Annotated in this window: 100 protein-coding genes, 1 pseudogene and 2 riboswitches (1 of these 103 cut by a window edge); of the genes and pseudogenes, 38 read left to right on the top strand and 63 right to left on the bottom strand. The window is 63.9% G+C overall.

Features of this window, described 5'->3' with window-relative positions; translation table 11 throughout:
* Positions 1-335: 335 nt before the first annotated feature.
* Both ACNFG0_RS05580 and gspG read right to left on the bottom strand, forming a co-directional pair.
* Positions 336-1526: a type II secretion system F family protein gene (locus tag ACNFG0_RS05580; RefSeq protein WP_196166754.1), complete on the bottom strand. Its 1191-nt coding sequence runs from the start codon at positions 1524-1526 to the stop codon at positions 336-338.
* 11 nt (positions 1527-1537) lie between these two features.
* Positions 1538-1963, bottom strand: a complete 426-nt coding sequence (gene gspG, locus ACNFG0_RS05585) for a type II secretion system major pseudopilin GspG (RefSeq protein ID WP_043212360.1) — start codon at positions 1961-1963, stop codon at positions 1538-1540.
* 183 nt (positions 1964-2146) lie between these two features.
* Between gspG and ACNFG0_RS05590 the strand changes: the two genes are divergently transcribed.
* From ACNFG0_RS05590 to ACNFG0_RS05605, 4 genes are all read left to right on the top strand, one after another.
* Positions 2147-2755, top strand: a complete 609-nt coding sequence (locus ACNFG0_RS05590) for a lytic transglycosylase domain-containing protein (protein WP_196155723.1) — start codon at positions 2147-2149, stop codon at positions 2753-2755.
* Between the two features lie 104 nt (positions 2756-2859).
* The gene (locus ACNFG0_RS05595) at positions 2860-4314 is read left to right on the top strand and encodes a sensor histidine kinase (RefSeq protein WP_416764209.1); all 1455 of its coding nucleotides are present in this window, start codon (positions 2860-2862) and stop codon (positions 4312-4314) included.
* A gap of 291 nt (positions 4315-4605) precedes the next feature.
* Entirely contained in the window at positions 4606-6099 is a 1494-nt protein-coding gene (locus ACNFG0_RS05600) for a sensor histidine kinase (protein ID WP_416764210.1), read from the top strand.
* A complete protein-coding gene (locus tag ACNFG0_RS05605) occupies positions 6068-7492 on the top strand; it encodes a sigma-54-dependent transcriptional regulator (RefSeq protein WP_416764211.1) in 1425 nt (474 codons plus the stop codon). The genes ACNFG0_RS05600 and ACNFG0_RS05605 overlap by 32 nt, the downstream gene beginning before the upstream one ends.
* Before the next feature lie 233 nt (positions 7493-7725).
* On the opposite strand, the gene ACNFG0_RS05610 is transcribed toward ACNFG0_RS05605, so the two are convergent.
* The 3 genes from ACNFG0_RS05610 to ACNFG0_RS05620 form a co-directional block, all read right to left on the bottom strand.
* A complete protein-coding gene (locus ACNFG0_RS05610; RefSeq protein ID WP_416764212.1) occupies positions 7726-8043 on the bottom strand; it encodes a hypothetical protein in 318 nt (105 codons plus the stop codon).
* Between the two features lie 76 nt (positions 8044-8119).
* Entirely contained in the window at positions 8120-9472 is a 1353-nt protein-coding gene (locus ACNFG0_RS05615) for a GntP family permease (protein ID WP_196145365.1), read from the bottom strand.
* A gap of 100 nt (positions 9473-9572) precedes the next feature.
* On the bottom strand, positions 9573-10112 hold the full coding sequence (locus tag ACNFG0_RS05620) for a gluconokinase (protein ID WP_196155727.1): 540 nt from the start codon (positions 10110-10112) through the stop codon (positions 9573-9575).
* Between the two features lie 208 nt (positions 10113-10320).
* On the opposite strand from ACNFG0_RS05620, the gene ACNFG0_RS05625 reads away from it, so the two are divergent.
* A complete protein-coding gene (locus ACNFG0_RS05625; protein WP_196145367.1) occupies positions 10321-11340 on the top strand; it encodes a LacI family DNA-binding transcriptional regulator in 1020 nt (339 codons plus the stop codon).
* Positions 11341-11359: 19 nt separating this feature from the next.
* Here ACNFG0_RS05625 and ACNFG0_RS05630 read toward each other — a convergent pair whose 3' ends face one another.
* The 7 genes from ACNFG0_RS05630 to ACNFG0_RS05660 form a co-directional block, all read right to left on the bottom strand.
* Complete coding sequence (locus ACNFG0_RS05630) at positions 11360-14677, bottom strand: transporter substrate-binding domain-containing protein (RefSeq protein ID WP_416764213.1); 3318 nt, start codon at positions 14675-14677, stop codon at positions 11360-11362.
* A gap of 11 nt (positions 14678-14688) precedes the next feature.
* A complete protein-coding gene (locus tag ACNFG0_RS05635) occupies positions 14689-15303 on the bottom strand; it encodes a response regulator transcription factor (protein ID WP_196145369.1) in 615 nt (204 codons plus the stop codon).
* A gap of 197 nt (positions 15304-15500) precedes the next feature.
* A complete protein-coding gene (locus tag ACNFG0_RS05640; RefSeq protein WP_416764214.1) occupies positions 15501-15767 on the bottom strand; it encodes a DUF1272 domain-containing protein in 267 nt (88 codons plus the stop codon).
* Positions 15768-15810: 43 nt separating this feature from the next.
* Positions 15811-16563 carry a precorrin-4 C(11)-methyltransferase gene (gene cobM, locus ACNFG0_RS05645; protein ID WP_416764215.1) on the bottom strand — a complete coding sequence of 251 codons (753 nt, stop codon included), beginning with the start codon at positions 16561-16563 and terminating at the stop codon, positions 15811-15813.
* A 36-nt stretch (positions 16564-16599) separates the two neighbouring features.
* Positions 16600-16992, bottom strand: coding sequence for a cobalamin biosynthesis protein (locus ACNFG0_RS05650; protein ID WP_416764323.1), 393 nt, complete (start codon positions 16990-16992; stop codon positions 16600-16602).
* A 17-nt stretch (positions 16993-17009) separates the two neighbouring features.
* Entirely contained in the window at positions 17010-17699 is a 690-nt protein-coding gene (locus tag ACNFG0_RS05655) for a CbtA family protein (protein WP_416764216.1), read from the bottom strand.
* A 10-nt stretch (positions 17700-17709) separates the two neighbouring features.
* Entirely contained in the window at positions 17710-17895 is a 186-nt protein-coding gene (locus ACNFG0_RS05660; protein WP_196145373.1) for a CbtB domain-containing protein, read from the bottom strand.
* Positions 17896-17989: 94 nt separating this feature from the next.
* A riboswitch (cobalamin riboswitch) is annotated at positions 17990-18210 on the bottom strand.
* 123 nt (positions 18211-18333) lie between these two features.
* Positions 18334-18533, top strand: a riboswitch (cobalamin riboswitch).
* A gap of 97 nt (positions 18534-18630) precedes the next feature.
* Between ACNFG0_RS05660 and cobW the strand changes: the two genes are divergently transcribed.
* From cobW to ACNFG0_RS05680, 4 genes are all read left to right on the top strand, one after another.
* Positions 18631-19698, top strand: a complete 1068-nt coding sequence (cobW, locus tag ACNFG0_RS05665) for a cobalamin biosynthesis protein CobW (protein ID WP_416764217.1) — start codon at positions 18631-18633, stop codon at positions 19696-19698.
* A 3-nt stretch (positions 19699-19701) separates the two neighbouring features.
* Complete coding sequence (gene cobN, locus ACNFG0_RS05670; RefSeq protein ID WP_416764218.1) at positions 19702-23463, top strand: cobaltochelatase subunit CobN; 3762 nt, start codon at positions 19702-19704, stop codon at positions 23461-23463.
* Position 23464: 1 nt separating this feature from the next.
* Positions 23465-24478, top strand: a complete 1014-nt coding sequence (locus ACNFG0_RS05675; RefSeq protein WP_196155735.1) for an ATP-binding protein — start codon at positions 23465-23467, stop codon at positions 24476-24478.
* 110 nt (positions 24479-24588) lie between these two features.
* Positions 24589-25146, top strand: a complete 558-nt coding sequence (locus ACNFG0_RS05680) for a vWA domain-containing protein (protein ID WP_416764324.1) — start codon at positions 24589-24591, stop codon at positions 25144-25146.
* Positions 25147-25263: 117 nt separating this feature from the next.
* Here the strand turns inward: ACNFG0_RS05680 and ACNFG0_RS05685 are convergent, their stop codons facing one another.
* Positions 25264-25530: a hypothetical protein gene (locus ACNFG0_RS05685; protein ID WP_084858069.1), complete on the bottom strand. Its 267-nt coding sequence runs from the start codon at positions 25528-25530 to the stop codon at positions 25264-25266.
* A gap of 325 nt (positions 25531-25855) precedes the next feature.
* Here ACNFG0_RS05685 and ACNFG0_RS05690 point away from each other — a divergent pair, with 325 nt between their 5' ends.
* Positions 25856-27181: a sigma-54 dependent transcriptional regulator gene (locus tag ACNFG0_RS05690; protein WP_196155736.1), complete on the top strand. Its 1326-nt coding sequence runs from the start codon at positions 25856-25858 to the stop codon at positions 27179-27181.
* A 177-nt stretch (positions 27182-27358) separates the two neighbouring features.
* On the opposite strand, the gene ACNFG0_RS05695 is transcribed toward ACNFG0_RS05690, so the two are convergent.
* From ACNFG0_RS05695 to ACNFG0_RS05715, 5 genes are read right to left on the bottom strand one after another with little or no spacing between them, the layout of a single operon-like run.
* Positions 27359-28309 carry an NAD-dependent epimerase/dehydratase family protein gene (locus tag ACNFG0_RS05695; protein ID WP_196145378.1) on the bottom strand — a complete coding sequence of 317 codons (951 nt, stop codon included), beginning with the start codon at positions 28307-28309 and terminating at the stop codon, positions 27359-27361.
* 36 nt (positions 28310-28345) lie between these two features.
* The gene (locus tag ACNFG0_RS05700) at positions 28346-29386 is read right to left on the bottom strand and encodes an HlyD family secretion protein (RefSeq protein ID WP_416764219.1); all 1041 of its coding nucleotides are present in this window, start codon (positions 29384-29386) and stop codon (positions 28346-28348) included.
* Between the two features lie 7 nt (positions 29387-29393).
* Positions 29394-31529 carry a TolC family protein gene (locus tag ACNFG0_RS05705; protein ID WP_416764220.1) on the bottom strand — a complete coding sequence of 712 codons (2136 nt, stop codon included), beginning with the start codon at positions 31527-31529 and terminating at the stop codon, positions 29394-29396.
* Positions 31530-32858, bottom strand: coding sequence for a glycosyltransferase family 2 protein (locus tag ACNFG0_RS05710; protein WP_416764221.1), 1329 nt, complete (start codon positions 32856-32858; stop codon positions 31530-31532).
* A gap of 10 nt (positions 32859-32868) precedes the next feature.
* Positions 32869-34263 carry a diguanylate cyclase domain-containing protein gene (locus ACNFG0_RS05715; protein ID WP_416764222.1) on the bottom strand — a complete coding sequence of 465 codons (1395 nt, stop codon included), beginning with the start codon at positions 34261-34263 and terminating at the stop codon, positions 32869-32871.
* Between the two features lie 445 nt (positions 34264-34708).
* Between ACNFG0_RS05715 and ACNFG0_RS05720 the strand changes: the two genes are divergently transcribed.
* Positions 34709-35296 (top strand): GNAT family N-acetyltransferase, encoded by a 588-nt coding sequence (locus ACNFG0_RS05720; RefSeq protein ID WP_416764223.1) that lies wholly within the window; start codon positions 34709-34711, stop codon positions 35294-35296.
* Positions 35297-35359: 63 nt separating this feature from the next.
* Here ACNFG0_RS05720 and ACNFG0_RS05725 read toward each other — a convergent pair whose 3' ends face one another.
* The 13 genes from ACNFG0_RS05725 to ACNFG0_RS05785 form a co-directional block, all read right to left on the bottom strand.
* Positions 35360-37810, bottom strand: a complete 2451-nt coding sequence (locus ACNFG0_RS05725) for a TonB-dependent siderophore receptor (protein ID WP_416764224.1) — start codon at positions 37808-37810, stop codon at positions 35360-35362.
* 77 nt (positions 37811-37887) lie between these two features.
* Positions 37888-38733, bottom strand: coding sequence for a FecR family protein (locus ACNFG0_RS05730; RefSeq protein ID WP_416764225.1), 846 nt, complete (start codon positions 38731-38733; stop codon positions 37888-37890).
* The gene (locus ACNFG0_RS05735) at positions 38730-39254 is read right to left on the bottom strand and encodes an RNA polymerase sigma factor (protein WP_416764226.1); all 525 of its coding nucleotides are present in this window, start codon (positions 39252-39254) and stop codon (positions 38730-38732) included. The genes ACNFG0_RS05730 and ACNFG0_RS05735 overlap by 4 nt, the downstream gene beginning before the upstream one ends.
* A gap of 222 nt (positions 39255-39476) precedes the next feature.
* Entirely contained in the window at positions 39477-40253 is a 777-nt protein-coding gene (locus tag ACNFG0_RS05740; protein ID WP_416764325.1) for an ABC transporter substrate-binding protein, read from the bottom strand.
* Positions 40254-40322: 69 nt separating this feature from the next.
* On the bottom strand, positions 40323-41270 hold the full coding sequence (locus ACNFG0_RS05745) for an ornithine cyclodeaminase family protein (RefSeq protein ID WP_416764227.1): 948 nt from the start codon (positions 41268-41270) through the stop codon (positions 40323-40325).
* A complete protein-coding gene (locus ACNFG0_RS05750; RefSeq protein WP_416764228.1) occupies positions 41267-42244 on the bottom strand; it encodes a threonine/serine dehydratase in 978 nt (325 codons plus the stop codon). The genes ACNFG0_RS05745 and ACNFG0_RS05750 overlap by 4 nt, the downstream gene beginning before the upstream one ends.
* Before the next feature lie 18 nt (positions 42245-42262).
* Positions 42263-43384: a succinylglutamate desuccinylase/aspartoacylase family protein gene (locus tag ACNFG0_RS05755; RefSeq protein WP_416764229.1), complete on the bottom strand. Its 1122-nt coding sequence runs from the start codon at positions 43382-43384 to the stop codon at positions 42263-42265.
* Between the two features lie 210 nt (positions 43385-43594).
* Complete coding sequence (locus ACNFG0_RS05760) at positions 43595-44200, bottom strand: helix-turn-helix transcriptional regulator (RefSeq protein ID WP_416764230.1); 606 nt, start codon at positions 44198-44200, stop codon at positions 43595-43597.
* Positions 44201-44492: 292 nt separating this feature from the next.
* Positions 44493-45101, bottom strand: a complete 609-nt coding sequence (gene hxsA, locus ACNFG0_RS05765) for a His-Xaa-Ser repeat protein HxsA (RefSeq protein WP_416764231.1) — start codon at positions 45099-45101, stop codon at positions 44493-44495.
* On the bottom strand, positions 45098-46327 hold the full coding sequence (gene hxsC / locus ACNFG0_RS05770) for a His-Xaa-Ser system radical SAM maturase HxsC (RefSeq protein WP_416764326.1): 1230 nt from the start codon (positions 46325-46327) through the stop codon (positions 45098-45100). Before hxsC ends, hxsA begins: the two co-directional genes overlap by 4 nt.
* A gap of 5 nt (positions 46328-46332) precedes the next feature.
* Positions 46333-47820, bottom strand: coding sequence for a His-Xaa-Ser system radical SAM maturase HxsB (hxsB, locus tag ACNFG0_RS05775; protein WP_416764232.1), 1488 nt, complete (start codon positions 47818-47820; stop codon positions 46333-46335).
* Positions 47817-48116 (bottom strand): His-Xaa-Ser system protein HxsD, encoded by a 300-nt coding sequence (hxsD, locus tag ACNFG0_RS05780; protein ID WP_196146493.1) that lies wholly within the window; start codon positions 48114-48116, stop codon positions 47817-47819. The genes hxsB and hxsD overlap by 4 nt, the downstream gene beginning before the upstream one ends.
* Before the next feature lie 176 nt (positions 48117-48292).
* Positions 48293-49207: a LysR family transcriptional regulator gene (locus ACNFG0_RS05785; protein WP_230386197.1), complete on the bottom strand. Its 915-nt coding sequence runs from the start codon at positions 49205-49207 to the stop codon at positions 48293-48295.
* A 206-nt stretch (positions 49208-49413) separates the two neighbouring features.
* Between ACNFG0_RS05785 and ACNFG0_RS05790 the strand changes: the two genes are divergently transcribed.
* From ACNFG0_RS05790 to pgm, 6 genes are all read left to right on the top strand, one after another.
* On the top strand, positions 49414-50430 hold the full coding sequence (locus ACNFG0_RS05790) for a zinc-dependent alcohol dehydrogenase family protein (RefSeq protein ID WP_196146494.1): 1017 nt from the start codon (positions 49414-49416) through the stop codon (positions 50428-50430).
* Positions 50431-51089: 659 nt separating this feature from the next.
* Positions 51090-52376 (top strand): hypothetical protein, encoded by a 1287-nt coding sequence (locus tag ACNFG0_RS05795; protein ID WP_416764233.1) that lies wholly within the window; start codon positions 51090-51092, stop codon positions 52374-52376.
* The gene (locus tag ACNFG0_RS05800) at positions 52376-53737 is read left to right on the top strand and encodes an aminotransferase class I/II-fold pyridoxal phosphate-dependent enzyme (protein ID WP_416764234.1); all 1362 of its coding nucleotides are present in this window, start codon (positions 52376-52378) and stop codon (positions 53735-53737) included. Before ACNFG0_RS05795 ends, ACNFG0_RS05800 begins: the two co-directional genes overlap by 1 nt.
* A 78-nt stretch (positions 53738-53815) precedes the next feature.
* Positions 53816-55465 (top strand): VRR-NUC domain-containing protein, encoded by a 1650-nt coding sequence (locus ACNFG0_RS05805; RefSeq protein ID WP_416764235.1) that lies wholly within the window; start codon positions 53816-53818, stop codon positions 55463-55465.
* A complete protein-coding gene (locus tag ACNFG0_RS05810) occupies positions 55462-57723 on the top strand; it encodes an ATP-dependent DNA helicase (RefSeq protein ID WP_416764236.1) in 2262 nt (753 codons plus the stop codon). The genes ACNFG0_RS05805 and ACNFG0_RS05810 overlap by 4 nt, the downstream gene beginning before the upstream one ends.
* Before the next feature lie 86 nt (positions 57724-57809).
* Complete coding sequence (gene pgm, locus ACNFG0_RS05815; protein ID WP_416764237.1) at positions 57810-59447, top strand: phosphoglucomutase (alpha-D-glucose-1,6-bisphosphate-dependent); 1638 nt, start codon at positions 57810-57812, stop codon at positions 59445-59447.
* Between the two features lie 138 nt (positions 59448-59585).
* Here pgm and ACNFG0_RS05820 read toward each other — a convergent pair whose 3' ends face one another.
* The 10 genes from ACNFG0_RS05820 to ACNFG0_RS05865 all read right to left on the bottom strand — a co-directional run bounded on the left by ACNFG0_RS05820 (position 59586) and on the right by ACNFG0_RS05865 (position 70100).
* Positions 59586-61742: an LTA synthase family protein gene (locus ACNFG0_RS05820; RefSeq protein ID WP_196146500.1), complete on the bottom strand. Its 2157-nt coding sequence runs from the start codon at positions 61740-61742 to the stop codon at positions 59586-59588.
* 229 nt (positions 61743-61971) lie between these two features.
* Positions 61972-63264 carry a hypothetical protein gene (locus ACNFG0_RS05825; protein ID WP_416764238.1) on the bottom strand — a complete coding sequence of 431 codons (1293 nt, stop codon included), beginning with the start codon at positions 63262-63264 and terminating at the stop codon, positions 61972-61974.
* A gap of 47 nt (positions 63265-63311) precedes the next feature.
* Positions 63312-64052: a hypothetical protein gene (locus tag ACNFG0_RS05830; protein WP_196146502.1), complete on the bottom strand. Its 741-nt coding sequence runs from the start codon at positions 64050-64052 to the stop codon at positions 63312-63314.
* A gap of 36 nt (positions 64053-64088) precedes the next feature.
* Positions 64089-64769: a C39 family peptidase gene (locus ACNFG0_RS05835; protein ID WP_196146503.1), complete on the bottom strand. Its 681-nt coding sequence runs from the start codon at positions 64767-64769 to the stop codon at positions 64089-64091.
* A 58-nt stretch (positions 64770-64827) separates the two neighbouring features.
* Positions 64828-65799 carry a heme utilization protein gene (locus tag ACNFG0_RS05840; protein ID WP_416764239.1) on the bottom strand — a complete coding sequence of 324 codons (972 nt, stop codon included), beginning with the start codon at positions 65797-65799 and terminating at the stop codon, positions 64828-64830.
* Between the two features lie 54 nt (positions 65800-65853).
* Positions 65854-66432 carry an adhesin gene (locus ACNFG0_RS05845; protein ID WP_416764240.1) on the bottom strand — a complete coding sequence of 193 codons (579 nt, stop codon included), beginning with the start codon at positions 66430-66432 and terminating at the stop codon, positions 65854-65856.
* Between the two features lies 1 nt (position 66433).
* Positions 66434-66883 (bottom strand): hypothetical protein, encoded by a 450-nt coding sequence (locus ACNFG0_RS05850; RefSeq protein ID WP_196146506.1) that lies wholly within the window; start codon positions 66881-66883, stop codon positions 66434-66436.
* Positions 66884-67177: 294 nt separating this feature from the next.
* Positions 67178-67729, bottom strand: a complete 552-nt coding sequence (locus tag ACNFG0_RS05855) for an AAA family ATPase (protein ID WP_416764241.1) — start codon at positions 67727-67729, stop codon at positions 67178-67180.
* On the bottom strand, positions 67726-68292 hold the full coding sequence (gene pnuC, locus ACNFG0_RS05860) for a nicotinamide riboside transporter PnuC (RefSeq protein WP_416764242.1): 567 nt from the start codon (positions 68290-68292) through the stop codon (positions 67726-67728). The genes ACNFG0_RS05855 and pnuC overlap by 4 nt, the downstream gene beginning before the upstream one ends.
* A gap of 173 nt (positions 68293-68465) precedes the next feature.
* The gene (locus ACNFG0_RS05865; protein WP_416764243.1) at positions 68466-70100 is read right to left on the bottom strand and encodes a methyl-accepting chemotaxis protein; all 1635 of its coding nucleotides are present in this window, start codon (positions 70098-70100) and stop codon (positions 68466-68468) included.
* A 296-nt stretch (positions 70101-70396) separates the two neighbouring features.
* On the opposite strand from ACNFG0_RS05865, the gene ACNFG0_RS05870 reads away from it, so the two are divergent.
* Together ACNFG0_RS05870 and ACNFG0_RS05875 are read left to right on the top strand one after the other, a co-directional pair.
* On the top strand, positions 70397-71227 hold the full coding sequence (locus ACNFG0_RS05870; protein ID WP_196146510.1) for an undecaprenyl-diphosphate phosphatase: 831 nt from the start codon (positions 70397-70399) through the stop codon (positions 71225-71227).
* Position 71228: 1 nt separating this feature from the next.
* Positions 71229-71672 (top strand): DUF1294 domain-containing protein, encoded by a 444-nt coding sequence (locus tag ACNFG0_RS05875; RefSeq protein ID WP_416764244.1) that lies wholly within the window; start codon positions 71229-71231, stop codon positions 71670-71672.
* A gap of 120 nt (positions 71673-71792) precedes the next feature.
* On the opposite strand, the gene ACNFG0_RS05880 is transcribed toward ACNFG0_RS05875, so the two are convergent.
* The 7 genes from ACNFG0_RS05880 to ACNFG0_RS05910 form a co-directional block, all read right to left on the bottom strand.
* Positions 71793-71984 (bottom strand): hypothetical protein, encoded by a 192-nt coding sequence (locus ACNFG0_RS05880; RefSeq protein WP_196146512.1) that lies wholly within the window; start codon positions 71982-71984, stop codon positions 71793-71795.
* Between the two features lie 1054 nt (positions 71985-73038).
* A complete protein-coding gene (locus tag ACNFG0_RS05885) occupies positions 73039-73416 on the bottom strand; it encodes a Rho termination factor N-terminal domain-containing protein (RefSeq protein ID WP_416764245.1) in 378 nt (125 codons plus the stop codon).
* Positions 73417-73505: 89 nt separating this feature from the next.
* Complete coding sequence (locus ACNFG0_RS05890) at positions 73506-73934, bottom strand: hypothetical protein (protein ID WP_416764246.1); 429 nt, start codon at positions 73932-73934, stop codon at positions 73506-73508.
* Between the two features lie 29 nt (positions 73935-73963).
* Entirely contained in the window at positions 73964-74923 is a 960-nt protein-coding gene (locus tag ACNFG0_RS05895; protein ID WP_416764247.1) for a lysylphosphatidylglycerol synthase domain-containing protein, read from the bottom strand.
* Entirely contained in the window at positions 74923-76125 is a 1203-nt protein-coding gene (gene clsB / locus ACNFG0_RS05900; RefSeq protein WP_196156458.1) for a cardiolipin synthase ClsB, read from the bottom strand. The genes ACNFG0_RS05895 and clsB overlap by 1 nt, the downstream gene beginning before the upstream one ends.
* Positions 76122-76907 (bottom strand): endonuclease/exonuclease/phosphatase family protein, encoded by a 786-nt coding sequence (locus ACNFG0_RS05905; protein WP_196146675.1) that lies wholly within the window; start codon positions 76905-76907, stop codon positions 76122-76124. The genes clsB and ACNFG0_RS05905 overlap by 4 nt, the downstream gene beginning before the upstream one ends.
* The gene (locus ACNFG0_RS05910; RefSeq protein WP_416764248.1) at positions 76904-77821 is read right to left on the bottom strand and encodes a DUF72 domain-containing protein; all 918 of its coding nucleotides are present in this window, start codon (positions 77819-77821) and stop codon (positions 76904-76906) included. The genes ACNFG0_RS05905 and ACNFG0_RS05910 overlap by 4 nt, the downstream gene beginning before the upstream one ends.
* 186 nt (positions 77822-78007) lie before the next feature.
* Between ACNFG0_RS05910 and ACNFG0_RS05915 the strand changes: the two genes are divergently transcribed.
* The 4 genes from ACNFG0_RS05915 to ACNFG0_RS05930 all read left to right on the top strand — a co-directional run bounded on the left by ACNFG0_RS05915 (position 78008) and on the right by ACNFG0_RS05930 (position 79670).
* Positions 78008-78142, top strand: coding sequence for a hypothetical protein (locus ACNFG0_RS05915; protein ID WP_416764249.1), 135 nt, complete (start codon positions 78008-78010; stop codon positions 78140-78142).
* Between the two features lie 28 nt (positions 78143-78170).
* Positions 78171-78566 carry a low affinity iron permease family protein gene (locus ACNFG0_RS05920; protein WP_416764250.1) on the top strand — a complete coding sequence of 132 codons (396 nt, stop codon included), beginning with the start codon at positions 78171-78173 and terminating at the stop codon, positions 78564-78566.
* Between the two features lie 40 nt (positions 78567-78606).
* On the top strand, positions 78607-79158 hold the full coding sequence (locus tag ACNFG0_RS05925) for an ATP-dependent Clp protease proteolytic subunit (RefSeq protein ID WP_196146678.1): 552 nt from the start codon (positions 78607-78609) through the stop codon (positions 79156-79158).
* A gap of 110 nt (positions 79159-79268) precedes the next feature.
* Positions 79269-79670, top strand: a complete 402-nt coding sequence (locus ACNFG0_RS05930) for a hypothetical protein (protein ID WP_416764251.1) — start codon at positions 79269-79271, stop codon at positions 79668-79670.
* A 150-nt stretch (positions 79671-79820) separates the two neighbouring features.
* Here ACNFG0_RS05930 and ACNFG0_RS05935 read toward each other — a convergent pair whose 3' ends face one another.
* Positions 79821-80219, bottom strand: a complete 399-nt coding sequence (locus tag ACNFG0_RS05935) for an NUDIX hydrolase (RefSeq protein ID WP_416764252.1) — start codon at positions 80217-80219, stop codon at positions 79821-79823.
* A gap of 93 nt (positions 80220-80312) precedes the next feature.
* Positions 80313-84455 carry a CheR family methyltransferase gene (locus ACNFG0_RS05940; protein ID WP_416764253.1) on the bottom strand — a complete coding sequence of 1381 codons (4143 nt, stop codon included), beginning with the start codon at positions 84453-84455 and terminating at the stop codon, positions 80313-80315.
* Between the two features lie 385 nt (positions 84456-84840).
* Here ACNFG0_RS05940 and ACNFG0_RS05945 point away from each other — a divergent pair.
* The 4 genes and pseudogenes from ACNFG0_RS05945 to ACNFG0_RS05960 all read left to right on the top strand — a co-directional run.
* Positions 84841-84996: pseudogene (locus ACNFG0_RS05945) on the top strand (general stress protein); the annotation flags it as partial.
* A 111-nt stretch (positions 84997-85107) separates the two neighbouring features.
* Positions 85108-86310 carry a zinc-dependent alcohol dehydrogenase gene (locus ACNFG0_RS05950; protein ID WP_416764254.1) on the top strand — a complete coding sequence of 401 codons (1203 nt, stop codon included), beginning with the start codon at positions 85108-85110 and terminating at the stop codon, positions 86308-86310.
* Positions 86311-86325: 15 nt separating this feature from the next.
* On the top strand, positions 86326-86865 hold the full coding sequence (locus ACNFG0_RS05955) for a hypothetical protein (RefSeq protein WP_196146683.1): 540 nt from the start codon (positions 86326-86328) through the stop codon (positions 86863-86865).
* A 116-nt stretch (positions 86866-86981) separates the two neighbouring features.
* Positions 86982-87299: a DUF6555 family protein gene (locus ACNFG0_RS05960; protein ID WP_230386074.1), complete on the top strand. Its 318-nt coding sequence runs from the start codon at positions 86982-86984 to the stop codon at positions 87297-87299.
* A 66-nt stretch (positions 87300-87365) separates the two neighbouring features.
* Here ACNFG0_RS05960 and ACNFG0_RS05965 read toward each other — a convergent pair whose 3' ends face one another.
* Entirely contained in the window at positions 87366-87545 is a 180-nt protein-coding gene (locus ACNFG0_RS05965) for a hypothetical protein (protein WP_196146701.1), read from the bottom strand.
* A 151-nt stretch (positions 87546-87696) separates the two neighbouring features.
* Positions 87697-87852 carry a hypothetical protein gene (locus ACNFG0_RS05970; RefSeq protein ID WP_196156450.1) on the bottom strand — a complete coding sequence of 52 codons (156 nt, stop codon included), beginning with the start codon at positions 87850-87852 and terminating at the stop codon, positions 87697-87699.
* Between the two features lie 173 nt (positions 87853-88025).
* Between ACNFG0_RS05970 and ACNFG0_RS05975 the strand changes: the two genes are divergently transcribed.
* The 3 genes from ACNFG0_RS05975 to ACNFG0_RS05985 all read left to right on the top strand — a co-directional run bounded on the left by ACNFG0_RS05975 (position 88026) and on the right by ACNFG0_RS05985 (position 91841).
* Complete coding sequence (locus ACNFG0_RS05975; protein WP_416764255.1) at positions 88026-88874, top strand: helix-turn-helix transcriptional regulator; 849 nt, start codon at positions 88026-88028, stop codon at positions 88872-88874.
* Positions 88875-88945: 71 nt separating this feature from the next.
* Complete coding sequence (locus ACNFG0_RS05980) at positions 88946-90436, top strand: aldehyde dehydrogenase (protein WP_416764256.1); 1491 nt, start codon at positions 88946-88948, stop codon at positions 90434-90436.
* 22 nt (positions 90437-90458) lie between these two features.
* Entirely contained in the window at positions 90459-91841 is a 1383-nt protein-coding gene (locus tag ACNFG0_RS05985; protein ID WP_416764257.1) for an aspartate aminotransferase family protein, read from the top strand.
* A 111-nt stretch (positions 91842-91952) separates the two neighbouring features.
* On the opposite strand, the gene ACNFG0_RS05990 is transcribed toward ACNFG0_RS05985, so the two are convergent.
* From ACNFG0_RS05990 to ACNFG0_RS06000, 3 genes are all read right to left on the bottom strand, one after another.
* On the bottom strand, positions 91953-94073 hold the full coding sequence (locus tag ACNFG0_RS05990) for a TonB-dependent siderophore receptor (protein WP_416764258.1): 2121 nt from the start codon (positions 94071-94073) through the stop codon (positions 91953-91955).
* Positions 94074-94240: 167 nt separating this feature from the next.
* A complete protein-coding gene (locus ACNFG0_RS05995) occupies positions 94241-96241 on the bottom strand; it encodes a peptidase U32 family protein (RefSeq protein WP_196146689.1) in 2001 nt (666 codons plus the stop codon).
* A 297-nt stretch (positions 96242-96538) separates the two neighbouring features.
* Positions 96539-96913 (bottom strand): RidA family protein, encoded by a 375-nt coding sequence (locus ACNFG0_RS06000; protein WP_196146690.1) that lies wholly within the window; start codon positions 96911-96913, stop codon positions 96539-96541.
* 169 nt (positions 96914-97082) lie between these two features.
* Here ACNFG0_RS06000 and ACNFG0_RS06005 point away from each other — a divergent pair, with 169 nt between their 5' ends.
* Positions 97083-97778 (top strand): tRNA (adenine(22)-N(1))-methyltransferase, encoded by a 696-nt coding sequence (locus ACNFG0_RS06005; RefSeq protein ID WP_230386073.1) that lies wholly within the window; start codon positions 97083-97085, stop codon positions 97776-97778.
* A gap of 7 nt (positions 97779-97785) precedes the next feature.
* Here ACNFG0_RS06005 and ACNFG0_RS06010 read toward each other — a convergent pair whose 3' ends face one another.
* A complete protein-coding gene (locus ACNFG0_RS06010; RefSeq protein WP_196166485.1) occupies positions 97786-98055 on the bottom strand; it encodes a DUF2790 domain-containing protein in 270 nt (89 codons plus the stop codon).
* Positions 98056-98176: 121 nt separating this feature from the next.
* On the opposite strand from ACNFG0_RS06010, the gene ACNFG0_RS06015 reads away from it, so the two are divergent.
* Complete coding sequence (locus tag ACNFG0_RS06015) at positions 98177-99106, top strand: LysR family transcriptional regulator (RefSeq protein WP_196146693.1); 930 nt, start codon at positions 98177-98179, stop codon at positions 99104-99106.
* Positions 99107-99176: 70 nt separating this feature from the next.
* Here ACNFG0_RS06015 and ACNFG0_RS06020 read toward each other — a convergent pair whose 3' ends face one another.
* Both ACNFG0_RS06020 and ACNFG0_RS06025 read right to left on the bottom strand, forming a co-directional pair.
* Complete coding sequence (locus ACNFG0_RS06020) at positions 99177-99497, bottom strand: hypothetical protein (protein ID WP_416764259.1); 321 nt, start codon at positions 99495-99497, stop codon at positions 99177-99179.
* Positions 99498-99633: 136 nt separating this feature from the next.
* Positions 99634-100935, bottom strand: coding sequence for an MFS transporter (locus tag ACNFG0_RS06025; RefSeq protein WP_416764260.1), 1302 nt, complete (start codon positions 100933-100935; stop codon positions 99634-99636).
* A 406-nt stretch (positions 100936-101341) separates the two neighbouring features.
* Between ACNFG0_RS06025 and ACNFG0_RS06030 the strand changes: the two genes are divergently transcribed.
* The gene (locus tag ACNFG0_RS06030) at positions 101342-102433 is read left to right on the top strand and encodes a metal-dependent hydrolase (RefSeq protein ID WP_196156442.1); all 1092 of its coding nucleotides are present in this window, start codon (positions 101342-101344) and stop codon (positions 102431-102433) included.
* Between the two features lie 84 nt (positions 102434-102517).
* On the opposite strand, the gene ACNFG0_RS06035 is transcribed toward ACNFG0_RS06030, so the two are convergent.
* From ACNFG0_RS06035 to ACNFG0_RS06045, 3 genes are all read right to left on the bottom strand, one after another.
* The gene (locus tag ACNFG0_RS06035; RefSeq protein ID WP_196146697.1) at positions 102518-103528 is read right to left on the bottom strand and encodes an aldo/keto reductase; all 1011 of its coding nucleotides are present in this window, start codon (positions 103526-103528) and stop codon (positions 102518-102520) included.
* 133 nt (positions 103529-103661) lie between these two features.
* Entirely contained in the window at positions 103662-105194 is a 1533-nt protein-coding gene (locus tag ACNFG0_RS06040; protein WP_416764261.1) for an FAD-dependent oxidoreductase, read from the bottom strand.
* 194 nt (positions 105195-105388) lie between these two features.
* On the bottom strand, positions 105389-106717 hold the full coding sequence (locus ACNFG0_RS06045) for an MFS transporter (RefSeq protein WP_196155570.1): 1329 nt from the start codon (positions 106715-106717) through the stop codon (positions 105389-105391).
* Between the two features lie 157 nt (positions 106718-106874).
* Here ACNFG0_RS06045 and ACNFG0_RS06050 point away from each other — a divergent pair, with 157 nt between their 5' ends.
* The 4 genes from ACNFG0_RS06050 (at position 106875) to ACNFG0_RS06065 (ending at position 111072) form a co-directional block, all read left to right on the top strand.
* Positions 106875-107972 (top strand): sugar diacid recognition domain-containing protein, encoded by a 1098-nt coding sequence (locus tag ACNFG0_RS06050; protein WP_416764262.1) that lies wholly within the window; start codon positions 106875-106877, stop codon positions 107970-107972.
* A gap of 203 nt (positions 107973-108175) precedes the next feature.
* A complete protein-coding gene (locus ACNFG0_RS06055) occupies positions 108176-109312 on the top strand; it encodes a glycerate kinase (protein WP_416764263.1) in 1137 nt (378 codons plus the stop codon).
* 159 nt (positions 109313-109471) lie between these two features.
* Positions 109472-110347, top strand: a complete 876-nt coding sequence (gene hchA, locus ACNFG0_RS06060; protein WP_196145297.1) for a glyoxalase III HchA — start codon at positions 109472-109474, stop codon at positions 110345-110347.
* Entirely contained in the window at positions 110344-111072 is a 729-nt protein-coding gene (locus ACNFG0_RS06065) for a PA1136 family autoinducer-binding transcriptional regulator (protein WP_196145296.1), read from the top strand. Before hchA ends, ACNFG0_RS06065 begins: the two co-directional genes overlap by 4 nt.
* A 13-nt stretch (positions 111073-111085) precedes the next feature.
* Here ACNFG0_RS06065 and ACNFG0_RS06070 read toward each other — a convergent pair whose 3' ends face one another.
* A complete protein-coding gene (locus ACNFG0_RS06070) occupies positions 111086-112072 on the bottom strand; it encodes an NAD(P)H-quinone oxidoreductase (RefSeq protein ID WP_416764327.1) in 987 nt (328 codons plus the stop codon).
* A gap of 135 nt (positions 112073-112207) precedes the next feature.
* Between ACNFG0_RS06070 and ACNFG0_RS06075 the strand changes: the two genes are divergently transcribed.
* Positions 112208-113074 (top strand): LysR family transcriptional regulator, encoded by an 867-nt coding sequence (locus ACNFG0_RS06075; protein WP_416764264.1) that lies wholly within the window; start codon positions 112208-112210, stop codon positions 113072-113074.
* Positions 113075-113077: 3 nt separating this feature from the next.
* Here the strand turns inward: ACNFG0_RS06075 and ACNFG0_RS06080 are convergent, their stop codons facing one another.
* A protein-coding gene (locus tag ACNFG0_RS06080) for an enoyl-CoA hydratase (RefSeq protein ID WP_416764265.1) crosses the window boundary here: on the bottom strand, positions 113078-113227 show its 3' portion. 597 nt of this gene lie beyond the right edge of the window; only the last 150 of its 747 coding nucleotides appear in the window; its start codon lies off the right edge, out of view; it ends in the stop codon at positions 113078-113080.

The raw sequence follows: 113227 nt of genomic DNA on the forward strand, positions 1-113227 counted from the left end.
TCCCACAGGGTGTGGTTGGCGAAGTACCGGTGGGAGCCGGCTTGCCGGCGATTGGCCAGAACGGGCAACAGCATCATGAATCCTGAGCGAGCAGGGCTGGTTGAGTGCATGATGATTACCCACACCGGGATGCGATCTGGCTTTGGGTAAAGGGTTGTCTTCATCGCCGGCAAGCCGGCTCCCATAGGGTGTGGTTGGCGCTGCACCAGTGGGAGCCGGCTTGCCCACAACCATAGAATCTCCCACAGGACCTCGCAAAATCAATTAGTTGCACCTGTTCTATGAGAGCGGGCGCGCAGCGGCCGCAAACCGGGCGAACCCGGCCCTTCCTTCAATCAATGGATGCTCGACGCCAGCTCGAAGATCGGCATGTACATGAGGATCACGATCAGGCCGATCAGCAGACCGATGAAGGTCATCAGCAACGGCTCGAACAGGCGCACGAACCATTCCACCCAGCGACCGATCTCCTGGTCATGGAAGTCGGCGCAGCGTTCGAGCATCTCGCCCAGGTTGCCTGAGCGCTCGCCCGCCCGCAGCAGGCGTAGCGACACCGGCGTCACCAGTTGCCCCATCTCCAGCGCATCGGACAGCGGCAGGCCTTCGCCCACGCGTCGGCAGGCGTGCTCCAGGCCTTGTGCGGCGGCGCTGCCGAGCAGGCCACGGGCCATACCCATGGCGGTGAGGATGGGGATGCCGCCTTGCAGCAGAATCCCCAGCGAACGATAGAAGCGGGCAAGCTCATACATCACCAGGCGCTGATGCAAGGCCGGCAGGCGGCGCAACTGGTGGTTGGCCCAGCGGCGCACGGCAGGGCGGCGACGCAGCAGCGCCAAGGCGCAAAGGCCACCCAGTACCGCCGATGCCAGGGGCAACTGCTGCGCATGCAGGAACAGGCCGACCTGCATCAGGATCCGCGACAACCAGGGCAGCTCGCTGCCCATGCCCTCGAATACCAGGCTGAAGCGAGGCACCACATAGCCGAGCAGAAACAGCACCACGCCGCCGCCCACCAACAACAGCAGCAACGGATAGACCGAGGCGCCGACCAGCTTCTGCCGGACCAGGTCCAGGCGTTGTCGGTAACCGATATAACGTGCCAGGGCGTCGCCCAGCGCACCGGTGCGCTCGCTGGACTGCACCAGGGCCACATACAGGGCGGGGAACACCTTCGCCTGCTGGCCCAGCGCCTGGGACAACGAATGGCCCTCGTAGAGCTGGCGTACCAGCGCCTCGAGTACCTGGCGCGCCGAAGGGGTAGGGGCCTTCTCGGCCAGGCTCTCCAGGGCTTCGATCAACGGCAGGCCGGCGCTGAGCAAGGTGCCCAGTTCCTGGCTGAACAACACCAGGTCGAAGCTTGGCGTACGCAGCCAGGGCAGTGCGCGCAAACCGCCGCCCTGGCTGCGCAGGCTGACCACCCGCAGGCCTTGGGCCTCGGCGTGGCGCCGCGCCTGGCCGGCATCCTCGGCCTCGACCTGCAACTGGACGATGCCCTGTGGGCCTAGCGCCTTGAGGCTGTAGCGCATGGCGGCTCTCCTCATTGCCAGCTGGTGATTTCGGCATTTTCTCCGTCTCCGCCGGGCTGGCCGTCCTTGCCCATCGAGAGCAAGTCGTACTCGCCGCCGTTTTCACCGGGTTGGCGGTAGATATAGGCGCGACCCCAGGGGTCTTGGGGCACGGCCTTCTGCAGGTAGGGCCCCGACCAGCGTTGTTCGCCACTCGGAGCGGCTACCAGTGCCTGCAGGCCCTGCTCGCTGCTGGGGTAGTGGCCGACCTCCAGGCGGTACAGGTCCAGTGCCTTGCCCAGGCCTTCGATCTGCGCTCGGGCGACCTTCGCCTCCGAGCGGCCGAGCTGGCTGAAATACTTGGGCGCGACGATGCCGGCCAGAAGGCCGAGCACCACCAGGACCACCAACAGTTCGAGCAGGGTGAAGCCGCGTTGGGTGATGGATCTGCGCTGCATGGTGAAACCCTCCAGTGCGTTCGGGCAGGTTTGCCTTCGCCATGCAACAGCCGTGCACGTCTGGCTCGGGGCCTTGCGCCATGCGCCATGGCAAGCGGCACAGTGCTTGCGTTCCAGCTGGAAACCTCGGGTTTTCCGGGGCATTTCCCCCACATCGGGGGCCACGACGGGGAGGCAGCCGACATGCGTGGAATCATCCTGGGATTGGTCTGGTTGGCGGCGGGCGCCGCCCAGGCCGATATGTACATCGCCATCGATGCCAAAGGCGGCTACGTGCTGTCCAACGTGCACCGGCCAGGGCGGCACTATGAGCGAATCATCAGCGAGCCGCAGGCCCATGCCGGGCCTGTCGATGCGCAACTGATCACCGGGCGCCCCTACGCTGACCTTGTGGCCGACGCGGCGCGTACTCATGGCGTGCCGCAAGCGCTGCTGCATGCGCTGATCAAGGCCGAGTCCGGTTACAACCCCAAGGCGCGCTCACCCCAGGGCGCGGCCGGGCTCATGCAGCTAATGCCTGGCACGGCGAAGGAGATGGGGGTCAAGGATGTGCTCGACCCCGCGGCCAACCTGCAGGGCGGTGCGCGTTATCTCAAGCGCATGCTCAAGCTGTTCGACAATGATATAACCCTGGCCGTGGCCGCCTACAATGCAGGCCCGGAAGCTGTGCTCAGCCGAGGGCGGGTGGTGCCGCCGTTCGCCGAGACGCAGAAGTACGTGCCCAACGTGCTGCGTGACTACCGCCGCTTGCAGGGGCTTGCCGAAGATGCACCGCTCTACAGCGGGTGGTGAACCGGGGCTTGCGGCGTTTTGCCGGGAATCTGTTCGGCGAGCGGCGGGCGAACCCCCAACTCTGGGCTATAACCTTCAAAGGTGCCCAGCCGTTGGAGTCCGCCATGGACCTCGCCCCACGTTCCGACACACTCGAAGTGCCCGCAGGTGGTGATGGCGGTAAGGTCCATAAGCCTTTCGACCTATTGCGCTGGTATGCCTGGGTCAGCCTGGCGATCATCGTCTCGGTGGCCGTGGGCCTGGGGTTGATTTCCAGCCGTTTCATCATCAACGAGAGCGTCGAGCGCGATGCGCTGCTCACCGCCCAGTTCATCCAGGCCATCGCCGACGCTGAAGTGCGCCACGTGTCCATCCCCAATGTGCGCACCATGGGCGAACTGCTCGACTCGCGCATGGACCTGGCCATGCCCGATGTCGACCCGGATGCACGGCGGCGCGCCCGCGGCGAATTCCTCGACCATATCGCCCACCTGCCGGACGTGCTGTTGGCTAATATCTACGCGCCGGACCGCACCGTGATCTGGTCGAGCAACCCGGCGTTGATCGGCAAGATGATCGAGTCCGACGACGACCTGGAGCGCGCCTTCGAATACCGGATGCAGGTTTCGGCCAGCTATCACGATTTCGACGACGCCCGCAGTGAACAGAAGTTCGTGACCCCGCCCAAGCAATTGTTCATCGAGAACTACATCCCGCTGTTCGACGCCGATGGCCAGCGGGTCGCGGCCATGGTCGAGATCTACAAGGAGCCCCATGACCTGATCGTGCGCATCGAGCACGGCCTGCTGCTGATCTGGCTGGCCATCGCCATCGGCGCGAGCCTGGTCTACCTGGGCCTGTATGGCATCATGCGGCGCGCCGCCCGGGTGATGGCGGTGCAGCAGAAGCGGCTGATCAGCAACGAGACCTTCGTGGCGCTGGGCGAGATGTCCTCGGCAGTTGCGCACAGCCTGCGCAACCCGCTGGCCAGTATCCGTTCAAGCGCCGAACTGGCCCAGGCGTTCGATGAAGGGCCGGCGCAGAAGAACATCAACGACATCATCAGCCAGGTCGATCGCATGTCCCAGTGGGTGCGTCAGCTGCTGCAATCGCTGCGCCCGCTCAACGACGACGCGATCCCCGTGGACCTGCCGCAAACGCTCCAAGACAGTCTGCAAGCTTTCGCCGTGCCGCTGGCGCGCTGTGGGGTGAGCCTGGACCTCAAGCCCTTGCCAGCATTCCAGGTGCTGGGCCATCCGGTGTTGCTGGGGCAAATCTTCAACAGCCTGATCGCCAATGCCTTGGAGTCGATGGAGCAGGGTGGCCAACTGCGTGTGGAGGTGGTGCGCCAGGACCGACGTAGCCTGACCTTGAGGGTCTCGGACACCGGCCGGGGCATGAGCGAACAACAACAGCGCATGGCCTTCCGGCCGTTCTTCACCACTAAGCAAGGCGGGCTCGGGGTGGGGCTGGTGCTGGTCAAACGGATCATGGAGCGCTTCGGTGGCTCGGTCCGGCTGAGCAGCCGGGAGGGGGAGGGTACGAGTGTTTCCTTGAGCTTCCGGTTGGTCAGAAATTAAAGCCAAATATCAAGTTATGCCTATAAATCATTGTTATTAGTAGTTTTTTGTTGAATGGGTGAGAAATACCCCCAATTGTGGGGTCTGAGTTTCGAAACTAGATTAGATTATTTAAATAACTAACTGATTTTACTCAGTATTTTTCTTTCAGATTAGATTGGCCGGTTTCTTGCTGCGCCCTTTGGCAATAGACAGTGGCGGCAGCGAAATAGGCAAAGTGCTATCACCTTGCTACTCACGGTAGCGATGCCTTGCTTCCCCCCGATGGCATCTCAGAGCGGGAACCCCACCATGCATACGCTGGATCATGATGCTCCCGACAAGACGTCACCCACTTCGAGCGGGCTGGCCGCGCCGCTGCGTGAGTTCAACCTGCTGCGCTGGTTCTCGGTGATCAGCCTGTTGGTGATCACGGCGGTAGCCGGTGGGCTGGGTTACTTCTCCACCCGCTTCGTGGTACGCGACAGCGTCGAGCGTGACGCCATGCTCACCGCCCAGTTCATCCAGGCCATGGCCCAGGCCGAGGTCCGTCATTCGCAATTGCCGCCAGGCACCACCATGGGCGAGCTGCTCGACCCGCGGCTGGACGAGCAGCACTTGCAGATCGCGCCGGCGCTGGTCAAGTCGACTCGAGTGGAATTCCTCGACCATGTCGAGCACCTGCCCGACACGTTGCTGGCCAATGTCTATGCCCACGATCGCACCATCGTCTGGTCGACCAACCCGCAGTTGCTAGGCAAGCGCATCGCCGAGGACGATGACCTGGACCACGCCTTCCATTCGCGCAAGGCGGTGTCGGCCAGTTACCACAAGGCCGATGAGGACCGCGAGGAGCAAAAATTCGAACGTGAGCCGCAGTACCTGTTCATCGAGAACTACATCCCATTGTTCGACAGCCAGGGCGAGCAGGTGTTGTCTATGGTGGAGATCTACAAGGAGCCCCAGGACCTGGTGCGGCGCATCCAGCGCGGCTACGTGCTGATCTGGGTGTCGACCTTGCTGGGTGGGGCGCTGGTCTATTTTGGCCTATTCTGGATCGTGCGCCGCGCCGCCGGCATGCTCCACCACCAGCAGGACCGCCTGGTGGCCAGCGAGACGTATGTCGCGCTCGGCGAGATGTCTTCGGCAGTGGCCCATAGCCTGCGCAACCCATTGGCCAATATCCGCTCCAGTGCCGAGCTGGCCCAGGAAATCGCCAGCGAGCCGGCGCGCAAGAACATCGCCGACATCATCAGCCAGGTCGACCGCATGTCGCGCTGGGTGCGTGATCTGTTGGTGTCGTTGCGCCCGACCAGTGACGAGGCCGAGGCGGTGGACCTGGTGGCGGCGATCGAGGACACCCGGCTGGCCTTCCTGCAACAGATCGAACGTAACGGCGTGCAGTTCAGCTTCGAAGGGCCAACCCAGCTTTGGGTGGCCAGCCAGTCGCTGCAGTTGACCCAGATCCTCAACAGCCTGTTCGCCAATGCCCTGGAGGCCATGCCCAAGGGCGGCCTGCTGTGCGCGGAGGTCAGCAACCTGGAGGGGCAGCAGGTGAAGCTGGTGCTCAGCGATACCGGCAAGGGCATGAGCCAGCAACAGGAGCGGATGGTGTTCAAACCGTTCTTCACCACCAAGCAGGGTGGCCTCGGTGTGGGCCTGGCCCTGGTCAAGCGCATCATGGAACGCTTTGGCGGCTCGGTCAGCCTTCGCAGCCGCGAAGAGGAAGGAACCCGCGTCAGCCTTGTCTTCAATATCGCAGCGGGAGGGGACCATGGGGCCCAGCATTCTGGTGGTCGAGGATGACGAAATCCTCGCTGACAACATACGCACGTACTTAGGCCTGAAGGGCTTCGAGGTCACGGTTTGCCATAGCGCCGAGCAGGCGCTCGAGCAGGTCAGGCAGGGCCAGCCCGATGCGGTGCTGACCGACAACTCGTTGCCGGGCATGAGCGGCCACGACCTGCTGCGCAACCTGGTGGCTCAGGCGCCGGACCTGAAGGTGATCATGATGACCGGCTACGGCAATGTGGAAGACGCTGTGCTGGCGATGAAGGAGGGCGCCTTTCACTACCTGACCAAGCCTGTGGTGCTGGCCGAACTCAAGCTGATGCTGGACAAGGCGCTGGCCGCAGAACGGATGGAGCGCACCCTGTCGTTCTACCAGGAGCGCGAGGCGCAGAAATCCGGGTTACAGGCGTTGATCGGCGAGTCGCCGGTGATGCAGAGCCTCAAGCACACCCTGCGCCAGTTGCTCGATGCCGAGCGGCGCATGACCAGCGACGACCTGCCGCCGGTACTGGTCGAGGGCGAGACGGGCACCGGCAAGGAACTGGTGGCCCGGGCGCTGCATTTCGATGGCGCGCGCAGCAAGGGCCCGTTCATTGAATTCAATTGTGCTTCGATCCCTGCCAACCTGCTGGAGGCCGAACTGTTCGGCCATGAAAAAGGCGCGTTCACCGACGCCAAGGAGCGTCGGGTGGGGCTGGTCGAGGCGGCCGACGGGGGCACCTTGTTCCTCGATGAGATCGGTGAAATGGACCTGGTGCTCCAGGCCAAGCTGCTCAAGCTCCTCGAAGACCGCAGCATTCGTCGCATCGGTGCGGTGAAGGAGCGCAAGGTCGACCTGCGGGTGATCAGTGCTACCAACTGCAACCTTGAGCAGATGGTGCAACAAGGCAAATTCCGTCGTGACCTGTTCTTCCGCTTGCGTATCATTGCCCTAAAAGTGCCGCGGCTGTATGCCCGTGGGCAGGATATCCTGCTGCTGGCCCGGCACTTCCTGGCCCATCACGGCCGCCGTTATGGCAAGCCCAACCTGCGCTTCAGTGCCGAGGCCGAGGCCTTGATGCTCGGCTACAGCTGGCCGGGCAACGTACGCGAGCTGCGCAACATGCTCGAGCAGACCGTGCTGCTGGCGCCCAGCGAAGTGATCGCGGCCCACCAGCTGAACTTGTGCATGACGTTGGTCGACGAACCCATGGCCCAGCCCATGCCTGTGGCATTCGAACCGCCACGCCAGGAGCCCGAGCCTGGCACCAGCCTGCCGGACATGGAGCGCGACCTGGTGTGCAAGACCCTGGATCGGACCGATTGGAATGTCACCAAGTCGGCGCGGTTGCTGGGGTTGTCGCGGGACATGCTGCGTTATCGGATCGAGAAGCTGGGCCTGACCCGGCCTGACAAGCGTCAGTGGTGAGGTTTGGCACACGCTCAAGGGGCCGCAAAAGATTACCCAGCGCTGAACCCCTGTGGGAGACCACCCAGCCCTTGCGCCCGGCCCAATCGCGGGATAAGCCCGCTCAAGAAACCCGCCATTGGCAAGGTTTTGCGTGATCCTGGAGCGGCCTTGTGCCGCGATGGGCTGCACAGCAGCCCCAAAGAAATGCCCCAAATAGCTTAACCGGTTCCCACAAGCGGGCACTGTTCGCCTCAAGGCTGGCCGCTGTCGCCGCCGCGCGTCCCGCTGCCATCGCCATGCCCGCGCATCCCTTCCGATCCGCCACCGTCCATCCCCGGCAGGTCGCGGTTGTCGTTCTGTTCGGCGGGCGGGCTGTCCGGGTCATTGCCCTGGATGCGCGGGTCGGTATCCCGTGGCATGGGTTTTTCGATCGGGTTGAGCGTGCTGTCGACGCCGGGCTGCGGCGCGGGCGAGTGCGGGTCGTCCGGGTGGGTCGGCCCGGTGCCCGCCGCCACGGCCAGGGGAGAGGCCAGCAGAACGGCGAGCAGGCAGGTGCGGTGCAGTTTCATGGGTGGCTCCTTGCAAATGACCTGTACCGGATTGGGCTACGGGCCCGCAGCAAGGTGCCACCACCACGATGAACGGTCAGACCACCATCGACAGCAGCATGATGAAGATGATGCCTACCACCGAAAGAATGGTTTCCATCATGCTCCAGGTCTTGAACGTCTCGGCCACGGTCATGTTGAAGTACTGCTTGACCAGCCAGAAACCAGCGTCGTTGACGTGGGACAGGATCAGCGACCCCGCGCCGGTGGCGAGCACCAGCAGCTCACGGTTCACACCGGGAACCAGGTCCACCACCGGAGCGACGATGCCCGCGCCGGTAATGGTTGCCACGGTGGCCGAACCCGTGGCGATACGGATTACCGCCGCCACCAGCCAGGCCAGCAGGATCGGCGAGATTTCGGCCTGTACCGCCATCTGCCCGATCACGTTGCCGACACCCGTGTCCACCAGCATCTGCTTGAAGCCCCCGCCAGCACCGACGATCAGCACGATGGCGGCGGTGGGCGCCAGGCTCTGGTCGAGCATCTTCATGATCTGCTGGCGCGAGAAGCCGCGAGCAGAGCCGAAGGTGTAGAACGCCAGCAGCAGGGCGGCGAGCAGGGCGGTGATCGGGTGGCCGATCAGGTCCATCCACTGGCGCACGATATGTTCGGCCGGCAGCACCACGTCGGCGAAGGTCTTGAGCAGCATCAGCGCCACTGGCAGCAACACAGTGAGCAGGGTGATGCCGAAGCTTGGCAGGTTTTGCTGGTTGGTCTCGCGGGCGATCTGGTCCATCAGTTCCTGAGACGGGTTGCCCGGGATGTAGCGGGAGATGAAGTTACCGAACAGCGGGCCGGCGATCACGGCGGTCGGCAGCGCCACCAGCAGACCGTAGAAGATGGTCTTGCCGATGTCGGCATGGAAGATGCCAATCGCCAACAGCGGGCCCGGGTGCGGCGGTACCAGCCCATGGACCACGGAAAGGCCGGCCAGCAGCGGGATGCCGATCTTCACCAGAGAGACCCCAGAGCGGCGGGCGACGATGAACACCAGCGGGATGAGCAGCACGAAGCCGATCTCGAAGAACAGCGGAATGCCCACCAGGAAGGCGGCGAACATCATGGCCCAGTGCACCTTCTGCTTGCCGAAGGCGCGGATCAGGGTCTGGGCGATCTGGTCGGCGCCGCCGGAGTCGGCCATCAGCTTGCCAAGCATGGTGCCCAGCGCCAGCACGATGCCGACGAAGCCGAGCACGCCGCCGAAGCCGTCCTGGAACGACTTCATGACCTTGGCCACCGGCATGCCGGAGGTCAGGCCGAGAAAGCCTGCGGCGAGGGTCAGGGCGACGAAGGGGTGGACCTTGAAATGAGTGATCAGCAGGATGAGCCCGACGATGGTCACCAGGGCGTCGAGTAGCAGGAAGGTATCAGTAGCCAATCCGAACATAATTGATATGCCTCGATCTTATCGTTGTTTTGGCGAAACGTTCGACACGCTCAGGTGTCGGGACAGCGCTGTCTTTGGTGAGCCGGAAAAACCGCTGGCGTCAGGCGGTTCGCGCCAGCCTCCGGTCACCGCAGGGCTTTAGCCAGGTATCTACGGCGTGAGCCAGGGTCTCGATGGGCTGGGTGGCGTCCAGCGTCAGGGTCAGCGGTTCGCCATGGGGCGGCTCGAGGGCGGCGAACTGGCTGTCGATCAGGCTGGCCGGCATGAAATGACCGGGGCGGGCGAGCACGCGCTTCTCGGCTTCGGCCGGGGTCAGTTCCAGGAACACGAAGCCAAGGCCTGGCACGGCTTGACGCAGGGTTTCGCGGTAGCGGCGCTTGAGCGCAGAGCAGGTGAGGATGGGGCGTTCGCCGGCCTGGAGCGTGGCTTGCAGTTCCTGGCCAAGGCGGACGAGCCAACCGGCACGGTCATCGTCATCCAGAGGAATGCCGGCGCTCATCTTGCGAATGTTCTCGGCAGGGTGAAAGGCATCGCCTTCTATCAGGCGACCGCCGCTGGTGCTGGCAATGGCCGACCCGATGCAGCTCTTGCCGCAGCCAGCCACACCCATCACCACTATTGCAGACAGGGGAAAGTTCATCAGTACCTCCTGCGGGGTGAGATAGCGCTGTCTCGCTGATGGCGAAACGCAGTTGCAAGCGCCACCCTCCCGGGTGTTATTGGTCTTGTCTTCACGCAGTATGGACGCTGGGCACATAGCCGCTAAAGTTTTACGTTGCCTGTGTCCTGAGACAGCGCTACCTTAGTGGCCGTTCCCTTTTCTGGCAAGTAGTAAAATTACAACCCCCATGTCCCGCACAGGCTCGCGTACCACCGGTCGCCCCACCCTGGCAGAAGTCGCCAGGCTCTCCGGCGTTTCCCCCATCACCGCTTCGCGCGCCTTGCGCGGCGTCAGCACCGTGGCCCCGGAGCTGGTCGAGAAGGTCATGGTCGCCGCTGCCAGCCTTGGCTACGTGGCCAACCCGGCCGCCCGGGCGCTGGCGTCGGCGCGCAGCCAATCGGTGGTGGTGCTGATCCCGTCCCTGTCCAACCAGTTGTTCATCGATACCCTCGAAGCGATCCACGAGGTGATGCGCCCGCGCGGGCTGGAAGTGCTGATCGGCAACTATCACTACGACATCGCCGAGGAAGAAAACCTCATCCGCAATTACCTGGCCTATCAGCCCTGCGGCATGTTGCTCACGGGCTTTGAGCGCAGCGACGCGGCGCGACAGATGCTGGCGGCCAGCGGCGTGCCATGCGTGCACATGATGGAGCTGGGCGGCGAGGCGGGTCAGCTGTCGGTGGGGTTCTCCCAGCAGCAGGCCGGGCGTGCAGCGGCACACCACCTGATCGAGCGAGGCCGGCGGCGTCTGGCGTTCATCGCAGCCCAGCTCGACCCGCGTGTGATGCAACGTGCCGAAGGTTTTCGCCAGGCCTTGGCTGAAGCCGGCCTGCACGCGCCGGAGCTGGAGCTGCTGGCACCGCAGCCTTCGTCCATCGGCCTTGGCAGCGAGCTGTTCAGCCGCCTGCTTGCGCAGTCACCCGATGTCGATGGCGTTTTCTTCTGTAACGACGACCTGGCTCAGGGGGCGGTACTGCAGGCGTTGCGCCAAGGGATTCAGGTACCGCACCAGGTGGCGATGGTCGGCTTCAACGACCTGCCGGCCTCGGCGCACATGGTGCCGCGCCTGACCTCCATCCGCACGCCGCGGGCAGCTGTCGGCCGCGGTGCGGCCCAGGCGTTGCTGGCCCTGCTCGACGGCAAGCGCGTGGCGACCGAACAGCAGGACCTAGGGTTCGAACTGATGGTTCGCGAAAGCTCCTGAGGCCCGGCAAGCCGAGGGGTCAAGCCGGCCCATCGAGCCTGGCGAGACTTTCTCGCAGTTCCCCCAGCAGGGTCTCCAGGCTGGCCTCGAGGCGGCGCAACGCGGCCCCGGTTGGCTGGCCGTGGGCGACGGCGTGCTCGACCGCTTCGCAATCGCCTACCACACCACGCACCTTGAGCATCTTGGCACCGCCTTTGATACGGTGGGCCAGGGCGTGGGTCGCTTTGTCCCCAGGCGGGTCGCCCAGGGCCCGCAGCGCGGCGAGGTCTTCGCTGGCGCTATGGGCAAGCTGGTCCAGCAGGCGGCGAATGAGCGTCTCGTCGTCCTGGGTCAGGTGACGCAGCTCATTGAGATTGAAGCCGGTGGCCGGGGCGTCGACCGGGCTGGGCGCGGCAGGTGCTGCTGGCTCGACGCTCGCCAGCGGCTGCGGCCTCGCCTGGGGCAGGTGGGCCTTGAGCGCCTGCAAGCCGATAGGCTTGAACAGGCAATCATCCATCCCGCTGGCCAGGCATCGAGCCTTCTCCTCGGCCTGGGCATTGGCCGTGATGCCAATAATCCGACAAGGCGGTAGGTTGCGCTCGCGTTCCAGGGCACGGATCCGTCGGGTCAGCTCGTGGCCATCCATCACCGGCATACTGCAGTCGGTCAACACCACGTCGAAACTACCGGCCTCCCACAGCGCCAAGGCTGCCGCACCCTGTTCGGCCTGGATGACCCGATGCCCCAGGGTGGCCAACTGTTTGTCCAGCAGCAGGAGGTTGGCCGGATAGTCATCGACCACCAGCACATTCAGCGGCTTGCTCGCCTGTGATAGGGCGGCTTCGGGGCGTTCGTGCCGAAGCAGTGGCGTGGCAGGCGGCAAGGCAAGTTCCACTTCGATCCGGGTGCCCATGCCCTCCACGCTGTGCAGCTGTAACTGGCCACCCATGAGCTCGGCCAGGGTGCGGCTGATCACCAGCCCCAGGCCTGCGCCCTGGCGGGCCTGAGGCCCGTTTACCTGGGCGAAGGTATTGAATAGCCTCGCCTGGTCCTCAGGGCTTATGCCGATTCCCGTGTCCTGCACGGCCAATGCAACGCGAACCGTTGCGCTGGACGCATCAGGAGTAAGCCTCAGGCTGACCTTCACGCTGCCGTGGTCGGTGAACTTGATGGCATTGCTGATCAGGTTGGAAAGAATCTGCTTCAGGCGCACCGGGTCGGCTTGCAGCCAGGCCGGCGCCTGTGGCAGTTCGGCGTCCAGGAGCAGGCCTTTGATGCGAGCATTGCCTTCGAACACCCGCAGGGTCGAGCGGACCAGCTCCACCAGGTCCGTGGGCGCCGGTTGCAGGGTCAGGTGGCCGGATTCGATGCGCGAAATGTCGAGGATATCGCCGATCAGCTCAAGCAGGCCCACCGCCGAGCCGTGTGCGGTTTGTAGCGCCTGTGTGTCGCTGCGGCCGTGTCGGCTGTCTTCCAGCGCCAGCTCGAGCAGGCCTATCACGGCGTTCATGGGGGTGCGGATTTCGTGACTCATGATCGCCAGGAAGGTGCTCTTGGCCTGGCTGGCCTGTTCGGCGTCGTCTTTGGCTTGGCGCAGTTGTTCCAGCAAGCTCCGGCTCAGGGCCAGCTGGGCCTGCAGGGCACGTTCGGCTTCGGTGCGCTGGTGTATGAGCTTGCGCAGGTAGGTGTTCCAGAACACCACGCCGGCCAGCAGCAGGACCGCCAGCGCGACGATTTGCAATACCAGGGTGCGGTAGTTGCGCCACGGGCTGTCGCTGACCACGGTGGTGGTGCGCCAGCGGTTGACCACCTGGTCCAGTTCCTCGGGCGGTATGCTCAAAAGCGTCTTGTTCAGGATCGATTGCAACAGTGACTGGTTGGGCGCCACCGCGAAGGCCGCCACCGCCGGTTCGTCACTCTGTAGGCCGGCGATGCGCAGGGTGTTCTTGAACACATGGGTAATGTAATAGCTGGCGTTGATGTGCGAGCTGAGCGCGACATCCGCATTGTCATTGGCTACTGCTTCCATCAGCTCGAGGTGGGTATTCACCTCCACCAGACGTGCGCCGGGATACTTCTGCCGCAGCGCCTCCCGCTGAGGGGAGCCGCGCAGCAGTGCGACCCGTCGCCCGTCCAGCGCGGTGGGGCCGCCGGCCCAGTATGCATCGCTGCGGGTAACCAGGACCCTCGGGCTCACCAGGTAAGGGCGGGTATAGCGCAGGCGCGCCGCCCGTTCGGGGCCATAGCCCAGGGCGCCGATCATCTCGGCGTTGCCCTCGGCCACCTCGTCGACCATTTCCTGGATCGAGTCGCGTTCGACGATTTCGAAGCGCAGGCCGGTCAACAGGCGGATCTGCTTGAGCAGGTCGATCGTGATACCGCTGGGGTGATGTGCAGCATCATTGAAGGTCAGGGGGGCGAGCGAACTGTTTACCAGTACGCGGATTTTCGGGGTTCGCTTGATCCACTCCTGCTCTTCGTCGGTCAGGGCGCCGGTGTGGTTTTTCAATAGCAGGCTGGTGTTGCCGGTGCTCCAGCGGCGCAGTATGTCCAGCCGTTCACTGTCGCTGATCCGGGAGAGGGCGCTATCGACCAGGCGCTGCAGGCGTGGGTTGTCGCGAGCCAGGGCAAAGGCGAATACGTCCGTTGCCAGCGGGCTGAAATGGTCGATCTTCACCAGTCCCTGCAAGCTCTTGCCAACCAGGTAGTCCGTGCTGATGGCATCGCCCAGGTAGGCATCCGCCTCGCCCAGTGCCACGGCCGAGAGCCCTGCCAGGGTCGAGCGATACAGGCGTAGCTGCGCCTGGGGGTATTGCTCGCGGACCTTGGCTTGCGGCAGGTAGTGATCAACCATCGCTAGGCGCAAGCCGGCCAGGTCCTTGGCGTGCAGGGCGAGCATCCGGTCTTGCCGGCTGACGATCACCGGTAGATCATCGGCATAAGGTTGGCTGAGCACCATTTGCGCATCGGCGGCCTCGAACGCATTCGAGCTTCCCAGTAGGTCGATGCTGCCTGCACGGAGCGCGTCGATGGCCGCCTGGCGATCTGGGAAGCGCCGGACTTCGATCTCCACGCCCAATTGCTTGGCGATCAGGCCGGCATAGTCGGCGCTGATCCCTTCGTAATCGGTGAAACTGGTGTTGATTTCGAACGGGGGGTAGTCCGGCTTCGAACTACCGAGCACCAGGGTCTTGCGCCGCTCCAGCCATTGCCGGTCGATCGGGTCCATCGGCAAGGGTGGCGCGACGCTCAATGACCGCGCCAGCAGGTGGCGAGCCTCGCTATCCGTGCTCGCTGCTGGCGAAGTGGTGGCTATCAGGCACAAGCCCAGCCAAAGAGCCCCTAGCACGCTTTTCATGCAGAGCGTGTTCAAGCGACCTGGTTGCGCTTGGCCAGATCAACCATCTCGACCAGCGATTCGGTCTTGAGCTTGTCCATGATGCGACCCCGGTAGGTGCTGATGGTCTTGGCGCTGAGGTTCATGGACTCGCCGATGTACTTGTTGTTCTCCCCGCGGCTGAGGCGACGCAGCACTTCCATCTCACGGTTCGAAAGGCTCCCCAGGCGCTCGCATTCGCTCTCCAGCGAACTGCTGTTGACCGACATCTGTGGAAAGGTCGAGTAACCCTTGACCAGCGCCTTCAACGCGAACACCAGGGCGTCCAGGTCTTCATCTTTGTTGACGAACGCGGCGATCCCGGCATCAAGACAGCGACGTACATAAAGGTCGGCAGGTTGACCGGTGAGTACCATGATCTTCGGCGGAGACTCAAGCAATTGCAGTCGCTTGATCACTTCCATGCCGTCAAGGCCAGGTAGGCCGATGTCGAGTATCGCCACGTCGGGGCGGAGCAAGCGGGCCTGCTGCACGGCATCGATACCGTCTCCTGATTCACCGATGACGCGAAAACGTTCACGTTCGAGCAACATGCGTACTGCGAGTCGAACGGTTGGATGGTCGTCAACCATCAGAACGGTTGTCATTGGATAACTCCTGTAGGAATGTGGTCCGTTTCCTGAAATCCCGCAGGAATACCCTCTGGGACCTGCGCGGCAGCGCGCAAGATACGTTTATTCGGGGGGTATAGTAATGGGAGGCGTAGGGTCGTTGAATAAACTAAGAGGATTTGTTGAAAAGTCCTACAAGCGGTATGGCAATGATACAGGCTGGACAGTCAGGGTCAATTCGCGTCCCTATTCACCGGTTCGGGGCAACGGGAATGGGACTTTATGACGCGTTGGCGTGAGGCTGGGTTGTTCAGCAGGGCGTTTCCGACACGTGTTGGCCGAGGCACCAGCTGGCCGCCGCAATTCGGGCAACGTCCCTGGAAATGCTGCTCGTCGCATGCCCGGCAGAAGGTGCATTCGAACGAGCAGATCCGTGCGTCCGGGCTGTCGCCTGGCAGGTCGCTGTCGCAGCATTCGCAATTGGGGCGCAGTTCGAGCATCTGTGTAACCTCATGTCGTTTTTTGTAGGAATGATCTTGGACTTTAGCCCAACGGGCGATAGAGGTGAGCATGCCCGGCCCGGTACAAAGCCGACTCGGCGAAGGGGGTGTCGCCCAGTACATGACCCACCAGGATCAGGGCCGTGCGCCGGAAACCTTTGGCTGCCGTGAGCGCGACGATATCCTGCAAGGTGCCACGCACCCAGTCCTGGTCCGGCCAGGTGGCGCGGTGTACCACGGCAATCGGGCAATCCGGGCCGTAGTGGGGTAGCAGCTCGGCAACGATGCGTTCAAGGTGCTTGACGCCCAGGTGGATCGCCAGCGTACTGCGGTGCCGGGCGAGGTCAGCCAATTGCTCGCCTGCGGGCATGGGCGAGCTGTCCCCGTAGCGGGTGAGAATCACTGTCTGCGCCAGCTCCGGTAAGGTCAGCTCGCAGCCGAGCAGGGCTGCGCTGGCCGCAGCGGCCGTGACGCCCGGAATGACCTGGTAATCGATGCCCAGCTCGCGCAGGTGGCGGATCTGCTCGCCGATAGCCCCGTACAAGCTCGGGTCGCCACTGTGCACGCGAGCTACGTCCTGGCCTTTATCATGCGCGTTGCGCATGGCTGCGACGATCTGGTCGAGGTTCAACTCGGCGCTGTTGATCACCGTATGAGCACTATGGCCTTGCAGGACGGCCGCAGGCACCAGGGAGCCGGCATAGATGATCACAGGGCATTGGCGGATCAGGCGCTGGCCCTTGATCGTGATCAATTCCGGATCGCCGGGGCCGGCACCGATGAAAAAGACCGTCATGGGAAATCCTTGCAGAAAGGCAATTGAGAATAGTGATTATCGGCTGCACGCCAAGGCAACGGTAGCGCGGTCGCCCGTCTGGCGTGGCACCAGCAGCCTGGGCGGCCCTTGTCTCTGTGCGGCCAGCGCCAATGCTGCGCTTTCGGCGACCCCCCAGCAGCCACTGTGGTTGAACGCGGCGCGTGAGCGGTGGCTGAGCAACGGTTCGAAGGCGTGCAATTGCGCAGACGGAAACAGCGTCAGGGTGACCCCGAGGCGACTGGCCAGTTCCTGCAACCCGGCTTCGCCGGCCTTCAGGTCGATGCTGGCGATCCCTTGCAGTTGGGCCAGTTGCAGGCCATGGGCAGACAGTGTGTCGCGCAGGAGCTGTTCGAGGAGGTCAGCCGGGCAGCCTTTGCGGCACCCAAAGCCGGCGTAGAACGCCGGCAACAGGGTAGCGCGCGTCATCAGGCCTGGCTGGCGCGACGATAGAGCCAGGCGCTGAGCAGGCCGAGGGCGAGCCAGAAGGCCGCATTGGTCAACCAGGAGGCAAGCTTGAACTGGGCTTCCAGGGCTTCGGGGGCCAAGCTCTCGTGAACGGTTGGTTGAGGGGCTCCTACCAGATGGGGAACGGTCAGCAAGGCCACGCCGAGCACCTTGAACAGCCAATGCCGGGCAAACACCGCCAGCGCCAGGCCCGCGGCCGTGGCAGCCGCCGTACCGGCCCACCAGGCCTGGCGTTGGCCTAGGTCGGCCGCGACAGTGCCGGGCAGTTCCGGGGGTAGCCCGAGGGTCGGCGCCAAGCAGAACACCGCAAAGCCGGCCAGGCCCCACAGTGCCCCGGTGGCTACCCGCCCTGGCTCGCGCAGGCTATACAGCGCTGCAAGTATCAAGGCGAAACCGACGGCCACCACCAGATTGCCGCCGGTGGTGGACAGCACGCGTTGCCAGCCGTCTTCCGGGGCCCAGGCTTCGGCGTCATGGGTATGTGCGACCGTGCCATCCCCATGGGCGTGGTGCTCGGCGCTCGGGGCGCTGCTTTCAAAGGTTTCCGCCTGGAGAATCAGCGGCGTGACCCAAAGACTCTGCAACAGGGTAAGCAACAGGGCGGCGAGCAGCCCGCTGAAGCCGGCGGTACGGGCAATGCGCTTGATCATGCAGGCGTACTCAGTGGCAGGGGAAGGCGGCGCTGTGGCGGGTATCGTGGGCGGCGTTGTGCACGGCCTCGATGTGCGAGAAGCCAGCGAAGTACACCAGGCACAAGCCCAGCAGGCTGGCTCCGATGGCGAGGATCACGCGCTGGCTGAGGCTGACAGGCGTGGCGATGCTGTGTTTGGCACTGGTGACGGACATGACGCGTTCCTCTGCTTTTTTATGGGCGGCGGGCACAGGCGTCACGCCTGGGCAAGGCTTGCCCAGGGCATACGACAGCACCCGCCCACCGCGGGGTGTTCATTCGACGTCAGGCCGGTCTCCGGGCTGGCGAGGAGGAGGCAGGCTCCCTGGATCGCGTCACCTTCCCATGCCATACGACGCGGCACAGTGGTCAAGACGCGCACTCGCTTACCGTTGCGGGGGCAGCACCGGCCTTGTCCGGCCCCTTGGGGCCTGCGACGCACCGGTTTCCCGTTTCACCCCCGAAGGGGCACCTGAACGCAAGGTGCAAGCAAAGCATGCGGCCGATTTCCCGTCAATTGGCGGGTGAGGCGTGAGCGGGCATGGAGGGAGACGGTCCTGATGTCGGTGGCACATGAATACTGCGCTGATGGTTGACCGCCTACCCACCACTGCGTAGCCTTGCCGCTTCGAGGTTCTGCGGCGTTGGCCGCAGCTAAGACGGGAACGCGGTCCAAGCCGCGGCTGCCCCCGCAACTGTAGGCACTGAACAGGATCGACACAGCCACTGCGTCCAGGCGCGGGAAGGCGTCGTTCCACCGGCCCCGGCCGGTACGGTGCAAGCCAGGAGACCTGCCTCGCGACGTTTTCGACTTTCAACCGGGCGGGGTGATCCGGTGGCGAACGAGCCCGGCCAGCAGGCCCGCGGCTTTCGTCCTGCATGCCCGCGCCATCTGCCTAGGGCATCGCGACATGAAAACATTGGCCAAGCTCCCCGTCACCATCGTCACCGGCTTCCTCGGCTCGGGCAAGACCACCTTGCTCCGGCACATGCTCGACAACGCCCAGGGCCGGCGCATCGCGGTCATCGTCAACGAGTTCGGCGAGCTGGGTATCGATGGCGAAATTCTCAAGCAATGCAGCATCGGTTGCACCGAGGAGGAGGCCAGCGGCCGTGTCTACGAACTGGCCAACGGCTGCCTGTGCTGCACCGTGCAGGAAGAATTCTTCCCGGTTATGCGCGAGCTGGTGGCACGTCGCGCTGACCTGGACCACATCCTCATCGAAACCAGCGGCCTGGCCTTGCCCAAACCACTGGTACAAGCCTTCCAGTGGCCGGAAATCCGCAACGCCTGCACCGTCGACGCGGTGATCACCGTGGTCGACAGCCCGGCGGTGGCCGCCGGTACCTTCGCGGCTTATCCCGACCAGGTGGATGCCCAGCGCAGGCTCGACCCAAACCTGGACCATGAGTCCCCCTTGCACGAGCTTTTCGCCGACCAGCTGGCCAGCGCCGACCTGGTGGTGCTCAACAAAGCCGACCTGATCGATGCCGCAGGCTTGGCCAAGGTCCGCGCCGAGGTGCTCGAGGAACTGCCGCCGGCGGTCAAGGTGATCGAGGCCAGCAGCGGTCGTCTGCCGCTTGAGGTGCTGCTTGGGGTGGGTGCCGAGGCCGAGGCGCACATCGACGGTCGCCGCACCCACCATGACGCCCATCACGACGGCGACGACCACGACGACCACGATCACGATGCCTTCGACTCCATTTCCATCGACCTGCCGGAGGCGGACGAGAGCTTGTTGCTCGATGCACTGACCCAACTGGTGGTGGAATTTGGCATCCTGCGCGCCAAGGGCTTCGCCGCCATCCCTGGCAAGCCCATGCGCTTGCTGATCCAGGGCGTCGGCACCCGCTTCGACAAACACTTCGACCGTGCATGGCGCGCCGATGAACCGCGCATCACCCGCCTGGTACTGATCGGCCAGGAACTGGACGCCGCGCACCTGGAAGCACGCCTGCGCCAGGCCCTGGGCGCCTGACCCATGCACCTGCTGCGGACCCAGCCCGGCGGCTTCGTGCCGGACGACAGCATCGCCGACCTCGGCCAGACGCCTGCCGAGCTGGTAATCCTCTGCAGCGGCGACTCGCACCTGGCGCTGCTCGCCGAAACCGCCGAGCAATTGCCGGAGGATTTCCCTAGCCTGCGCCTGGCCAACCCTATGCAGGTGCAGAACCACGCCTCGGTCGATCTTTATGTAGACCAGGTGCTGCGCCACGCGAAGGTGATCCTGGTATCGCTGCATGGCGGAGTCGGCTATTGGCGCTATGGTGTGGAGCAACTGGTGGCGCTGGCCGCCCGTGGCGTGCAGCTGATCCTGGTGCCCGGGGACGACCGCCCGGACCCTGAACTGACCGGCCTGGGCACGGTGACCGGCGCACAGGCTGAACGCCTGTGGCATTACCTGCGCCAGGGGGGCAAGGCCAATGCCCTGAACCTGTTCAACTGCCTGGCGAGCCTCTGGCTGGAGCGTGATTACCCCTGGGAAGAGCCGCACTCCTTGCCCCGCACCAGCGTCTATCACCCCGGCAAGCCCCGCGCGACCCTCCAGGATTGGTACGCCCAGTGGCACCCCGAGCGACCTGTGGCGCCGGTGCTGTTCTATCGCTCGCACCTGCAGGCGGCCAATACCTCGTTCATCGATGTGTTCTGCCAGCGCCTGCAGGCCGCGGGGCTCAACCCGCTACCAATCGCCGTGGCCAGCCTCAAGGAGGCAGCCTGCCTGGCACAAGTCGAGGCCTGGCTGGACGAGGCCGGGGCCGAAGTGGTGATCAATACCACCGGTTTTGCCCTGTCCAGCCCGGAGCAGCCCAATCTGCGTCCCCTGCGGCGTGACATCCCGGTGCTCCAGGCGATCTGCGCCCAGGACAATCAGCCGGCCTGGGAGGACAGCGAACAGGGCTTGGGCGCCCGCGACCTGGCCATGCATATCGTCTTGCCGGAGCTGGATGGACGCATCATCACCCGGCCGGTCAGCTTCAAGGATCTGGCCTGGCGCAGCGAACGCAGCCAGTCGGACGTGGTCTGCTACCGCGCCCACCCCGAGCGCATGGACTTCGTCGCCGAACTGGCACGTCGCTGGGTAATGTTGGCGCGCCTGCCCAATGCGCAGAAGCGGGTGGCTCTGGTGCTGGCCAACTACCCGACGCGCGATGGGCGCATAGGCAACGGCGTTGGCCTGGACACCCCCGGTGCCGCGCTGAATATCCTCCAGGCCCTGCAAGGGCAGGGCTACCCGGTAACCGACCTCCCGCAAAGCGGCACCCTCTTGATCCACCAGTTGCTGGGTGGCGTGACCAACGACCTGGACCACCTCGACCAGCGCCCCTGTGCCCAGAGCCTGAGCCTGGCCGACTACCAGCAGGCCTTTGCCTCGCTGCCGCAGGCGAACCAGCAGGCAGTGCTGGAGCGGTGGGGCCCGCCGGAACAGGACCCGATGTTCCGCAGCGGCCGGATGATGATCGCCGGCCTGCGCTATGGCCTGACCTTCGTCGGCATCCAGCCCGCCCGCGGCTACCAAGTTGACCCCAGCGCGGTCTACCACGACCCGGACTTGGTACCGCCGCATGGCTACCTGGCGTTCCACTTCTGGCTGCGCAACGGCTATGCCGCCGACGCAGTGATCCATGTCGGCAAGCACGGCAACCTTGAATGGCTGCCCGGCAAGGGCGTCGGCTTGTCTGCCGAGTGCTGGCCGGACGCGTTGCTCGGCCCGCTGCCGAACATCTATCCGTTCATCGTCAACGACCCGGGTGAGGGCGCCCAGGCCAAGCGCCGGACCCAGGCGGTGATCATCGACCACCTCATGCCGCCGCTGACCCGCGCCGAAACCTACGGGCCGCTGCGCCACCTGGAGCGTCTGGCCGACGAATACTACGAGGCGCAGTTGCTCGACCCGCGCCGGGCTCGCGAACTGCAGCGAGATATTCTCGAGCTGGTCAAGGCCAACCATATCGACCGTGAACTTCAGCTCGAGGGGCAACTGGACGATGCCGCGCTGTGGTTGCCACGGTTGGATACCTACCTGTGCGACTTGAAGGAGTCGCAGATCCGCGATGGCCTGCACGTGTTCGGGCTGTCGCCGCGAGGGCGTTTGCGCCGCGACACCCTGCTGGCCCTGCTACGTGTCGAGCGGGGCGACGGCAAAGGCGCGAATGCAAGCCTTGTCCGCGCTCTGGCCAAGGCCATGGCCCTGGGTTTCGACCCGTTGGACTGTGACCTCGGTCAACCGTGGCAAGGCCCGCGGCCGCAACGTTTGCAAGTGCTCGATGATGCGATCTGGCGCACCTATGGCGATACCCGCGAGCGCCTCGAGCTCTTGGCCCTGGCACTGATCGAGCAGGCCTTGGCGGGCCAGTTGCAATTACCCGACGAACCCGCCTGGCAACCGGTCGCGACAGTGCTCCAGGCCTTGGTCGACACGCTGGCGCCGACACTGGACGGCTGCGGCGCCGCGGAAATCGACGGCCTGCTGGCCGCGTTGGCCGGGCGCTTCGTTCCAGCAGGCCCGAGCGGCGCGCCCAGCCGCGGGCGCCTGGACGTTCTGCCCACGGGCCGCAATTTCTATACCGTCGACGTACGCAACCTGCCCACCACCACCGCCTGGCGCCTGGGTTTCGCTTCGGCCAACCTGATCCTCGAGCGCCACCTGCAGGATCATGGCGACCACCTGCGCCAGCTCGGCCTGTCGGTATGGGGCACCGCGACCATGCGCACCGGCGGCGACGATATCGCCCAAGCCATGGCCTTGATGGGCGTGCGCCCAGTCTGGGCCGCCGGCAGCCAGCGGGTCGACGATTTCGAAATCCTGCCCTTGAGCCTGCTCGATCGCCCGCGCGTGGACGTGACCCTACGCGTATCGGGTTTTTTCCGCGACGCCTTCGGCAACCTGATCCGCCTGTTCGACGCCGCCGTGCAGGCGGTGGCAGCCTTGGACGAGCCTGAAGACCTCAACCCCCTGGCCGCCCGCGTGCGACGCGAACGCGAGGCGTTGCTGGCCGAAGGCGTCGACCCCGAGCAGGCAGCGCGCCAGGCTGGCTGGCGGGTGTTCGGCGCCAAGCCCGGCAGCTACGGTGCCGGCGTGCAGAACGCCATCGATGGTCGGCTCTGGCATACCCGCGACGACCTGGCCGAGGTCTACCTCAATCATGGCGGCTACGCCTATGGCGCCGCCGACGAGGGCACCCCGGCCCGAGCTGAGTTCGCCCGGCGCTTGGGCCACGTGCAGGCGGTGCTGCACAACCAGGACAACCACGAACACGATCTGCTCGATTCCAACGACTACTACCAGTTCCAAGGCGGCATGCTCGCTGCCTCCGAAACCCTGGCCGGCAGAACCCTGGCCAGCTACCACGGCGACCACAGCCAAGCCGACCGCCCGCGCATCCGGACCCTCAAGGAAGAACTGAACCGGGTGATCCGCGCTCGAGCCTTGAACCCCAAGTGGATCGACGGCGCCAAGCGCCACGGCTACAAAGGTGCCTTCGAACTGGCGGCGACGGTCGACAACCTATTCGCCTTCGACGCCACCACACACCTGATCGACGATCACCATTACCAATCCCTGGCCGATGCCTATGTGCTCGACCCGGCGACCCGTGACTTCATGCGCGAGCACAACCCCGAGGCCCTGCGCGACCTCACCGAGCGCTTGCTCGAAGCCCAGCAGCGCGGCTTGTGGGCGGCGCCGGGCGACTATCGCCAAGCGCTCGAGGAACAACTGCTCGATGGCGAGGAACAAGCCTGAAATGAACGAACCCCTGCAATTCCCGCTGGCCGCCGTGGTGGGGGCCGACGACCTCAAGTTGGCCCTGTGCCTGACTGCGATCGACCCCAAGATTGGTGGTGTGCTGATCGAAGGCCCTCGGGGCATGGCCAAGAGCACCTTGGCCCGTGGCCTCGCCGACCTGTTGCAGGCGCCTGGGCACACACCGCCGTTCGTGACCCTGCCATTGGGGGCCACCGAGGAACGGCTGGTCGGCACCCTGGACCTGGATGCCGCGCTGGGGCAGGGCAAGGCGCAGTTTTCTCCCGGCGTACTGGCCCAGGCCGATGGCGGTGTGCTTTATGTCGATGAGGTCAACCTGCTACCCGACCCGCTGGTGGATCTGTTGCTGGACGTGGCTGCCAGCGGCACCAACCGCATCGAGCGCGATGGCATCTCGCATCGCCATGACGCCCGCTTCGTGCTGATCGGTACCATGAACCCGGAGGAAGGCGAGCTGCGCCCGCAGTTGCTTGACCGCTTCGGTCTGAATGTGGCCCTCGAAGGGCTGCCGCCACCAGAAGCGCGTCAGCAGATCATTCGCCGCCGCCTCGCCTTCGACAGCGACCCGCAGGCGTTCTGCAGGCAGTGGGCCGACGCCCAGGCACAACTGCGTGAGCGCTGTCAGGCCGCTCGCCAACGTCTGGCTCAGATTCCGCTGGATGACCAGGCCCTGGCCTGGATCACCGAAGGTTGCTTCAGCGCCGGTGTCGATGGCCTGCGCGCCGACCTGGTCTGGCTACGCGCGGCTCGGGCCCACGCCGCCTGGCGAGGGGGAGCGACGATCGAACAGGGCGACGTCCAGGCCGTGGCGGATTTCGCCTTGCGTCATCGGCGTCGCGAATCGCCGCCGGCCGACGTCCCGACCAGTGCGCCGCCCCCCGGTGGCGGCCATGCAGGTCCTCAGGGCGGCGAGGGCGACTGGGGGGCACTGGCGCCGCAGGCGGTCAGCAATGGTGTGCGGCGCGAGGTGCCGAACTGGGCAAAAAAGCCCTGAGCATCCGCCCGCACGCTGCACAGGAGGCGGATGCCAGGCCACAGGCAGGAACGCTCGCCGGCGCCGCTCGGGGCCGGGCCCGTAGCGGCGGCTCGGCGCGGGTCGCCTGGCTGCCCACTTTGCTCAAGGGGCGGCCGCGGCAACGCCAGGATTTGTGTTGGCAACAGCGTCAGGCCGAGGCGCCGCAGCTGTGGCTGGTGATCGTCGATGCCTCGGCATCCACCCGACGCAACCAGGCGTTGGCCCACGCCAAGGGGCTGCTGGCCGAACTGTTCGACCAGGCCTACCGTCAGCGTGCCCGCCTGGCCCTGCTGACCGCCAGCGGTGGTGCGCCGCGCTGGCAGCGTCATGGGCTCAAGGCATCGGCGGCCCTGCAACCGTGGTTGCAGGCGCTGGGTGCAGGCGGCGGTACGCCGCTGATCGCTGCATTGGAAGACGCGCGGCGCTGGCTGCTGGCGCGCGACAAGCGCCACCCCCAGGAAACCCGGCGCTGCCTGGTGCTCACCGATGGCCGTCTGCAACGCTGGAGCCCCCTTCAGCCGATGCCGTGTGCGACGGTGCTGGTGGACATGGAGCGGGCGGCGGTGCGTGTGGGGCGGGGGCGGCAACTGGCCACGCAACTGCAGGCCGAATATCGGCACATCGAGCAGTTCAAACCGTTGGGCTGATCATGCTGAGGAAGTATCGACTGCGACAATAAGCCGCAAATAAAAAGTTGCCAACAGGGCAGAGGGAAAGTTGCACAAGTGCGTGAGCGGGCACGCACTTGTGTTGGCACGTCGATATTATTCAGGCATCGACCAAGGTTGCAGGTCATACCCTTTTTCGCAAAGTTCGGCACGCACTTCCTCGATCAGGCTGGCCCATTGCGCAGGGTCGGAATAGATACGCGAGGATACTTGCTTGCTGCCGATACGCGTGCTGGTCCGGTCGATCACTGCCAGGCTTAGCTCACCAGTACCGTTGGGTGCATCCCAGGCTACGCACTGGAAGGGTTCGAAGGCGTGGTCGGCGATCAGCAGTGCTTCGTTGACACGGAGCGGGGCGTTCATGGTTCGGTCTCTCTATGGTCCCAAACAGCGAAGTGATGTCCGCGTTGCTTGATAATCAGAGGTGCGCAGCGCGGGGTTATTCGTACTGATGCTCCAAGTCGGGGTTGAAGTCACACAGCCATTAAAAATTTTTTCAAAGGTCGCCTGATAAGTCGCGCAACCTGTGACGCCCGAAATGTTGAAAGATTCCCAGGTCTCCGGCGGGGGGCCACCATTGGCGGACAAACGGTCATGGGGTTGTCGAGGTTCGTTGCTACTGTTAAGTCGGACGTTGCAACTTACTGTTTCTACTTAAAAAACCACTTTTTGGCGCCAAGGAACAGTCATGCCCGAACCGACCGCTCAACGCCGCCTGCTCATCGTCGACCCGTGCGACGATTGCCACCGTCTACTACCGGGCCTGCGCAGCGTCGGCTGGGATGTGCACAGCTGTACCCTGGCCTTGGCGCTGGAGCAGCCGTGCGATGTCGGTCTGTTGCGCCTGCAGGCCTCGCACCTGCGTCACCCCGAAGCGGTCAAGGACTTGATCACCCGCAGCAACACCGAATGGATCGCCGTGCTCAGCGCCGAGGAGCTGCGTACGCAGAACATTGGAGATTTCGTGTGCGAGTGGTTTTTCGACTTCCACACCTTGCCGTTCGATGTGTCGCGGGTACAGGTCACCCTTGGCCGGGCCTTCGGCATGGCACGCTTGCGTGGCAAGGGCACGGTGCGGGTCGACGAGCCGGAGCACGAACTGCTCGGCGAGAGCCGCCCGATCCGCGACTTGCGCCGGTTGCTGGGCAAGTTGGCGCCGACCGAGTCACCGGTGCTGATCCAAGGCGAGAGCGGTACGGGCAAGGAATTGGTGGCGCGTACCCTGCATCGTCAGTCGCAACGCAGCGACAAACCGTTCATCGCTATCAATTGCGGCGCCATTCCCGAGCATTTGATCCAGTCGGAGCTCTTCGGCCATGAAAAAGGCGCCTTCACCGGTGCCCACCAGCGCAAGGTGGGGCGTATCGAGGCGGCCAACGGCGGTACCCTGTTCCTCGACGAGATCGGCGACCTGCCGCTGGAGCTACAGGCCAACCTGCTGCGATTCCTGCAGGAAAAGCATATCGAGCGGGTCGGCGGGAACCAACCAATCCCCGTGGACGTCCGAGTCCTGGCCGCGACCCACGTAGACCTGGAGAAGGCCATTGTCCAGGGGCGCTTTCGGGAAGACCTTTACTACCGGTTGAACGTGTTGCAGGTCGTCACCGCGCCGCTACGTGATCGGCATGGCGACCTGTCGATGCTGGCCAGCCACTTTGCCCATTTCTACAGCGTGGAGACCGGCCGTCGCCCACGTTCGTTCAGCGAACACGCGCTTGCGGCCATGGGCCGGCACGACTGGCCTGGGAACGTTCGCGAGTTGGCCAACCGGGTGCGGCGTGGCCTGGTACTGGCCGAAGGGCGGCAGATCGAGGCCCAGGACCTGGGGTTGCAGGGCGTCGAACAGGAGGACCAGCCTCTGGGCACCCTGGAGGACTACAAGCACCGTGCCGAGCGCCAGGCATTGTGCGACGTGCTCGACCGGCACAGTGACAACCTCAGTATCGCGGCCAAGGTGCTGGGGGTGTCCCGGCCTACGTTCTATCGCTTGTTGCACAAGCACCAGATCCGCTGACATTCACGGATAACCCTGTCGTATCGACGGATGCAGGCTTTGCAGGAGCGGCCTTGCGCCGCGAAAGGGCTGCGGAGCAGCCCCAGGATTTTGGCCTTGATGCACCTCTGTCGGGGCTGCTTCGCAGCCCTTTCGCGGCACAAGGCCGCTCCTACAGGGGCTGGGTGTGGCGCGGGGTTACCGGCGATCAGCGTTCTTGAGACTGGCCAAAAGGCGCGTCAGCCCTTGTTCCAGCCCGGTCACCGTGGGCAGGGCGAACTGGCCCAGCAGGCGACTGTTGTCGGCACGGGAATGGCGGATATCGCCCGGGCGCCCGGCATCGTAGCGCAGCTCGGGGGTCTTACCGGTGGCCTGGCTCAGGGCTGCGACCAGGTCGTTGAGGCTGGTGGCGCGGTTGAGCCCGACGTTCACCGGCTCCGGGCTGATCGCCTGGCTTTGCACGGCCTGGACCAGAATCTGCACGAGATCGGCGACATAGACGAAGTCTCGGGTCTGTTCGCCATCGCCGTAGATGGTGATCGGGCTGTCGGTATTGACCCGCTCGCTGAAGATGCTGATGACCCCGGAGTAGGGCGAGCTTGGGTCCTGACGCGGACCGAAGATATTGAAAAAGCGCAGAATCACCGGTTCCAGGCCGTGCTGGCGCTGGTAGAACCCCAGGCAGTGTTCGCTGGCGAGTTTGTCGAAGGCGTAGGGGGTCAAGGGCATCTTGGGCGTGTCTTCATGAATGGCGCTGCCCTGGCCGTTGCTGCCGTAGATGGCCGCGCTGGAGGCGAACACCACCCGTTTGATCCCCCGTTCGCGCATGGCCTCGCACAGGTTCAAGGTACCGATGAAGTTGCTCTGGTGGGTGCGCAACGGGTCGTCCACCGATGCTTGCACGGAGGCCACGGCGGCCAGATGGACCACCGCCGTGCAATGCTTCAGGGACTGGGCGACCGTTTCGGCATCGGCGACATCGCCAATGACCACGTTCAGGCGTGGGTTGTCGACGGGCAGGTTGCTCAACTTGCCGGTCGACAGATCGTCCAGCACCCGCACGCAATGGCCTTTTTCCAGCAGGGCTTCGACCAGGTGCGAGCCGATGAAGCCGGCCCCGCCGGTAACCAGGATTTTCTCGGAAGGCATTGTTGCTTACTCCACGATTGGATGAGACCCACCGGGTCAGTCGAAGCCCAGGGTGCGCTTCCAGTTGGTGGGGAAGCGCACATGCAGCGGCAATTGGTCGATACGCCAGCGTGGCGACAGCGGCTGGTCGAAGCGTGCCGCCACCTGCAGGCCCATCTCGCTGGCGGCGAACGGGCCGCGTAGCACCACCGGCGTGCGCCCGGCGCTGTCCACCGCCTGGACCACATGGGCGTCGAGCCACTTGCCGTCCGGCATGCGTACTTGCAGCGGCTGGCCGACCCCGGCATAACCGATGTTGTGCGGCTCCAGGTAGATCCACAGCAATGGATCACCGACGCGCTCCAGGCGCATCAGCAAGGTGCCAGGGCCGACATTCTCGCCGGGCGTGACCAATACCTCGGCGATACGTCCAGGCTCGGGTGCGACCAACGACAGCGCCTGCAGTCGGGTCTGCAGCCATTGCCGTTCGGCGTTCTGCTCGATCAGCTGGCGGTCGAACTCGCGCGGCTGGCGGGTCAGTTGTTCGCGACGCTCGAAGGCGGCCAGTTCGGCCTTGCGCCTGTCTTGTTCCGCCTGCGCGGTCATCAGCTCGCCGCGGGTGGCCGCGCCTTGGGCGAGCAGGGCCGACAGCTGCTGCACCTGCTGCGCGGCACGCCCCGCGCTGGCACGCAGCGACTGCCTTTCGCGGCTGACCCATTCGGAGTCCGCCACAGTCGGCATCTCGGTGGGCATGGCGGCCAGCTGTTGCAGGCGTACGCGCCACTCGGGATTGTCCAGATTGACCAGCAACTGGCCTGCCTGGACCTGCTCGCCCGCCGTCACATGCAATTGCTCGATCCGGCCGGCATCCCGGGCACGCACTTCCTCGATGGGTAGGCGCAACTGCGCCGGTGCATCGATCAGGACCAGGCTGAACAACAGCTTGCCCAGCAACCATAACAATGGGCTGGCGACCAGGAACAGGATCAGGTACCAGCGCAGGCGAAACGCCATGCGCTTGCCCGGTGCATAGAGCACCTTCAAGCCGTGATCGTGGGTCGGGTTGAGTTCTTTGGGGCTGTCAAAACGAATATTCATGAGCCTTTCACCGTTTTGGATAATCAGCCCAGGCTTGCCAGTCGATCCCGACAATTCCCTGGGGAGACAAGTCTTTGCGCCACTGGGCTACCTGTTGTTGCAGCCGCTCGGGCGGCTGCCCGGCCCAGCTTTCGCTCTTGGATAGATGCGGTTCCACGCTCTGGGCAAGGCGCAGGCGCAGGTCAGGCCAGCGTTTGGCGATGGTGCTGGCGCGCTGGGTGCTGCGTTCGCTGTTGCTGGTGTAGATCATCAGGCTTACCTGGTGCACGCCGATGCCGGGCAGTGCACAGGGCACGCAGGTTTTGCTCGGCGGGGTGGGGTCGAACCAGCGCGGGTGGCTGGCGATTTCCACCGGCCACCGGCTCGCCTGCACGGCAGCCTTGAGTGTGTCCAGCCAATCGCGTAGGCGCTGCTCGGGCACCGGCCAGCCGAGCTGTTCGACTTCAAGGTCCAGGTGCAGGCTGTCGAAGGCCAGGCCGTCGAGTTTTTTCACGAGGCTCATCAGTTCGTGACGCTGGGCCGGCTCGATCCAGCTCGGGTCACCGAGCAGCAGGCTCACCTGAAGACCTTGGCCAGAGGCTTGGGCCAGCAGTTGTTCCAGCGCTTGCCGGGTAGTGGGCAGGTTACGCACTTGCGCCGCATCCAGACCCAGGTAGATCTTCTGCATGCCGGCCTGCTGCAAGGCTTGCAGTTCGGCAGGGCGGCGGTGTGGGTCGAGCAGGGCGGCACTGTTCCAGACATAGATGCCCTGGCTCCAACCGGCGGTGCGGGTGGGCGCATCGCGCACGACAGAAAGGGGCAGCAGCGGCGGTGCCGCGGCCAGCGTCAGCGAGGTCGCGGAATCATTCAGGGTGGTCCATTGCTGCCGCTCGCGCCCGAGCAGTTGATCGGCCTGGGGCGCATCTTCGAGCAGCAGGTCCAGATTGGCCTGGCGCAACCAGGCGGCGTGCCAGGCCGCGATCAGGTCCAGGCCGCTCTGGTAGTAGAGCCGCTGGGCCATCAGCTGGCCATCGAAGCCATCGTCGCCACCGCCGATGTTGCGCCGTTTCTCCTCTTCCAGGGCTTGGGCGACGACACTGCGTTGCTGGCGCCGCTGCTCGAGGGTGAGCTGCCCGGCGCGCTGGGCGCGCAGGGCTTTGTTGAGCTCAAGCCCCAGGGTCTGGCGTTCTGCTTCGAGGCGTTCGCTGGCCGCATCGTAGCGGGCCTGGGCCAGTTGCTTGCGCGCACGGCTGTTGCCGACCACGTCGAAGGGCATGGAGAAGTTCAACGCCACCAATAGGCCGCTGCCGGACTTGTCCGAGCCGCTGCGGTATTCCTTGCTGCCGGCGAGGATCACATCCGAGTCGATGGCGTTGTACCAGGGGCTATCGCGTTGGGCATCGGCCTGGGCGAGCAGGTTCTGCTTTTCGCTGATGCGGGGGTGTCGGCCCAGCACGGCCTGCCAGCGATCGAGCGGTTCCGGTGCCAGGGCCAGGGGTTCGGCAGTGGCCTGGGCGCCTTCGGGGATCGGTTGGCCGCTGAGCAGGGCCAGGTCTGCGCGTATGTCAGCCTCGAGCTGGGGCAGGCCGTCGCAACGCTGGGTCATGACCTGCCATTCACTCAGGCGCAGTTGTGCCTGGGAGTCGCGCAGCCAGCCTTTTTCACGGCGCATGCGGATCTTGCCCGCGGCTTCCGAGGCGCCAGCCTTCAGCGATCGGCACAGTGCGAGCTCCTGTTGCGCCCGCCACCAGTCGGCATAGGCGCTGCGCAATGCCAGGCGCCGGCTGGAACGCTCGAGCGCCTGGCGCATTTGCTGGCGCTGCTGTTCGTACTGGTTGTTCTCCAGCAGTTCGAGCTGGCGGTTGAGGCTGCCGAGCAACGGGTGGCGCACGCCCAGGTTCAGGTTGCGCCCATAGTAGTCATCGCGGATGTCCTCGGTGACCAGTTCCTCGAACCGGCCAGCGCTGGCACCGGCGAAGACCTGCCAGCCGGCACGGTCCTCGTGCAGTTTGGCTTCAGCCTGCAAGGCGCGCAGATCGGCGGCGCCTGCCCGGGCCAGGGGGGTGTCCTGCTGCCGGTCGAGCAGCTCCTGGAGTGTCAGGAGCTGCCCATGGGCCAGGCCGCTGGTCATGGACAAGGTCAATACCAGAAGAAATGAACGCATCTAGAACCTCGTGGCTTTCTTGAGGACCCACCAAGGCGCCATGCTGCTTTCCTCATGGCCGCGACGGAAAATCTCGTTGAGCATGGCCACCGCACTCCAGCAGCGCATGATCAGCATGAACAAGGGGAACACCGGTACCAGCACGGCCAGGCGTGCATCCTGGCGCGGCCGGTCCGATACCATCAGCAGCATCACCAGGAACAGCACCAGGGTGATCGACAGGTACAGCAGGTAGATCAACGCCGCGAGCACTAACAATGTGGTGCCCGGCAGCACGAACACCGCAAGCAGCAGGTAGCCGACGATGATGAACGGCAGCACCAACTGGAAGAAGAAGCCGCTGAGCAGGATCATGATGAAGGTCGGCCAACCCAGCAGCGTCGGGTTGATGTTGTGGTTGTGCTTGCGCACGTAGAGGAAGAACAGGTCGCCGTCCCAGCGCAGGCGCTGCATGAGGAACTGGCGGAAGGTCACCGGCGCGTCGGTGTGGCCGACGGCTTGCGGCTCGAACGGAATGCGCAGGTCGTGGCGGGCGAAGTAGCTCTTGATTCGCAGGGTCAAGTCCAGGTCCTCGGCGGTATGGGTGTTCCAGCCGCCGATCTTGACCAGGAAGCTGCGCCTGAAGGCACCGAAGGCACCGGACACATTGTTGACCAGGTTCCATTCGGCCAGGCCGATCTTGGACATGTGGATCGACAGCAGGTATTCCAGCGCCTGCATCGCCGTCGATACCGACGCCCAGGTATTGCGCACCCGCAGGCTGCCGGCCACGGCCGGTACCGAGGGGTCGGCGAAATGGCGCACGATCGAGCTGACCATGTTGTTGTCGAACGACGTGTCGCCATCCAAGGCCATGACGATTTCGCCACTGGCCAGCGAGAGCCCCGCATTGAGCGACGACACGCGCCCTCCGCGTTGCCATTTAGCGATTGGCCGCAGATGGCGCTTGGGATACAGCTGTGAATCGAGGCGGAAGCTGCGCACCGCCTGCAGGGTCGGCTGGTTGACGGTAGCGCCATCGACCACCGGTATCAGCTCGATATGCCCTGGGTAGGTCTGCTCGCACAGGCTGAGCAGGGTTTTCTGAACATCCATCCCTTCGCTGTAGCAGGTGATGATGCACGAGACCCGCGGGCAGTACTGGTTGACCTGCGGTGTGGAGGCGTGGCGGCGCACGAACCAGCGCAGCACCCCCAGCAGCACCAGCAGGATCAAGGGCAGCTCCAGCAACAGGAAATAGGGAAAAAGCATCAGGAACACGCGGCTCAGGCCATCGGGCCCGGTCAGCGGGTACAGCGCGTTATAGAGCTGCTCGAAAAACGGCGGCATGGTGTGGTCCTCATGCCAACCCACTGGCCACGCGGGCCAGCAGCAGTTCGGCATTCTCGTCGCCGTGAAGGTCCTGGGGCGCGGTCAGGCTGGAGATGCGCAGGCTGATGCTGCTCACCTCGGGGTCGCTGAACAGCTCCGCGACCTGACCCAGGCGCCGCTTGACCGTGTCCAGCCCTTCCGAACCGGTGTGCGGCAGCAGGACCCAGAGAATTTCCTCGGTGCCGCGCGAGCACCGGTCGGTTTCGCGCAGGGCTTCCTGCAGGCGTGCCACCAGGCTGTCGATGAAGGCATGGCCACGGTGTTCGCCCAGGCGCGTGACGGTCTGGCCAAGGTTGACGAAGCGCAGGCCAAGCACCGAGAACGTCGACGGCTCGTAGCGGCGGACGATCTGCAGTTGCCAGCTCAGCAGATCGTGGAAGGCTCGTCCGCCGAGCAGATTGAGCCGGTTGAAGTGGCTGATGTCGCCGCTTTCGCTGTCCAGGCCTTGGCGGCAGCGCAGGCGGCCGGCCTCGGTCAGGCGGTAATGGCGAACTTCACGCACGCGCAAACGGTCCGGCGCATGGGCCTGGCCACAATCCATGCAACGCGCCTGCACGGAGGCGTCGACGAAGAACGCCTTGCAGCCACGGCAGCAGTAGTTTTCCAGCGGGCGGTCGTAATCGCTGCCGATGTGTCGCAGCTGTTTCAGGCAGTTGGGGCAGAGCAGCATGGCGTTCTTCATGAACGCGTCCTGGGGCGCCACGTGGCCGCAGGTGAAGCAATGCAGCGCCGGTTGCCGGGAGATGTCCAGGTCCTTGCACTCGGGGCAGACATCGACATAGTTCAAGCGTCCGGAGCCGCAGTCGCCACACAGTCGGATGCGGTCGAGCATGTCGCCCTCTTCAAGCCAGTCCTGCTGCGCCATCAGGCTCAGCCAGGCAAAGCTGCTGACCTGTTCCTCGCCGGCCAGCGCCTCGAGCAAGGGATACCGGTAATGCTGGGCGACGCTAGGGTCGCGTACAGCAAGGACCTGTGCGCTGGCACGCATCCACAGCCAAGCCAGTACCCGGCCTTCGAAGCGATCGGCCGCGGCCGATGCCTCGAAGCGGGCGTAACGTGACTGCCAGAGCTGCCAGCGTACTGTCAGCTCGTCCAGGTCGGCAGGCACTGGCCCATCGCTCAGCGCGATGCAGCTGTCGTCCAGGTCGCGACAACAATGGATCAAATGGAAGCGGTAGGGGCTGGCGCTGCGCAAGGCATGCAGGGACCGGCTGGCGACAGCGGCGGGTTGATCGATCAGCAGGACATCGAATACCGGAGCGGCCAGCAGACTTTCGAGGTCGGCGAAGCAGTCCAATGTCGCGCCACTGTGGCTCGACACCAGCCCGCCCAGTACCGCGATACGGGGAGTCGGGGTTGGCATGTTGTATTTCCTTGTGGGTCAAACGAACAACGTGCAGTCAGAAACCCGGCGACTATAGAGTTTGCGTCAAAAAACTGCTAATAATTTTTTGTGATTAATATTTTTGACGTTTTGTGACGTAAATTTGACTGTTTAACTGTGATGAGGGTTCAGAACTGAGACACAGTATTTCAGCGGTTTAGGGCAAACAGGTGAGCTTCTTTGGGAAAAGTGCAGCTATCCGTTCAAAAAATGACGGTTTCGCAATTGGGGTACAGGCGAATTCGAGCCGTTTTTTTGAACAGAGCCGATGACACTGGCCGGTGCATGCCAGAGGGCTTTCATTGCCTGGTTACGTCACGCCAATGCCTCGGTACGACGTGTTGACGAGACAATCGACCAGCGGATTGAAATGCCCCTGATCTGACCGTTATAAGAGCCCCTTCATCCCTTTGGACGCGTACCCATGACCGTTGAATTTCGTCCGGCTCGCCGCTCGGATGCCCGTGATATCGCCAGGCTGTTCCAGATCACTTCCGAAGGTGTAGCCGATTACATCTGGAGCCAGTTGGCTGAGCCAGGGCAGGCGCTGCTGGATGTCGGCGCTATCCGCTATGCGCGAGATGACGTGGATTTTTCGTACCAGAATTGCCTGATCGCAGAAGCGCAGGGGCGCGTAGTCGGCATGATGCACAGCTATGCGATGTACCACGACCCTGCAGCCGAGCCTGTGACCGACCCGGTGCTGGCGCCCTATGCCGACATGGAAGTACCCGACACGCTCTACATTTCGAGCTTGGCGTTGCATGAAGGCTGGCGTAACCAGGGCCTGGGCGCGCGCTTTCTGGAGCTTGCCCAGGCAAGGGCCGACCAATTGGGGCTCAAAGGCCTGAGCCTGATCGACTATGCCGAGAACACTGGGGCCCGGCGCTTCTACGAGCGCAAGGGCTTCGGCATCGTCAAGACCTGCCAGATCGCGCCTCATCCGCTGGTGCGGGTGGCGGGGGACGCCTACCTGATGTATCGGCCCAGCGTTGGAGCCGAGCAGGCCTGACACCGAACCTGGTATTCGATGCCGGCCAGCAGGCCCGCGATGGGCCCGCTGGCTGGCACGCTATCACCAATTGTGCGTATAGCTGGCGGTCAACACAGTCCCCGGTGCCGGCAGGTGGCTGGTGTTGTTGTTATTGCGCAGCAGTTGGCTGTAGAGCGGGTAGTAGTCGCGATTGAACAGGTTCTGGATGCCGATGCTCACCTGGTCATCGGGGGTGAGCCGATACTGGCTCACCAGGTCCACCGTCGTGTAGGTACTGACCTGATGGCGGCCGAAGCTGTCGACACCATTGAGGCGATAATCCTTGGAATCGAAGAACGTGGCCTGTAGGCGGTTGCTCCAGTCGAAGGTCGGCTTGTACTGAATGTACGCCGTCAGCTTCAGTGGCGGGACGCGATAGCCGGTCATGTCTTGCCAGCCCTTGCCGTCCGGCTTCTCTCGCCCTTGCATCCAGGTCGCGCTACCTCCGGCGCCCCATACTTCATCGTCGCTGAGCCAGTCTGCGCTGGCCTCCACGCCATAGACGCGCTCCTTGGTGCGGGTGAGGATCAGGCCGTTGTTGAAGCTTTGTACGTCGCCCAGCTTGGAAGTGGTGTAGAACAGCGCCAGAGTGCCCAGGGTGTTGCTGCCCAGCTCGCCGCGCCAGCCAAGCTCGTAGTTGTTGGTCTTGACCGGCTCCAGGTTCGAGGCGCCCAGATCGAAGCCACGGCGCGCGTTGCGCAGCTGGATGCCGATGTCGGGCAACTGGAAGCCCTGGCTGAAGGAGGCGTAGATTTCCTGGCCGGTGACCGGCGAATAGACGATGCCGATGTTCGACAGCAGCGCATCGTAGTCGATGTCGCCACCCTTGACCGTTGCCGGAGAGGCCGCCTTGGATTCGGACAGCGGGACGAAATCATCGAACTTGGCCGTGGAGTACTCGTAGCGCAGGCCGCCGTCGATCGACCAGTGTTCGTTGAAACGGTGCTGCAGCTGGGCGAACGCGCCGGCGCTTCGGGTTTTGAGCGGCGGCATGTAGGTAAGCCTGCCGGTCTTGTCGAACACCAGGCCGCCACTGGCGTCGTAGGCGTCCGGGTCGAACACGTCCAGCGGCATGTCGCTGCGCTCCTGGTTGTAGTCGCCGCCCCACACCAGTTCGGTATTGCCGCTTTCGCCAAGCGGGGTGCGCAGGGTCAGGCGGCTGCCGAACACTTCGCTGTTCTGCATCACCTGATCGACGTTGCCGCCGCGGGTTGCGACGGCGCGGGCATCGAATGGGGTGAAGCGGGTGAAGTAGTCCCGGTAGTACACCTGGGCAGAAAGCCGGCTGCCGAGAATGTCCAGGTTCTCGTATTCCAGGTTCACCAAGGTATTGCGAATGCGGTTCTGCTCGTCCAGGTCCAGGCCTTTGATCGCATTGGCCGGGACCGAGCCTGGTGGAAGCTTGGCGACGCTCGGGTCGGTGGCGTAGTCGGTGTCCTGGCGTGCGTCGTAATGGCTGACCGCGAGCTGGACCCGTTGGTCCTCGTCGATGTGCAGCCCGAGCTTGCCCCCGATGTTGTAGATGTTCGAGTCGAACAGGTCGCCCTGGCTCGGTTCTGGCGCGATGCGGTCGCCGTGCGCATCGTACGAGGCGCCGACGTGGCGGGTACCGAAGTCGAACGCGTAGTCCACTGCCCCTTGGGAGCCTGCGAAATACTGCTGGAACTGGCCGCCCAGCCCATCGCTGCCCAGGCGGGTCAGGGGCGAGGTGGCGCTCAGGCTGGTTTCGGTCCGGTTTTCACCACCGGCGGGGCGGGTGGTGATGGAAATGATGCCGCCAGTGGCGCCGCTGCCATAGATGGCGCTGCTGCCGCGTATGACTTCGACCCGCTCGATCAGTGCCGGGTCGATGTTGGCCAAGTTGCGCGAGGAGTCGCGGTTGGTGTTGAGCGGCACACCATCGACCATGATCAGCATGCTGCGTCCGCGCAGGGTCTGCCCATACTCGGTGATGGTGCGGCTGGAGTCGGACATGCCCGGAACTACCTTGGCCAGCACCGTGGCCAGGCTGTCGGAGCCCTGGCGCAGCTCCTGCAGTTGGTCATGCTCGATGACGGTGGACTGCCGGGTCGCAGAGACCAGGTCACTGCTGGTGCGTGAGGCGGTGATCTCCATCTGTGCCATTTCCAGAGGCTGGCTCGGGGCGGCTTGCGTGGGGGCGGGGGTATCTTGGGCCGCGCTGGACGGAACGATGATGAAGGTGTGCTCATCCTTGGCTTGCGCTTGCAGGCCGCTGTCCTCGAGCAACTTCTGCAGGGCTTGCTCCGGGGTGAACCGGCCTTTGATCGCAGGGGCCTGACGGCCTTCACCCAGGTCGCCGGCAAAGATGATCTGCACCGAGGACTGGTGGGCGAGGCTGTTGATGGCTTGCCCGAGCGGCGCGGCCGGCAGGTCCACGTCCACCTTTTCCCGGCCTTGCGCCGACATCGCGAGGAGCAGGCTGCTGGTCAGCAACGAAAGGCGTAGGGAGCGATTCCTGAAGGAAGAATGCACGTCTGGAATTCCTTTGTAGGTTGGCTTTTTCCAAATAGCCGCCACGGAGATCCAGAAACCCTACCTGCTTCTGAGAATTATTTTCTTGTCGTTTTGCGTTGAACCAGTACGGCGCCGTCCGCTTGGCGCAGCACGGCAACGGGAAGGATGCTCGGCAGCAGGTCGAGCAACCGGTCGACCTTGTGGGCGTCGAAGACACCTGTCACCTTGAGCGCCGCCAAGCTGGTATCGCCCATCTCGATAGGCGCCTTCCGATACTGGCGCAGCACCGCGATCGCCTCGTCCAGCGGCGTCTGCTCGAACACGATGCGGTCATCCTTCCAGGCCATGGCGGTGGCGGCGTCGACCTTGGCGACCGGCGTCAGGTGCCCGCCGATCGAGTCGACCTGCTGCCCCGGCATCAGGATGGTCGGGGCTTGCGCTTCGCCGGCGGGCGCGACTTCGACGCGCCCGCGGGCCAGGGTCACACGCACGTCGTCGTTATCCAGGCGCCGGACATTGAACAGGGTGCCGCGAACCTCGACCCTGGCGGTGCCGGCCGACACCACGAACGGCCGGTACACAGCGGCAGCGACATCGAACAGCACCTGCCCGGCACGCAAGTCGACCTGGCGGCTGAGTAGGCGCCAATGCACCTCGACATGGCTGGCGCTGTCGAGTAGCAGCGTGCTGCCATCGTCCAGGACCAGGGAACGTCGCTCGCCGATGGCGGTATCGAAGCGCTCGGTCTTGTACGCCGGGTTCAGCCACGCCAGTGCTCCACAGGCGAGCGCGATCGAAAGCGCGATGCCGACGACCTTGGACGCCCTGCGCGGCCTTGGCTCGCAAGCCGGTAGCGGAAACAAGGTTTTCAGCGTTTCCCGATGACGCCCCAAGGCCTCGTCCACCGGCGCAGGCCCGGTTTTCTTCGAAGGGCTGGTCATGGATGAACCTCGCCACGACCGAGCCGCTCCCTGCAGGTGGCCAACCCCAAGCGCAGGTGCTTTTCGACGGTCTTGATGGAAATGCCAAGGCGCGCGGCCACTTCCGCCTGGGGGATTTCATGGATCTTGTGCATGACGAATACAGCCTGGCAACGCGGGGGAAGGGCGGCAATGGCGTCGACGAGCAGTTGGAACTCGTGCTCGGCTTCATGTCGGCCCACAGGTGTCGCTGCTGTACAGACGACCTCGGGCAGCTCGGGCAGGGCATCCACCCACGCGGCACGGCGACGCTCGCTTCGATAGCGACTGACCGCCGTATCGTGGGAAATTTTCCGTAGCAGGGCAAGGGGTGTGCGCACGTCCTCTTTCTCATCGCGTTCGAGCAACTGCACGCACACGTCATGCACCACATCGTGTGCCGTGCTCCTGTCGCCAAAACGGCGGCGAACATGGTCCACGAGTTCGTCATAGTGACGGACCAAGGTGGACAGCAGCGTTGGTTTGGCGGGATCGAGCGACACGATGCACCCAGGAAAAGGAGCTTGGCTCCGGAGAAAGGATGCGAGTGTAAATGAGAAATAATCGCGAATAAACACCCTCTATCGCAAAGGACGAAAAGCTGAGTGGCGTTGCTGCTCGAGCATCATCCTTCAGCTATTTCAAGGTCGTCCCATACAGGTCCGAACCTGATCTTCAACAAACTCTCAGCCCATGCTCCACTTTCGATCCGTGAGGCTGATCCTCTATTCGCCGTAGATGTCGAACTTGAAGTAACGATCGTGAATGGCGTTGTACTCGCCGTTTTCGCGAATGGCCACCAGCGCCTGGTTGAAGCGCTCCGCCAGCGCTCTGTCACCTTTGCGTACTGCGATACCCACGCCGTCGCCAAAGTATTTGGGGTCTCTCAACGTTTCACCAGCGAAGGCGTAGCCTTTGCCATTCGGGGTATCAAGAAAGCCGATCTGCACGGCCACGTCGTTACCCTGTACAGCATCCAGCCGCCCGGCAATCAGGTCCAGGTATGCTTCATTCAGCGAAGCGTAGCGAATGACCTGCGCCCCGATCGGAGCCAGTATCTCGGTTGCGAAACGGTCGTGAATCCCTGCTCGTTGCACGCCTACCCGTTTAGCGGCCAGCCCTGAGAAATGGGCGCCCAGGTCGGCCCCTTCCTTCATCACGATTCGCCCGGCGGCTTGGTAGTAGCGATTGGTGAAGTCAACGGACTTCTTTCGCTCCTCGCTGATCGTCAGCGACGAAAGAATGGCGTCGATCTTCCTTACCTTCAGCGAGGGGATCAGGCCATCAAACTCTTGTTCGACCCACTGACACTTGACCTGCATTTGCGCACATAGCGCATTGCCGATGTCGTAGTCGAAACCGACGATCTCGCCACTACCGGTTTTGGATGCGAAGGGTGGATAGGCGGCCTCGATGCCAATGCGCAAGCTATCGACCGCGTGAGCGTGGGATGCCAAGAGCAGTGCGAGCGCTGTACTTGAGAAGAGGGTGGAAAGTTTTATTAATTTCACGACGTCGCTCCAGCAGACGTGTACCCCGCGCAGAGCGCGAGCATGCGAAGGGGGGGATGATCAGCCTTGCAGGGAGGCCAATGCACAGCTCGAAATCTGAGCGTCTTGGACGGCTACACCGGTCAGATCGACCAGGGTGATCTGATCGTCGTTTTCACGGCCACGCACTTTGCCTGCTAGCAGTGCGCCCAGCTCAGCCAATTGGCTTTCACTGATCAAGCCGGCCTTGAGGGCATGGGAGATCTCGCCGTACTGGCTGCACTGATAAATCGAGTCGACGATGATGCGGTCTGCCCGAGCGACGAGCGCAGCGTCGAGCTCCTGTTTGCCTGCAGCGTCGGCGCCGACAGCGGTGATGTGCGTGCCAGGCTGTACCCACTCGCTCTTGAGCAGAGGTTCACGGGAAGGGGTTGCGCTGACGATCAGGTTCGCGGCGCGGGCAACATCGGCGGCATTTCTGGTGGTCTGCACCTGATACCCCAGCCCGGTGGCGAAGGCCTTGTAAGCTTCGAGTCCGGCGTCACTGCGGCCCCATACGATGATCTTGCGGCACGTAGTAACAGCACCCAATTGCTCCAGCTGCATCCGCGCCTGCATGCCGGTACCGAGGATGCCGATTGCTTGGACGTTTTTCGGCGCCAGCAGGCGGGCTGCGATACGGCCGGCCAAGGCAGTGCGGATGCCTGTCAGCCAGCCTTCATCTTGCATCAGCGCGAGCGGCTGCCCAGTGGTGGCGGACAGCACCATCATCAGACCGTCGTTGCTTTCCAGACCTTTGGACGGGTTATCGTAAAAACCGGTGGAAACTTTCACGGTGAAGGTGTCGCTGCCTTCCACGTAGGCCGACTTCACGCAGCAGTCACCATTGGCGGCAGTGAACGCAAAAGCCTGAACCGGTGGAACCTGAACCTTGCCGGCGCAGAACGCAATGAAACCTTCTTCCAGGTGCTTTACTGCCAGCTCCAGGTTGAGTTGAGAGGTGATTTGCTCCTTGCTAAAAATTTTCATTGAACTGCCCCAAGGAATTTTTCGAGTAGGATGTTGCGGCCGCAAATGACCACCGCGACGCGCTTGCCCCGGTATTTCTTTGCCATTTTTTGCATGCCGGCCACCGCGACGCCGGCAGCGCCTTCGATGATCCAGCGTTCGCAGCTAGCGACATTGCGCATCGCCGCTTTGATTTCTTCCTCACTGACCAGCACTGTCCGCGTCAGCAGGCTCTGGCAGAGGGGGAATGTGATGCTGCCCGGTTCGATGCCGCCAGCGGTGCCATCGGACAGGGTGTCGTCTTCTTCCATTTCGATGATTTCGCCCGCTTCAAGCGATTTCTGCATGGTTGGGGCGTTAGCTGGCCAGCAACCGATGATGTGGATCTTCGGGTTTAGCGCGCGTAAGGCGGCGCCGATTCCGGAAATCATGCCGCCACCGCCAACCGCGACGAATACCGCATCCAGATCCGGTGCTTGTTCGAAGAGCTCAATGCCGATCGTGCCCTGGCCCGCGATGATTTCTGGATCGTTATAAGGCGAAACAAACGGTTTGCCTTGGATCTCAGCCTGGCGGGCAGCCTCGAGTTCCACGCTCAGCGGATCCATGTCGAGGCTCACGACTTCTGCGCCGAGGGCGCGAATGGCATCCAGCTTGTAAGCGGATGCCGAGGTGGTGGTGTAGACCGTGACCGGTACCCCCAGGACTTTGCCGGCAAGCGCCAAGCCCTGCCCGTGGTTACCCGACGAGGCGGTAATTACACCCAGCTTGCGCTGGGCTTCGGGCAACAGGCGGACTTTGTTGCTGGCGCCGCGGAACTTGAACGAGCCCGTGTGCTGCAGGTGCTCGCATTTGAGGTATACATGGCACCCGGTCATTTCGGACAGACGAGCGCTGTGGGTGAGCGGTGTGACACTCACTTCTGGGCGCAATGCTCGGTGCGCTTCGGCAATCGCCTCGTATAGCGAAAACAGGTCGTTGGCGTAGACAGTCATTTTTAACCCTTCGTGAATTCAGAAGTGATTGAGCAATTGGCCTGCTCGTCGATTGGAAAGTGGTTCGATACCGGCAAGCAGTGCTACGCGTTGGCCGGCGCGTACTAGCTTGAAGAGCGGTTGAACCACGAGAACGCCATCTACATCGCTGTGAATGGGCGTTCTCGGGGTGCCGACCGGGGCGTCGATCGGCACGAGTTCGGCGATCAATTCGCCTTTCGTGATGCGGTCCCCGGGACGTTTTTTCCAAGCCAGCAGACCATGTCCTGGAGAGGGCAAGTGGCTTGCGCCCTCGAGTGGGTAGATTTGAGGGGAGCCTTTCGCTTGAGGCTGATCGTCAAGACGCAACAGCCCTTCGCTTGCCAGGAAGTTCAGGATCCCTTTCGCGTCCTGTTTTGCCAGTTCGTCGTCCACATCCGCTTGCCCACGAAGCTCGATACTGGCGGCGAAAGGACGCTGCTCTCGAGCGCTCAAACCTTGGTCGATGAGCCAGTTCCATGGACGGTTGCACGACTCATCGAAAGGTTGGCCTCCCGCGCAGTGCTCGAGAAAGACAACATCGATGTTCATGCAGGCGGCGAGTCTGGTTGCCCGGTCACGCTGGGCCTCGTTCGCGTACAAGTGCAGCACACCTGCAGTATCGCAATGCAGATCCAACACGACGTCATGTTGGAGCGCTTCGCTTAGCAGTGCTTTGCGCAGCGCGCTGACGGTGTCCGTGGTCGACAGCGCGGCAATCGCGGCCTGCAGTTTCTGCTCCGGCAACACCGTACCGTTGTCGATGCGCTGAGCCTCCAGCATCGGGATGAGATCTGGAAAATTGCGGTTGAAGTTTTCACCGTTAGCCAGGTTGAAACGGCCGGTCCAGAATCCAAGTACGTTCTGCGTCATCCCCACTGGATTCGCGAATGGACAGATGACGATCTTGCCCAAGACTCGGCCTTCCTGGTGCAGGTCAACCAGCATTTCCTGCAGGTGCCACAGCGTCAGCAGCCCTGGATGCTCATCCGCATGAAGGCCGGCTTGGATATAGGCGCTACGCGCAGATTCCTGTCCGGTGAATTCATGAGTGAGCAGGCGGACCGTATTACCGGGGCCGAGGGGAGGGAGGTCCGTGAAGCGAGTCTGAATCGACATCATGCATGGCTCTTGCGTAGAATATTGGTCTACGGTAGACCTATTTTCTCTGTGCGGCAAGGGCCTTCAGGCATTCGAACATTGCAGCTTAGGCGTACCTCGGTACCGGCGATGGAGAGATCGACCCCTCTAAATCAAGGCTTTCCACACGGGTGGTCCTGTCGTACGTGAAGGCGCTAGTGTGGTGTTTTGCAAATACGACCAATAACCACACTAGGCTCTCAGCTCCTTGAGGTACTTGTAGACAGTCGCTCTGCCCATGCTGAGTACATTGGCTACATAGTCCGCGCCACTTCGGCCCTCGAACGCTCCTTCTGCATGGAGCGCCTCAACGAGGGCGCGCTTGTCTTGCATCTTCAATGTGCGCAGTGACAGGTTACGTTCCTTGAGCCAGGCGTGCAGGAAGGTGTTGATCCGCTCTTGCCAGTCATCCTTGAACAGCGCATCTGGTTGAGGGATCAAGCGGCTGACCTGGAAGAAAGCATCCAGTGCTTCTCGCGCTTGCTCCAGCACCGAAAAATTCAAATTGATGCAGAGCAGGAATTCAGCCTGCCCGTTCTGATCGTACAGAACGCTGGTGATCGAGCGTATTTTCTGCCCATCCCAGTTGATCTTTTCGTACGGGCCAATACTGGCGGAGCTACGAAAATCCCCGAGCTCCTGGTCCAATGCCGAATCATCACCCAGCTTTCGCTTGGAAAAATTGTTGGCAATGTGAACGACAGTTTGGCTTTTGACCTCATGCACGATGACTTCCGCGTGCGGGAAGAGCAGCAACGCGATGCTGTCGGCGATTGCCTTGTAATTCTCGATCTTCATCTTGTGCCACAGTTTGGATTTAGGAGAGTGGGCGAGCCCCGGGAAGTAGGCTTCACAACCACGGGCGTGGTGATTTTGTCCATGGTGGACTTGATCGTCGAGGGGTTCAAGAAGTGGCAATCAAATGCACCAAGATTCTCATCAATGGCGAGGCCCCTGTAGGAGCGGGCTCGTCCCGCGATGGGGCGCGCAGCGGCCCCAGATTGCTTGATTGACATGCACTTGCCTTGTAGCCGGCTGATCGATGCCCAGACGGACTCCGGAATAGGCGCTGGATTCAATCTGAAGCGACTTAAGGAATCTTGATACCCAACGCATTCAGCGATGGCGTATCCATCCGGCCATTCACGGTCAGCCCACTGTCCATTTGAAAAGCCATCAATGCGCCACGTGTCGCTTTGCCCATCACCCCATCAATGGCGCCTTGATAGTACTGGCGCACCATCAGCGCGGTCTGCACACGTGTTACCAGGTTGTTTTTCTGCTCACGGGTCGCGCGGCTATTTGAAGTATTCGAACTTCTCCCGCTGTTGGCACTAGACGATTGATAAAGGCTGTTGCTGCTTGAGGTACCGCTCGAAGTACTGGGCGCGCTGTAGCTCCGGGTAGTGGTAACGGGTGGGCTGTAGTAGCGAGGCGCGCTATAGCCTCCCGAGCCGCTGTAATGAGAACTGTGCGAACTGTGGGACCGGTGTGAACTGTGCGAGCGATGTGCCGCATAAATATTCACAGTGTCTGGCGCATTGAGCGTATCGGAAAATACCGGGGGTTGTAACTTGTCGTTGGATTGCCAGTTCGCATCGGCGAGCGACATATGGCCAGCTTGAGCCAGGGTAGTACCTGCCATCGGCAGCAGGCCGACCCCACTGATCAGGACTTTCCAGCGGTCGAGCAATTTCACTGTGCACTCCTTGCATAGACGCTAAAGGCGTCGGTCGATAGTGGTTGTACGCCGCGGCTTTGCCAGCGGTCGGTGTGGGATTTGAAGAAGCCGGAGCAGTGTTTGACGGCAGCGCATTGCTGACAGGTATCGATGAACAGGTTCTTCCAGTCCGAGATGCTCTGGCGGGCGAAACGCGAGAGGTGGGCCGGGATCAGGCACAGAGGCAGGTTGTAGATCGAAACCGGCACTGCGCGGTTGAACAGAAAATACACGGCCTGGCTCAACGACTCCTGATAATCCAGCGGGTCGATCCAAAGTTCTTCGTAGTGTTTTCTGGCCAGGCCGGTACTTTCGATACCCATCAGGGCAACATGTCGCACGAAAGGCAGGTTCCTGAACACATAGTGGGCCAGCTCGGGCAAGCGTGGCGTGGTCAGGCGATTGAGTACTACGCGTATTTCGATGACCTGGTTGGCGCGCGCCAGATTGTAAAGGCCTTGCAGGGTTTCACTGAAAGCGCCTGGAGCCTGCACCACATGGTCATGGTCTTCGGCGTTGTCGGCATACAGCGGGATGCCCCAGCTCAACTGGGGGTGGTCGATGGCAGTGAGCGCTGCGATCCAGCTTGGGTCTTGCAACTGGCGCCCGTTACTGAGCACATGAATGGATTTCTGTGGCAAAACGGCTTTGCACTTGGCCAGGATGTCGAGCAGGCCATCACGAAAAAGAGTTGGCTCTCCGCCGCTGACCCCCAGATTTTCCTCGCCCGCGTCCATCAGGTCGATCAGCCGTAGGTTCTCTTCGATGTGCCAACGATCATCGATATCTTTGGGCGGCTGCGAGCACATCAGGCAAAGGCTGTTGCATCGATCTGTCATGAACAGCAGGTTGCTGTCTGAGCCTCGTCGATAGAGCACTCGTACCAACGCGTTGCCTGGTGTGATGGCGATGACATCGCCGGGCTGCACGACATTTGCATCTTTGGGGGTGTGCAGGTGTAGCCGGGTGTTCTCGAAGTCTGCGATCAATGGCTCCGGGGTCAGGAATCCGCCTACCGGCAATGAGAGCAGATGCGGGTTCCGCAGTCGTTGTTCGTTTGGCAGCCAAAGCACCAGGTCTCCGAACTCAGCGCTTCCGGCACAAACAGCCAGGCCTTGTTCGATGAATTCATCCAGGGTGATGACCTTGAGCAGCTTTGGCTCACTCAGATGATGGATTTCGAAATGGGTCTCTTTACGCAGCATCGCCGTCATCCCCTGTAACCCGGGAAACGAACGTCGTTATAGGAGCGCCTGTTCAACCAGGACAGCAGCACCCTTTGAATGTTGTCGTCTCCATCACGAAGCAGGCCGAATAAATACTTGAGCAGCCCCATGTTCTTCTTGCAGAAACTGCTGAACACCCGGTGTCCGATCGGATCAGCCTGGCGGGCATAGTGTTCGACCGGGTCAGCACCACAGTACGGAACAAGTGCGCAGTCGGAGCAGCCCGGCAATGCTTCTGCAACGCCACTGGCGAGCAACGCATCCATAACGGGCGATGCGAGTAATTCAGACAGGGGTTGCTGCACGGTGCCGAGCCTCAAACCATCTTCACCCATCTCCAGCAGCATTCGGGCTTCGTCCGAGGGATAGACGTGACCGTCATAGTTGTAAACCAGCGCTGCCGTGCCTGCGCCAGCAGGGGAACGCAGGTCCACATAGCCGCAGGAGAAAGGTGTCAGGATATTCTTCAGCAATAGGCTCGTATAAGACTCCGAGAGATAGACGCCCTGTTGGTTGATATCGAGCAAATAGGTCAGGGCCTTCTTGTAGAAGGCCAGGTAGCGATCGATAGGATAATCAAGGCGATGGGCACTTTTGGTGGCGAATCCATAAGGGCTCAACGGCCGAAGCGAGATGGTGGAGAAGCCTTGGTTCACATACTCATTGATGATCGCTTCAGGTTGCTCGAGGCTTCTGGAAGTCAGCGTGGTCAGCGCGGAAACTGCATCATGGCCAAGGCGCTCACGGACCCACTGGATGCCTTTTACAGTGCGTTCGTAGGAATCCCGTGACGGAGTAGGACGGTTGGCATTGTGCAAGGCGGCCGGTCCATCCAGCGAGGTCGAAAACTGGATGCGATGTTGTTCTGCGAAGTCGAGTATTTCGTTCGTCAGGTGGTGCAGCGTGGTGGTGATGACGAACTGGATATCCCGTTGCTCGAGCACGTTCCTCTCAACGATCCATTCGATGATTTGACGGACACGCTCGAAGGCCAGAAGCGGCTCGCCACCCTGAAACTCCACAGTCAATGCAGGAGCATTCGATTCGAAAAGACGATCGACAGCCGCCAGTGCATCTGTTTGCGACAGGTCATGGCCCGAACCACCTAGAGGGGCGCGCGACACTTGGCAATATTGGCAGGTGTGATTGCAGCGCAATGTAACCACGAACAAGTGCAACGCAGGGCCTTCGAAGAGAAAGTCCTTACGGCTGCGATACTGCGCGGCCATTTCCGGGAATGGGTCGTGGCGGCCTGGTTCGTAGATGAAGTGGCGAGCCAGCAGGTCCTTGAAAAAAGGCGTACCCGCTTGAACGTCGAAGTAACTGAGGGCTCGTAACTGTTCCTCGGTCACGTGCATGTACTCACCGGTATCGGAGGTGAGCAGGATGTCACGGTCATGTCCCGTGTTCATGCGAATGAATCGGAAAGGCAGCAAGCGGTAGTGCTTGGCGTCTGTCGCAATCAGCGTCACTGCGGAATCCCGCATCCAGCGAGTGCGGCTCGGGTCAGAGCTTCACGCAATCCTGCGGTTTCTTGATTGATGTGGGCGCGCAGGGCGAAGTCGTTCAAATGTTGGAGGATCAGCGTATTTATCTGCTCCGGGGAAAGCATCAGCCTTGCTTCGGCGGGGAACGCCGTGAGGCTGATTTGGTCGGTTTCAATGCCGACTTGGATCGCGACAGTGTCGGCCAGAGAGTAAGCGGCACGTTGCACTACGCTCAGAGGATAGGCTGCGCTGTCGAGTTTCAGCGTTACTGGCCATGTCATCGGAACCGGTCCTTCAAATCCGTTGAATACGTGTGGATTTTGCCGGTTGAAGAGGCGTTATGCCATCATATTTTTTACATTTTCATACATTTGTCCGGCGTGGTGGGTAGTTCACCTCGCAGGTTACGGTGTTGGCCTGATTCAGGCGGAAGAAATATCGGGGCTCGATGTGCTAGTCAAAGACTCTCAGGGTCGCCAAAGAACATCTGTATCCGCGACCTCAGCCAACGCTCGGCCGGATCATTGTCCTGGGCGCCGCGCCAGGCCATGTGCAGCTCGAAGCTGCGCACGTCAAGGGGCAGGTCCTCGGCGCGCAGGCCTCCGGCGGCCGTGAGAGCGTCGGCAGTGTAGTCGGGCACCGTGGCGACGATATCGGTGCCGGCCAGCAGGCTGCCCAGGCCGTTGAACTGGGGCACGGCCAGGACCACGTGGCGTTTGCGACCGACCTCCTCCAGAGCTTCGTCGATGAAGCCGGAAAGATCGCCCGCGAACGATACCAGCGCATGGGGGCGGGCGCAGAAGTCATCCAGGCTGATGGCACCGGGCATACTGTCGGCGCGCAGCAGCTTGGGCTTGCTGCGGCGCAGCACCTTGCGCTTGGCGTTGGCCGGCAGCTCGTTGGTGTAGCTCACGCCGACGGAAATCTCGCCCGAGGCCAGCAGCGTGGGCATCAGCAGGTAGTTGACTCGGCGCACCACCAGCACGATCCCCGGCGCCTCGGCGCGGATGCGCTTGAGCAACTGGGGCAGCAAGGCGAATTCGGCATCGTCGGACAAGCCGATGCGAAACACCGAGGTGCTGGTGGCGGGGTCGAACTCGGCGGCGCGGCTGACCGCGGTGGAGATCGAGTCCAGTGCCGGGGAGAGCAGGGCGAAGATCTCTTGGGCCCGAGCCGAGGGCTCCATGCTGCGCCCGGTGCGCACGAACAGCGGGTCGTCGAACAGGGTGCGCAGGCGCGACAAGGCCGCGCTGATGGCCGGCTGGCCGAGGAACAGCTTCTCGGCTGCACGGGTCACGCTGCGCTCGTGCATGAGCGTTTCGAACACGATCAGCAGGTTCAGGTCTACGCGACGCAGGTCGTTACGGTTCATCGATACGCTTCGCCTTGAAGGGGGCAGGGGTGAATCTTAAGGCCAAAGGCTGTTACCCTGCATCGATTTCCGGGTGCCAATGCAAGGAATTGCCAGGGGCCCAATCGATGACAGGCATGTCGACTATTAATAGCCACTGATGGTCTAACGGCAAAAGCCCGGATAAAGTCCGTGGTAATACGAGTTTCACACAGGCGAGGTATGCGATGTCCCGCATGATCCGTTTCCACAAGTTCGGCGCGGCCGATGTGCTCCGTTGCGAGGAGCAGGCCGAACCGTCCCCTGCGGCGGGCGAGGTGCAGATCCGCGTCGAGGCGATCGGCGTCAGCTGGTACGACGTGCTGTGGCGGCAGAACCTGGCGCCGTCCCAGGCGCGTCTGCCGGCGGGTATCGGCCATGAGATGGCCGGGGTGGTGATGGCGGTCGGCGAGGGTGTCGAAGACATCGCGGTCGGCGACCGGGTGGCCAGTTTCCCTGCCACCAGCGCCAACGACCACCCGGTCTACGGCGATGTGATCGTCCTGCCGCGCACGGCCATCACCCGCTACCCTGACGTGCTCACGCCCATCGAGGCCAGTGTCCATTACACCCCGTTGCTGATCGCCTATTTTGCCTATGTCGATCTGGCCCGGGCCAAGGCCGGGCAGACTGCCCTGGTCACCGATGCCAGCCACTGCGCGGGCCCCGCGTTCGTGCAACTGGGCAAGGCCCTGGGGTTGAGGGTATTCGCTGCCACCAAAGACCCGGAGCAGCGCGACTACCTGCTGGGCCTGGGCGCCGAGAAGGTGATCGTCACCGAGGAACAGGACCTGCTCATGCAGGTCGGCAAATACACCGATGGCCGCGGCGTGGACATGGTCCTCGACGGCATGGGCGGGCCACAGATGTCGCTGTTGGGCGACGTGTTGGCACCGCGCGGCAGTCTCGTGCTGTATGGCCTGCAAGGCGGCAACCAGACGCCGTTTCCGGCATGTGCCGCGTTCCAGAAGAACATCCAGTTCTACGTGCATTGCATCAGCAACTTCACCGGTAAGCCGGAACTGGGCATCTGCCAGGACCAGGTGGCGCTGCAGCGTGCGCTGCGCGATATCAACCAGTTCACCGCCGACCAGTTGCTGACGCCACAGATCGTCAAGGTGTATCCGTTCGACCAAGTGGTCGAAGCCCATCGCTACATGGATGGCTGCCCTTGCGGTGGGCGGATCGTATTGACGATGGAGTGATCCGCCCGTTGCGCCAGGCACGCTACTCAGGGCCATTGGCGCACCTTCTCGACTTCACATGAGGCCGCCCCGCAGTGCGACGACACTGCGGGGCGGTTTTCTATCCTGATGCATAACGCATTTCTTTGGGTTATCAGAATGCTCTTACGTAATTAGGGATAATATCTGACAGCTTTTTTGTTTTAGTTGCAGCTGTTGCGGGTGAAGTTTGCCGTTTGACGAAGGGGTGCTTGATTGTATCGCTGTTGTCGTTATTAAAATTTGACGCCGCTGAATGGTTTTTTTACCGAGATCTGTATCTTTTATTCGTACCGCAACCTTCGATAATGAAGCCGTGTCAGTGATTGCAAGGAGCATAAAATGCGCTTGGGACGGCTTGTATACAGGGGTGGGAAGGTTCGAGGCTGGTCGGTATGGTCGACAGGGGCCAATGGCGTTGTGCTTGTCGCTAGACCTTGCGTTATTTCCCAAATGGCTGTGGGAAAAGTCTGCAAAGTAAAAAGTGCCCGCACTTGCAGTCAATACTTGTCGTGGATGCGACGCACTGAAGGACAAGGAGTTATTCAATGAGCAGCCTACATGACCAAGCCATGCACTATGTCTACCAACAAGTCCTCGAGCGCGTTAACGCGCACATGCCTCGGGCACAGCAAGCCTCGTTGCAACTGCTGACCCACCGCCTGGTGATGGCGGCGGGTGGCCAGGAGTACCTCGACCGGTTCCGCTTGTTGATGGTGCTGGGCAGCGACCGGCGCAGTGCCCAGCTGCTGGCCTGCGTGCGGGCGGCCCAGTTGAGCCTGGCCTTGCGTTGCGGCAGCACGTTCCGCCTGCGCGTGGTGGTGGCGTGCTTGCCGGGGGTGGATGCAGGGACGCTACACCGGCACGATCGCAGCTTCAGTGCATTGGTCATGCAGGACGATCCGCGGGTGGAACTGCTCATGGTCGAGGATGACCAACTGGTGCCATTCAGTTGCCGTCAATCGTTGGTTACGGCGCAGTGGTCGGGGGCGCGGGAAGCGATGCTGTTGTTCGGCCACCTTGCCGAGGCAGCGCCTGCCGCGCTGTTGGGCGCTCGCCTGCACCTGCAACTGGCCGATGCCCTGCGCCTGGCGCTCGATTGTACCGATGGAGCCAATACCTTGGTGACGGCCTGGTCGGGTCGTCACCGCCTTCGATTCCTGGCGTGGGGCCGCCGGATCATGCGTCTTGCCAAGGCGCCGGGCCTGGACGATGTGCATCGTTGCGCGGCCTCACTGGTAAAGGGCCTGGGGCGGTTGCAGATGCTGGTCGGGGCGCCCGCGGGGCGCTTCGTCACCGCACCGGCTGTGGTGGCTCGTGAACACCTGGTCAACGTCCTCGCAGTTGACGATCTGTTGTATCCGTCGTCTGGCATGGGCGCTCTGGATGACATGCTGGGTCTCGCGGATGATCTGGGCAACGCCAAGGCGAACGCCCTCGAACCTCACCTTGTCAGGAACTTGTGCACGCTCAAGGCCCGGCTGCGTGCGGATGAAGGGCAGGGCACGCGCCTGTCGCTCAAGGGCACGCAGTTGACCTGGTGGCTGCGGGTGCAGCAGCAGGTCCGGGCGCCATTTCTGCAGGCCCATGGGTTGAACGAGGCGCAACTGGCCTGTCTGCTGTTTGCGCCTTTTTGCGATCATGGCCGCGATCTTTCTTACTTTCTGCAGCGTTGTCATCCCTGTATGCAAGTTGCCTTGCCGTATCTGCACAAAGCACTGCAGGGCAAGCCGTGCCCCGAGGCGGTAAAGCGATGGCTGGTGGATACCAGCGGCCTCACCTTGACGCAGCTTCAGGCGATCTACGCTGGGCGGCTTAGCGCCCCGGTCCGGCGGGTGCTGGCCAACCTGGTGCGGCGCGACATCGATCTGCGCCTGGTGCCAGGCGCCTCACCGCCTCCTGCAACGGTGCGTCAGGCGGCGCTCTGATGGGGCGCTGCGGGCGGGGCGAGTTCGCCTACCAGGCGGTGTGTCGCTACATTGAAGCGCTCATCAACCAGGCCGACCCCTCCGAGGAAGGCCGTCTGCCCTCGTTACGAGACCTGGCTGCACGTCTGAAGGTATCGCTGGCCACGGTGCAGAATGCCTACAGCCTGCTCGAGCATCAGGGGCGAGTACGGTCGGTGCCCAAGTCTGGCTATTTCGTGGCGTTCGAAGCCAGGGAGCGCGAACAATCGGCCGCGCCACGGCCTCGGCCCGCGTTCGCCCTGCCGATGGCAACCCCCATGGGGCTCGAGCGAGCCTTGCTTGCCCAGGAGCGGCGGCTATCCCGTCAAACAGGTGCGTCGAGCTGGCGCTCAGGCGAGGGCGCATTGCTGCGCCACGTCCTGGCCGCTCGCTACACACGCTCGTCCGGGCACAGCTGGAATGCCGAGCATGTTCACTTGGCAACGGATGTGCAGGCCTTGCTGGAGGCGTTACTGCGGGCTTTGCGCCTGCAGGGAGCGACCGCCGTGGTGGCCACGCCATGTTGCCGACGCCTGCTCCAGGCGCTGCGCTGGGCCGGGATGCGGGTCCTGGAAGTGCCTGCGGGCGATGACAGCGCGCTGGACCTGGAGCGTCTGGCACACGTGCTCGCCTGTGAGCCTGTGGCCCTGGTGGTGTTGCCGTCCTGCCTTGCCACGCCCTTGGGGCGCAGGGTCTCGTATTGCGACCAGCAGGCTGTGGCTCGATTGCTCGCCGACCATCCGGCCTGGTTGCTCGAAAACGACCTGGACAGCGCGCATTGCTTTGGCGAGCCGCCGACCATGCATCTTCGCGACGGAGTCGATATTCGCCGGCTGTTGGTGCTGGGGTCGCTGGAGGCGACGTTGGGTGCCGAGGGGCCCTATGCGTATCTGCTCTGCCGCCAGATGGGAGTGGAAGAGGCCATCGCCCGCCGTGGCTTCCTGATCCCGCCGTTGCGCCAGCAGGCTATTGCCCTGGTCTGCGCCAAGGGCGAGGTGGAGGCTTGGTTGCCGCGCTTGCGCAGCGAGCTGCAGGCGCATATGGAGCACTTGTTTCTGCAGGTCGAGCTATGTCTGGGAGACAGAGTGGTGGCTGCCAAACCAGAGGGTGGCCGGAGGATATGGGGCCGCTTGACGCAGCCGGCGAACCTTGACGAGGCGCAGGCGGTATTGGCTGGCACGGGTTTGATGATTACACCCGGCGAACGGTTCAGCCTGCAGGGAAACCATGTGGGGTATGTGGCCCTGACCTGGCAGGGCGCCCCCCGAGAAGGGCTGGAGCCGCTGTTGCACAGGCTGGGCCGGGCCTTGGCACAGCCGTTGGCGGATGACGCACCAGGGTGACCGCCGATCCGGGGCGCTTGTCAGCGGGGCTGGTCTGTATGTATAACCAGTGCCTGTCCCGCTATTTGCCCTGTCACCGTGATTGCCCATTCCGTCGACGACCCATTCTATTACCTGCACAACTTCAGGCAGGTCGTGGCATGGGTCCAGCAGCGCTATGCCGATGTGCTCGATGATGCCGAGCAGGGCTTCTTGCGCACGTTTGCCGAGTTACCCCAGCCTGCCCAGGCCATGCTGGTGCGCATGGTCATGCGCAAAGGGGAGTTGTTCCGCAGTGACCGGCTCGACTACGCCGAAATCGGCCCGTGGCAGGTGGCGCTCGAGCCGTTGTTGCAGCTTGGGTGGGTATGTGACCACGTGACGTTGGCCCTGGAGCAACTGTTCGGTGTGCTGCGCAAGGAAGAACTCGTTCAGTGCTTCGCTGCGCAACTGAGTCGGCCCCGGGCAGCAAAGGCCGAGTTGTTGGCGCAATTGTTGCCACTGGCGCTTTCGCCCCGGCCACTGACGCAATGGTTCCCGTCCTGCCCTGTGCGTATTTTCCATTGGCGCCTGCAACCGTTATGCGATCGCTTGCGCCTGTTGTTCTTCGGCAACCTGTACCAGGACTGGTCAGAGTTCGTACTTGCCGACCTGGGTGTGCTGCGCTATGAGCAGGTGCCGTTCAGTGCCGACTCTCGGGCATTGCGCCAACGCGTCGAGGTCGATCTGGCCATGGCCTTGCATCAGTGTGCCGAACGCCTGGAGCAAGGGGAGGCGCCAGGCGTCGTGCTGGCTACCCTGGAGGGGCTGCACAGCGACAACCCCTGGCTTGCCCGGCGCCATTCCCGGGTCTTGTATGGCATTGGCCAACGCTGCGAGCGACTGGGCGACTGGGACCAGGCCCTCGAGGTGTACGGTCGGAGCAACCACCCCGAGGCACGTATCCGCCAGGTACGGGCCCTGGAGCGTAGCGAGCGATGGGCGCAGGCCCACGCACTGGCGTCGGAAATGGCCGCTGCCCCGGCCAATGCCCTTGAGTCCCAGGCGCTGGCCCGCATGTTGCCACGCCTTTCGCGCAAGCTGGGCGGGCCACCTGGGGCCCGTCGCCGCGCAGCGGAGCTCGAGCTGATCGAGTTGGAGCTGCCAGCGGCGCTCGCGGAACTCGGCGTCGAAGAGGCGGTGCGCCTGCACCTGACCCAGGGCGGGGGCACTTGTCATTACGTGGAAAACACGCTGTTCAACAGCCTGTTCGGCCTGTTGTGTTGGGAGGCGATCTTCGCCCCGGTACCTGGCGCGTTCTTCCACCCCTTCCAGGCCGGCCCTCAAGACCTGCACGACGATGATTTCCGGCAGCGTCGCACCGCCCTGTTCGACGCCTGCCTCGCTCGACTCGACGATGGTAGCTACCGGCAGGCCATAGCCGAGCGCTTTGTGGCCAAGCAGGGCTTGCAATCGCCCTTCGTGTTCTGGCCGATGCTCACGCCAGAGCTGCTGGAGCAGGCGTTGGACTGCATACCGGCGATGCACCTGAAACAGTGCTTCCTGCGCCTGTTGCAAGATATCCGCAACAACCGCGCCGGCATGCCCGACTTGGTCCAGTTCTGGCCGGGGGAAGGCCGTTACCGCATGGTCGAGGTCAAGGGGCCCGGTGACCGCCTGCAGGACAACCAGCTGCGCTGGCTGGAATTCTGCCGTGAGCACGGCTTGCCAGTCGCGGTCTGCCATGTCCGCTGGAGCGATACGGCATGACCTACACCGTGGCGGTACGCGCGCTGTGCGAGTTCAGCGCCAAGGTCGGGGACCTGGACCTGCGTTTCACGCCGTCGCCCACGGCCCAGGAAGGTATTGCCGGCCATCGCCGGGTGGTGGCAAGGCGCGGGGCAGGGTACCAGTCCGAGGTGGCGCTGCAAGGCGAGTACCAGGGGCTCGAGGTCCGGGGGCGAGCCGATGGCTACGACCCGGCAGCCAACCGCCTGGAGGAAATCAAGACGCATCGTGGCGACCTGGCCCGCCAACCCGGCAACCATCGCCAGTTGCATTGGGCCCAGGCCAAAGTCTACGCCTGGCTGCTGTGTCAGGCGCGACAACTGAATTCGATCGAGGTCGCGCTGGTGTACCTGGACGTGGACAGCGATCGGCAGACCGTGATCAGCGAGCAGCACACCGCCACCGACCTGCAGCGTTTCTTCGAAAGCCAATGCCGCTGTTTCCTGGCCTGGGCCCAGGCCCAGGAGAGGCGCCTGGCCGAGCGCGACCGCGACCTCAAGGCCCTGGGCTTTCCCTACCCACAGTTCCGCCAGGGCCAGCGCCAGTTGGCCGAGACCCTGTACAAGGCGGTCAGTACCGGCCGCTGCCTGATGGCCCAGGCCAGCACCGGTATCGGCAAGACCCTCGGCACCTTGTTCCCATTGCTCAAGGCCATGGTGCCGCAGCAACTGGACAAACTGTTCTTCCTCACCGCCAAGACCCCAGGGCGGGCCCTGGCCCTCGATGCCCTGCGCCAGGTCACCGAGGCCACACCGCAGCCGGCCTTGCGTACCCTGGAACTGATCGCTCGGGACAAGGCCTGCGAGCATCCCGGCAGTGCTTGCCATGGCGAGTCCTGCCCGTTGGCGCGAGGCTTCTACGATCGCCTGCCCGCCGCGCGTGAGGCTGCGGCGCAACGGCCGCTGCTCGACCGTGCCGGCCTGCGCGAGGTGGCCCTGGCGCACCAGGTCTGCCCGTACTACCTGGGGCAGGAGATGGCGCGCTGGGTCGATGTGCTGGTAGCCGACTACAACTACTACTTCGATGCCCATGCCTTGTTGCATGCCTTGACCCAGGCCAACCAGTGGCGGGTCGCGGTATTGGTGGACGAGGCCCACAACTTGGTAGAGCGGGGGCGCGGCATGTACAGCGCAAGCCTCGACCAGGGCCAATTGCAGGCGTTGCGTCAAGGCAAGCCGGCGGGTCTGGGCAGCGCCCTGGACCGACTCAACCGGCAGTGGAACGCGTTGTACAAGGCGCAACGGGCTCCCTACGAGGCCAGCGACCAGTTGCCCGGGGCGTTCCTTGGCGCGTTGCAGCAGTGCATCGGGCTGATCCAGGTGCGTCTTGAACAGGCCCCGGGCGAGATGGAGCCGGCCGTCTTGCAGTTCTATTTCCAGGCCTTGCAGTTCAATCGGGTCGCGGAATTGTTCGACGAACACTTCATCTTCGACGTGAGCGTGCGCAGCGGCCCGCGCAAGCGCCGGCTGGCCACCTTGTGCTTGCGTAACGTGATACCGGCGCGGTTGCTGGGCCCGCGCATGAGTGCGGCGCGCAGCGTCACGTTGTTCTCCGCCACGCTCAACCCCCGGCATTTCTACGCCGACCTGCTGGGCATGCCGGCCGACACCGCCTGGCTCGAAGTATCCGCGCCGTTTCGGGCCGAGCAGCTGCAGGTGCGCATCGCCAGCCAGGTTTGCACCCGTTATCGCGAACGGCATGCCTCCCTGGCACCGATCGTGGAACTGATCGCCGAGCAGTACCGACGCGCGCCGGGCAACTACCTGGCGTTCTTCAGCAGTTTCGAATACCTCGGCCAAGTGGCCGCGCTGTTGGCCGAGCGCTACCCGACCATCCCGCGTTGGGAACAGGCTCCGGGCATGGACGAAGGGGCACGCGAGGCGTTTCTCGCCCGCTTCGTGCCCGATGGGCAGGGGGTCGGTTTCGCGGTGTTGGGCGGCGCCTTTGGCGAAGGCGTCGACCTGCCCGGCACCCGGTTGATCGGTGCCTTCGTCGCCACCCTGGGGCTGCCCCAGGTCAACCCGGTCAACGAACAGTTCAAGCAGCGCCTGGGCCGGCAGTTCGGTGCAGGCTTCGACTACGCCTACCTGTACCCAGGCGTGCGCAAGGTCATCCAGGCCGCCGGCCGGGTGATCCGTGGCGACCAGGATCAAGGCGTGCTGCTGCTGATCGACGAACGCTTCGCCGAGCCGCGTGTACGGCAGATGTTCCCTGGCTGGTGGCAGGTGGCGGGCGAATAATCGCCGCGGGCCCCATCGCACGGCGTTGCAACTCCCAGTACACTGCGCGTTCCAACACCTACATCCGTTGAACTCGAGGTTCTTGCATGACGCTCAGTCCTTTGGCAGGCAAGCCGGCTCCGGCCAGCGTGCTGGTCGATATTCCCCGCCTGCTCACCGCTTACTACACCGGCCGCCCTGACGCCGCGGTGGCGGCCCAGCGCGTGGCCTTCGGCACCTCCGGGCACCGAGGCACCTCGCTCGAGCTGAGCTTCAACGAAGACCATGTGCTGGCGATCACCCAAGCCATCTGCCTGTACCGCCAGGAAAAAGGCATCGACGGCCCACTGTTCGTCGGTGCCGACACCCATGCGCTCTCCGCACCGGCTGCAGCCAGCGCGCTGGAAGTGCTGGCCGCCAATGGCGTGCAGGTGATGCTGTCCAAGGACGATGAATACACCCCGACCCCGGCGGTGTCCCATGCCATTCTCTGCCATAACCGTGACCGCCAGCAGGGCCTGGCCGATGGCGTCGTCATCACGCCGTCGCACAACCCGCCCCAGAGCGGTGGCTTCAAGTACAACCCGCCCAACGGCGGCCCGGCCGACAGCGACGTCACCAAGTGGATCGAAGCCAAGGCCAACGAACTGCTGGCCGCTGGCCTTGCCGGTGTCAAGCGCATGGACCATGCGCAGGCCCTGCAGGCAGCGACTACCCAGCGCTACGACTACGTGGGCCGCTACGTGGCGGACCTGGAAAACGTCATCGACTTCGACGTTATCCGCAACGCCAAGCTGCGCCTGGGCGTCGACCCCCTGGGCGGTGCCGGGGTGCGCTACTGGCAGGCCATCGCCGAGCACTACCGTCTGGACCTGGACGTGGTCAACACCGAGGTCGACCCCACGTTCCGCTTCATGACCGTCGACTGGGACGGGCAGATCCGCATGGACCCATCCTCGCCTCATGCCATGCAGGGCCTGATCGGCTTGCGCGAGCGCTTCGACGTGGCATTCGCCTGCGACCCGGACCACGACCGCCACGGTATCGTCACCCCGGACGGCCTGCTGCAGCCGAACAACTACCTGGCCGTGGCCATCGACTACCTGTTCCGCCATCGCCCGCACTGGCGCAGCGACGCGGCCGTGGGCAAGACGGTGGTCAGTAGCGCGCTGATCGACCGCGTCACAGCGCGTCTGGGCCGCGAGCTGTACGAAGTGCCGGTGGGCTTCAAGTTCTTCGCCCAAGGGCTGTTCGATGGCTCGCTCGGCTTTGGTGGCGAGGAAAGTGCGGGGGCTTCGTTCCTGCGCAAGGATGGCAGCGTCTGGGCCACCGACAAGGACGGCTTGATTCCGGCATTGCTGGCCGCCGAGATGACCGCCCGCACCGGACGCAACCCGAGCCAGGCCTACGCCGACCTTACCGCCGAGTTGGGCAAGCCGTTCGCCACCCGCGTCGAGGCCAAGGCCGATGCACGGCAGAAGGCGCTGTTGAGCAAGCTGGCTGCCGAGCAGGTGACTTCCACGGAACTGGCCGGTGAGCCAATCGAGCAGATCCTCAGTCATGCACCGGGCAACGGTCAGGCCATTGGTGGCTTGAAGGTGATGACCGCCAACGGCTGGTTCGCCGCACGGCCATCGGGCACCGAGGATATCTACAAGATCTACGCCGAGAGCTTCGTCAGCGAAGAGCACCTGCAGCGCCTGGTGCGCGAGGCCCAGGTTTTGGTGGACGCGGCGATCGCCTGATCGCCGTATAGGCGCGCAAAGAACAAGCGGCCAGCGCGATCCCCTGTAGGAGCGGGCTGGTCCCGCGATCAAGGGCGAAGCCCTTGCCGGGCAATGCTGATATCGGGCCCGCCACTTTAGGGGGCGTGCGGGGGCGTATCAGCCGCCCCCGGCAACACCGGTGATCACGCTGAAATCGCTGACCTCCACCTCACCCCCGCCATACCCCAGCAGGTGGAAGGAAAACGCCTTGCGCGCCGAAGGGTTGTCGAAGCCGAACTCCAGCTCCAGCGGTCGGTCGGCTGTCACGATGATCTCTTCCGGCAAACCCAGCGGCACATCCTGTTCGTATTCCTTGGCCTTGAGCTGGATATAGGCGTCATGCTTGGGGTCCAGGGAACGAACGATCACCCGTACGCGCGTATGGGAGCCCTCGGGCATTTCCAGGTATTGCGCACCGATCAGGTTGTCGGCCCACTCGTCACGGATGCGCTTACGTAGCTGGATCGCTGCCGGCCCGCCAAATTGGTAGCGCAGGTTCAACGGCGTCTGCAGCAGTGACTGGTCCAGGGTATTGGCCAGGGCGGTGAGCTGCTGGCCGGTGGTATCGGTGGCACGATCCATATATTCGGCCTGGTCGGCGATGAAGCCTTGGCTGGCGTACCGTCGGCAGCGTTGCTGGAAGTCGCACTCGGTCAAGGTTCCGTGGCCATCGTGGTAGCGCAGCATGCCGTTGGTGTAGGCAATCATTTCACGGCCCGTGTCGTAATCACGGAACAGCGAGCGCCCGCTCAAGGCGGCCGGGATCGGCAGGGCAAAGTAATCGAGCAGCGACGTGGCCATGTCCACATGGCCGTAGGTTCCTTGCTTCAGACGCGGCAACTGGGCCTGCTCCGGCGCCAGGACCAGGCTGAACCCCCAAGAGGAGGCCAGGCGGACCCCGTCGATACCGTGGGACTCATCCGACGTGATGACCACCAGGGTGTCCTTGAGCACCCCCTGGCGCTCCAGGTTCACCAGGAAGGCATCGAGGGCATCGTCCAGATAGGCCACCGCTGCCTGCTTGGTCGTGTCGTAGCGCTGCAGGTAACGCTGCGGCGCGGAATACGGCTGGTGGGTGCCGACGGTCAGCAGGGTCAGCATCCACGGCTGCTTCTGCTTGCGTAACTGCTTCACGTACTTCTGCGCGCCTTCGAAAAAGGCCCGGTCGTCCTTGCCCCACCGGAAAGGCAGGTAATTCTTGTTGCTGAACCATTCCTGGCCATGTACCGAGTCGAAGCCGATGTGCGGCATGATCCGATCCTTGGCCATGAAGCGCAGGCCCGCACCCTGCAGGTAATGGGTACTGAACCCCGCATGGCGCAGTTGCGCCGGCAGACAGGCCTGGTTGCGCACATCTTGGGTCAACATCTCCATGCCTTTCGGTGTGCCGTTGGCCAGCTTGTCGTAATCGCCGCACAGCAGTGCGTACAGGCCGCGGATGGTCTGATGGGTGTGCAGCACGTAGTCGGGCGTGTTCATGCCGCGCTCGGCCCAGCGGCTGAGTTTGGGCATCAGGTCTTCGTCGAAGCGGCTGTGCAGTGCCTGGCGGTTGGCCCGTATATAGGCCCCGGGGATGCCTTCCAAGGCGATCACCAGCACGTTGTGCGCCTGTCCGGGTGCCTTGAGCAACTTATGGCCGTTGAGGTCGGACTGGGTCAGGCCCGCAGAGGGCAGGGGTTTGAACGTCGGCTTCTCGCCGAAGCGCGCCAGGGCGTGGCGCTCGAGGTCGCCCACTGCAGCCGAGAGCAGCTGGTGCGACAGGTTGTACTGGCGCCATTGGTCGGCATCGGAGGGAGCCAGGTGTTGGCTACCCCAATGCACGCCGAACAACAGCACGGGGATGGCCCAGGCCATGCGTGGCAGGATGACGCCAGGTGTGCCACGGCTGAACCAGACACTGCCCAGCCAAGCCAACACACCAGCGCCGAGTGCCCAGGGCAGCCAGGGGTGGGCGAGGCCGCCGCCGGTGGAGTTTTCCATGAACTGTGCATCGAACAGGTAGTTCAGGTCGGCGCTGGTGGGCAGGCGGCCCACGGCACTGACCAGCTCGGCGCTGGCGACGATCAGGCTGGCCCAGGCCAGCAGCACGGGCAATGCCAGCCACCAGGCGCGGCGCTGCAGCAAGAGCACCAATAAGCTGCCGATGGCCAGGTCGGAGAGATAGCCAAGGGGCGTGGACCAGCCGAGCGCGGCCCGGATGCCCAGTGGGATCGCCAACACCAGCGTGGCCAGCGCCACGAGCCGGGTGCTGGGGCGACCGAGCAGTTTTTTCACAAAGACTTCCTTCTTGTCATGAAACAGTCACTCAAGTGTGCTTCATGATAACAGGCGCTTGGCGGGGGGCGAGGTTTGCAGACGGGATGCAAGGGTGACACGAGCCCACGAGGCCGCGGCGCAAGGCCGCTTCCACAGGCCGAATTGGGAATTGCAGGGGGCCTGTAGGAGCGGCCTTGCGCCGCGAAAGGGCTGCGAAGCAGCCCTCAGGACGAGCAAGGGTGGTCGGTCAGAAGTAGTACGGGAATTTCAGGCTGAAGGTGAAGTCAGGCGCATCGTCGGTCAGGCCGATCGACAGGTTGGGCACAATGGTCAGGTTGTCGGTCGCAGCCAGCGTCATGCCGATATTGAAGTAGCCCGCATTGGCGTCGCTGCTCTTGACGTCGGCCCATTCGTCGCCGGTTTCGGCCGACTTGATCCGTGAACGACGGGCGATCAGTTCGGACACCGAGAACGACATCGACATCTTCTCGTTCAAGGCAAAGGCCACGCCTGCACCGATCTGGAAGCTGTCGCCGATCTTCACCTTGCCTGGGATCTTCTGGTTGACCGTGGGGCTGACGTCGCTGAACTTCTCCTCGAACGTGTGGGTGTACGACAGGCTGCCGAACAGTACGGCCGGGTCGTAGGTCTTGACCAGCGAGATCCCCGGAGTGATCGACCACACACCGTTGCCGGTGGGCAGGTCTTCGGGGTAAGTGAGGTTGTCGTTGAGCGGGTCGCGGATCAGCTTGATGCCGAAGGGGTCCTTGCCGGTGGGGGCCTTGACCCTCACGCTGAGCACTGCATCCGGGGTGTTCTCCGACTCGTCGAGGAACTTGTAGGCCACGCCGAAGTTGACGTCGCCCAGCGCGGGGTCGCGGGTGACGGTTCGTTCGGAGACATCATTGGAGGCACCGGCGACGCCGCCGGACTGATAGGTCGACTCGCGGTAGACGATCGGGACGTTGACGTCAAACTGCCAGCGCTGGTCGTAGTTGTAGCGGGCGGTCAGGTCCAGGGTCCAGTTGTCGGCCTTGATCCGGTCGAGGTTGATGTTGCCCAGGAAGATCGAGTCCAGTGCCAGGAAACCGTTGAGGATCAACTGGCGGGTGTCGTAGCGAGCGTAGGTGATACCGGTCTCGAGGCTGAACTTGCCACCGCCGAAGAAGCCGCTGGCTTCGTCATACAGGTTGGACACGCTCTGGGCTGGTTCCGAGTCGTCCTTGAGCGATTCACCATAGGACGACCCCGTTGCTCCCGCGGCCCCGCCGGAGGCGGCGATGGCCTGGTTGTTGCGTGGCTGCGAGGCGGGGGAGCGGGTCAGGCGCTTGGGTGGGGGTGCGACGGGTTGTTCTTCAACTTGGCGGACCCGTTGCTCCAGCACCATCAAGGCTTGCTGCTGGGCTTCGTAACGTTCCTTCAATGCGGCCAGTTCGGCTTTCAGGGCCTCGACCTGCGGATCGGCGGCAGCATAGAGCAGGGTGGAAGGCACCAGGGTGCCCAGACAGACAACTGCTTTCAACGACATGAATCGATGCATAAGTTAGCCGTCCCTACGAATACTACGATGGTGAGACGAAGCGTAGATCAATAGCCGGTGATTCGAAGGCCCTTGAGTTGATCGAGATTGCAGTTCAATGCGCCGGCCGACGGCAGGTTGTCGCGCAGCACCACATTGAGCTGGGTCAGGTTGCTGACAGCGTTGTTGCCTCCGAGCAGCGTCGTGGTTTGCAGCAGGCCGCCATCGGACAGGCGCTGTAGGCTCGAGCCTTGGTTGTTGTTGGCCTGGATGGCCATCTGGATCCCCTTGCCGGTGTTCGACACACTCAGGGTGCCGGCATTGTTGCTGCTGGTCAGGGTCTTGCCCGACGCCAGCACTTGGCCTTGCGGCGTGGTGGCAGGCCCTTTGCCGCCTTCGCTGACATTGATCGCGACATCGTTGTAGGCGCTGTTGTTGTCACCGGCCGCGCGGACCGACTGAGTCACGCCCTGGGTATTGCCCAGGCCGCCACCGCCGGTGACCACGCCATGGCCTTGGCCTGGAGCGATGCCGCCGCCGTTCTTGCCGGTCATGGAGACGTAGAACTGCGGCTTGAAGCTGTTGTGCTGCACCTGCATCGTCGTGGTCGCGCCGATGCGGTCACCGGCGGCGTTCTGCCAGGTGCTGCTCATGACCACGCCGAAACTGATGATCCGCCCTGGCATCACATAACGCCCACGCAGTTGCGCCAACTCTTGGTCCTTGACCTCGATGGGCTTGAACGTCTGCGCCTGGGTCGGGAGGCTGGCAGCCAGGCATGCCGCTACCAGCCAGGTGATTGTCTTCATCGCTGCTCCCCGGAGCTCCGTGCCCCTTTGTAATCACTAGAAGAAGTCGCTCTGGATGAACCCGAATTCCATCAGTTGGGCATCGTCCACCGGGTAGAACCCATTGATGCGGTTCTTGGCGGTCACCGGGGCCGGTGGGTCGAGCAAGGCGTTAGCCTTGTCGTAGCCGGGGCCGATGACGGCGAAGATGATGCCGTTCCAACCTTTGACGAAATCGTCGAACTTGTAGCGTTTGTGGCCCAGCACCGGGTCGCCGATGTACACCCAGCCCCGGTTGATGCGCTGGAGCACGACGAAGTGCTTGTAGCCACGGATGTCCATCAGCACCACCACCGGGATGCTCACCCGATGCAGGCTGTCGGCTTCGACCCGGTAGCCCCGGGCACGCATGCCGATGCTTTCCACGTAGCGCTTCATGTCGAGCATGGAAAAGCCCTGGACCTTGACTGTGTCCGGGTCGGCCTGGGCGAGCATGCCTTCGATGACCTGGCTTTCATCCACATCGAGCCAATAGGCCTGCTTGAGGATGGTGGCCAGTGCGGCGGCGCCGCAGCTGAAATCGGTCTTCTGCTGCACCAGGTCGGCGAAGCGACGCTCGCGGATGCTCTGTACTGGCTTGTACACCAAGGTGCCGCCCGGCATCGCCGCGATCGGCATCTGCGTGGCCTCGACCAGGCCGGCCAGGAACATGAGTGCGGCAAGCAGGACTGCGCGCATGGCCTTCTCCCCCGACGCGAAACAGGAAAGGGGCCCCGAAGGGCCCCGATTGGCTGTGTTACAGGCCGGTGCAGGCTCTGCAACCTGCGGCGATGGACAGCGAGTTGCTCTGCTGGTTGCCCGAACCTGCCGAGACGTTGGCGCCCACGTTGCCCGACACACCGTTGAGCGAGTTGCTCATGGTGGCGGTGTTGGTCACAGGGTTTTTCCAGCCGTTGGGGGTCAGTACCTGGTAGGTAGCGACACCGGCCAGGCCGAAGCTGCCTTCTTCGTGGAACTTCAGAGGGTCCTTGTCGGTTTTGCCCTTGTCATGGCCATGGCCGTGGCCGTAGCCTTTTTCGTCTTCCACATAACCCCAGCCATCGCCTTTGTACTGGCCGTAGGCCTTGAAGCTGGCGTGCAGGGTTTCCTTGTCCATCTTGCGGTCGGCGTTGTTTTCGACGTTCAGGCCGGTAGTGGCTTGAGTCGCGGTGGAAGCGGCCATGGCTACGCGGCCTCCCGATACCGCGATCGCCAGGTTGTTTTTCTGCTGGTTGAAGTCGCCGGCGGTGACGTTGACACCGATGTTGCCAGAGCTGCCGTTGGCCGAGTCGACCAGGTTGGCGGTGTTGCTGGTGGAGAAGTTCTTGACGGCGTTGCCCGCGTTGACCTGAGTGGCGGTCGAAATGGCCATGGCGCTGCCGAAGATGAAGCGTTCGTCGGCGGTGGCGATGGCGGCCACGTTGTCCTGTTGGTTGCCGTCGCCGGCAGCCACGTTGGCGCCCAAGTTGCCGTTGGAGCGGTTGGCCGAATCTTCCATCGCCGCGTCGTTTTCGGTCGCTTCGTTACGCACGGTGTTGCCGGTGTTGACCTGGGTATCGGTCACCGTGGCGGCCGCACCCGCGCTGACCAGCAATTGCAGCAGGACGTTGTCGTGGTTGTTGTGGTGGCCGTGATGGCCGTTGTTGTGCCGGTTATCAGCTTGTGCAGCAACTGCCATGACCGCTGCGAGGGCGAAGACCAGAGGCTTGAGTGCCATTTTAGGTTTCATGGTGTTTCTCCACTTTTTCTCGTTGTTAAGTGTTGTGTTGAAGACACTTGTGGGTCAGTCAGCGACCCGTACGCTCAGGGTGTTGCCCATTCGGTTGCCCACCCCGGCGCTCTGATTCAACTGGATCACGCCTCGGCTGCCGGTGAAGGCCTGGTCACTGGTCGTGACCTGGCGACTGCCGGGAGCGCGGTCCGTTGCCTCGGAGCCATTGGCCAGCGAGACGTTCTGCTGGCTGAGAATGCTGTCGTCGATGCTTTGCGGGACGGCACTGATGCCGATCCGTACTGCGTTTGCCTGCTGCGTGGCGGCGCCGGCGGACTGGTTGATGCCGAGCAGGCCGTTGCCGTTGCTGAAAGCGTTGCCGTGGATGCTGGCGCGGCTGTCCCGGGCCGGGTCGGCAAGAAAGTCGTTGCGCTGGTGTACCTCGGTGGTGGCCTTGGCGTTGGTGCCGATGGCCATGGCCCGGACGTTGGCCTGTTGTTGGGCGTCGCCTGCGGCCTGGTTGATGCCGAGATTGCCCTGGTAGGTACGGCCGCTGGCGTCGAGGGTGGCGTTGTCCACCACTGGCGAGCCGGCCAAGGCTTGGCTGCCGTACAGTGCCAGGCACAGCAGGGAGAGCTTGAATGCGCGCATGTCATTGGCCCCGGGTGAGGATCTGCAGCGGCGCCAGGCCGCGCTGGACGTTCTGGTTGACCGTGTTGGAGATGTTGTTGCCACCTCCGGCACCTGCACCCGAGCCGCCCGCCATACCGGGCAGCCGGGACTGCACGGTATCCAGGCCGCGCAAGCTGCCTGAATGATCGGTGGTGAGCATGCGATTGACCGTGGAGCCGCTGGCGATGCGTGCGAAGTCGCCATCGGTCAGTTCGTTGGTCTGGGCTTTTATCCGGGCCGACTCGTTGGTATTGACGGTGGTCGGGTAGGGGTCGGGCGTACCGGTTCTGCGGGCGGCTTGGCGGGCCTGGACATCGCGGGTCAGGACGATGATCCCGTTGCCCTCGGCGCTGGCGGGAAGGGGAAGGGCTGCGGCGGTTAGACAACCCAGGACGAGCAGTGCATACAGTGCCTTGTTGTTGTTCCCCACGGCGATGCTCCCTTCTCTGTGTGCTGGCCCTTCAGCGTTGACAGAGGTAGAGCGAAAGTCGTGCCGCTTTTGATTTTCGTCGTGGAATCAACAGGTTGGATGGTTAATGAGAGCGTTTGGCGTTTTTCTGTTTCAAGGTTGATACAGAAAAGCCATCCATCGCTGCGCAAGCCCTGAAAACCCATGCGTCGCGGGATTACGGCAGCGGCTGTATCACCGCTGAAACAGTTTCCCCAGGTCTGTGGCAAAGCCCCCAACAATGGGGGGCCGAGCCGCCTGTGCAGTTACAAAAAATTAACACTCGGTGGCGCAAGCTGGCACTTGGCCGTCAAGCAAGCGTGCCACCGCTGCCAGGGCCTGGGCCTGGCGGGTGGGCCAGTCGCCTTCGAGTACTTGAAACGGCTTTTGGTGAGCGCGCAGCCAGCTCAGGCTGTCGTCGAAGAATCTTTGTCGCTCTTCCAGGCGGGGTTGGCAGCGTTGGCCGTCACCGACCCAGCCGACACCTTGTGGGCTGAGCAATAGGTGCAGGTCATAGTGGCGTTCGAGCAAGGCCTGCTCGAGCCAGGTGGGGCAATCTGCGAACAGTACCCGGCTCCAGAGGATGTTGCTGAGCAGGTGGGTGTCGAGTATCAACAGCTCCGGAGCCTGCTGCCGGCTCTGGTCCTCCCAGGCAAGCTGGCCGCGTGCGATAGCGGGGATATCGGCGTAGCAGGTGTCGCGCTGTTCCTGCTCGATGAAATAACGGACGTACTCACCGACGACCACGCCACCGAAATGCGCCTGGATTTCGCCGCTGAGCCAACTTTTGCCGCTGGACTCCGGCCCACACAGCACCAAGACCTTCATGCCGGGGCCAATGCCGGGTCACGGCGCCATTGCAGCCAGCCACGCACGGCGATCAGGGTGAACAGCGCGTAGAGCGCCGCGGTGAGATAAAGGCCCTTGTAGAGGAACAACCCAACGAAGACGACGTCCAGCACCACCCAAAGTGCCCAGCACTGCACGCGCTTTTGCGCCATCCACACCTGCGCCACCAGGCTGAAGCCGGTCAGGGCCGCATCGAGCCAGGGTTGTGCCGCGTCGGTCCAGTGCGCCATGGCGGCGCCCAGGCCAAGGCTCGCCAGCAGGCCCACGCCCAGGCCGGTGAACACGTGCCCGGTCGCCAGGCTGGAAACCTGGCGTGCGTCTTCCACATGGTCAGGGCGGGTCCACTGCCACCAGCCGTATAGCTGCAGCACGGCGTAGACCAGTTGCAGGAGCATGTCGGAATACAACTTCACTTCGTAGAAGATCCAGCTGTAGAGCAGCACCATCACCAGGCCGATCGGCCAGCACCAGGGGTTCTGCTTGACCGTGAGCCACACGGCGATGACGCCGAGTACGGCGGCGAAGAGTTCGAGGCCGGACATCGGCGATCCTTGGGCAAAGGTTGAGGGCGCGATTGTAGCCTGTAGGGCAGGGAAGCTGTAGGGGTACCTCCAGGCGTTGTGGTTAAACTGGCGGGGCTTGCCCCGCGATTGGGCCGGCCCTGGTAGCGCAATTAAATGGCAAGGGCGGCGCCGGCTACGAGCGAGCGGTACGGTCACACCCGGAACTGGTGCAGCAGCTGCTCCAACTCCTCGCTCAACCGCGCCAGGGAGGCGCCGGCGTCGCTGGATTGGCGCGCCGCGTCGGCGGTTTGTTGCGACAGGCCGGCGGTCTCCAGCACGTTGCGATTGATCTCTTCTACCACATGGGCCTGCTGCAGCGTGGCGCTGGCGATCGAGGCATTGAGGGCGGTGAGGTTGTGCAGCGCCTGGCTGATGGCATCCAGGCTGGTACCCGCCTCGCGGGCCTGTTCGACGGTCTGGCGCGAGGCTTCGCTGCTGGTGCCAATGGCCCTGACCGCCGCCTCAGACTGGCCTTGCAGGTGCTCGATCATGGCCTGGATCTCGGCGGTCGACTGTGCAGTGCGCTGGGCCAGCAGCCGCACCTCGTCGGCAACCACGGCAAACCCGCGGCCCTGTTCGCCGGCGCGGGCCGCCTCGATGGCGGCGTTGAGCGCGAGCAGGTTGGTCTGCTCGGCAATCGAGCGGATCACTTCCAGTACGCCGCCGATCCGCGTGCTGTGCCCGGCCAGCTCGCCGATCACCTGCACGGCTTGGTCGATGGTGCTGGACAGTCGGTCGATCTGCTGCAGGCTGCCATGGATCGCCTGCTGGCCATGGTCGACCTGGCGCTGCGCCGCCTGCATTTCGCTGGCGGCCTGCTCGGCGGTCTTGGCCACGTCCTGCACGGCATAGGTGACTTCGTTGACCGCCGTGGCCACCTGGTCCATCTGCAACGATTGCTGGGCACTGCGCGCCTGGGCCTGGCCTGCGTTGTCGCCCACATGCCCGGCCGATCGGGCCAGGGCATGGGCTGCGCCCTGTAGTTGGCCGACTACGCCTTGCAGCTTGCCGTTGAAACGGTTGAAATGCTCGCCCAGGCGGGTGACCTCGTCACGCCCATGGGTATCCAGACGGCGGGTGAGGTCGCTCTCGCCGCTGGCGATGGTGGCCATGGCCTGCACCGCCTCCTGCAATGGACGGGCGATGCTGCGGGCGATCAGCACGACCAATAGCGCCATCAACAGGGCGATGCCAAGCCCCACCAGGGAGGCATCGCGCACCTGGCGCGTGAACTCGGCCTGCACGTCATCGACATACACGCCCGAACCGATGATCCAGCCCCAGGGCTTGAACAGCTGGATGTAGGACGTCTTGGCCACCGGCTCGCTGGCGCCGGGCTTGGGCCAGCGGTAGTCCACCGGGCCTGCGCCCTGGCTGCGCGCCAGGCTTGCCATCTCGTTGAACACGGCGAAACCGTCGGGGTCACGGATGCCGGAAAGGTCCTGGCCGTCGAGCTTGGGGTTGGTCGGGTGCATGACCATTCTGGGCGCCAGGTCATTGATCCAGAAGTAGTCGTCCTTGTCGTAACGCAGGCTGCGCACAGTCTGCAGGGCCTGCTGCTGGGCAGCCTCGCGAGTGAGCGTACCGGCTGCCTCCAGGCCTTGGTAGTAAGCCAGCACGCCGGCGGCAGTCTGCACTACGTGCCGGGTCTTCTCGGCCTTGGCCTGATACAGGTCGCCATGGAGCTGGCGCAGCATCAGCAGGGCGAAGGCCACCAGCATGCCCACCGAGACCAGCAGGATCAGCGACAGGCGCCGGCTGATCGACATCGACCTCAAGGTCTTCATCAAAGGTACTCCCCGTTGTTCTTGTTATCAGGTGCATCCAAGCATGCCGGGGCCGATGCGGCACAGTCGACCAAGGGCTAAGTGCCGGGCCAGACCTTTCGTGTCGCATCTGACGCGAGCCATCGACAGGCTGCTCTGATAGGATCTCGGCCGCGCAAGATGAAACCTTTAGGTATCTGGGCCTTTTCCGCTGGCATTGGCCCCGTCGTGGCTGTAAAACGGCCGGGCCTTCGCGGCAACCATATGTAAATCAAGAACAAGGGGCCTGTACGCAGCAGCGCCTCATCGGGGGAACAATGGATTTTTGGAGTGCCTTTCAGGCAATCATCTTAGGGATCGTCGAAGGTTTGACGGAGTTTCTGCCCATCTCCAGCACCGGGCACCAGATCATCGTCGCCGATCTGATCGACTTCGGTGGCGAGCGAGCCATGGCCTTCAACATCATCATCCAGCTCGGCGCGATTCTCGCCGTGGTTTGGGAGTTCCGGCGCAAGATCTTCGACGTGGTGCTGGGGCTGTCCAGCCAGCCGACGGCGCGCCGATTCACGGCTAACCTGCTGATCGCCTTCTTCCCGGCGGTGATCCTGGGCGTGCTGTTCGCCGACCTGATTCACGAATACCTGTTCAACCCGGTCACCGTGGCGGCAGCTTTGGTGGTGGGTGGGGTGATCATGCTGTGGGCTGAGCGTCGCGAGCACCGCATCGAGGTCGATCACGTCGATGACATGCGCTGGAGCCATGCCCTGAAGATCGGTTTCGTGCAGTGTCTGGCGATGATCCCTGGCACCTCGCGCTCCGGCTCTACCATCATCGGTGGCCTGCTGTTCGGTCTGTCGCGTAAGGCAGCGACCGAATTCTCGTTCTTCCTGGCCATGCCGACCATGGTGGGGGCGGCAGTATACTCGGGCTACAAATACCGCGACCTGTTCCAGCCGGGCGACCTGCCGGTGTTCGCGATCGGTTTCGTGGTGTCGTTCATCTTCGCCATGATCGCCGTGCGGGGCCTGCTCAAGTTCATCGCCAACCACAGCTATGCGGCCTTTGCCTGGTATCGCATCGTCTTCGGCCTGTTGATCCTGGCGACCTGGCAGTTCGGCTGGGTCAACTGGGCCACGGCACACGGCTGATATGGCACGCACCCAGACCGCGCCTCGCCGTGGCGGCGAACGCACTCAGGAGGGCGTTCGCAACCTGGGCCTAAAGCTGCTGGTACTTGCCGGACTGTGCCTGCTGCCGCTGGCAGGGGCGGTGCATATGGCCTGGAGCGGGCAGTCCTGGCTGCCCCTGGCGTTGTACCCGGCGGTGAGCCTGGTTAGCCTGATGTTGTATTGGCAAGACAAGCAACAAGCCCGGACCGGAGCCTGGCGCACGCCGGAAAAGGTGCTGCATGCCAGCGAGCTGTGTGGCGGTTGGCCAGGCGCGTTGCTGGCCCAGCAGCTGTTCCGGCATAAGACGCGCAAGGTGTCGTATCAGCTGACATTCTCGGGCATCGTGGCGGTGCACCAGGTGTTCTGGGTTGACCACTTGCTGTTGGGTGGGCGCTGGATGGGTGGGGTGCTGGGCGGCCTCTGAGAGGTAGCACGGGCAGGCCCAATCCGCGAGGCAAGTCGCCCCCAATGACCGACCGGCCTTTGCCTTTGCCTTTGCTTCTGCTTGCGATGCGCGATGGTCCAGGCGCCGCCAAACGCGACGTCAGGAGGCCGGATGCAGGAGCCAGCGGCTTTTGCCTACTTTTGCCCAAGAGCAAAAGTAGGTCGCCGTAAAGGCGAAAAGGTGAGTGAGCGCCGCCATGGCGAATGGATATTTCGCTATTTCAATGCAGTCGATAAATTGTTGGTTTTGACGTAAGCGCAAAGTCCATTTGCGATGGCGACGCTTATTCACCTTTCCGCCCTTACGGCGGGTCACTTTTTGTCAAACGCGACAAAAAGTAACCAAAAAACGCTGGCTCCTGCATCCGGCCCCTGCGCTGCGCTCCGGGGTTCCCTCGCTCCAGCCTTGCTCCGGCGGGGCGCGGCGAAGGGCCATCCATGGCCCTGCGCCGCTTGCCAGGCATCCATGCCTGGCACCCACCTGCGCAAGGCTTCCACTCGGCCTCCTGACGTCGCGTTTGGCGGCGCCTGGGCTATCGCGTATCACAAGCAAAGGCAACAGAAGGGCTGCTTGGTAGGATCATGTCACTGTGCTGTTGTGATCAGAATCTTGGCTGCCTTTGCCTTAATGATTGGGGCCGCTACGCGCCCCATCGCGGCACAGGCCGCTCCTACAGGATCACGCAAACCTTGCCTCTGGCGGGTTGCCTGTGGGAGCGGGCTTGCCCCGCGATGGGCTGCGTAGCAGCCCCGATGAAATGTCCCAAAATTAACCGACTGGCCTTTGCCTTTGCCTTTGCCTTTGCTTGCGATGCGCGATAGTCCAGGCGCCGCCAAACGCGACGTCAGGAGGCCGAGTGGAGGCATTACGGAGGTGGGTGCCGGGCATGGATGCCCGGCAAGCGGCGCAGGGCCATGGATGGCCCTTCGCCGCGTCCCACCGGGAGTAATGCCGGAGCGAGGGAACCCCGGAGCGAAGCGCAGGGGCCGGATGCAGGAGCCAGCGGCTTTTGCCTACTTTTGCCCAAGAGCAAAAGTAGGTCGCCGTAAAGGCGAAAAGGTGAGTGAGCGCCGCCATGGCGAATGGATGTTTCGCCATTTTCAATGCAGTCGATTTTTTGAAACTGCTGGTTTTGACATAAGCGGAAAGTCCATTTGCGATGGCGACGCTGAGTCACCTTTGCGCCCTTACGGCGGGTCACTTTTTGTCAGACGCGACAAAAAGTAACCAAAAAACGCTGGCTCCTGCATCCGGCCCCTGCGCTTCGCTTCGGGGTTCCCTCGCTCCAGCCTCCTGACGTCGCGTTTGGCGGCGCCTGGGCTATCGCGCCTGACGAGCAACAGAATCAAGCCGCCTTGCGCAGCGCCTCGATCAGCTCGCCCTTGCGCATGGTCGAACGCCCGGAGATATTGCGCTTGCGCGCCCGGTCCAGCAGTTCGGACTTGGTCATGTCCTCCAGCTGCTGACCTGGTCGCGGCACGCCGCGGCGGGTGGCGGCGGCGCGCTTGGCAGAGGATTCGCGGGCCTTTTCCTTGGCCTGGGGGCTTTTCTTCTGCCCCGAGCCACCCTTGCGCTCACCACCGCCGGACTGCTTGTTGACGGTGGCCCAGGCGCGGGACTCGGCCTCGTCCTTGGACACGCCCTTGGCCTCGTAGCTTTCCTCGATGTGCTCGGCCTTGCGTTTCTGCTTGTCGGTGTACTTGTCTTTGTCTCCACGTGGCATGGCGGCTCTCTCCTTTGCAGTGAAAAACAGCGCGTCTACTACGGGGGAACCCTAGCCGCACACCAACGTTCCGAAACCGCGACCGGAGGTCAGTGAGTCTGCCAGATGCCGTCCTTGCGTTCGCAGTCGGTGCGGGCCTGGGCCAGGCTCGGGGTGTCGTAGTAGTAGGTGATCACCCGCGCATCCTTGGGCACGGCCGGCTTGGTCGATGGCTCGTCGCGGCCGGCGGCATTAGGGTTGGCCAACGATTCCTGGGTCAGCGGTGCAATGCAGCTGCCAACGCTGCCATCGGCACAGCGGGCTACCTTGTGCTTCTGGGTGTTGATCATGTCCTTGCTCTCATTGCTGCACGACCAGGCGATGGCCTCGACGGGCATGTTGCCGTAGCTGTAGCAGGTCCGTCGCTCCACGGGTTTGACCGCGTCGCTGGAGGAGCGGGTGAGGACTTCGCAGGCCTCGGCCAAGGCCTGGGTACTGACCAGGCTGCCGAGCAACAGCAGCAGGATGGGAAAACGCATCGGACACCTCCCGGCCATTACGGCCTTCGTCAGGTCTTGCGCAATGCGGCCTTGCCACGCTGGCGCATGGCCCTGGCACGTTTCTCCAGGACCAGGTAGACCACCAGCGCCAACAGCAAGGGGATCAGGTAGTAGAGGGTACGGTAGCCCAGCAGCGCAGCCACCAGGCTGCCCTGGCCGATCTGGCCATGGAGCAGGGCGAGGAACACCGCCTCGAGCACGCCGAGCCCGGCGGGAATGTGTGCCACCACGCCGGCCACGCAACTGATCAGCAGAATGCCGAGGATCGAGGGGTAGAACAGCTCGTGGGGCAGCAGCCAATGGATCAGCGCCGCCATCAGCGCCCAATTGCTCGCACCCAGGGCCACCTGGCACAGCGCCAGGTGCAGCGAGGGCAGGGTGAGTTCATGGCCGCGCAGGCTCCAGGTGCGACGCTTGGCGAAGGCGCATGCCAGCAGGTAGCCCAGGGCGAACACCAGCAACAGTACACCGATCAACCGCAGGCCGGTGGCGCCCACCGCCCAGGTTTTGGGCAGTTCGACCAGGCCCAGGGCAAACACCGTGCCGGCTAGCAGCATATAGCCGACCCAGTTGGTCAAAAGACCCAGAGTGAGGATGCGGGTGATGGTCGGCGTATCCAGGCCCAGGCGGCCGTACAACCGGTAGCGCAAGGCAACGCCGCCCACCCAGGTGGTGAAATTGAGGTTGAAGGCGTAGCACACGAACGCCACTGGCAATACCTGGCGAGCTGGCAGGTGGTGGCCGGTGTAGGCGCGGCCGAGCAGATCGTAGCTGGCGAAGGTCAGATAGCTGGCGAACGCCAGCACCAAGCCGATGACCAGGGTGCCGGGCCTGTAGGCCAGCAACGACTGGCGCACCTCGTTCCAGTCCAAGTTGCGCGCCAGCAGGTACAGCAAGGTCGGGATCAGCACCAGGAACAACAGGGTCATCAGGCGTTTGCCCCAGGCGCGCCAAGATGTGTGCTTCATCAGGTCTTGCCCTCGTGATAGGCGCGGGTTTCCTGCTCGCTGGGGCTCAGCGACTGCAGGACCTGGCGGTGGGCAGGGAACCAGCCGGCGATCCGCGGGAAATGGCGAATCACGTGGAAGCACAGGAAGATCAGCGGCGCCCGCCACCAATAGCCACGCACCATGCGTTCCAGGGTGACGGCCTTGCATTGCTCGGTGGCCAGCTGGTTCAGGTGCGCGTAAAGCGTCTGGTTGAAAGCACGGTCGCGGATCAGCAAATTGGCTTCGAGGTTGAACGACAGGCTCAAAGGGTCGAGGTTGCTCGAACCGACCGTGGCCCACTGGTCGTCCACCAGCGCGACCTTGCCGTGCAATGGGCGCTGGCAGTATTCATGAATGCGCACACCGTCACGCAGCAGGTAGTTGTACAGCAGCCGCGACAATGCCCGGACCCAGCGCATGTCCGGTTGGCCCTGGAGGATCAGCACCACCTCCACGCCTCGGCGGGCGGCGTTGCGCAGTTCGCGCATCAGGCGGTAGCCGGGGAAGAAATAGGCGTTGGCCACCACGATACGTTGGCGGGCCAGGCGGAAACCTTCCAGGTAATAGGCTTCGATGTCGTTGCGATGGCGGCCGTTGTCGCGCTCCACCAGCACCGCACAAGCCGAACCGCAGGGCTCGGTCACAGGCCGTACCTGGCTGGGCGGCTCCAGCACCGGGGCCAGCAGGCGGCGGCTGGTGGCATGCACCTGGGCCACCACCGGCCCGCATACCTCCACGGCGTAGTCCTGCTTGGCCATGGGGCCGAAGTCGCCCAGGTGGTCGGCGCTGTAGTTGATGCCGCCAATGAACGCGCGCTCGCCGTCGATCACCACGATCTTGCGATGCAGGCGCCGGAACAGGTTGGTACGCATGCCCACCAGGCGTGGCTGCGGGTCGAAGGCGTGGAAGCGGATACCGGCGTCGGTCATGGCGCAGATGAAGGCATCCGGCAGGTCGGCGGTACCGTAGCCATCGGCGGCCACCTCGACCCTTACGCCTCGCCGGGCGGCATCGATCAACACCTGCTGCAACTGCTGGCCGACCTTGTCGTCGTAGATGATGAACGTCTCGAGCAGGATCTCCTCGCGCGCCTGGGCCATGGCTTCGAACACGCGCGGATAGTACTGCTCGCCATTGATCAGCAACTCGACATGGTTGCCGTCCACCCAGGGCCGGTTCATAGGCTGATCTCCGCGGCCAACGGTGCATGGTCGGACAGGTGCGACCACGGGTACTTGGACAGCACCTGGACCCTGCCGGGCATGGCGTTGCGCAGGTAGATGCGGTCCAGGCGCAGCAAGGGCAGGCGCGCCGGGAAGCTGCGCGCTGGCGTGCCCAGGCGTTCGCCGAAGGCCTCGACCAGGCGCTCGGATAGCACCGCGTCGGCCTTCAGGCGCCAGTCGTTGAAGTCGCCGGCGACGATCACCGGCGCATCGGCCGGCAGGCTGTCGAGCAGCTCCAGCAGCAGGCGGACCTGGGCCTGGCGGTGCGCTTCACGCAAGCCCAGGTGCACGCACACCGCATGCAACTGGTCGTGGCCCGGCACCTCGAGGCGGCAATGCAGCAGACCACGCTGTTCGTTGCCGGCGATCGAGACGTCGAGGTTGTGGTATTCGGCGATAGGGAATTTGGACAGCAGGGCATTGCCATGGTCACCGTGGGGGTAGACTGCGTTGCGGCCATAGGCGAACTGCGGCCACATGGTGTCGGCGAGAAACTCGTATTGCGGCGTCTGTGGCCAGGCTGGATGACGCTGCGCGTGCATCTGGTGGCTGCCGTGCACCTCCTGGAGGAACACCAGGTCTGCCCCGGTGGCCCGAACCGCCTCGCGCAGCTCGGGGAGGATGAAGCGCCGGTTGAACAGGGTGAAGCCCTTGTGCACGTTGATCGTCAGCACGTTCAGGCGGTGCACCGCGGTGATCTTGTCGATGATGCATCGGGGAGCTGGCATGGTCTTGTTCACAGTTCGACCTCCGGTTCCACTCCGGGCTCGGTGACCAGCTCGCCCGCGAGGTTGAGTTTCTCCAGCAGGCGGCGGGCATCGTAGGGGGCGTGGACTTTCTGGTCATTGTCGAAGTAGCAGTAGACGTCGCGCGAGGCGCGCTTGGGTGCCGCACGCTGAACGATCAGTTCAGCGTCGTCGGACTGGCCGCCCTGGCTCCAGGCCAGGATGCGCCCCTTCCACCGGCGCAGGGCTCGGGCGGTATAGCCGCTGCTGTAGAGCTCGACGTCGCCGTGCAGGCGCATGTAGATGAAATCGGCGGTGACGTCCTCCACATAGGGCCATTTGCCGGCGCTGTCGGCCACCACCAGGGCGACCTTGTGCTTGCGCAGCAGCTCGACGAATTCGGCGCACAGGAAGCTCTCGTGGCGGATCTCCACGGCGTGGCGCAAGGCTGCATTGCCTTCGATATCGGTGCCGCCGTTGCCCCGCAGGCGTTCGGTACAGTGCTCGGCCAAGGTCCGGGCGGCTGCGCGGTCATGGGGCAGGCGTTCGAGGAAATCGGCAAAGCGCACCGCGTCGAACTTCATGCTGGGCGGGAACTGCCAGAGCACTGGGCCAAGCTTCTTGCCCAGCAGCAATGGGCCGGAGGCGAAGAAGTTGGCCAGGGGCTCCTCGATGTCCTTGAGCCGTCGCACGTGAGTGATGTAGCGCGGCGCCTTGACCGAGAAAACGAAGTCGTCCGGGGTTGCATCGCGCCATTGGCAATAGCGCCCCGGCGTCTGCAGGGCATAGAACGAACCATTGATCTCGATGCTGTTGACCGCCCGGGAGGCGAACGCCAGCTCGTCGTCCTGGCGCAGGCCCTTGGGGTAGAAATCCTTGCGCCAAGGGCCGTAGCGCCAACCGGAAATGCCTATACGGATATCACTCACGTTGTCGTCCTTCGTTCGTGATGGGTTGCAGGTCTGTCCTTGAATTGCGACTCGATGCAGGTGGCGAGGGTTCAGGAAGTTTGACGAGCGGACGGGGCATCGTTTTTGAACTTTGCCGGCGCAGGCGATTCCACCGCATGCCAGGGGAGGATTTAGCCCGCGTGGCATTGGCAGAGGAGCTGAATCATGAATACCGACACCGATTTCGAAGATCTGAACGCACAACCGCAGGCCAGCGAGAAGCCCGAGGACGACCCCGAGGTGCTGCCCGACGACCCTGACTTGCAAGGCCTGCCTGGCGAGGACAAGCTGCCGGGCTGATGCCGGGTGGCTGTGGAGGACCGCCAGCATGACATTCGACCGTTTCGCCCACTGGCTGGCCAAATGGTCCGGCCGACCACTGACCTTCGCCATTGCCCTGTTGTTGATCGTGACCTGGGCCGTGAGCGGGCCGTTGTTCGACTTCAACGACACCTGGCAGCTAGTGATCAATACTTCGACCACCATCATCACCTTCCTGATGGTGTTCCTGATCCAGAACACCCAGAATCGCGACAACGACGTGTTGCACATCAAGATCGACGAGCTGCTGCGCACCACGCGCAAGGCGCACAAGGCACTGCTGGCCTTGGAGGACATGGATTCGGCCGAGCTGCATGCCTTGCGCAAGCAGTACCAGCGCATGGGCGAAAAGGACCGGAACGGCAACGGCGCGCCACCGGACGCCGTCGAGCAATCCGATTGACGCTTCACTGGAATGATTTCCGCCAACCCTGGAGGCAAGCATGGCCAGACACATCATCCATTTCACCGGCCCGATCAACTCATCCACCTGCGGCAACCTGATCAGTACCAGCGCCCGGGCCCTGCAACAGGGCGCCGAGGTCCTGCAGATCAATATCGCCACCATGGGCGGGGAGTGCAGCTACGGGTTCACCCTGTACAACTTCCTGCGTTCGCTGCCAGTGCAGGTGCACACCCACAACCTGGGCACGGTGGAGTCCATGGGCAACATCCTGTTCCTGGCCGGCGAGCACCGTACCGCCTGTGCATTGAGCAAGTTCCTGTTCCACCCGTTTCACTGGACCTTGCACGGCTCGGTGGACCATTCGCGCATGGCCGAATATGCGATGAGCCTGGACTACGACCTGCGCCTGTATGCCCAGATCGTCGCCGAGCGTACCGAAGGGGCTACGGAGGTATTGGACGTGCCACGCTACCTGATGGCCTATCCGCGTATCCTGGGTGCCAAGGAAGCGTTGGAGAGCGGGATGATCCATGCCATCGACGAGATGCCCATCGAGGCGGATGCCTGCCAACACAGTGTGCATGCGTGAGGTAAGAGAGCGCCAAGCTTGCAGCTTTTCCTACAGACGGCAGGAGTCAGATTCTTAAGTATTAGGGGACCTTTCAAGGAGATTCCCCTATGTATCGCAAGAGTCTGTCTGTGCTGGTTGCCCTGCTTGCTCCCGCTGTGGCATTAGCTGCATCCTGTGATGTGCCTCTGGACCTGAACCAGCGACAAATGATCAATATCAGCGACCCGCTGTACAGCCCCGGCAATCCCCATGCAGGTCGCATGGTGAAGGTCGATTTCGGGCGTGAGCGCTATGAACTGGAGGTGCTAGGCACTGATGTGAAAATTCAAGGCAAGTATGAATATAGAAACATTCAACGGGGGCTCGGCCGGATCGACATGACCGAACAGCACCCGGAAGGGAACGCCACCTACAGCATGACCCTGCAATGCCTGACGGACCGTTCGGGCATGTTCATCTATACCCAGCAGGACGGCCCGGTGGAGCCTGCCCAGCGCCAGAACAGCGGCCGCTGGACCTTGATGCCGTGATATACAAGCCCGCTCCCACAAAACCGCCAATCCGCCTTTTGGATATTGCACGGCCCTGTAGGAGCGGGCTTGCCCCGCGAACAAGGGCGAAGCCCTTGCCATGGCACCGTTATACCGGGCCGGCCCTATCGCGGGACAAGCCCACAGAGGTCAACGCACCGACGCGGCCATGGCCTGGTCGCAGGCAAGCAATGATTGGATCAGCAACTTGATCTCATCCTTGATCGTCGGCACCCGGTCCAGGTGTTCGAAACGACAATCGGCGATCTCGTGGCTGGCGGCCGGCTGGGGTTCGTCGGCGAACAGCGCCTCGAACACGTAATGCACGCGCTGGGGCGACTCGTAGCGCATCAGGAAGGTCAAGTCCTGGGCCTTGAGCCCGGTTTCCTCAAGCAACTCGCGCTCGGCTGCCTGGGCCGGCGTCTCGCCGGGCTCGATCTTGCCACCCGGCAGGGTCCACGGCGCCTTGGGTTTTCTCACCCACAGCCATTTGCGGGTCTTTCTGCCATGGCGACAGATCACGGTGGCGCGGTGCTTGACGGGCTTCATGCAGGCTCCAGGCAAAATCCAGTGGTCCTACTGGATTGGGCCCGGAAAGGCGCCTGGAGGTTGGGTTGGATACACCAGCGCCCGGATGAGCGGTCAGTAGGGCTGGGAGCCGCTCAACGACTCGATCGCCTCGACCAACTCATCATAGGCCACGGGCTTGTTCAAATGGCGATCGAAGCCTGATTGGCGTGACTTGTACTGGTCGGCACTGGCACCGTAGCCGGTCAGTGCGATGGCGGGAACGGTGCTCAGGTGTGGGCGTTCTCGCAGCGCCTTGATCAGGGCATGGCCGTCCATGATGGGCATGCCGATATCCGAAAGGATGATGTCGTACTCGCCGCCAGCAGCGGCTTGCAGGGCGGCGCGAGGGTCGCTGAAAGCATGCACTTGGGCACCTTCCATTTCCAGCAGTTGCTGCATGATCTCCAGTACGTCGAGCGAGTCATCGACCAGCAGCACTCGAATGCCATCGAGCCGGCCCTCGCTCTCCTGGTCGCCGACGTCGCGTTGCGACTGCTGGCTGGGGTCGCACAGCGGCAGGCGGACGATGAAGGTACAACCCTTGCCGAGCCCGGGCGAGCTGGCCTGAACAGTACCACCATGGGCTTGGACCAGCTGGCGCACCAGCGACAGCCCGATCCCAAGCCCCTCACGGCTGTGGCTGGCCAGTTGCGGGGCGGCCTGGGTGAACAGGTCGAAGATGTTCTCCAGGCTTTCCTCGCTCAGGCCCACGCCCTGGTCGATCACGTGCAGCAGCGCCTGTTCTCCCTCGCGACCCAGTACCAAACGGATCTGGCTGCCGGTCGGGCTGAATTTCAGGGCATTGTTGAGCAGGTTCCAGATGATCTGCTCCAGGCGGGTGACATCCCCCTCGATGTACAGCGGCTGGTCTGCGGCAGGTAGCTCCAGTACCACATCGCATAGGTGTTGCTCGCTGCGCACCACCGTGTGGATATCGCGCAGGATCGCGCACAGGTTCACAGGCTCGGTCTTGAGCTTGAGCTTGCCGGTACGGATGCGCGCCACATCGAGCAGGTCGTCGATGATCCGTGCCTGGCTGGCCACGGCCTCGCAGATGGTGCCGACCGCCTTGCTGGCGGCAGTGGCGTTCTTCACCACTGGCAGGCGCCGGAGGATTTCGGCGTTGAGCTGAATCAGATTCAGCGGGTGTTTGAGCTCATGGGACATGACGGCGAAGAATTCGTCCTTCATGTGGCTGCTGCTCTGGGACTCGGCCAGTTGCTTGGATTGCTCGTCATGCAGGCGCTTGTGCCCGGTCAGGTCGCGGGCGATCTTCACATAGCCGCGCAGGCTGCTGCCCTTGAGCAACGACACCTCGCCACTGCAATAGAACCGGCTGCCGTCCTTGCGCACGTGCCAGCGCTCGTCCTGGCCCCGGCCGTTGAGGCGGGCGTCGCGCAGCTCGCGCGCGGGCACGCCGTCCTTGCGGTCTTCTTCGGTGAAGATCAGGTCGTAGTTGCGCCCGACCACCTCGGCCTTGGTATAGCCAAAGATCAGCGTGGCGCCGGTGTTCCAGTCGGTCACCAAGCCTTGTTCGTCGAGCAGGATGATGGCGAACTCATGGGTGCTCTCGGCCACCAGGCGCATGCGTTCCTCGCCCAGGCGCAGGCGCTCCTCCACGGCACGGCCCTTGCTGATGTCGATGAAGGTCAGCACGGTGCCGTCGATCTTCTGCTCGCTGGCGCGGTACGGCAGCAGGCGGGCCAGGTACCAGCGCTGGTTCTCGCCGCCGACCTCACGCTCGATGGTGGTCTCGCCCTGGGCCACGGCGCGGGCATCGTCGGCCAGCTCCGGGTAGTCCAGGCGGTGGGTGATGTCGAGCAGGGAGCGACCGGTGTCGACCGGCAGCATGTTGAAGATGTCGGTGGCGCGCGGGGTGAACCAGCGGATATGCAGGTTGCGGTCGACGAATACCGTGGCAATGGCGGTGGAGGCGATCAGGTTGCTCAGGTAGTCGTTGACCTTGTCGGTTTCCTCCACCTTGTTCTTGAGCTCGTAGTTGACCGTGAGCAGTTCCTCGTTGATCGACTGCAACTCCTCCTTGCTGGTTTCCAGCTCCTCGCTGGCCGAGCGCAGCTCCTCGTTGATGGCCTGCATTTCCTCGTTGGAGGCGGTCAGCTCTTCGCTGGAGATTTCCGATTGCTCGATGGTTTCCTGAAGTTGCAGACGGGTGCGTTGCAGTTCGCGCTCAAGGTTGGCCAGCACCATGCTGTCGGTCTGGCGAATGCCAGTGGTCGGCACCAGGGAAGGGTCGGGCACGCGCTCCTCGAACACCACCAGCAGGCATTCGCTGCCGCTGGGTTCGTCCTTGTGCGGCTGGACCACGATCTCGACCTGCACCTTGTGCTCGCCTTCGCCCAGGTCCACCGGGCGCGAGGTGACCGCCTGGGAGCCCTGGCGCGCCTGGAACAATGTGCTGCGCAGCGACAGGCGCAGGGCCGGCAGCACCAGGTTGATCAGGTTGCGGCTCGGCTCGCCGCCCACCAGGTGCAGGAAGCGCCCCACGCCCTCGCTCATGTGCAGGATGTTGCCGTCGCCATCGACGATCAGGCTCGGTGGGGTGCGCCGGGCCAGGGCGCGGTGGTGCACCTCGGCGTAGGAGGGCTTGCGGCCAGGGCTGGCCTTGGTGCGGTTGTCGGGCTGGGTGGCGAGCAGGTCGGTGCCCAGCAGCTGGCGCCCCGGCATGCGGTTGCCGGGGCTTGCCGGGCGGGCACGGAAAATACGGTTGCGCTTGTCGACCGGGGCGAACAGTTCGTTGGCAAGGTCTGCCGATTCGGAGGCCCCCAGGAACAGGTGGCCGCCCGGGCGCAGGGCGAAATGGAACATCTGCAGGATGTCCTGTTGCACCTCACGGTCCAGATAGATCAGCAGGTTGCGGCAGACGATCAGATCGATCTGGGAAAACGGCGGGTCGGACAGCAGGTTGTGTCGGGCGAACAGCACTTTCTCGCGGATTTCCTTGCGTACACGGTAGTGCTGGTCTTCCTTGACGAAGAACTGGCGCAGGCGCGCCGGTGGCACATCGGTGACGATGGCCTCCGAATAGCTGCCGGTGCGGGCGGTGGCGATGGCGCGCTCGTCCAGGTCGGTGGCGAACACCTGCACCTTGGCCTCGCGCCGCTCCACGGCCAGTTGCTCGCACACCAGCATGGCCAGGCTGTAGGCCTCCTCGCCGGTGGAGCAGCCCGCCGACCAGATACGGATCTCGCCCGGCCCTTCGCCGCTTTCGCCGTCGCTGACCAGCTCCGGCAGCACATGGCGTTCAAGGGCCTCGAACGCCTCCCGGTCGCGGAAGAAGTTGGTCACGCCGATGAGCATGTCGGCCAGCAATGCGGCGGACTCCTCACGGTGCTGCTCCAGGTAGCGGTAGTAAGCGCCGAGGTCCGCCTGGCCCGTGACATGCAGGCGCCGCTCGATGCGGCGCAGCACGGTGGCGCGCTTGTAGTGCTGGAAATCATGGCCGGTGTTGGTGCGCAGCAGCAGCAGGATCTCCTCGAGCAAGGGTTCGGCCTGGCGCGGGTCGCCACTGCGAATGCCGAGCGCTGGCGGCAGGCTGTCGTCCTCGATCTGCGGCAACTTGACCTGACGGGCGTTGTGCCAGAGCTCCATCAGCTTTTGCGGCATTTCCGCGACGGGCAGCACCACGTCGACCATGCCGGTATCCAAGGCTGCCCGCGGCATGCTGTCGTACAGCGCATCGTCCGGCGACTGCACCAGGGTCACGCCGCCTTGCTCCTTGATCCGCGAAAGGCCCACGGCGCCGTCGGCACCGGTGCCTGAGAGCACCACACAGAAGGCATGGTCCTTGTGCACATCGGCCAGGTCGCGGAAGAACAGGTCGATGGCCACATGATCGCCCCGGCGCCGGTTGGCCGGGCTGACCCGCAGATAGCCATCGTTGGTGGACAGGCGGTTGGCCGGGGAAATCACATACACGCGGTTGCGTTCGATCGGCACCGGTTCGCTGACCTGCATCACCGGCATGGCCGTGGCTTCCTGGATGATCCGGTCGGCCACGCTCTGGTGGTCAGGCGAGAGGTGCAGGACTACCACGAAGGCCATGTCGCAATCGGCTGGCATCTGCCGGAAGAAGGTGCAGATGGCTTCCATCCCTCCAGCCGATGCGCCAATGCCCACCACCGGGAATGCCAAGTGGCTTGGGCTCAGGGCCGGGTTTTGGGGAGAGGCGAGGGTGGGCTTGGTAGACGACTTCATCGGCGCAGCCTTCTGCAGACCTGAACAAGGTGGCCCATCGAAGCTTCGCCGGGCATCTGTGAGGCCGATTATAGGCTGGCGATGCACCTGGCGGCGAGCGATGACGGGGCTGGTCGAGCTAAGACAACACCGCCTCCCGACAGTGCAAAAAACTTGCGCGGGCGGAAGTGGCACGCCAGCCGCTGGGGCGCAATCTTTTGCTTGCCGGAGTGTTTCGCGCCACTCGTCAGGGGTGGTCCAGATCGATTGAGCACTTGCCGCTGCAACCTGTTCGGAACTACTGCACGGTGCGATTACGTGCAAAGCCAATCCACTAGCAAGGAGAAACGACATGGCTCGTGACCAAGAGCAATCCGGACAACGTGGCGGCACCAAGGAAACCAACCCAGGCAATTTCGCCAACGACCGCGAGAAAGCCTCCCGCGCCGGCCATAAAGGCGGCCAGAACTCAGGGGGCAACTTCGCCAACGACCGTGAACGCGCTTCCGAGGCAGGCCGCAAGGGCGGCCAGCACAGCCACGGCGGCGGTCGTAACCAGTGAGTGCGTGCATTCGCTGAAGCCCGGCACTGACGCTGCCGGGCGCCGACCCCAGGCAGGTGGCCCGCGGCCGCCTGCCTGGGGTCGTTCCTGTTTCGCCACGGAGATCGAAGCATGCGCGCATTGACCTATCACGGCGCCGGGGATGTACGGGTCGACACCGTGCCCGACCCGGTCATCGAAGCCCCCGACGACATCCTGCTGCAGGTAACTGCCACGGCCATTTGCGGGTCCGACCTGCACCTGTATCACGGCAAGATTCCCGCCGTGGAGACGGGCGATATCCTCGGCCATGAGTTCATGGGCATCGTCGAGGAGGTCGGCAGCGAGGTGACGGCCGTACGCCCAGGCGACCGAGTGGTGATTCCGTTCGTGATCGCCTGCGGCAGCTGCTTCTTTTGCCAGCACGACCTGTTCGCCGCCTGCGAGACCACCAACACCGGCCGCGGGGCGATCCTCAACAAGAAGGGCATCCCACCGGGCGCGGCCCTGTTCGGCTACAGCCACCTGTACGGTGGCGTGGCGGGCGGGCAGGCCGACTACGTACGGGTGCCCAAGGCCAATGTGGGCCCGTTCAAGGTGCCTGGGCAGCTGGCGGACGACAAGCTGCTGTTCCTGTCCGATATTCTTCCGACCGCCTGGCAAGCGGTGCTCAACGCCGAAGTGAGGCAGGGCGCCTCGCTGGCGATCTTCGGCGCCGGGCCGGTCGGCCTGCTCTCGGCGGCCTGTGCCAGGATGCTGGGGGTGGAGCAGATCTTCATGGTCGATGATTGCGGCTACCGCCTGGACTATGCGCGCGATGCCTATGGGGTGATCCCCATCGACTTCGCCCATGACGACGACCCGGCCGACACCATCATCCGCCAGACCGCCGGCATGCGCGGCGTCGACGCGGTGATCGACGCGGTGGGCTTCGAGGCCAAGGGCAGCACCACCGAAACCGTGCTCACCGCGCTCAAACTCGAAGGCAGCAGCGGCAAGGCCCTGCGCCAGAGCATGGCGGCCGTCCGGCGTGGTGGGGTGGTGAGCGTGCCTGGGGTGTATGCCGGTTTCATCCATGGCTTTCTGTTCGGCGATGCCTTCGACAAGGGCCTGACCTTCCGCATGGGCCAGACCCATGTGCAGCGCTACCTGCCCGAGCTGCTCGAGCATATCGAGGCCGGCCGGCTCAACCCCCAGGACATCGTCACCCATCGCCTGGCGCTGGAGGAGGCGGTGCGCGGCTACGAACTGTTCGACGAACAGCAGGAGCGCTGCCGCAAGGTGATCCTGGTGCCCGGTGCGGCACCTGACCCCTTGCCCAATGGCCCCTACTGAGGCCTCGGAGATGCCATGACCCGACGTATTTTGACCTCGGTCAACAGCGACGACCTGCACCCGCCGGAGCAAGGCCAGATGTTCGCAACCCCCAGGGAGCGGCTGGAGTTCTATCGCCGGGAGATCCAGTACGAAACCAGCATCCTGGCCAACCGCACCGATGCCTACCTGTCGGCGCAGTCGTTCCTGGTGATCGCCTTCGCCTCGTGCATGGCCAACCTCAACCCGAAGTGGGGCGCGCCGTTCACCTTGGTGGTGCCGGCGTTCCTGGCCTTGCTCGGGGTGCTCAGTTCGCTCAATGCCTGGCCGGGGATCCGTGCGGCCTACGGCATCATCGACCATTGGTACTTCAAGCAGAGCCAATTGCTGAGCAGCGAGCCGAGCATGGGCATGGCCTACGACGACTGGCCGTTGTTCTGCGAAACCGAGTCGAGCCGGCACGGTCATCGCAAGTCACTGATGTTCTCGATACGAACGCCCTGGTTGTTCCTGGTTTTCTGGGTGTTGCTGGGCGGCTATTGCCTGTTCATCCAGCTGGATCCGGCGGGTGCCTAGAGACGTGGCCAAACGGCATCAAGCCATTCATTCAAATTGTTCGACAATCTTTTGAATCTTCACGGAAAACCCTGATCAATCAGGGAGTCATCCATGGAGAAAAGGAGGGCCCCAAGATGCCAACCCCACAGCTGTACATCATTGACTACCGGCTGCACGGCCAGCCGCGCAGTTTCATCATTCGCCTGGAACGCATGGACAATGCCGAAGCTTGGCATTGGGCCAGCTGTGATGCTGGGGTCGGGATCATTCCGAAGTTCGGACGGGAGAAGATCCGGAAGGTGAGCCGGCCGATGGCGGAGCGCTACGGCGTGACCGACGTCAGCTGGCGGCTTTCCGGCAGTGGGCCGGCCTTCGTGCCGACTTCCGGCGAGGGCGTGGCGCAGGCTGCGGTGCCGGGCGATGCGCCGGGTAGCGAAGCGGTAACGGCCTGAGCCCACGCGCTGCGGGGCAAGCGGGTTCCTCTGCAAGGTAGAGGGGCGCGCTTGCCCCGTAGCCGTTCAGGCGCCGGATTCCGGGTCGCTGGCCGGTACGCCCGGGCGATTGCCGTCATCCTCGATGCTGGGGTCGGTGTCCGGGTCGTCGGCCCGGTCGTTGCGTTGGTCTGGCTGCGCGTTCGGGTCGAGCTCCGGCCAATCGTCCTGGACATTGCCGCCGCCCATCTGCAGGAAGTCGTGCATGGTGGCCTCCACGGGTTCGAAAAAAAGGCCCGCCGGCGGCGGGCCGAACACAGGAGTGAGAACACGGCCATCGGCCAGCTCTCATGAATTCAGATCGAGGGCCGATCACGGGAAATCCATCGGCAGGATGGCGCATGCGACCAACGGTCGCTCAGCCGTCCGACTGCTCCTCTGGCGGCACCTGGCCTTCGGGCCAGTCGGGCGCCTGCTTTTCGGGTTGGGGTACCTGCTCCCCAGGGTCATGGGGGATGTCGTCCACGTAGGGGTCGGGATGCTCGGGGTTCACGGGCTGCTTGGGGTCGGCCATGGCCAGTCTCCTCCAGGGTGGGCTTGCCTGGCATTAGGCTGGCGAAGGTGATCGGTCGTTCATTCCCGTTCGAGCCATGGCCTCACCCCGAAGGGTGATGGTCGCCCTGGCGATCGCATGAAACAATCCTGCCCAGCGACACCACAAGAACAACCCTGACGGGGATCCACGACATGAGCAAAGACCGGCTGAAATCGCCCGACTGGTACGCGCAGATGGCCCGTGTCATCGAGGCCATCGGCACGCCCAGCTTCGTCGAGGCGCTGTTCGCCGCGCTCAACTGCCTGGCCCAGAGCCAGGCCATCACGGTGTTCCTGTACCCAGGCAAGGGCCTGCCCTCGGCGCTGTTCGAAAACGACGAAGAAGGGCCGTGGCTACCCGAGGGCAACGTACAGAAGTACCTCGAAGGCTACTACCTGCTGTGCCCGTTCTACCGCGCCTGCATGGATGGCATCGCCCCTGGCTGCTACCGACTGAGCGATGTCGCTCCCGACCACTTCAAGCGCAGCGAGTACTACCTGTCGTTCTACCAGCATGCGCACCTGGAGGACGAACTCAACTACATCGTCCCGCTCGATACCCAACTGACCATCGCCGTGGCCCTGGGCAATACCCGTAGGCTCGGTGCCGCGCAGGTTGCCGACCTCAAGCGCGTCGCCCCCTGGGTGGTGGCGGTGGTCCGCCGGCACTGGGGGCAGCTGGATGCCGACTCTCTCGGCGGGCGCTTCGAAAGTGCCCTGGGACGGCAGATCAATGCGGCGTTGAACAACTTCGGCTCGTCGCTGTTGACCGAGCGCGAGTGCCGTGTCGCCCAGTACCTGCTGCGTGGCCACTCGACCCGCTCCCTGGCCGAACGCCTGGGCATCAGCGAAGACACGGTCAAGACCCACCGCAAGAACCTCTACACCAAGCTGGACATCGCCAAGCAGTCCGAGCTGTTCTCCTTGTTCATCGATTCCCTGGCCCAGGCCCAGGAAGGGCTGAGCAAGGACCCGCTGGAAAGCTACCTGCGAAGGCGCTGACCCAGCCACCTGCGTCATCCCATTGCCAACCATAACCATCGGCCGCCACGGCGGCCGTGAGGGAGTCCTGCGTGCATACATTGAGCGATTGGCAGCAGCGCGCTGCACAGCAACGCTTCATCGATACCGCCCTGATCGACGGTCGCCCGGTCGCGGCCTGCTCGGGGGTGACCTTCGCAGCCATCAACCCGGCGACCAACCGGTTGCTGGCCCAGGTCGCGGCGTGCGGCGAGGCGGAGGTCGACCAGGCCGTGCGCTCAGCGCGCCGGGCTTTCGAGCAGGGCCCTTGGGCACGCATGGCGCCTGCGGCACGCAAGCGCGTACTGCTGCGCCTGGCCGAACTGATGCTGGCCCACCGCGAAGAGCTGGCTCTGCTCGACTCGCTGAACATGGGCAAGCCGGTGATGGATGCTTACACCCTCGATGTGCCCGGTGCCGCGCAGGTGTTCGCCTGGTACGGCGAAGCCCTGGACAAGCTCTACGACCAGATCGCGCCCACGGCCGGCAATGTCCTGGCCACCGTCACCCGCGAGGCGCTGGGCGTGGTCGGCGCGGTGGTACCGTGGAATTTCCCCCTGGACATGGCCGCCTGGAAGGTCGCTCCGGCCCTGGCCGCCGGCAACAGCGTGGTGCTCAAACCCGCCGAGCAGTCGCCGTTCTCGGCCCTGCGCCTGGCCGAACTGGCCTTGGAGGCCGGGCTACCAGAGGGTGTGCTGAATGTCGTGCCAGGCCTAGGCGAGCACGCTGGCCGAGCCCTGGGCCTGCACCCGGATGTGGACTGCCTGGTGTTCACCGGCTCTACCCAGGTGGGCAAGTACTTCATGCAGTACGCGGCGCAGTCCAACCTCAAGCAGGTGTGGCTGGAGTGCGGCGGCAAAAGCCCGAACCTGGTGTTCGACGACTGCCAGGACCTGGATCTGGCCGCCGAGAAGGCCGCGTTCGGCATCTTTTTCAACCAGGGCGAGGTGTGCTCGGCCAATTCGCGCCTCTACGTGCAACGTTCGATCCACGACGAGTTCGTCGAGCGCTTGCTGCTCAAGGCCCGCGACTGGCTCCCCGGCGACCCGCTGGACCCGGCCAGCCGCGCCGGTGCCATCGTCGATGCGAGCCAGAGCGCGCGCATCAGCGCCGCCATCGACCAGGCTCGGGCCGACGGGGCGCGCCTGCTGTGCGGTGGCCAGCGCCTGAGCATCAACGGCTCGGACAATTTCATCGCCCCCACCGTGTTCACCGACGTGCGCGCCGACATGGCCCTGGCCCGAGAGGAAATCTTCGGCCCGGTGCTGGCGGTGAGTGTGTTCGATGACGAAGAACAAGCCCTGCGCCTGGCCAACGACAGCGTCTACGGGCTGGCTGCCTCGGTGTGGAGTGATGACCTCAACCGCGCCCACCGTGTGGCCCGGCGCCTGAAAGCCGGCACCGTGTCAGTCAACACCGTCGATGCCCTGGACGTGACGGTGCCCTTCGGCGGTGGTCGCCAGTCCGGCTTTGGCCGCGACCTTTCGCTGCATTCGTTCGACAAGTACACCCAACTGAAGACCACCTGGTTCCAGCTGCGCTGATCCCCATCTACGGAGAACAACAATGAACGTACCGTTCCAGCCCCAACGTGAAACCCGCGACTACCAGAACGCCGATGCCGCGCACCACATCCATGCTTTCCTCGACCAGAAAGCGCTCAACGCCGAAGGCCCGCGGGTCATCGTACGCGGCGAGGGCCTGCACCTGTGGGACAACGACGGCAAACGTTACCTCGACGGCATGTCGGGCTTGTGGTGCACCCAGCTGGGCTATGGCCGCAAGGACCTGACCGCCGCCGCCGCCACGCAGATGGACCAGTTGGCGTACTACAACATGTTCTTCCACACCACCCACCCGGCCGTGATCGAGCTGTCCGAGCTGTTGTTCAGCCTGCTGCCGGGGCACTACAGCCACGCGATCTACACCAACTCAGGCTCCGAAGCCAACGAGGTGCTGATCCGTACCGTACGCCGCTACTGGCAGGTGATGGGCAAACCGGGCAAGAAGATCATGATCGGCCGCTGGAATGGCTACCACGGCTCGACCCTGGCGGCCACGGCCCTGGGCGGCATGAAGTTCATGCACGAGATGGGCGGCTTGATCCCGGATGTCGCGCACATCGACGAACCCTACTGGTACGCCGCAGGCGGCGACCTGACGCCTGAGGCGTTCGGCCGGCGCTGTGCCCTGCAGCTGGAGGAGAAGATTCTTGAGCTGGGGGCCGAGAATGTCGCAGGTTTCATCGCCGAGCCGTTCCAGGGGGCGGGCGGCATGATCTTCCCGCCGCAGAGCTACTGGCCGGAAATCCAGCGCATCTGCCGTCAGTACGACGTGCTGCTGTGCGCCGACGAAGTGATCGGCGGGTTCGGCCGTACCGGTGAATGGTTCGCCCACCAGCACTTCGGCTTCGAGCCAGACACCTTGTCCATCGCCAAGGGCCTGACCTCCGGCTATGTGCCCATGGGCGGCCTGGTGCTTTCCAAGCGCATCGCCGAGGCGCTGGTGGAGCGGGGCGGGGTGTTCGCCCACGGCCTGACCTATTCCGGCCACCCGGTGGCGGCGGCGGTGGCCATCGCCAACCTCAAGGCCCTGCGCGACGAAGGCGTCGTGCGCCAGGTCAAGGACGACACGGGCCCCTACCTGCAGCGCTGCCTGCGCGAGGTGTTCGGCGAGCACCCGCTGATCGGCGAGATCCAGGGGGCCGGCCTGGTGGCGGCGCTGCAATTCGCCGAGGACAAGGCCACCCGCAAGCGCTACGCCAACGAGAACGACCTGGCCTGGCAGTGCCGGACCTATGGGTTCGAGGAGGGGGTGATCATTCGCTCGACCTTGGGCCGGATGATCATGGCGCCGGCGTTGGTGGCCGGCCGAGGGGATATCGATGAGCTGGTGGAGAAGACCAGGATTGCCGTGGATCGTACGGCGAGGGAGGTGGGGCTGCTGTAAGGCATCTGGGGCCGCTTTGCGGCCCTTTCGCGGCACCGGGCCGCTCCTACAGGTACCTGTAGGAGCGGCCTTGCGCCGCGAAAGGGCTGCGCATCAGCCCCATACGATGCCTCAGAAGGTATAGCTCACACCCGCCTGCACCGTGCGCGGTGCACCCGGGTAGACGTAGTTGTTGAAGGCGCCTTCGTCGTATTCCTTGTTGAACAGGTTCTTCAGGTCCAGGTTCAGCCGAACATGCTCGTTGACCTGGTAGAACGCCAGCAGGTCGACCACGGTGTATTGCTGCATGGTATAGGTGGTCGCCGCGGTCCGCCCGGCGCGTTCGTCGATGTACTTCACGCCCATGCCCAGGCCCAGGCCCTTGGCCAGCCCGTCCTGGAACTCGTAGGTATTGAGCAGGCTGAAGCTATTGCGTGGAATGTTGGCCAGGCGGGTGCCATCAGGCAGGCTCGTATCTTTGGTCACCTCGGCATCGACATAGGCGTAGCCACCGATCATTCGCCATTCGGGGGTGATGTTGCCGGCCACGGTGATGTCCAGGCCACGGCTGCGCACTTCGCCGGCGGCGACCTTGTAGGTGCCGGTGGGATCCTGCGGGTCGTTGGCCAGGACGTTCTCCTTGACGATGTGGTAGATGGCCGCATCGACGCTCAGCTGGCGATCCAACGCTTCCCACTTGACGCCCAGTTCATACGACTTGCCTTTTTCCGGGTCGAAGCCCTGGCCTTGCCGGCTGGCACCACTGTTGGGCTTGAACGAACGGGCGGTGTTGGCGTACACGGCGACGGTGTCGGTCAGGTCGTAGATCACGCCCAGGCGTGGAGTCACGGCATTGTCGGCGGCGGTCCAGTCAGCAGCACCTGGCAGGTAGTTGTCGTACTGGTGCTCGAAGCGCTCGAAGCGCAGGCCCGCCAAGACCTTGAGCCGTTCGGTCAGGGCAACCTGGTCCTGAATGAAGACCGCCCAGGTCTTGAGGTTTTCCTTGTCATTGGTGGTGGGGAGGCCCAGTTCGGGGCGCGACTGGCCCAGGACCGGATCGAAGATGTCGATGGGGTAGTCCGTCTCCCCGCCAGCTGAGCGGCGAATGATCGATTGGTAATCATAATCTTCGTATTCGATGCCGGTCAGCAGGGTATGGGCAAAGCCTGCGGTGTCGAAGTGGCCGGTCAGGTTGAGCTGGTAGTCCCGGTCTGTCCATTCCAGTTTGCGGTAGTTGAAGTTGCGCCCCAGGGTATGGCCATCGGCCTGGAGCTTGTTGGCTTCAACGGCATTGCCCTTGAGGGTGCCGTCGAGCCACTGCATGCCGCCGCCCAGGGTCCAGTCGTCGTTGAGCTGGTGCTCGAAACGCAGCTGGGCCATGTTGTTATCGTTGTGCAGCAGGTTGTCGGTGCCTTTTTCCCAGATGTTGGTATCGCGCGAGGCCGTGCCGCGTTGGGTCGGGAGGCGGGTGAGGCCGCGGTCCAGGGGGTGGTTGTTGCGCATGAAATCGCCTTCGAACACGATGCGCGTGGTGTCGTTGACCTGCCAGCTGAGCACCGGGGCGACGTCGTAGCGCTCGGTCTCCACGTCATCGCGGAAGGTCTCGCCGCCTTCGCCGAGCAGGTTCAGGCGATAGGCCAGGCGTCCGTCCTCGCTGAGCGGGCCGGTGGCATCGAGCGTGGCGCGGTGCATGCCCTGATCATCGAACTGGCTGCCCAGGGTCACCTTGGGCTCGGCCAGGGGCTGCTTGCTGACCGCGTTGAAGGTACCGCCGGGGTCGCCGCGGCCATACAGGCTGGTGGCCGGGCCGCGTAGCACTTCGAGACGCTCGACGGTGTTGGCGTCGGGGGCGTTCGGGTAGCCGCGGTTGATGGGGAAGCCGTTGCGGTAGAACTCGCCCGTGGTGAAGCCGCGCACGGTGAAGGTGGTCAGGCCTTGGCCGCCGAAGTTGTTGGCGCGTCCCACACCGCCAGCGTAGTCCAGGCCATCCTGCAGGCGAGTGGCGGCGGTGTCTTCCAGTACATCTTTGGGCACGACACTGACCGACTGCGGCGTTTCATGAAGTGCGGTGTCGGTGCGTGTAGCGCTGGCCGAGCGGGTTGCCCGGTAGCCGATCACAGGGCCGTCGGCACGCTCCAGCTCGCTGGCGGCATCGATGTTGACGGCTTGCAGTTCCAGAGGCGCCGCTGGTTCAGCCAGGGCGAAGGGCGCTACGGCATTGATGAGGCAGAGTGAAACGAACGCACGACGCATTGCAGTACGATCCTACGGGGGCGGGAGGCGCGGATCATAACTGATAGGAATTATCGTTTACAGCGGTATTTGGTGTACCAGAGTACCAATTGATGAACGTGCGAAAAGGGGCCGCTTTGCGGCCCGATCACGGGACCAGCCCGCTCCCTGTGGAGCGGGCTACGCGCTCAGTGCGGCGCGCGGGGAATGGTCTTGAGCAGGTCTTGCGGACTGATGTGGCCGACCACCTGGGCCACGGCGCTGCCTGGGGTGGGCAGGTCGAGGATGTGATCCTTGATCTTGCCGACCACGTGCATCTCGCAGGGCTTGCAGTCGAACTTCAGGGTCAATACTTCATCGCCATGCACCAACTGCATCGGCGCGACCTTGGTGCGCACGCCGGTGACGCCCTTGGCCTGCTTAGGGCATAGGTTGAACGAGAAGCGCAGGCAGTGCTTGGTGATCATCACTGGCACTTCGCCATGCTCCTCGTGGGCTTCGAAGGCGGCGTCGATCAGCTGCACCCCATGGCGGTGGTAGAAGTCGCGGGCCTTCTGGTTGTAGACATTGGCCAAGAACGACAGGTGCGCCTCTGGGTAGACCGGCGGTGGGTTGGTCTCGGCCTTGCGCCCGCCACGCGGGTGCGCCTTGACCCGTGCCTCGGTCAGGGCCTCGATGGCCTCGCGGCGCAGGGCCTTGAGCTGCGAGTTGGGGATGAAATACGCCTGGGGTGCGTCCAGTTCTATGGCATCGGCGTGGTACTGGGTGGTGCCCAGCTGGCCGAGCAGGTCATGCAGTTGGTCCAGGGCCTGCTGTGGCTTGTTGGCGGCGCCGAACGGGCCATCGAGGGCCACCTGCACGCTGATGCCTTCCTCGCTGGTGACGGTCAGGGCCAGGCGCTGTTCGCGCAGCACGGCGTGCCATTGCACGCCCACGCGGCGCTCGGCGGAGGTGCGCTGCAGTGCCTGTTGCCAGTTGTGGTCCAGGTTACGCGACAGCGGGTGGTTGGGGCGCAGCTTGTGCAGGCCTTCGGGCATTTCGTTGGGCTCGACCCGGTAGCGGTAGCGCGTCTGGCCGTCTTCCTCGAACTCGCCCTTGGGCTCGGCGATGTTGGCGCGAAAACCCACCACTTCGCGCTTGACCAGTACATTGAGACCGTCGCCGTTGGTCAGCGGCACTTCGGTGACCACCAGCAGGTCGCGCTTGCCGACTTTCTCCACCACGCCTACTGGCAGGCCGGTGAAGGTCGGGGAGTCGAAGGCGCCAATGTCGATCTTGCGGTCGCTGACGAAGTAGTCGGTGCTGCCGCGGTGGAAGGTCTTGTCCGGGTCGGGCACGAAGAAGTGTTCGGTGCGCCCGCTGGAGGCGCGCGCCAGGTCCGGGCGGCCTTCGAGGATCGCATCCAACTCCTTGCGGTAGTGGGCGGTGATGTTCTTCACGTAGCCCATGTCCTTGTAGCGGCCCTCGATCTTGAACGAGCGCACGCCGGCGTCCACCAGGTCGCTCAGGTTGGCGGTCTGGTTGTTGTCCTTCATCGACAGCAGGTGCTTCTCGAACGCCACCACGCGGCCCTGGTCATCCTTGAGGGTGTAGGGCAGGCGGCAGGCCTGGGAGCAGTCGCCACGGTTGGCGCTGCGGCCGGTCTGGGCATGGGAGATGTTGCACTGGCCGGAGAAGGCCACGCACAGGGCGCCATGGATGAAGAACTCGATGGCCGCGTCGGTCTCGGCGGCGATGGCACGAATCTGCTGCAGGTTCAATTCGCGGGCCAGCACCAGTTGGGAGAAGCCGGCCTGGTCGAGGAACTTGGCCCGTGCCAGGGTGCGGATGTCGGTCTGGGTGCTGGCGTGCAGCTCGATCGGCGGGATGTCCAGCTCCATCACCCCCAGGTCCTGGACGATCAAGGCGTCGACGCCGGCGTCGTACAGCTGGTGGATCAGCTGGCGGGCGGGTTCGAGCTCGTTGTCGTGGAGGATGGTGTTGATGGTGGTGAAGACCCGCGCGTGGTAGCGGTGGGCGAATTCCACCAGCCCGGCGATGTCGCTGACTTCGTTGCAGGCATTGTGGCGCGCACCGAAGCTGGGGCCGCCGATGTAGATGGCGTCGGCGCCATGCAGGATCGCTTCGCGGGCAATGGCCACGTCACGGGCGGGGCTGAGCAGTTCCAGGTGATTCTTTGGGAGGGACATATCGTTATGGTCGGGCTGTCACGGGCAAGGCGCGCATTGTACCGGTGAAATGGCCCGGGAGCATCCATTGGCTGCCCAAAGGGGGCTGCGGCGCAGCCCTTTCGCGGCACAAGGCCGCTCCTACAGGGAGGTGTGGGAGCGGGCTTGCCCCGCGATCAAGGGCCAGGCGACGGTGATATCGGGCCCGGCCTAATCGCGGCACAAGGCCGCTCCTACAAGGGAGGTGACGCAGGTCTGTGGGAGCGGGCTTGCCCGCGATTGGGCTGCGAAGCAGACCCAGCCACGGGGTGCCAGGGATCAGGCCTTGGCGGCCATTGCGGTTACTTCCACGCGCATGCCTTCGAAGGCCAGCGACGCCACGCCCACCGCGGCACGCACCGGCCACGGCTTGCTGAAGAAGCGCTGGTAGACCTCATTGAAAGCCGGGCGGTCGGCCATGTCGGTCAGGTAGATAGTCAGGTGCACGACGCGGTCCATCGAGCTGCCGGCACGCTCCAGGGCGTCCTTGAGCGCCTGCAGAGTGCATTCGCTCTGCTCGACGATATCGCCCAGCGCCAAGCTGCCGTCGGGGCGGGTCGGGATCTGGGTGGTGACCAGCAGGCCGTTGAACTCGGCCACGTCGGAGGAGATGGATTCCGGGTCGCTGTCGGGAGTGAAGAGGATATCTGCCATGGTTGATTCGCCTTGCAACGGAAGGAAACTCGCAAGCCTACGCGAGCGGCTTGGCCGGGTCGAGCCGTGGCCCTGGTCGCGTGCATTTGAAAAGCGCAGCGAGGGCGGTCAGAATCGCGCCCCGGTCCGGTCGAGGGTGTCGGGCAAGCGTTGCAAGAAGGGGCAAGGGTTGAACGAACAGACATTATCGATGCGTCTGGAGCGCGTGGCGGCGCATGTGCCGGCCGGCGCGCGCCTGGCCGATATCGGCTCGGACCACGGCTACCTGCCGGTGGCGCTGATGCTGCGCGGCTGCATCGAGGCGGCTGTGGCCGGCGAGGCCGCGCCGACGCCGTATCATTCGGCCCAGCGCAAGGTACGCAAGAACGGCCTGGAAGCGCGCATCACCGTGCGCCTGGCCGACGGCCTGGATGCCATCGAGCCGCAGGACGGCATCACCGCCATCAGCCTGTGCGGCATGGGCGGCGAGAAGATCCGCGAGATCCTCGAGCGCGGCAAGCACCGCCTGAGCGGCAAGGAGCGCCTGGTGCTGCAGCCCAACGTGCGTGAGGGCACCCTGCGTGAATGGCTGATGGAAAACGACTACCGCATCCTGTGCGAGGAATTGCTGGAGGAAAATGCGTTCACCTACGAGATCATCGTTGCCGAACGCTGCGAGGCGGTGGCCTATTCGCCCCAGGAGCTGTACTTCGGCCCCTTGCTGATGCAGGAGCGCAGCCCGGCCTTCCTGGCCAAGTGGGGCTTGAACCTCAAGCGCAAGCGTCGGGTCATGGCGCATTTCGTGCGAGCCCGCCAGGGCGTGCCGGAGCAGAAGGTCCAGGAAGTGGCGACGCAGGTGCGGTGGATCGAACAGCTGTTGGCGTGACCTGACGCTACAGCTGCGAGCAGTTGCCCATTTCCTGGTACTTGACCTTGTGGGTCTGGCCTTCGTGGTCGACATAAACCATCTGCGCGGTGCCCACCGCACAATCGGCCGCATTGCTGGCGGGGGTGATGGAAATCACCTTGGCCACGTCCAAAGGCATGCCGTATTCGTAAGTCTGACTGGGGGTGCCGACCGGTTGTGTGGTGGCCGGGGCGGCGAAGGCAGTGAACGAAGCGAGGGATGTGAACAGGGCAAGGAACGCGATCGAGCCTTTCATGGCGGTCTCCTTTAATCGGTGATGACCCATGATGGATTGCTTAGGGATCAGCGATAAATGGGCTGTTTCGTGATAGATTCCTGCCTTTGATGCATGAATGCCATCACAGGAGCGCGTTGATATGGACATGCTGCACGCCATGCGAACCTTCGCCCGGGTAGTGGAATGCGGCAGCTTCGCCGCTGCGGCCAATGCCCTGGATATTTCTGCCGCGCAGGTGTCGCGCATCGTTGCGGAGCTGGAGAACCAGCTGCAGACCCGCCTGCTGCACCGCACCACCCGCAGGCTGCGCATGAGCGAGGCGGGGGAGCGTTTTCTGGAGCGTTCGCGGCAGATCATGCTGCTCACCGAGGAAGCCATGGACGAAGCCCGCGGCGCCCACCTCACGCCCCGCGGCCGCCTGCGTTTTCATTGCACCCATGGTCTGGGCCTGTTGATGATGCCGCTGGTGGCCCGCTACAACGCCGCCTGCCCGGACGTGGTGATGGAGCTGACCCTGTCCCAGCGCAACCCGGATGCGGTGGCCGATGGCCAGGACGTGGTGATCACCATCGGCCAAGGCCTGCCGGACTCGCAGTTGATCGCCATCCCGCTGGGCAGTATCTACAGCATTCTCTGCGCCTCTCCCGAGTACCTGGCTCGCCATGGCGTGCCCCAGCGCCCGCAAGATCTGCACCAGCATGTCTGCCTACGCACGGTCGACCCGTTGTTCGAGGAGGATTGGTCGTTCGAAGGGCCGGACAACTGTGTGATCGTGCCCCAGGACACCTTCCTCACCAATGTCGCTGACGCCATGCTCAAGGCCACCGAGCTGGGCATGGGGATTGGCCTGCTGCCGTATTATTCGGCAACACAGGCGATCGAGGAGGGGCGCCTGTGTCGACTCCTGGCGCCCCACCGCCTGCGTCAGCGGGAGATCTACGCGATTTACCCATCGCGCCATTACCTCGACGCCAAGGTGCGTACGTGGCTGGACTTTCTCAAGGAGCAGTTGCCGGTGTTGTTCCAGGCCCACGAGCGCGTGGCAGACGACGCACGTTACTGGCGCTGACGGCACGGGGCATGGCACTGGTGGCGCCGGGGTTCGCGCGCAGGCCTGCTCCTGAAGGTTCTGCTGGCGTTCAGCGGCTGTCTTGGTCCTCGGCGGTACCGCCGGAGCCGCCTGCGCCGGTGCCGGTCGCTTCGCCGGTGTTGTTCGAACCACCGGTAGTGCCGTCGGCTGCATCGGAATCGGTGCCGGTGTCGCTACTGTCGTTGTCCTGAGTGCCGCCGGGGTTGTTGGTGCTGCTGCCTTCACCGGCCGTGCTGCCGCGAGGGTGCTCGCCCGAGGTGTGGTCGTCGTGGGGAGGGCTGGCGGTGCCGTTCATGTCCGTGGCGGCAACTGCGGCGCCACTGGAAAGGCCCAGGCACAGGGCAAGGAGCAGGGGCTGGAAGCGAACCATGGCGAATCTCCTGTCGGGATGATTGTCTTCGTGTGGTGTTCACAAATAACAACCACACTAGGTTCGTCTGCCCAGGGCCGGGCAGGGTGCCCGGCAGGCGACCAGCGGTAGGGGCTGCTCCGCAGCCCCTGGGCAGTCAGTGGGTCTCGGCCCGGTGTACCGGGTTTTCGCCGCTTACCGCATCGGCCATGGTCGGATGCTCCTGGGCGGCGTGCATCAATTCCTCGGTGACCCGCAGCTCCGCGCCGGTCGGCGAGAAGGTGGCCGCCGGGGCGAACGGTGCCGGGTGCTCCGGTGCCGGGCGCTTGCCACGCCGCCACACGAAGAAGCCGACCATGGCCAGGTTGATCACCGCGAAGGCCCAGAACAGCCCGGCCTCGCCATAGGCGCTCATCACCGGCGAGATGGCCAGCGGGGCCATGGACGAGCCCAGCGAGTTGATCAACAGCAGGCCTTGGATCATCGGCACCAGGGCATCGGACGGGGCGCGGTCGGCAGCGCTGCTGACCGCCACCGGGTACAGCGCGAACACACCGCCACCGAGCAGGAACAGCATGGTCGGCAGCAACGCCGAATCGGAAGGCAGCAGCACGATCACCACCGACAGCACGGTACACATCGCCGCCAGGGCGATCAGCACCAGCTGGCGGTCCTTACGGTCGGACCAGCGCCCGACCGGGTACTGCAACAGCATCGCGCCGAGGATCACCCAGGCCATCATTTCGCCAACCTCGCCCACGTCCATGCCGATACGCTGCAGGTACAGCGGCAGCAGGGCATAGATGCCGGCGATGGCCACGCCCGAGCCGAAGCAGCCCACCAGGCCAGTGGGGGCGATGCCGAGCAGTTGGCGCGGCTTGAGCGGTTCGACCTGGTCAAGCAGTGGCGACACCCGCGGTAACACCACGATCGGCACCACCGACAGCGTGGCCAGCATGCCCGCGACCATGAACGGTGCGGTAGCGCCCCAACCGGTGATTTCGCCCAGGGTGGCCTGGGCCAGCACGCCGGCACCGTAGAAGGCAATCATGTACAGCGCCAGCAGGCGGCCGCGGATCTTCGGGTCGCCTGCCAGCAGCAGCCAGCTTTCGATGACCAGGAACACGCCGACCGCAGCCCAGCCGTTGATCAGGCGCAGGGCGAACCACCAGGTGGTGTCGTAGAACAACCCCTGCAGCAGGATGGTCGCTGCGATCAAGGACGCGAAACTGGTGTAGGCGCGGATATGGCCGATACGCAGGATCAGCCGGTCGTTGAAGATCGCGCCGAGGGTGAGGCCGATGAAATAGGCCGACGAGACGATACCGATCATGGTCGCCGATTCACCGGCATCGCCCAGGCGCAAGGTAGTGAGGGAAGACAGGAAGCCGTTGCCCAGGGCAATGATGAACAGCCCAAGCAGGGGTGCCAGCGCCATGGCCAGCAAACGCGCAGACATAGTTACCTCTAGTTGGAGAAAGCCACGAGTGTGCCTTTTCGACGGCGCAAGGGCTGCGCGGGCGTGCCTGGCAAGGGATGCGACCCAGACGCCGCTCACCGCTTTGGGGGGCAGTTGGGGCTTGGGATAGGCAACGGGGCGAAAAGGAGGCGCGATTCTAAGGCCTCGGCGCGTTTTACCCAAGGGGCTGCCCCCTGCGACAGGAGGCCGCAGGCTCTGCCTATAACGGCTATTGGCAGATCACCCAGCCCTTGCCAAGCGACGGTGATATCGGGCCCGGCCCAATTGCAGGACAAGCCCGCCCCACAAATAGTCCGCAAAAATAAGGGGAGGCTTCGGCACAGTTTGCACTGTCAGCCAGGATGAAGGTAGTTTCCTGAAAACGATGTTCTCAGGGGGTTCTACCTTGGATTCACTGACCCAAGCCGTCCTCGGCGCGGCCTTGCAAGGTGCGGTGCTGGGGCGCATTCAGGGTCGCCGCTCATTGCTTTACGGCGCGGCCCTGGGCACCTTGCCGGACCTGGACGTGGTCATTCGCTACGCCGACCCGGTGTCGCAGATGACCTACCACCGGGGCTTTTCCCATTCGATCTTCGTCCTCACCGGCCTGGCCCTGCTGCTGGCCTGGCTGGTGAGCGCGATCGGCCGAAGGCGCTGGCCCGAGAAGGATTATCGCTGGCCGAGGCTGTTCCTGGCCTTCTGGCTGGCCCTGGTGACACACCCGATCCTCGATGCCTTCACGGTCTATGGCACCCAGTTGTTCTGGCCATTGCACCTCACTCCGGAGAGTTGGGCGGCGGTGTTCATCATCGACCCGGTGTACACCGTGCCGTTGCTCGCGGCCGTGCTGTACGCGGCATTCAGGGGGATGCAGGGCAGGGCGATCCCGCTGCTGACCCTGGCGCTGGTGTTCAGCACCGCCTACCTGGGCTTTGGCCTGGCCGGGCGCATGGCGGCCGAGCAGCGTTTCCAGTTCGCGCTGGACCAGCAGGGCATCGCCGTCATCGAAGTGCGGGCCGTGCCGATCGCGTTCAACAGCCTGGTATGGCGCGTGCTGGCCAAGACCCCCGACGGGCATTACTACGAAGGCGTCAGTAGCCTGTTCGACCGCGAACCGCCGGAAATGCAGCGCCAGTCGCTGAACCTGGACGCGGCCAAGGTGCTCGACGGCGTGCCGCTGCACGAGCGTCTGCGCTGGTTCACCGATGGCTGGCTGCGCTATGACGTGGTGGGCGATGCCCTGGTCGTGACCGACCTGCGCATGGGCATACCGGGTAACTACACCTTCCGCTTCAACATGGCCAGCCGTGATGGAGCAGGCCACTGGACCGCCGGTACCCCCACGCTGTGGCTGGGCGACGGCGTCGGTTCGATGTTCAACGCCCAGGACCTGGTGCTGATCTGGCGACGCATCGTCGAGCAGCAGCCACCGCTGCCCCTGGCGGCCTGGACCCAGAAATACCTGGGCCCGGCGCAGGCCGCCGAAGTAGGGCGCTGAGCGCAACATTTCCCCACCACCTGCTCCCGCAGCCCTGTGGGAGCAGGCTCGCCCCGTGATCGGCCGCAGCGCGACCACGTCGGCTCAGGCGCGTGGCAACCGCCCGGTGACGAAATGCGCCACATCGTTGAAACCGGGTGTCGAGGCATGCCCCGGGGTCACCAGCGAATCGATGAAGGCCTCGTCCTCGGCGCTGATCTTCACCTCCAGCGCGCCCGCATAGGTATCCCACTGGGCCTCGGTACGCGGGCCGACGATCGCCGAGCTGACCAGGCGATTGTTCAGCACCCAGGCGATGGCGAACTCGACGATACCCACACCCTTGGCATCGGTATAGGCGTGGATCTTCTGAGCGATGGCCAATGACTCCTGGCGCCATTCGACCTCCATGATGCGCTTGTCCTGGCGCCCGGCGCGGCTGCCGGCGTCGGGCGTTGAGCCCGGCGCATATTTGCCGCTGAGCACGCCACGGGCCAGCGGGCTGAACGGCACCACACCCAGGCCGTGGTAGGCCGCGGCGGTCAGCTGTTCAGGTTCGGCCTGGCGGTTGACGATGTTGTACAGCGGCTGGCTCACCACAGGCTTGGCCACACCCAGGCGCTCGGCCAGATTGCAGATTTCGGCGATGCGCCAGCCGCGGAAGTTGGACACGCCCCAATAGCGGATCTTGCCCTGCTGCAGCAGATCGCCGATCGCCCGTACGGTCTCTTCCAGCGGCACGTTGTGGTCTTCGCGGTGCAAGTAGTAGATGTCCAGGTAGTCCAGGCCCATGCGCGTCAGGGAGGCGTCGAGGGCATTGAACAGGTGCTTGCGCGACAGCCCGCTGCGGTTCGGCACCCCGTCCACCGGGCCATAGCCGGCCTTGGAAGCGACGATCCAGTCCTGGCGATGGCGCGCCACGGCTTCACCGACGATCTCCTCCGAACGGCCAGCGTTGTAGACGTCAGCGGTGTCGATGAAATTGATGCCCTGGTCCCAGGCTTTGTCGATGATGCGCAGCGAGTCCTCGGTGCTGGTCTGCTCGCCGAACATCATGCTGCCCAGGGTGAGCGCGGAGACCTGGAGGCCACTATGGCCGAGGGAACGGTAGATCATGCTGGGGGCCTTTTGTCTGGGAGTGTCGAGCTGTTTTACACATATCCCCCGGGCATTGAAAGGCTTGGCCCGTCAACGGTAAGACGCCTCTGCGAGAATACCGGGCCTCGGGTGCGGAGGGTGAACCGAATTCTCAATCCGGCCATGCATCGATCAATTCCCGTGCCTCGCGGCTGGTCAGCGGCCGCTTCATCCGCTGCGACAAGGCAGCCATGGCCCTGGAATAACCTTTGGCGATCACCGCTTCGACCTGGTCGTCGATACATTGCAGGGCGATGAAGTTGCCTTGTTCCGGTTCGCCGACGTACTCGATGCGGTTCCAGTTGCGCCCGTGGCCGAGCACCTCCAGGGTGCGCCCGTGCTGGTAGGTCCAGAAAAACGGCACGTCGTCGTAACGGCGCTGCTCGCCGAGCATGTTGGCGGCGGCAATGACGCCATGCTGCTGGGCCAGGCGCCAATGTTCGATGCGCGCCGGGCGGCCGGTGAGGGGGAACGTGGCGATATCCCCGGCGGCCCAAAGGCCTTCGGCGGCCTGCATCTGAGCGTTCACCACCAGCGACTGGTCATCGGCCAGGGGCAGGCCATGCACGAAGGCAGTCGCTGGCTTTACGCCGACGCCCAGCAGGACCAAGGGGGCGTCCAGGCGCTCGCCGTTGGCCAGCAGCACCGCCTGGACCCTGTCCGTGCCTTCGAAGCGCTGCACCTCGGTGGGCCCATGGAACACCACGCCCTTGCGCTCGTGCAGCTCGCGCAAAGTGCGGCCGATGCGCTCGCCAAGTTGCTTGGCCAGGGGAATGTCATGGCGGGTCACCACATGCACGTTCAAACCCTGCTTGCGCAACGCCGAGGCCGCCTCCAGGCCGATGAACCCATCGCCGACGATGACCACCGATTGCCCCGGCTCGGCCGCGTCGAGTAGGTGGGCGGCGTCGTCCCGGGAGCGCAGCAGGCAGATGCCTGGCAACTGTGCGCCCGGAAGATCCAGGCGCTTGGGCTTGCCGCCGGTGGCCAGCAGGGCGGCGTCGTAGTCCAGACGCTTGCCGTCGGCCAGGACCACCTGGCGTTTGTCGACATCGAGGATGCGCACCTTGCCGTACACGCGCTCCAGATGGCCACGGCGCAAGGCGCCGGGCTCCAGCAGGGCAGGGACCTCGTCGGGTGGCATCTGCCCGGCGATGACGAACTTGCTCAGGGCGGTACGGTCGTAGGAGGGCTGGCGCTCCTGGTCCACCCACACCAGGCGACCACCGAAACCGTGCCCCAGTAACGTGGCCACGGCCGCGGTACCTGCGGCGCCGGCCCCGATCACCACGAAACAGCGGGCGTCGCTGTGTCGGGGCGGGTCGTTTACCGGCATGGCCTGGTCATCGACCCAGATCTCGCCGTCCTTGACCTGCACCGGGTAGCGGCGCAGGTCCGCCAGGGCTGGAGGTTCGCACACGGCGCCCTCGTCCACGGCGAAGGCCGCCTTGTGCCAGGGGCAGACCAGCAGGCCGCCGCACAAGGCGCCTTCTTCGAGGGGTGCCCCGGCATGTGGGCAGTTGCCTTGGTAGGCGTGGACCTGGTCGCCTTGGCGAATGAGGATGATTTCTTCGGTGCCGGCCTGGGCTCGCAGGGGCTTGCGTTCGTCGAGCTGGTCGAGGCGGGCCACGCTGTGCTGGGCCATGGGGCGTCTCCATAGAACCGTTCAGGTCCATTTGACGCCCTTGTCGCGCAGGGGATGCAAGCAACCGACGATCGGGGTGCCGCGGGCCCACTATCACCGTCGCCTGGCAAGGGCTTCGCCCCTTGATCCCGGGACAAGTCGCACCGCCGGCCCCACAAGCGTCTGCGCCGCATGTGCAGCGCAGACCTGGCTTGTCAGTCGGCGCGAACGGCCTTCAGCGCACCGGCACGGGTCACCCGCAGCGCCACCAGGCTGCCGAACACGATCAACGCCGCCAGCGAATACAGCGCGGCATCGGTCGAGCCGGTCTGGTCCTTGATGAAACCGACCAGGTAAGGGCTCAGGAAGCCCGCCATCTGGCCCACCGAGTTGATGATCGCCAGGCCCGCCACTGCGGCACTGGCGCTGAGCAGGGCCGTCGGCATCGGCCAGAACATCGGCAGGCCGGTGAGCGCGCCCATGGTGGCGATGGACAGCCCGAGCAGGGCGATGGTCGGGTTCTGGGCGAAGTTCACCGCGATCAGCAGGCCGATGGCGCCCATCAGCATCGGTACCACAAGGTGCCAGCGGCGTTCGTTGCGCAGGTCAGCCGAGCGGCCGACGACAATCATGAACACCCCCGCCAGCAGGTACGGGATCGCGCTCAGCCAACCGATCAGCAGTGGGCTGTCGAAGCCCAGGTTCTTGATGATCGACGGCAGCCAGAAGTTGATCGCATATACACCGCTCTGGATGCAGAAATAGACGAAGCCGAAGGTCCAGATCAACGGATTGCTCAGCACGGCGAGCACGCCATCACCGCGGGCGGCTGGCTTGGAGGCCGCGTCGGCCTTGAGGTCGGCTTCGATCAGCTGGCGTTCGGCCGGGCTCAGCCAGGCCGCTTTCTGGTAGCCGTCACTGAGCAACATGACCGCCAGGATCCCCAGCGCGACGGTGGGCAGGCCCTGGATCAGGAACATCCACTGCCAGCCGGCCAGGCCATGCTGACCGGCGGCGAAGTGGTCGAGGATCCAGCCGGAGAACGGCCCGCCGAGCAGGCCCGAGACCGGGATCGCCGACATGAACAGCGCCATGATGCGGCCGCGGCGGTCAGCCGGGAACCAGCGCGACAGGTACAGCACCACGCCCGGGAAGAAGCCCGCCTCGGCGGCGCCGGTGAGCAGGCGCAGGGCGTAGAACTCGGTGGGGGTGGTGACGAACAGCAGGCAGGTCGAAAGGGTGCCCCAGGCGATCATCATCACCGCGATCCAACGCCGCGGGCCGAAGCGGTTGAGCGCCAGGTTGCTGGGCAGGCCGCACAGCACGTAGCCGATGAAGAAGATACCGGCGCCGAGGCCGTAGACGGTTTCGCTGAACTGCAGCGCGTCGAGCATCTGCAGCTTGGCGAAGCCGACGTTGACGCGGTCCAGGTAGTTGAACAGGTAGCAGATGAAAATGAACGGAATCAGCCGCAGGGTGATGCGCCGGTACAGTGCATCGCGGGTGATGTCTTTGCCTTGGTCAGGGGCGGGGCTGTGTGCCATGATCGGGTTCTCTTTTGTTATGGTTGTCGCCGCGTCGCCTGTTCCGGCGCTCGCCCTGACGAGTCTCGATGAGCACGGCGCGGCTGTCTTTGTGCTTTTGCACAGCCTCTGGCGCCAGCTGCTGTGCCGGCGACCAAAGCCTACCAAGGATCCTTGCATGTTCGAACTGGACCACGACCTGGCGCAGGACATCGTCGACCGGGCGATGGCCATCCTCCCGTGCAACGTCAATGTCATGGATAGCCAGGGCCTGATCCTCGGCAGTGGCGAGCCGGAGCGGATCAACACCCGCCACGAAGGCGCGCAACTGGTATTGGCCAACGGCCGGATCGTCGAGCTGGACGTGGACGCGGCCAAATGCCTGAAGGGCGTGCAACCGGGGGTGAACCTGCCCTTGATGCTCGATGGTCGGCTGATCGGAGTGTTGGGGTTGACGGGGGACCCGCAGCAGTTGCGCACATACGGCGAGCTGGTGCGCATGACTGCCGAGATGCTCCTGGCCCAGCGTCACCTGCAAGTGGAGCAGCAATGGCGGCGCCAACGCTGCGATGACCTATTGGCCTTGCTGCTGGGTAGCAGCGGCGACTCACCGCGCTTGCTCGACGAGGCTCGGCAGTTGGGCCTCAGACCCCAATTGGCCCGGGTGCCCTGCCTGTTCGAGCTCGAGTCCGGGCCACCGGCGGAAACCTTGGCCGGCTGGTTGATGAGCCGCTTCCCGGACAGCTGGTGCGTCAGCCCGGCGCGGCATTCGCTGCTCTGGTGTCGCCCGGCGAGCGTGGCCTTGGACGAGCAGCGCCTGGTCGAGCGCCTGGCACGCCATGGCTGGCAGGTCGAGCGCCTGGCCCTGGGCAACGTGGCGCATAGCTTGGAGCAATTACGTCGCGGCTACCGGCGGATTCGGGACTTGCTGGCGTATGGTCGTGAAGTGCTGCCAGGCGAGCGCCTGCTCAGCCTTGGCCGTTACCGGTTGCCCGCCTTGCTCTGGCGCCACCGCAACGACGATGCCCTGGAGGAACTGCTCGAGCCGTTGCAGCGCATCCGCGCCAAGGACACCAGTGGGCAACTGCTGGCGACCCTGCGCGCCTGGTGCGCCCACGACGGGCAGAGCCAGGCCTGCGCCGACGCGCTGGGGATCCACCGCAACAGCCTGCGGTACCGCCTGGAGCGGATTGCCGAGGTCGGCGAGGTGGACCCGTTGCGGCTGGAGGGCATGTTGAGCCTGTATTTGGGGTTGCAGTTGCTGCCAGCGCAATAACCCTGGCCGTCTAGCGCTTTTTTCGGCCTTGTCACCGGCCGTGTGGGAGCCGGCTTGCCGGCGATGGGGGCCCGTAATGCCCCTGGAAATTCCGCGCCGCAGGCATTCGCCCAAACACCACCACCACACTTTTGTGCATCCGCCAGAGGCCACCTTGCGCTACACCTGTCAGCATGCGGGTTATCTGGATCAGGAGAATCCCCATGAAAGTCGTCATCGCCCCCGATTCGTTCAAGGACAGCCTCGACGCTGCCGCTGTCGCCCGCGCCATCGGTGCGGGTCTGGCCGAGGTTTGGCCGGACGCGGAACTGGTCGAATGCCCCATGGCCGATGGTGGCGAAGGCACCATGGAGGCGATCCTCGCCGCCAGCCAGGGCGAACTGCGTCGCCAGGTGGTGCGTGGTCCGCTGGGCGCGTCGGTCGAAGCCGGCTGGGGGTGGCTGGCATCCAGCCGCACGGCGATCATCGAAATGGCCCAGGCCAGCGGCCTGCAATTGGTGCCCACCGGCCAGCGCGACGCCTGTCGCAGCAGCACCTGGGGCACCGGCGAGCTGATCGCTGCGGCTCTGGCCGCCGGCGCCACGCGTATCGTCTTGGCCATTGGCGGCAGCGCGACCAACGATGGCGGCAGCGGTATGCTGCGTGCGCTCGGCCTGCGCTTGCTGGATGCAGACGGACAACCGCTGGCAGAAGGCGGGCAGGCCTTGGCCGGCCTGGCGCGAATCGATGCCAGTGACCTGGACCCGCGTTTGGCCGAAGTCCAGGTGGAAGTGGCCGCCGATGTCGACAACCCCCTGTGCGGCCCCCATGGTGCCTCGGCGATCTTCGGTCCGCAAAAAGGAGCAAACCCTGAGCAGGTGCAGGTGCTGGATCAGGCTCTGGGCCATTTCGCCGACCATTGCGCGCAACTGCTGGGCAAGGATGTACGCGACTTCCCGGGCTGCGGTGCGGCCGGCGGCATGGGCTTCGCCGCCAAGGCATTCATGGGCGCTCGCTTCCGCCCAGGAGTCGAGGTGGTCGCGGACCTGGCCGGCCTCGACGCCCTGGTGCAGGGCGCCGACCTGGTGATCACCGGAGAAGGGCGCTTCGATGCCCAGACCCTGCGCGGCAAGACGCCCATGGGCGTGGCCCGCGTCGCCAAGCGTCATGGCGTACCGGTGGTGGTGCTGGCCGGCACGCTCGGCGAGGGCTACCAACAGCTCTACGCCCATGGTATCGATGCTGCGTTTGCCCTGGCCAGCGGGCCGATGACCCTGGAGCGGGCCTGTACCGAAGCCGGGGTACTGCTGAAGGCGCGGGCGACCGATATTGCCAGGCTATGGCAGGTGGCGTTGCGCTGAGGCGCGAGTCACCTCCACTCAGCGCAACAGCACGCGCTACTGGTCACTGGGCTAGACTGCCTGGTTGGCATCAGCGCAATTGCGGGAAAACCCTCATTGTCGCTGGCCGATCAGGCACCTAGCATGGATTTCGCCAATCCAACTCAGCTGGAGAACACCATGACGAGCCCCCAGGACGACAAGCGCCCCACACCTGACCCCGCCGAAGATAACGCGTTCTTCCCTTCCCCTTATTCGCTCAGCCAGTTCACCGCGCCCAAATCCGACCTCAGTGGCGCCGACTACCCCAAACCCTACACCGGCGGTCGCTGGAAGGTACTGATGATCGGTGCCGACGAGCGCTATCTGCTGACCGACAACGGCACCATGTTCTCTACCGGCAACCATCCCGTGGAAACCCTGTTGCCGATGTATCACCTGGACAAGGCCGGTTTCGCCTTCGACGTGGCGACCTTGTCCGGCAATCCGGTGAAATTCGAGTTCTGGGCCATGCCTTCGCAGGACGTAGAGGTCAAGGGGCTGTATGCCCGCTACCGGGATGCGTTCAAGCAGCCGCTCAAGCTTGCCGATGTGATCGAGCGAGCACTGGGCCCGGATTCGGATTATATCGGTGTGTTCATCCCCGGCGGCCATGGCGCATTGATCGGCCTGCCCGAAAGCCAGGACGTCAAGCGGGTGTTGCTATGGGCGGCTGCGCAGGACAAATTCGTGATCTCCCTGTGCCACGGGCCCGCTGCGCTGCTGGCTGCGGGGCTCGATGAAAGCCGCGAAAGCTGTATCTACAACGGCTACCGTATTTGCGCATTCCCCGATGACCTGGACGCCAAGACCCCCGACATTGGCTACATGCCCGGCCACCTGACCTGGAGGTTCGGCGAGCGGCTCAAAGCTCTGGGCGTTGAAATCGTCAACCAGGACATTTCTGGTGCGACCCTGCGCGACCGCAAGCTGCTCACCGGTGACAGCCCACTGGCTGGCAACGCGCTCGGCAAGCTGGCGGCTGCTGCGCTGCTCGACGAGGTGGGCGCAAGGTGAGCAGCCTACCCGTCGACGGGATATTCGGCACGGCATTGGAGATCGAGGGCGCCAGGGCGCTCACGGTCGTCCAGAACGCAGTGCGTGGCTTCGCCGGGCCGCTGGGTTACGACCGCTTCGTGCTGTTCTCCGCCACAGCGGCGCGAGACGAGGTGGTCGAGCGCATTCATTGGGTGGAGGGAAACTGGTTCGGCGACCATTTGCCGGTGGATGCCGAAACCTATGTGCGCCATTGCCCGGTGACCCATCACATCCTGCAGGCACGCGCACCGTTCTACTGGAGCAAGGTGTCGGTGGACGGCAACGAACGCTACCGGGTGGTGCGCTCGCCCATTGGCCCCGGCGTCCATGGCCTGCAGGTTCCGGTGTTCGGCCCGGCAGGGCTGGAGGGGGCGATGAGCCTGGGCGGTGAGCGGATCGACGCGTCGCCGCGTGCGCGGGTGGCCTTGACCATGCTGGCGACGGCGGCGTTCTGGGCCGCCCGCCGATTGCTGGAGGCACCCGTCGACGGCCATGTGCGCCAGCTCTCCGAGCGCGAGCGGGAGGTGCTGGCCTGGACAGCTGCCGGGCGACGCCAGGCCGACATCGCCGCGACCCTTGGCCTGTCGCCGCGCACGGTGGAGAACCACCTGCGTTCGGCACGCCGTCGGCTTGGCGTCGATACGACCGCCCAAGCCGTCAGGGTCGCCTTGCGCAACGGCGAACTGACGGACATGGGCGACTGAAAGGGCCCGGTATTCAGGCGTCGACGGTGAGCACCACCTTGCCCATGTGCTGACCACTTTCCATCAAGGCATGGGCCTTGGCTGCCTCGACGAGGTCGAAGGTACGAAAGATCAGTGGTTTGACCGCACCGCTGCGAACATGAGGCCAGACCTGTTCTTGCAGCTGGGCAATGATCTGCGCCTTGTCGTCGGCGCTGCGCGAGCGCAGGGTCGAGCCAACAAGGGTCAGGCGCTTGGTCAGCAACGGGAACAGGTCCAGTTGCGGCGCGGGGCCCTTGAGCACGCCAATCTGCACGATACGACCGTTCAAGGCGGCGGCCTGGAGGTTACGTGCCACGTAATCGCCAGCGATGATATCGACAATCACATCCACGCCTTGGTCGTCGGTATGGTGCAGCACTTCGTGGGCAAAATCCTGACGGTTGTAGTCGATCGCCACATCGGCGCCGAGGGCCCGGCTGGCCGCCTGCTGTTCAGGGTTGGCCACGGTGGTGAAGATCCGTGAGGCGCCGAACGCCTTGGCCAGCATGGTCGCGGTGGTACCGATGCCGGAGACGCCGCCATGAATCAGCACCGATTCGCCGGCCTTGAAGGCGCCACGCTGGAACAGGTTGACCCAGACGGTCATGAAGGTTTCAGGCAGTGCAGCGGCCTCCACCATTGTCAGTCCTTCGGGCAAGTGCAAGGTGGTGCGTTCATCGGCCACTGCGTATTCGGCGTAGCCTCCGCCGGTGACCAAGGCAATCACCGGATCGCCAATGGCAAAATGCCGGACGTCGCGACCCAGGGCGACGACTTCGCCGGCGACCTCCAGGCCAGGAATGTCCGAAGCGTCGGCGGGCGGGTCGTACAAGCCCTTACGCTGAAGCAGGTCCGGGCCATTGACGCCGGCTGCCCGAACCTTGATCAGCACTTCCCGTGCGTCAGGCTCGGGTACGGTCCGGCGGGTAGGTTTGAGGACATCGGGAGCGCCTGGTTGGGTGATTTCGATGGCCATCATATCGGAGCGTTTGTTCATGGGTTCCAGCCTTTTGGTGTAGAAGACATTGCATGACAAGGTACGGAACTCCGTTGTTGCGGGCGCGCGGCGATTTTGCGGCGCTGTGTTGCAGATGTGCTACGAGGAAAAACATCGATGAATTGGGATGACGCCAGGATCCTTCTGGCCCTGGGCCGCGAACTGACATTGCGCCGTGCCGCACGGGTGTTGCGGGTCGACCAGGCCACTGTGGGGCGGCGCATCGCCGCGCTGGAGGCGGATCTAGGTTCGACCCTGTTCCTGCGAACCCCAGGGGGTTATCAACTGACCAGCATCGGCGAAGAAGCATTCGCGCTGGCACAAAAGGTTGAAAGTGCCGCGCTGGAGCTGGCCCGACGTATCCGCGGGGTCGATCGTGAAGGCTCGGGCGAGGTACGGATCTCCACTACCGACTCGTTAGCCTGCGACTTCGTGTTGCCGGCGCTGCGCGAGCTTCACCTGGAACACCCTGACATCCGCGTGGTGCTGCATGGTTCCTCGGAGCTGATCAACCTGTCGCAACGCGAGACCGATATCGCCATCCGTAACCTGCGTCCGGACAACCCGGACCTGATTCTGCGCAAGCTCGCCAGTTGGCCGATGGGCCTGTACGCCAGTGCCGACTACTTGCAGCGGCACGGCGAGCCCGTGCCGGGCAGCGGATTCGCCGGGCACGACCTGGTGATGTACGAACCGTATTGGCGCGACCGATCGGTACCGACCCTGGTCGACGAGGCGATCGACCAGGGTCGAGTGGTGGCGGCAGTGAATTCAAGCTTCATGGTGCGCCGCGCCATCGCCGAAGGGTTGGGTATCGGCGAGATCCCCATCGACATGGGCGAGCGCGATGGCCTGGTGCGCCTATGGCCGACGCGCGAGCGCAGGGATCCCTATGACGTGTGGATGGTCACCCACAAAGACCTTCGCCACACGACCCGGATACGCTTGATCATCGAACAGTTGGTCCGGGCCTTCGCACGCTGAGATTCAGTCCTTGACCAACGCCCGCAAAGCCGCCTTGGCCTCGGCGCTCTGCAAGCGCTCGACGAACAACTGGCTTTCACGCTCTACCGTGGCCTCCAGCTCCGCTCGGTAGCTGTCCTTGAGCAGCCGCTTGCTGATACGCAGGGCCTCCTG

This window comes from Pseudomonas sp. NY15372, from assembly GCF_048068215.1.
Classification (GTDB): domain Bacteria; phylum Pseudomonadota; class Gammaproteobacteria; order Pseudomonadales; family Pseudomonadaceae; genus Aquipseudomonas; species Aquipseudomonas guariconensis_A.

What these genes read in the sequence shown, in the direction of transcription:
- ACNFG0_RS05580 (WP_196166754.1), bottom strand. Translation starts at nt 1,526, where the DNA reads ATGCGCTACAGCCTCAAGGCGCTAGGCCCACAGGGCATCGTCCAGTTG.
- gspG (WP_043212360.1), bottom strand. Translation starts at nt 1,963, where the DNA reads ATGCAGCGCAGATCCATCACCCAACGCGGCTTCACCCTGCTCGAACTG.
- ACNFG0_RS05590 (WP_196155723.1), top strand. Translation starts at nt 2,147, where the DNA reads ATGCGTGGAATCATCCTGGGATTGGTCTGGTTGGCGGCGGGCGCCGCC.
- ACNFG0_RS05595 (WP_416764209.1), top strand. Translation starts at nt 2,860, where the DNA reads ATGGACCTCGCCCCACGTTCCGACACACTCGAAGTGCCCGCAGGTGGT.
- ACNFG0_RS05600 (WP_416764210.1), top strand. Translation starts at nt 4,606, where the DNA reads ATGCATACGCTGGATCATGATGCTCCCGACAAGACGTCACCCACTTCG.
- ACNFG0_RS05605 (WP_416764211.1), top strand. Translation starts at nt 6,068, where the DNA reads ATGGGGCCCAGCATTCTGGTGGTCGAGGATGACGAAATCCTCGCTGAC.
- ACNFG0_RS05610 (WP_416764212.1), bottom strand. Translation starts at nt 8,043, where the DNA reads ATGAAACTGCACCGCACCTGCCTGCTCGCCGTTCTGCTGGCCTCTCCC.
- ACNFG0_RS05615 (WP_196145365.1), bottom strand. Translation starts at nt 9,472, where the DNA reads ATGTTCGGATTGGCTACTGATACCTTCCTGCTACTCGACGCCCTGGTG.
- ACNFG0_RS05620 (WP_196155727.1), bottom strand. Translation starts at nt 10,112, where the DNA reads ATGAACTTTCCCCTGTCTGCAATAGTGGTGATGGGTGTGGCTGGCTGC.
- ACNFG0_RS05625 (WP_196145367.1), top strand. Translation starts at nt 10,321, where the DNA reads ATGTCCCGCACAGGCTCGCGTACCACCGGTCGCCCCACCCTGGCAGAA.
- ACNFG0_RS05630 (WP_416764213.1), bottom strand. Translation starts at nt 14,677, where the DNA reads ATGAAAAGCGTGCTAGGGGCTCTTTGGCTGGGCTTGTGCCTGATAGCC.
- ACNFG0_RS05635 (WP_196145369.1), bottom strand. Translation starts at nt 15,303, where the DNA reads ATGACAACCGTTCTGATGGTTGACGACCATCCAACCGTTCGACTCGCA.
- ACNFG0_RS05640 (WP_416764214.1), bottom strand. Translation starts at nt 15,767, where the DNA reads ATGCTCGAACTGCGCCCCAATTGCGAATGCTGCGACAGCGACCTGCCA.
- cobM (WP_416764215.1), bottom strand. Translation starts at nt 16,563, where the DNA reads ATGACGGTCTTTTTCATCGGTGCCGGCCCCGGCGATCCGGAATTGATC.
- ACNFG0_RS05655 (WP_416764216.1), bottom strand. Translation starts at nt 17,699, where the DNA reads ATGATCAAGCGCATTGCCCGTACCGCCGGCTTCAGCGGGCTGCTCGCC.
- ACNFG0_RS05660 (WP_196145373.1), bottom strand. Translation starts at nt 17,895, where the DNA reads ATGTCCGTCACCAGTGCCAAACACAGCATCGCCACGCCTGTCAGCCTC.
- cobW (WP_416764217.1), top strand. Translation starts at nt 18,631, where the DNA reads ATGAAAACATTGGCCAAGCTCCCCGTCACCATCGTCACCGGCTTCCTC.
- cobN (WP_416764218.1), top strand. Translation starts at nt 19,702, where the DNA reads ATGCACCTGCTGCGGACCCAGCCCGGCGGCTTCGTGCCGGACGACAGC.
- ACNFG0_RS05675 (WP_196155735.1), top strand. Translation starts at nt 23,465, where the DNA reads ATGAACGAACCCCTGCAATTCCCGCTGGCCGCCGTGGTGGGGGCCGAC.
- ACNFG0_RS05685 (WP_084858069.1), bottom strand. Translation starts at nt 25,530, where the DNA reads ATGAACGCCCCGCTCCGTGTCAACGAAGCACTGCTGATCGCCGACCAC.
- ACNFG0_RS05690 (WP_196155736.1), top strand. Translation starts at nt 25,856, where the DNA reads ATGCCCGAACCGACCGCTCAACGCCGCCTGCTCATCGTCGACCCGTGC.
- ACNFG0_RS05695 (WP_196145378.1), bottom strand. Translation starts at nt 28,309, where the DNA reads ATGCCTTCCGAGAAAATCCTGGTTACCGGCGGGGCCGGCTTCATCGGC.
- ACNFG0_RS05700 (WP_416764219.1), bottom strand. Translation starts at nt 29,386, where the DNA reads ATGAATATTCGTTTTGACAGCCCCAAAGAACTCAACCCGACCCACGAT.
- ACNFG0_RS05705 (WP_416764220.1), bottom strand. Translation starts at nt 31,529, where the DNA reads ATGCGTTCATTTCTTCTGGTATTGACCTTGTCCATGACCAGCGGCCTG.
- ACNFG0_RS05710 (WP_416764221.1), bottom strand. Translation starts at nt 32,858, where the DNA reads ATGCCGCCGTTTTTCGAGCAGCTCTATAACGCGCTGTACCCGCTGACC.
- ACNFG0_RS05715 (WP_416764222.1), bottom strand. Translation starts at nt 34,263, where the DNA reads ATGCCAACCCCGACTCCCCGTATCGCGGTACTGGGCGGGCTGGTGTCG.
- ACNFG0_RS05720 (WP_416764223.1), top strand. Translation starts at nt 34,709, where the DNA reads ATGACCGTTGAATTTCGTCCGGCTCGCCGCTCGGATGCCCGTGATATC.
- ACNFG0_RS05730 (WP_416764225.1), bottom strand. Translation starts at nt 38,733, where the DNA reads ATGACCAGCCCTTCGAAGAAAACCGGGCCTGCGCCGGTGGACGAGGCC.
- ACNFG0_RS05745 (WP_416764227.1), bottom strand. Translation starts at nt 41,270, where the DNA reads ATGAAAATTTTTAGCAAGGAGCAAATCACCTCTCAACTCAACCTGGAG.
- ACNFG0_RS05750 (WP_416764228.1), bottom strand. Translation starts at nt 42,244, where the DNA reads ATGACTGTCTACGCCAACGACCTGTTTTCGCTATACGAGGCGATTGCC.
- ACNFG0_RS05755 (WP_416764229.1), bottom strand. Translation starts at nt 43,384, where the DNA reads ATGATGTCGATTCAGACTCGCTTCACGGACCTCCCTCCCCTCGGCCCC.
- ACNFG0_RS05760 (WP_416764230.1), bottom strand. Translation starts at nt 44,200, where the DNA reads ATGAAGATCGAGAATTACAAGGCAATCGCCGACAGCATCGCGTTGCTG.
- hxsC (WP_416764326.1), bottom strand. Translation starts at nt 46,327, where the DNA reads ATGCTGCGTAAAGAGACCCATTTCGAAATCCATCATCTGAGTGAGCCA.
- hxsD (WP_196146493.1), bottom strand. Translation starts at nt 48,116, where the DNA reads ATGACATGGCCAGTAACGCTGAAACTCGACAGCGCAGCCTATCCTCTG.
- ACNFG0_RS05785 (WP_230386197.1), bottom strand. Translation starts at nt 49,207, where the DNA reads ATGAACCGTAACGACCTGCGTCGCGTAGACCTGAACCTGCTGATCGTG.
- ACNFG0_RS05790 (WP_196146494.1), top strand. Translation starts at nt 49,414, where the DNA reads ATGTCCCGCATGATCCGTTTCCACAAGTTCGGCGCGGCCGATGTGCTC.
- ACNFG0_RS05800 (WP_416764234.1), top strand. Translation starts at nt 52,376, where the DNA reads ATGGGGCGCTGCGGGCGGGGCGAGTTCGCCTACCAGGCGGTGTGTCGC.
- ACNFG0_RS05810 (WP_416764236.1), top strand. Translation starts at nt 55,462, where the DNA reads ATGACCTACACCGTGGCGGTACGCGCGCTGTGCGAGTTCAGCGCCAAG.
- pgm (WP_416764237.1), top strand. Translation starts at nt 57,810, where the DNA reads ATGACGCTCAGTCCTTTGGCAGGCAAGCCGGCTCCGGCCAGCGTGCTG.
- ACNFG0_RS05825 (WP_416764238.1), bottom strand. Translation starts at nt 63,264, where the DNA reads ATGCATCGATTCATGTCGTTGAAAGCAGTTGTCTGTCTGGGCACCCTG.
- ACNFG0_RS05830 (WP_196146502.1), bottom strand. Translation starts at nt 64,052, where the DNA reads ATGAAGACAATCACCTGGCTGGTAGCGGCATGCCTGGCTGCCAGCCTC.
- ACNFG0_RS05835 (WP_196146503.1), bottom strand. Translation starts at nt 64,769, where the DNA reads ATGCGCGCAGTCCTGCTTGCCGCACTCATGTTCCTGGCCGGCCTGGTC.
- ACNFG0_RS05840 (WP_416764239.1), bottom strand. Translation starts at nt 65,799, where the DNA reads ATGAAACCTAAAATGGCACTCAAGCCTCTGGTCTTCGCCCTCGCAGCG.
- ACNFG0_RS05845 (WP_416764240.1), bottom strand. Translation starts at nt 66,432, where the DNA reads ATGCGCGCATTCAAGCTCTCCCTGCTGTGCCTGGCACTGTACGGCAGC.
- ACNFG0_RS05855 (WP_416764241.1), bottom strand. Translation starts at nt 67,729, where the DNA reads ATGAAGGTCTTGGTGCTGTGTGGGCCGGAGTCCAGCGGCAAAAGTTGG.
- pnuC (WP_416764242.1), bottom strand. Translation starts at nt 68,292, where the DNA reads ATGTCCGGCCTCGAACTCTTCGCCGCCGTACTCGGCGTCATCGCCGTG.
- ACNFG0_RS05865 (WP_416764243.1), bottom strand. Translation starts at nt 70,100, where the DNA reads ATGAAGACCTTGAGGTCGATGTCGATCAGCCGGCGCCTGTCGCTGATC.
- ACNFG0_RS05870 (WP_196146510.1), top strand. Translation starts at nt 70,397, where the DNA reads ATGGATTTTTGGAGTGCCTTTCAGGCAATCATCTTAGGGATCGTCGAA.
- ACNFG0_RS05875 (WP_416764244.1), top strand. Translation starts at nt 71,229, where the DNA reads ATGGCACGCACCCAGACCGCGCCTCGCCGTGGCGGCGAACGCACTCAG.
- ACNFG0_RS05885 (WP_416764245.1), bottom strand. Translation starts at nt 73,416, where the DNA reads ATGCCACGTGGAGACAAAGACAAGTACACCGACAAGCAGAAACGCAAG.
- ACNFG0_RS05890 (WP_416764246.1), bottom strand. Translation starts at nt 73,934, where the DNA reads ATGCGTTTTCCCATCCTGCTGCTGTTGCTCGGCAGCCTGGTCAGTACC.
- ACNFG0_RS05895 (WP_416764247.1), bottom strand. Translation starts at nt 74,923, where the DNA reads ATGAAGCACACATCTTGGCGCGCCTGGGGCAAACGCCTGATGACCCTG.
- clsB (WP_196156458.1), bottom strand. Translation starts at nt 76,125, where the DNA reads ATGAACCGGCCCTGGGTGGACGGCAACCATGTCGAGTTGCTGATCAAT.
- ACNFG0_RS05915 (WP_416764249.1), top strand. Translation starts at nt 78,008, where the DNA reads ATGAATACCGACACCGATTTCGAAGATCTGAACGCACAACCGCAGGCC.
- ACNFG0_RS05920 (WP_416764250.1), top strand. Translation starts at nt 78,171, where the DNA reads ATGACATTCGACCGTTTCGCCCACTGGCTGGCCAAATGGTCCGGCCGA.
- ACNFG0_RS05925 (WP_196146678.1), top strand. Translation starts at nt 78,607, where the DNA reads ATGGCCAGACACATCATCCATTTCACCGGCCCGATCAACTCATCCACC.
- ACNFG0_RS05935 (WP_416764252.1), bottom strand. Translation starts at nt 80,219, where the DNA reads ATGAAGCCCGTCAAGCACCGCGCCACCGTGATCTGTCGCCATGGCAGA.
- ACNFG0_RS05940 (WP_416764253.1), bottom strand. Translation starts at nt 84,455, where the DNA reads ATGAAGTCGTCTACCAAGCCCACCCTCGCCTCTCCCCAAAACCCGGCC.
- ACNFG0_RS05950 (WP_416764254.1), top strand. Translation starts at nt 85,108, where the DNA reads ATGCGCGCATTGACCTATCACGGCGCCGGGGATGTACGGGTCGACACC.
- ACNFG0_RS05955 (WP_196146683.1), top strand. Translation starts at nt 86,326, where the DNA reads ATGACCCGACGTATTTTGACCTCGGTCAACAGCGACGACCTGCACCCG.
- ACNFG0_RS05960 (WP_230386074.1), top strand. Translation starts at nt 86,982, where the DNA reads ATGCCAACCCCACAGCTGTACATCATTGACTACCGGCTGCACGGCCAG.
- ACNFG0_RS05965 (WP_196146701.1), bottom strand. Translation starts at nt 87,545, where the DNA reads ATGCACGACTTCCTGCAGATGGGCGGCGGCAATGTCCAGGACGATTGG.
- ACNFG0_RS05970 (WP_196156450.1), bottom strand. Translation starts at nt 87,852, where the DNA reads ATGGCCGACCCCAAGCAGCCCGTGAACCCCGAGCATCCCGACCCCTAC.
- ACNFG0_RS05975 (WP_416764255.1), top strand. Translation starts at nt 88,026, where the DNA reads ATGAGCAAAGACCGGCTGAAATCGCCCGACTGGTACGCGCAGATGGCC.
- ACNFG0_RS05985 (WP_416764257.1), top strand. Translation starts at nt 90,459, where the DNA reads ATGAACGTACCGTTCCAGCCCCAACGTGAAACCCGCGACTACCAGAAC.
- ACNFG0_RS05990 (WP_416764258.1), bottom strand. Translation starts at nt 94,073, where the DNA reads ATGCGTCGTGCGTTCGTTTCACTCTGCCTCATCAATGCCGTAGCGCCC.
- ACNFG0_RS05995 (WP_196146689.1), bottom strand. Translation starts at nt 96,241, where the DNA reads ATGTCCCTCCCAAAGAATCACCTGGAACTGCTCAGCCCCGCCCGTGAC.
- ACNFG0_RS06000 (WP_196146690.1), bottom strand. Translation starts at nt 96,913, where the DNA reads ATGGCAGATATCCTCTTCACTCCCGACAGCGACCCGGAATCCATCTCC.
- ACNFG0_RS06010 (WP_196166485.1), bottom strand. Translation starts at nt 98,055, where the DNA reads ATGAAAGGCTCGATCGCGTTCCTTGCCCTGTTCACATCCCTCGCTTCG.
- ACNFG0_RS06015 (WP_196146693.1), top strand. Translation starts at nt 98,177, where the DNA reads ATGGACATGCTGCACGCCATGCGAACCTTCGCCCGGGTAGTGGAATGC.
- ACNFG0_RS06020 (WP_416764259.1), bottom strand. Translation starts at nt 99,497, where the DNA reads ATGGTTCGCTTCCAGCCCCTGCTCCTTGCCCTGTGCCTGGGCCTTTCC.
- ACNFG0_RS06025 (WP_416764260.1), bottom strand. Translation starts at nt 100,935, where the DNA reads ATGTCTGCGCGTTTGCTGGCCATGGCGCTGGCACCCCTGCTTGGGCTG.
- ACNFG0_RS06035 (WP_196146697.1), bottom strand. Translation starts at nt 103,528, where the DNA reads ATGATCTACCGTTCCCTCGGCCATAGTGGCCTCCAGGTCTCCGCGCTC.
- ACNFG0_RS06040 (WP_416764261.1), bottom strand. Translation starts at nt 105,194, where the DNA reads ATGGCCCAGCACAGCGTGGCCCGCCTCGACCAGCTCGACGAACGCAAG.
- ACNFG0_RS06045 (WP_196155570.1), bottom strand. Translation starts at nt 106,717, where the DNA reads ATGGCACACAGCCCCGCCCCTGACCAAGGCAAAGACATCACCCGCGAT.
- ACNFG0_RS06050 (WP_416764262.1), top strand. Translation starts at nt 106,875, where the DNA reads ATGTTCGAACTGGACCACGACCTGGCGCAGGACATCGTCGACCGGGCG.
- ACNFG0_RS06055 (WP_416764263.1), top strand. Translation starts at nt 108,176, where the DNA reads ATGAAAGTCGTCATCGCCCCCGATTCGTTCAAGGACAGCCTCGACGCT.
- hchA (WP_196145297.1), top strand. Translation starts at nt 109,472, where the DNA reads ATGACGAGCCCCCAGGACGACAAGCGCCCCACACCTGACCCCGCCGAA.
- ACNFG0_RS06070 (WP_416764327.1), bottom strand. Translation starts at nt 112,072, where the DNA reads ATGATGGCCATCGAAATCACCCAACCAGGCGCTCCCGATGTCCTCAAA.
- ACNFG0_RS06075 (WP_416764264.1), top strand. Translation starts at nt 112,208, where the DNA reads ATGAATTGGGATGACGCCAGGATCCTTCTGGCCCTGGGCCGCGAACTG.